Source organism: Marimonas lutisalis (assembly GCF_005434965.1).
Lineage (GTDB): Bacteria > Pseudomonadota > Alphaproteobacteria > Rhodobacterales > Rhodobacteraceae > Marimonas_A > Marimonas_A lutisalis.
Window position 1 is genome coordinate 1 of record NZ_SKCI01000002.1, and the last position, 112,588, is coordinate 112,588.

At 62.0% G+C, this 112,588-nt stretch carries 106 protein-coding genes, 2 tRNA genes and 4 pseudogenes; 58 read left to right on the forward strand and 54 right to left on the reverse strand.

The window, feature by feature from the left end:
• The 3 genes and pseudogenes from E0501_RS08095 to E0501_RS08105 all read right to left on the reverse strand — a co-directional run.
• Nucleotides 1-516: pseudogene (locus tag E0501_RS08095) on the reverse strand (calcium-binding protein); the annotation flags it as partial.
• A gap of 135 nt (nucleotides 517-651) precedes the next feature.
• A complete protein-coding gene (locus E0501_RS08100; RefSeq protein WP_137700888.1) occupies nucleotides 652-2,553 on the reverse strand; it encodes a calcium-binding protein in 1,902 nt (633 codons plus the stop codon).
• A gap of 134 nt (nucleotides 2,554-2,687) precedes the next feature.
• Nucleotides 2,688-5,012 carry a calcium-binding protein gene (locus tag E0501_RS08105; RefSeq protein WP_137700889.1) on the reverse strand — a complete coding sequence of 775 codons (2,325 nt, stop codon included), beginning with the start codon at nucleotides 5,010-5,012 and terminating at the stop codon, nucleotides 2,688-2,690.
• Between the two features lie 214 nt (nucleotides 5,013-5,226).
• Between E0501_RS08105 and E0501_RS08110 the strand changes: the two genes are divergently transcribed.
• The 4 genes from E0501_RS08110 (at nucleotide 5,227) to E0501_RS08125 (ending at nucleotide 8,565) form a co-directional block, all read left to right on the forward strand.
• The gene (locus E0501_RS08110) at nucleotides 5,227-5,979 is read left to right on the forward strand and encodes a 5-oxoprolinase subunit B family protein (RefSeq protein WP_137700890.1); all 753 of its coding nucleotides are present in this window, start codon (nucleotides 5,227-5,229) and stop codon (nucleotides 5,977-5,979) included.
• Complete coding sequence (locus E0501_RS08115; RefSeq protein WP_137700891.1) at nucleotides 5,976-6,998, forward strand: 5-oxoprolinase subunit C family protein; 1,023 nt, start codon at nucleotides 5,976-5,978, stop codon at nucleotides 6,996-6,998. The genes E0501_RS08110 and E0501_RS08115 overlap by 4 nt, the downstream gene beginning before the upstream one ends.
• A 1-nt stretch (nucleotide 6,999) precedes the next feature.
• On the forward strand, nucleotides 7,000-7,758 hold the full coding sequence (locus E0501_RS08120) for a LamB/YcsF family protein (protein WP_137700892.1): 759 nt from the start codon (nucleotides 7,000-7,002) through the stop codon (nucleotides 7,756-7,758).
• 69 nt (nucleotides 7,759-7,827) lie between these two features.
• Nucleotides 7,828-8,565 (forward strand): SDR family oxidoreductase, encoded by a 738-nt coding sequence (locus E0501_RS08125; RefSeq protein ID WP_137700893.1) that lies wholly within the window; start codon nucleotides 7,828-7,830, stop codon nucleotides 8,563-8,565.
• On the opposite strand, the gene E0501_RS08130 is transcribed toward E0501_RS08125, so the two are convergent.
• Nucleotides 8,562-9,422, reverse strand: coding sequence for an alpha/beta fold hydrolase (locus E0501_RS08130; protein ID WP_137700894.1), 861 nt, complete (start codon nucleotides 9,420-9,422; stop codon nucleotides 8,562-8,564). The genes E0501_RS08125 and E0501_RS08130 overlap by 4 nt on opposite strands.
• Before the next feature lie 432 nt (nucleotides 9,423-9,854).
• On the opposite strand from E0501_RS08130, the gene E0501_RS08135 reads away from it, so the two are divergent.
• A complete protein-coding gene (locus E0501_RS08135; RefSeq protein ID WP_137700895.1) occupies nucleotides 9,855-11,384 on the forward strand; it encodes a VapE domain-containing protein in 1,530 nt (509 codons plus the stop codon).
• Nucleotides 11,385-11,629: 245 nt separating this feature from the next.
• Here the strand turns inward: E0501_RS08135 and E0501_RS21510 are convergent.
• Nucleotides 11,630-11,860: pseudogene (locus E0501_RS21510) on the reverse strand (hypothetical protein); the annotation flags it as partial.
• 210 nt (nucleotides 11,861-12,070) lie between these two features.
• Here E0501_RS21510 and E0501_RS08140 point away from each other — a divergent pair.
• A complete protein-coding gene (locus E0501_RS08140) occupies nucleotides 12,071-13,177 on the forward strand; it encodes an enolase C-terminal domain-like protein (RefSeq protein ID WP_137700896.1) in 1,107 nt (368 codons plus the stop codon).
• A 679-nt stretch (nucleotides 13,178-13,856) separates the two neighbouring features.
• On the opposite strand, the gene E0501_RS08145 is transcribed toward E0501_RS08140, so the two are convergent.
• Nucleotides 13,857-14,753, reverse strand: a complete 897-nt coding sequence (locus E0501_RS08145; protein WP_137700897.1) for a haloalkane dehalogenase — start codon at nucleotides 14,751-14,753, stop codon at nucleotides 13,857-13,859.
• A 284-nt stretch (nucleotides 14,754-15,037) separates the two neighbouring features.
• Between E0501_RS08145 and E0501_RS08150 the strand changes: the two genes are divergently transcribed.
• From E0501_RS08150 to E0501_RS08165, 4 genes are all read left to right on the forward strand, one after another.
• Nucleotides 15,038-15,331 (forward strand): DUF1330 domain-containing protein, encoded by a 294-nt coding sequence (locus E0501_RS08150; RefSeq protein WP_137700898.1) that lies wholly within the window; start codon nucleotides 15,038-15,040, stop codon nucleotides 15,329-15,331.
• 11 nt (nucleotides 15,332-15,342) lie between these two features.
• Complete coding sequence (locus E0501_RS08155; protein WP_137700899.1) at nucleotides 15,343-16,143, forward strand: GNAT family N-acetyltransferase; 801 nt, start codon at nucleotides 15,343-15,345, stop codon at nucleotides 16,141-16,143.
• Nucleotides 16,144-16,172: 29 nt separating this feature from the next.
• A complete protein-coding gene (locus E0501_RS08160) occupies nucleotides 16,173-16,595 on the forward strand; it encodes an acyl-CoA thioesterase (RefSeq protein WP_137700900.1) in 423 nt (140 codons plus the stop codon).
• A 456-nt stretch (nucleotides 16,596-17,051) separates the two neighbouring features.
• Nucleotides 17,052-17,531: a GNAT family N-acetyltransferase gene (locus E0501_RS08165; RefSeq protein ID WP_137700901.1), complete on the forward strand. Its 480-nt coding sequence runs from the start codon at nucleotides 17,052-17,054 to the stop codon at nucleotides 17,529-17,531.
• A gap of 182 nt (nucleotides 17,532-17,713) precedes the next feature.
• Here E0501_RS08165 and E0501_RS08170 read toward each other — a convergent pair whose 3' ends face one another.
• On the reverse strand, nucleotides 17,714-18,145 hold the full coding sequence (locus E0501_RS08170) for a hypothetical protein (protein ID WP_137700902.1): 432 nt from the start codon (nucleotides 18,143-18,145) through the stop codon (nucleotides 17,714-17,716).
• A gap of 204 nt (nucleotides 18,146-18,349) precedes the next feature.
• On the opposite strand from E0501_RS08170, the gene E0501_RS08175 reads away from it, so the two are divergent.
• Entirely contained in the window at nucleotides 18,350-19,123 is a 774-nt protein-coding gene (locus E0501_RS08175) for an enoyl-CoA hydratase/isomerase family protein (RefSeq protein WP_137700903.1), read from the forward strand.
• Between the two features lie 29 nt (nucleotides 19,124-19,152).
• Here E0501_RS08175 and E0501_RS08180 read toward each other — a convergent pair whose 3' ends face one another.
• The 5 genes from E0501_RS08180 to E0501_RS08195 all read right to left on the reverse strand — a co-directional run bounded on the left by E0501_RS08180 (nucleotide 19,153) and on the right by E0501_RS08195 (nucleotide 23,931).
• Nucleotides 19,153-19,668: an alpha/beta fold hydrolase gene (locus tag E0501_RS08180; RefSeq protein ID WP_137700904.1), complete on the reverse strand. Its 516-nt coding sequence runs from the start codon at nucleotides 19,666-19,668 to the stop codon at nucleotides 19,153-19,155.
• 541 nt (nucleotides 19,669-20,209) lie between these two features.
• Nucleotides 20,210-21,253 carry an alcohol dehydrogenase catalytic domain-containing protein gene (locus E0501_RS08185; RefSeq protein WP_137700905.1) on the reverse strand — a complete coding sequence of 348 codons (1,044 nt, stop codon included), beginning with the start codon at nucleotides 21,251-21,253 and terminating at the stop codon, nucleotides 20,210-20,212.
• A gap of 384 nt (nucleotides 21,254-21,637) precedes the next feature.
• Nucleotides 21,638-22,297: a tetratricopeptide repeat protein gene (locus tag E0501_RS21515; protein WP_235857792.1), complete on the reverse strand. Its 660-nt coding sequence runs from the start codon at nucleotides 22,295-22,297 to the stop codon at nucleotides 21,638-21,640.
• Between the two features lie 63 nt (nucleotides 22,298-22,360).
• Complete coding sequence (locus E0501_RS21520; protein ID WP_235857793.1) at nucleotides 22,361-23,059, reverse strand: LuxR C-terminal-related transcriptional regulator; 699 nt, start codon at nucleotides 23,057-23,059, stop codon at nucleotides 22,361-22,363.
• Nucleotides 23,056-23,931, reverse strand: a complete 876-nt coding sequence (locus tag E0501_RS08195) for a LuxR C-terminal-related transcriptional regulator (RefSeq protein WP_235857794.1) — start codon at nucleotides 23,929-23,931, stop codon at nucleotides 23,056-23,058. Before E0501_RS08195 ends, E0501_RS21520 begins: the two co-directional genes overlap by 4 nt.
• Nucleotides 23,932-24,050: 119 nt before the next feature.
• Between E0501_RS08195 and E0501_RS08200 the strand changes: the two genes are divergently transcribed.
• From E0501_RS08200 to E0501_RS08210, 3 genes are read left to right on the forward strand one after another with little or no spacing between them, the layout of a single operon-like run.
• A complete protein-coding gene (locus E0501_RS08200; protein ID WP_137700906.1) occupies nucleotides 24,051-24,464 on the forward strand; it encodes an ester cyclase in 414 nt (137 codons plus the stop codon).
• Nucleotides 24,461-25,639 carry an MFS transporter gene (locus E0501_RS08205; RefSeq protein WP_235857795.1) on the forward strand — a complete coding sequence of 393 codons (1,179 nt, stop codon included), beginning with the start codon at nucleotides 24,461-24,463 and terminating at the stop codon, nucleotides 25,637-25,639. Before E0501_RS08200 ends, E0501_RS08205 begins: the two co-directional genes overlap by 4 nt.
• 17 nt (nucleotides 25,640-25,656) lie before the next feature.
• Nucleotides 25,657-26,082, forward strand: coding sequence for an amino acid synthesis family protein (locus E0501_RS08210; protein WP_235857845.1), 426 nt, complete (start codon nucleotides 25,657-25,659; stop codon nucleotides 26,080-26,082).
• Here E0501_RS08210 and E0501_RS21135 read toward each other — a convergent pair.
• Nucleotides 25,993-26,541: a 3'-5' exonuclease family protein gene (locus E0501_RS21135; protein ID WP_161594582.1), complete on the reverse strand. Its 549-nt coding sequence runs from the start codon at nucleotides 26,539-26,541 to the stop codon at nucleotides 25,993-25,995. The genes E0501_RS08210 and E0501_RS21135 overlap by 90 nt on opposite strands.
• On the reverse strand, nucleotides 26,439-26,798 hold the full coding sequence (locus tag E0501_RS21805; protein ID WP_137700909.1) for an exonuclease domain-containing protein: 360 nt from the start codon (nucleotides 26,796-26,798) through the stop codon (nucleotides 26,439-26,441). Before E0501_RS21805 ends, E0501_RS21135 begins: the two co-directional genes overlap by 103 nt.
• A gap of 118 nt (nucleotides 26,799-26,916) precedes the next feature.
• Between E0501_RS21805 and hsdR the strand changes: the two are divergent.
• The 3 genes and pseudogenes from hsdR to E0501_RS21350 form a co-directional block, all read left to right on the forward strand.
• Nucleotides 26,917-28,245, forward strand: a pseudogene (hsdR, locus tag E0501_RS08220) (EcoAI/FtnUII family type I restriction enzme subunit R); the annotation flags it as partial.
• Nucleotides 28,246-28,259: 14 nt separating this feature from the next.
• Nucleotides 28,260-28,430: a hypothetical protein gene (locus E0501_RS21340; protein ID WP_205123471.1), complete on the forward strand. Its 171-nt coding sequence runs from the start codon at nucleotides 28,260-28,262 to the stop codon at nucleotides 28,428-28,430.
• A 93-nt stretch (nucleotides 28,431-28,523) separates the two neighbouring features.
• Nucleotides 28,524-29,175, forward strand: a pseudogene (locus tag E0501_RS21350) (HsdM family class I SAM-dependent methyltransferase).
• A gap of 250 nt (nucleotides 29,176-29,425) precedes the next feature.
• Here the strand turns inward: E0501_RS21350 and E0501_RS08230 are convergent.
• The 4 genes from E0501_RS08230 to E0501_RS08245 form a co-directional block, all read right to left on the reverse strand.
• A tRNA-Thr gene (locus tag E0501_RS08230) sits at nucleotides 29,426-29,501 on the reverse strand.
• A gap of 193 nt (nucleotides 29,502-29,694) precedes the next feature.
• On the reverse strand, nucleotides 29,695-31,197 hold the full coding sequence (locus tag E0501_RS08235) for a heme biosynthesis protein HemY (RefSeq protein ID WP_137700910.1): 1,503 nt from the start codon (nucleotides 31,195-31,197) through the stop codon (nucleotides 29,695-29,697).
• Nucleotides 31,198-31,208: 11 nt separating this feature from the next.
• Nucleotides 31,209-32,450 carry a COG4223 family protein gene (locus tag E0501_RS08240; RefSeq protein WP_137700911.1) on the reverse strand — a complete coding sequence of 414 codons (1,242 nt, stop codon included), beginning with the start codon at nucleotides 32,448-32,450 and terminating at the stop codon, nucleotides 31,209-31,211.
• Nucleotides 32,451-32,506: 56 nt separating this feature from the next.
• The gene (locus E0501_RS08245) at nucleotides 32,507-33,220 is read right to left on the reverse strand and encodes a uroporphyrinogen-III synthase (protein ID WP_137700912.1); all 714 of its coding nucleotides are present in this window, start codon (nucleotides 33,218-33,220) and stop codon (nucleotides 32,507-32,509) included.
• A gap of 72 nt (nucleotides 33,221-33,292) precedes the next feature.
• Between E0501_RS08245 and tsaD the strand changes: the two genes are divergently transcribed.
• The 5 genes from tsaD to E0501_RS08270 all read left to right on the forward strand — a co-directional run bounded on the left by tsaD (nucleotide 33,293) and on the right by E0501_RS08270 (nucleotide 36,566).
• Entirely contained in the window at nucleotides 33,293-34,384 is a 1,092-nt protein-coding gene (gene tsaD, locus E0501_RS08250; protein ID WP_137700913.1) for a tRNA (adenosine(37)-N6)-threonylcarbamoyltransferase complex transferase subunit TsaD, read from the forward strand.
• Entirely contained in the window at nucleotides 34,381-35,343 is a 963-nt protein-coding gene (locus E0501_RS08255) for an NAD(P)H-dependent glycerol-3-phosphate dehydrogenase (protein WP_137700914.1), read from the forward strand. The genes tsaD and E0501_RS08255 overlap by 4 nt, the downstream gene beginning before the upstream one ends.
• A complete protein-coding gene (locus E0501_RS08260) occupies nucleotides 35,344-35,613 on the forward strand; it encodes a YciI family protein (RefSeq protein WP_137700915.1) in 270 nt (89 codons plus the stop codon).
• Nucleotides 35,613-36,032 carry an EVE domain-containing protein gene (locus E0501_RS08265; protein WP_137701782.1) on the forward strand — a complete coding sequence of 140 codons (420 nt, stop codon included), beginning with the start codon at nucleotides 35,613-35,615 and terminating at the stop codon, nucleotides 36,030-36,032. The genes E0501_RS08260 and E0501_RS08265 overlap by 1 nt, the downstream gene beginning before the upstream one ends.
• Before the next feature lie 141 nt (nucleotides 36,033-36,173).
• Complete coding sequence (locus E0501_RS08270) at nucleotides 36,174-36,566, forward strand: DUF1761 domain-containing protein (protein WP_137700916.1); 393 nt, start codon at nucleotides 36,174-36,176, stop codon at nucleotides 36,564-36,566.
• Nucleotides 36,567-36,786: 220 nt separating this feature from the next.
• On the opposite strand, the gene E0501_RS08275 is transcribed toward E0501_RS08270, so the two are convergent.
• Complete coding sequence (locus E0501_RS08275) at nucleotides 36,787-37,128, reverse strand: DUF2853 family protein (protein ID WP_137700917.1); 342 nt, start codon at nucleotides 37,126-37,128, stop codon at nucleotides 36,787-36,789.
• A 257-nt stretch (nucleotides 37,129-37,385) separates the two neighbouring features.
• Here E0501_RS08275 and E0501_RS08280 point away from each other — a divergent pair, with 257 nt between their 5' ends.
• The gene (locus E0501_RS08280; RefSeq protein WP_137700918.1) at nucleotides 37,386-38,321 is read left to right on the forward strand and encodes a hypothetical protein; all 936 of its coding nucleotides are present in this window, start codon (nucleotides 37,386-37,388) and stop codon (nucleotides 38,319-38,321) included.
• 9 nt (nucleotides 38,322-38,330) lie between these two features.
• On the opposite strand, the gene E0501_RS08285 is transcribed toward E0501_RS08280, so the two are convergent.
• Both E0501_RS08285 and ahcY read right to left on the reverse strand, forming a co-directional pair.
• A complete protein-coding gene (locus tag E0501_RS08285; protein WP_137700919.1) occupies nucleotides 38,331-39,296 on the reverse strand; it encodes a ketopantoate reductase family protein in 966 nt (321 codons plus the stop codon).
• Nucleotides 39,297-39,431: 135 nt separating this feature from the next.
• Nucleotides 39,432-40,826 carry an adenosylhomocysteinase gene (gene ahcY / locus E0501_RS08290; RefSeq protein WP_137700920.1) on the reverse strand — a complete coding sequence of 465 codons (1,395 nt, stop codon included), beginning with the start codon at nucleotides 40,824-40,826 and terminating at the stop codon, nucleotides 39,432-39,434.
• Between the two features lie 199 nt (nucleotides 40,827-41,025).
• Between ahcY and E0501_RS08295 the strand changes: the two genes are divergently transcribed.
• Nucleotides 41,026-41,769 (forward strand): FkbM family methyltransferase, encoded by a 744-nt coding sequence (locus E0501_RS08295; protein WP_161594583.1) that lies wholly within the window; start codon nucleotides 41,026-41,028, stop codon nucleotides 41,767-41,769.
• A gap of 4 nt (nucleotides 41,770-41,773) precedes the next feature.
• Here the strand turns inward: E0501_RS08295 and E0501_RS08300 are convergent, their stop codons facing one another.
• Complete coding sequence (locus tag E0501_RS08300) at nucleotides 41,774-42,088, reverse strand: hypothetical protein (RefSeq protein ID WP_137700922.1); 315 nt, start codon at nucleotides 42,086-42,088, stop codon at nucleotides 41,774-41,776.
• Between the two features lie 214 nt (nucleotides 42,089-42,302).
• On the opposite strand from E0501_RS08300, the gene E0501_RS08305 reads away from it, so the two are divergent.
• Together E0501_RS08305 and E0501_RS08310 are read left to right on the forward strand one after the other, a co-directional pair.
• On the forward strand, nucleotides 42,303-42,911 hold the full coding sequence (locus E0501_RS08305; protein ID WP_137700923.1) for an HD domain-containing protein: 609 nt from the start codon (nucleotides 42,303-42,305) through the stop codon (nucleotides 42,909-42,911).
• Between the two features lie 29 nt (nucleotides 42,912-42,940).
• On the forward strand, nucleotides 42,941-43,426 hold the full coding sequence (locus tag E0501_RS08310; RefSeq protein ID WP_137700924.1) for a GNAT family N-acetyltransferase: 486 nt from the start codon (nucleotides 42,941-42,943) through the stop codon (nucleotides 43,424-43,426).
• A gap of 123 nt (nucleotides 43,427-43,549) precedes the next feature.
• Here E0501_RS08310 and E0501_RS08315 read toward each other — a convergent pair whose 3' ends face one another.
• From E0501_RS08315 to E0501_RS08325, 3 genes are all read right to left on the reverse strand, one after another.
• A complete protein-coding gene (locus tag E0501_RS08315) occupies nucleotides 43,550-44,575 on the reverse strand; it encodes a glycosyltransferase family 61 protein (protein ID WP_137700925.1) in 1,026 nt (341 codons plus the stop codon).
• Nucleotides 44,576-44,626: 51 nt separating this feature from the next.
• The gene (locus E0501_RS08320) at nucleotides 44,627-45,178 is read right to left on the reverse strand and encodes an ActR/PrrA/RegA family redox response regulator transcription factor (protein ID WP_137700926.1); all 552 of its coding nucleotides are present in this window, start codon (nucleotides 45,176-45,178) and stop codon (nucleotides 44,627-44,629) included.
• 103 nt (nucleotides 45,179-45,281) lie between these two features.
• The gene (locus tag E0501_RS08325) at nucleotides 45,282-45,908 is read right to left on the reverse strand and encodes an SCO family protein (protein ID WP_137700927.1); all 627 of its coding nucleotides are present in this window, start codon (nucleotides 45,906-45,908) and stop codon (nucleotides 45,282-45,284) included.
• Nucleotides 45,909-46,003: 95 nt separating this feature from the next.
• Here E0501_RS08325 and regB point away from each other — a divergent pair, with 95 nt between their 5' ends.
• The 8 genes from regB (at nucleotide 46,004) to trxA (ending at nucleotide 57,960) form a co-directional block, all read left to right on the forward strand.
• Nucleotides 46,004-47,401: a sensor histidine kinase RegB gene (gene regB / locus E0501_RS08330; RefSeq protein ID WP_137700928.1), complete on the forward strand. Its 1,398-nt coding sequence runs from the start codon at nucleotides 46,004-46,006 to the stop codon at nucleotides 47,399-47,401.
• A gap of 90 nt (nucleotides 47,402-47,491) precedes the next feature.
• Complete coding sequence (locus tag E0501_RS08335) at nucleotides 47,492-49,042, forward strand: PAS-domain containing protein (protein ID WP_137700929.1); 1,551 nt, start codon at nucleotides 47,492-47,494, stop codon at nucleotides 49,040-49,042.
• Nucleotides 49,043-49,083: 41 nt separating this feature from the next.
• Nucleotides 49,084-49,566: a tRNA (adenosine(37)-N6)-threonylcarbamoyltransferase complex ATPase subunit type 1 TsaE gene (tsaE, locus tag E0501_RS08340; RefSeq protein ID WP_137700930.1), complete on the forward strand. Its 483-nt coding sequence runs from the start codon at nucleotides 49,084-49,086 to the stop codon at nucleotides 49,564-49,566.
• Nucleotides 49,553-50,575, forward strand: a complete 1,023-nt coding sequence (locus E0501_RS08345) for an aminoglycoside phosphotransferase family protein (RefSeq protein WP_137700931.1) — start codon at nucleotides 49,553-49,555, stop codon at nucleotides 50,573-50,575. Before tsaE ends, E0501_RS08345 begins: the two co-directional genes overlap by 14 nt.
• Complete coding sequence (locus E0501_RS08350) at nucleotides 50,551-51,243, forward strand: nucleotidyltransferase family protein (protein WP_137700932.1); 693 nt, start codon at nucleotides 50,551-50,553, stop codon at nucleotides 51,241-51,243. The genes E0501_RS08345 and E0501_RS08350 overlap by 25 nt, the downstream gene beginning before the upstream one ends.
• Nucleotides 51,236-54,172 (forward strand): double-strand break repair protein AddB, encoded by a 2,937-nt coding sequence (gene addB, locus E0501_RS08355; protein WP_137700933.1) that lies wholly within the window; start codon nucleotides 51,236-51,238, stop codon nucleotides 54,170-54,172. The genes E0501_RS08350 and addB overlap by 8 nt, the downstream gene beginning before the upstream one ends.
• Nucleotides 54,169-57,573, forward strand: coding sequence for a double-strand break repair helicase AddA (addA, locus tag E0501_RS08360; RefSeq protein ID WP_137700934.1), 3,405 nt, complete (start codon nucleotides 54,169-54,171; stop codon nucleotides 57,571-57,573). Before addB ends, addA begins: the two co-directional genes overlap by 4 nt.
• 66 nt (nucleotides 57,574-57,639) lie before the next feature.
• On the forward strand, nucleotides 57,640-57,960 hold the full coding sequence (trxA, locus tag E0501_RS08365; RefSeq protein ID WP_137700935.1) for a thioredoxin: 321 nt from the start codon (nucleotides 57,640-57,642) through the stop codon (nucleotides 57,958-57,960).
• 229 nt (nucleotides 57,961-58,189) lie between these two features.
• Here trxA and E0501_RS08370 read toward each other — a convergent pair whose 3' ends face one another.
• Entirely contained in the window at nucleotides 58,190-59,104 is a 915-nt protein-coding gene (locus tag E0501_RS08370) for a hypothetical protein (protein WP_137700936.1), read from the reverse strand.
• A 98-nt stretch (nucleotides 59,105-59,202) separates the two neighbouring features.
• Here E0501_RS08370 and hslV point away from each other — a divergent pair, with 98 nt between their 5' ends.
• From hslV to E0501_RS08385, 3 genes are read left to right on the forward strand one after another with little or no spacing between them, the layout of a single operon-like run.
• On the forward strand, nucleotides 59,203-59,760 hold the full coding sequence (gene hslV / locus E0501_RS08375) for an ATP-dependent protease subunit HslV (protein ID WP_137700937.1): 558 nt from the start codon (nucleotides 59,203-59,205) through the stop codon (nucleotides 59,758-59,760).
• The gene (hslU, locus tag E0501_RS08380; RefSeq protein WP_137700938.1) at nucleotides 59,757-61,067 is read left to right on the forward strand and encodes an ATP-dependent protease ATPase subunit HslU; all 1,311 of its coding nucleotides are present in this window, start codon (nucleotides 59,757-59,759) and stop codon (nucleotides 61,065-61,067) included. Before hslV ends, hslU begins: the two co-directional genes overlap by 4 nt.
• A gap of 42 nt (nucleotides 61,068-61,109) precedes the next feature.
• Nucleotides 61,110-62,333 (forward strand): MFS transporter, encoded by a 1,224-nt coding sequence (locus E0501_RS08385; RefSeq protein ID WP_137700939.1) that lies wholly within the window; start codon nucleotides 61,110-61,112, stop codon nucleotides 62,331-62,333.
• Here E0501_RS08385 and E0501_RS08390 read toward each other — a convergent pair.
• From E0501_RS08390 to E0501_RS08400, 3 genes are read right to left on the reverse strand one after another with little or no spacing between them, the layout of a single operon-like run.
• The gene (locus E0501_RS08390; protein ID WP_137700940.1) at nucleotides 62,313-62,897 is read right to left on the reverse strand and encodes a Smr/MutS family protein; all 585 of its coding nucleotides are present in this window, start codon (nucleotides 62,895-62,897) and stop codon (nucleotides 62,313-62,315) included. The genes E0501_RS08385 and E0501_RS08390 overlap by 21 nt on opposite strands.
• Nucleotides 62,894-63,928, reverse strand: a complete 1,035-nt coding sequence (mltA, locus tag E0501_RS08395; protein ID WP_137700941.1) for a murein transglycosylase A — start codon at nucleotides 63,926-63,928, stop codon at nucleotides 62,894-62,896. Before mltA ends, E0501_RS08390 begins: the two co-directional genes overlap by 4 nt.
• Nucleotides 63,925-64,584: a Tim44/TimA family putative adaptor protein gene (locus tag E0501_RS08400; protein ID WP_137700942.1), complete on the reverse strand. Its 660-nt coding sequence runs from the start codon at nucleotides 64,582-64,584 to the stop codon at nucleotides 63,925-63,927. Before E0501_RS08400 ends, mltA begins: the two co-directional genes overlap by 4 nt.
• Before the next feature lie 108 nt (nucleotides 64,585-64,692).
• Between E0501_RS08400 and E0501_RS08405 the strand changes: the two genes are divergently transcribed.
• Nucleotides 64,693-65,184 (forward strand): FxsA family protein, encoded by a 492-nt coding sequence (locus E0501_RS08405; protein ID WP_137700943.1) that lies wholly within the window; start codon nucleotides 64,693-64,695, stop codon nucleotides 65,182-65,184.
• A gap of 61 nt (nucleotides 65,185-65,245) precedes the next feature.
• On the forward strand, nucleotides 65,246-65,743 hold the full coding sequence (gene secB / locus E0501_RS08410; protein WP_137700944.1) for a protein-export chaperone SecB: 498 nt from the start codon (nucleotides 65,246-65,248) through the stop codon (nucleotides 65,741-65,743).
• Nucleotides 65,744-65,746: 3 nt separating this feature from the next.
• Here the strand turns inward: secB and dnaQ are convergent, their stop codons facing one another.
• Genes dnaQ through E0501_RS08430 form a run of 4 tightly spaced genes read right to left on the reverse strand, consistent with a single transcriptional unit; the run spans nucleotide 65,747 to nucleotide 68,454 of the window.
• Nucleotides 65,747-66,445: a DNA polymerase III subunit epsilon gene (gene dnaQ, locus E0501_RS08415; protein WP_137700945.1), complete on the reverse strand. Its 699-nt coding sequence runs from the start codon at nucleotides 66,443-66,445 to the stop codon at nucleotides 65,747-65,749.
• On the reverse strand, nucleotides 66,438-67,028 hold the full coding sequence (gene coaE / locus E0501_RS08420) for a dephospho-CoA kinase (protein WP_137700946.1): 591 nt from the start codon (nucleotides 67,026-67,028) through the stop codon (nucleotides 66,438-66,440). The genes dnaQ and coaE overlap by 8 nt, the downstream gene beginning before the upstream one ends.
• Nucleotides 67,025-67,858 (reverse strand): shikimate dehydrogenase, encoded by an 834-nt coding sequence (locus E0501_RS08425; protein ID WP_137700947.1) that lies wholly within the window; start codon nucleotides 67,856-67,858, stop codon nucleotides 67,025-67,027. The genes coaE and E0501_RS08425 overlap by 4 nt, the downstream gene beginning before the upstream one ends.
• Entirely contained in the window at nucleotides 67,855-68,454 is a 600-nt protein-coding gene (locus E0501_RS08430; protein WP_137700948.1) for a Maf family protein, read from the reverse strand. The genes E0501_RS08425 and E0501_RS08430 overlap by 4 nt, the downstream gene beginning before the upstream one ends.
• Before the next feature lie 559 nt (nucleotides 68,455-69,013).
• Here E0501_RS08430 and rho point away from each other — a divergent pair.
• The 6 genes from rho to E0501_RS08460 are packed head-to-tail and all read left to right on the forward strand — an operon-like array spanning nucleotide 69,014 to nucleotide 75,796.
• The gene (rho, locus tag E0501_RS08435; RefSeq protein WP_137700949.1) at nucleotides 69,014-70,285 is read left to right on the forward strand and encodes a transcription termination factor Rho; all 1,272 of its coding nucleotides are present in this window, start codon (nucleotides 69,014-69,016) and stop codon (nucleotides 70,283-70,285) included.
• Between the two features lie 30 nt (nucleotides 70,286-70,315).
• Nucleotides 70,316-71,602 carry a tRNA uridine-5-carboxymethylaminomethyl(34) synthesis GTPase MnmE gene (gene mnmE / locus E0501_RS08440; protein ID WP_137700950.1) on the forward strand — a complete coding sequence of 429 codons (1,287 nt, stop codon included), beginning with the start codon at nucleotides 70,316-70,318 and terminating at the stop codon, nucleotides 71,600-71,602.
• Between the two features lie 3 nt (nucleotides 71,603-71,605).
• Nucleotides 71,606-73,480, forward strand: coding sequence for a tRNA uridine-5-carboxymethylaminomethyl(34) synthesis enzyme MnmG (gene mnmG / locus E0501_RS08445; RefSeq protein ID WP_137700951.1), 1,875 nt, complete (start codon nucleotides 71,606-71,608; stop codon nucleotides 73,478-73,480).
• The gene (gene rsmG, locus E0501_RS08450; protein ID WP_137700952.1) at nucleotides 73,477-74,091 is read left to right on the forward strand and encodes a 16S rRNA (guanine(527)-N(7))-methyltransferase RsmG; all 615 of its coding nucleotides are present in this window, start codon (nucleotides 73,477-73,479) and stop codon (nucleotides 74,089-74,091) included. Before mnmG ends, rsmG begins: the two co-directional genes overlap by 4 nt.
• Nucleotides 74,084-74,893 carry a ParA family protein gene (locus tag E0501_RS08455; RefSeq protein ID WP_137700953.1) on the forward strand — a complete coding sequence of 270 codons (810 nt, stop codon included), beginning with the start codon at nucleotides 74,084-74,086 and terminating at the stop codon, nucleotides 74,891-74,893. Before rsmG ends, E0501_RS08455 begins: the two co-directional genes overlap by 8 nt.
• Before the next feature lie 12 nt (nucleotides 74,894-74,905).
• Nucleotides 74,906-75,796: a ParB/RepB/Spo0J family partition protein gene (locus E0501_RS08460; protein WP_407943406.1), complete on the forward strand. Its 891-nt coding sequence runs from the start codon at nucleotides 74,906-74,908 to the stop codon at nucleotides 75,794-75,796.
• Here E0501_RS08460 and E0501_RS08465 read toward each other — a convergent pair.
• Genes E0501_RS08465 through rph form a run of 4 tightly spaced genes read right to left on the reverse strand, consistent with a single transcriptional unit; the run spans nucleotide 75,791 to nucleotide 78,615 of the window.
• Nucleotides 75,791-76,144, reverse strand: coding sequence for a YbaN family protein (locus tag E0501_RS08465; protein WP_137700955.1), 354 nt, complete (start codon nucleotides 76,142-76,144; stop codon nucleotides 75,791-75,793). The two genes, E0501_RS08460 and E0501_RS08465, sit on opposite strands and share 6 nt — an antisense overlap.
• 3 nt (nucleotides 76,145-76,147) lie before the next feature.
• On the reverse strand, nucleotides 76,148-77,305 hold the full coding sequence (hemW, locus tag E0501_RS08470) for a radical SAM family heme chaperone HemW (protein WP_137700956.1): 1,158 nt from the start codon (nucleotides 77,303-77,305) through the stop codon (nucleotides 76,148-76,150).
• On the reverse strand, nucleotides 77,298-77,906 hold the full coding sequence (rdgB, locus tag E0501_RS08475) for an RdgB/HAM1 family non-canonical purine NTP pyrophosphatase (RefSeq protein ID WP_137700957.1): 609 nt from the start codon (nucleotides 77,904-77,906) through the stop codon (nucleotides 77,298-77,300). Before rdgB ends, hemW begins: the two co-directional genes overlap by 8 nt.
• Nucleotides 77,899-78,615 carry a ribonuclease PH gene (gene rph / locus E0501_RS08480; protein ID WP_137700958.1) on the reverse strand — a complete coding sequence of 239 codons (717 nt, stop codon included), beginning with the start codon at nucleotides 78,613-78,615 and terminating at the stop codon, nucleotides 77,899-77,901. Before rph ends, rdgB begins: the two co-directional genes overlap by 8 nt.
• 119 nt (nucleotides 78,616-78,734) lie before the next feature.
• Between rph and hrcA the strand changes: the two genes are divergently transcribed.
• A complete protein-coding gene (gene hrcA / locus E0501_RS08485; RefSeq protein WP_137700959.1) occupies nucleotides 78,735-79,799 on the forward strand; it encodes a heat-inducible transcriptional repressor HrcA in 1,065 nt (354 codons plus the stop codon).
• A gap of 14 nt (nucleotides 79,800-79,813) precedes the next feature.
• The gene (locus E0501_RS08490; protein ID WP_137700960.1) at nucleotides 79,814-80,377 is read left to right on the forward strand and encodes a nucleotide exchange factor GrpE; all 564 of its coding nucleotides are present in this window, start codon (nucleotides 79,814-79,816) and stop codon (nucleotides 80,375-80,377) included.
• Here E0501_RS08490 and E0501_RS08495 read toward each other — a convergent pair.
• From E0501_RS08495 to E0501_RS08520, 6 genes are all read right to left on the reverse strand, one after another.
• The gene (locus tag E0501_RS08495) at nucleotides 80,374-82,368 is read right to left on the reverse strand and encodes a hydantoinase/oxoprolinase N-terminal domain-containing protein (RefSeq protein WP_137700961.1); all 1,995 of its coding nucleotides are present in this window, start codon (nucleotides 82,366-82,368) and stop codon (nucleotides 80,374-80,376) included. The two genes, E0501_RS08490 and E0501_RS08495, sit on opposite strands and share 4 nt — an antisense overlap.
• Nucleotides 82,365-83,390: a tRNA epoxyqueuosine(34) reductase QueG gene (queG, locus tag E0501_RS08500; RefSeq protein ID WP_137700962.1), complete on the reverse strand. Its 1,026-nt coding sequence runs from the start codon at nucleotides 83,388-83,390 to the stop codon at nucleotides 82,365-82,367. Before queG ends, E0501_RS08495 begins: the two co-directional genes overlap by 4 nt.
• Nucleotides 83,391-83,439: 49 nt before the next feature.
• On the reverse strand, nucleotides 83,440-84,105 hold the full coding sequence (fzlA, locus tag E0501_RS08505) for an FtsZ-binding protein FzlA (RefSeq protein ID WP_137700963.1): 666 nt from the start codon (nucleotides 84,103-84,105) through the stop codon (nucleotides 83,440-83,442).
• Nucleotides 84,106-84,162: 57 nt separating this feature from the next.
• Entirely contained in the window at nucleotides 84,163-84,903 is a 741-nt protein-coding gene (gene mtgA, locus E0501_RS08510) for a monofunctional biosynthetic peptidoglycan transglycosylase (protein ID WP_137700964.1), read from the reverse strand.
• A 94-nt stretch (nucleotides 84,904-84,997) separates the two neighbouring features.
• Nucleotides 84,998-89,533, reverse strand: coding sequence for a glutamate synthase large subunit (gene gltB / locus E0501_RS08515; RefSeq protein WP_137700965.1), 4,536 nt, complete (start codon nucleotides 89,531-89,533; stop codon nucleotides 84,998-85,000).
• Between the two features lie 159 nt (nucleotides 89,534-89,692).
• The gene (locus E0501_RS08520; RefSeq protein ID WP_137700966.1) at nucleotides 89,693-91,126 is read right to left on the reverse strand and encodes an NAD(P)-dependent oxidoreductase; all 1,434 of its coding nucleotides are present in this window, start codon (nucleotides 91,124-91,126) and stop codon (nucleotides 89,693-89,695) included.
• Nucleotides 91,127-91,347: 221 nt separating this feature from the next.
• Here E0501_RS08520 and E0501_RS08525 point away from each other — a divergent pair, with 221 nt between their 5' ends.
• Nucleotides 91,348-92,154 (forward strand): undecaprenyl-diphosphate phosphatase, encoded by an 807-nt coding sequence (locus E0501_RS08525; RefSeq protein ID WP_137700967.1) that lies wholly within the window; start codon nucleotides 91,348-91,350, stop codon nucleotides 92,152-92,154.
• Here E0501_RS08525 and E0501_RS08530 read toward each other — a convergent pair.
• Nucleotides 92,151-93,134 carry a complex I NDUFA9 subunit family protein gene (locus tag E0501_RS08530; protein ID WP_137700968.1) on the reverse strand — a complete coding sequence of 328 codons (984 nt, stop codon included), beginning with the start codon at nucleotides 93,132-93,134 and terminating at the stop codon, nucleotides 92,151-92,153. The genes E0501_RS08525 and E0501_RS08530 overlap by 4 nt on opposite strands.
• A gap of 145 nt (nucleotides 93,135-93,279) precedes the next feature.
• Between E0501_RS08530 and E0501_RS08535 the strand changes: the two genes are divergently transcribed.
• A tRNA-Leu gene (locus E0501_RS08535) sits at nucleotides 93,280-93,366 on the forward strand.
• Nucleotides 93,367-93,419: 53 nt separating this feature from the next.
• On the opposite strand, the gene E0501_RS08540 is transcribed toward E0501_RS08535, so the two are convergent.
• A complete protein-coding gene (locus tag E0501_RS08540) occupies nucleotides 93,420-94,079 on the reverse strand; it encodes a class I SAM-dependent methyltransferase (RefSeq protein ID WP_137700969.1) in 660 nt (219 codons plus the stop codon).
• A gap of 334 nt (nucleotides 94,080-94,413) precedes the next feature.
• Between E0501_RS08540 and E0501_RS08545 the strand changes: the two genes are divergently transcribed.
• The 9 genes from E0501_RS08545 (at nucleotide 94,414) to E0501_RS08585 (ending at nucleotide 102,139) form a co-directional block, all read left to right on the forward strand.
• Nucleotides 94,414-95,883 carry a capsular polysaccharide export protein, LipB/KpsS family gene (locus E0501_RS08545; RefSeq protein ID WP_161594584.1) on the forward strand — a complete coding sequence of 490 codons (1,470 nt, stop codon included), beginning with the start codon at nucleotides 94,414-94,416 and terminating at the stop codon, nucleotides 95,881-95,883.
• A gap of 81 nt (nucleotides 95,884-95,964) precedes the next feature.
• On the forward strand, nucleotides 95,965-97,263 hold the full coding sequence (locus E0501_RS08550) for a malonyl-CoA decarboxylase (protein ID WP_137700971.1): 1,299 nt from the start codon (nucleotides 95,965-95,967) through the stop codon (nucleotides 97,261-97,263).
• 95 nt (nucleotides 97,264-97,358) lie between these two features.
• Nucleotides 97,359-97,973: a ribonuclease D gene (locus E0501_RS08555; protein WP_137700972.1), complete on the forward strand. Its 615-nt coding sequence runs from the start codon at nucleotides 97,359-97,361 to the stop codon at nucleotides 97,971-97,973.
• Nucleotides 97,970-98,938: a KpsF/GutQ family sugar-phosphate isomerase gene (locus E0501_RS08560; RefSeq protein WP_137700973.1), complete on the forward strand. Its 969-nt coding sequence runs from the start codon at nucleotides 97,970-97,972 to the stop codon at nucleotides 98,936-98,938. Before E0501_RS08555 ends, E0501_RS08560 begins: the two co-directional genes overlap by 4 nt.
• 1 nt (nucleotide 98,939) lies before the next feature.
• Nucleotides 98,940-99,554: an LPS export ABC transporter periplasmic protein LptC gene (lptC, locus tag E0501_RS08565; RefSeq protein ID WP_137700974.1), complete on the forward strand. Its 615-nt coding sequence runs from the start codon at nucleotides 98,940-98,942 to the stop codon at nucleotides 99,552-99,554.
• A gap of 4 nt (nucleotides 99,555-99,558) precedes the next feature.
• On the forward strand, nucleotides 99,559-100,053 hold the full coding sequence (gene lptA, locus E0501_RS08570) for a lipopolysaccharide transport periplasmic protein LptA (RefSeq protein ID WP_407943407.1): 495 nt from the start codon (nucleotides 99,559-99,561) through the stop codon (nucleotides 100,051-100,053).
• Entirely contained in the window at nucleotides 100,046-100,816 is a 771-nt protein-coding gene (lptB, locus tag E0501_RS08575) for an LPS export ABC transporter ATP-binding protein (RefSeq protein WP_137700976.1), read from the forward strand. Before lptA ends, lptB begins: the two co-directional genes overlap by 8 nt.
• Before the next feature lie 241 nt (nucleotides 100,817-101,057).
• Complete coding sequence (hpf, locus tag E0501_RS08580) at nucleotides 101,058-101,627, forward strand: ribosome hibernation-promoting factor, HPF/YfiA family (RefSeq protein WP_137700977.1); 570 nt, start codon at nucleotides 101,058-101,060, stop codon at nucleotides 101,625-101,627.
• Nucleotides 101,628-101,674: 47 nt separating this feature from the next.
• On the forward strand, nucleotides 101,675-102,139 hold the full coding sequence (locus E0501_RS08585) for a PTS sugar transporter subunit IIA (RefSeq protein WP_137700978.1): 465 nt from the start codon (nucleotides 101,675-101,677) through the stop codon (nucleotides 102,137-102,139).
• A 31-nt stretch (nucleotides 102,140-102,170) separates the two neighbouring features.
• On the opposite strand, the gene E0501_RS08590 is transcribed toward E0501_RS08585, so the two are convergent.
• The 9 genes from E0501_RS08590 to cysQ form a co-directional block, all read right to left on the reverse strand.
• Complete coding sequence (locus E0501_RS08590) at nucleotides 102,171-103,595, reverse strand: sulfotransferase family 2 domain-containing protein (RefSeq protein ID WP_137700979.1); 1,425 nt, start codon at nucleotides 103,593-103,595, stop codon at nucleotides 102,171-102,173.
• A complete protein-coding gene (locus E0501_RS08595) occupies nucleotides 103,596-105,356 on the reverse strand; it encodes a beta-1,6-N-acetylglucosaminyltransferase (protein WP_235857796.1) in 1,761 nt (586 codons plus the stop codon). It abuts the gene before it with no gap.
• Nucleotides 105,353-106,363 carry a glycosyltransferase family 2 protein gene (locus E0501_RS08600; protein ID WP_137700980.1) on the reverse strand — a complete coding sequence of 337 codons (1,011 nt, stop codon included), beginning with the start codon at nucleotides 106,361-106,363 and terminating at the stop codon, nucleotides 105,353-105,355. The genes E0501_RS08595 and E0501_RS08600 overlap by 4 nt, the downstream gene beginning before the upstream one ends.
• A gap of 50 nt (nucleotides 106,364-106,413) precedes the next feature.
• Nucleotides 106,414-107,658, reverse strand: coding sequence for a glycosyltransferase family 4 protein (locus E0501_RS08605; protein WP_137700981.1), 1,245 nt, complete (start codon nucleotides 107,656-107,658; stop codon nucleotides 106,414-106,416).
• The gene (galE, locus tag E0501_RS08610; RefSeq protein WP_137700982.1) at nucleotides 107,648-108,631 is read right to left on the reverse strand and encodes a UDP-glucose 4-epimerase GalE; all 984 of its coding nucleotides are present in this window, start codon (nucleotides 108,629-108,631) and stop codon (nucleotides 107,648-107,650) included. The genes E0501_RS08605 and galE overlap by 11 nt, the downstream gene beginning before the upstream one ends.
• 19 nt (nucleotides 108,632-108,650) lie before the next feature.
• The gene (gene galU, locus E0501_RS08615; RefSeq protein WP_137700983.1) at nucleotides 108,651-109,544 is read right to left on the reverse strand and encodes a UTP--glucose-1-phosphate uridylyltransferase GalU; all 894 of its coding nucleotides are present in this window, start codon (nucleotides 109,542-109,544) and stop codon (nucleotides 108,651-108,653) included.
• Between the two features lie 141 nt (nucleotides 109,545-109,685).
• Complete coding sequence (locus E0501_RS08620; RefSeq protein ID WP_137700984.1) at nucleotides 109,686-110,921, reverse strand: glycosyltransferase family 2 protein; 1,236 nt, start codon at nucleotides 110,919-110,921, stop codon at nucleotides 109,686-109,688.
• Nucleotides 110,918-111,718, reverse strand: coding sequence for a 3-deoxy-manno-octulosonate cytidylyltransferase (locus E0501_RS08625; protein ID WP_137700985.1), 801 nt, complete (start codon nucleotides 111,716-111,718; stop codon nucleotides 110,918-110,920). Before E0501_RS08625 ends, E0501_RS08620 begins: the two co-directional genes overlap by 4 nt.
• The gene (gene cysQ, locus E0501_RS08630; RefSeq protein WP_137700986.1) at nucleotides 111,715-112,512 is read right to left on the reverse strand and encodes a 3'(2'),5'-bisphosphate nucleotidase CysQ; all 798 of its coding nucleotides are present in this window, start codon (nucleotides 112,510-112,512) and stop codon (nucleotides 111,715-111,717) included. Before cysQ ends, E0501_RS08625 begins: the two co-directional genes overlap by 4 nt.
• Nucleotides 112,513-112,588: the final 76 nt, after the last annotated feature.

Sequence of the window (112,588 nt, forward strand, 5' to 3'; positions counted from 1 at the left end):
CGTGTCGCCATCGTCTGTGCCGATGAAATAGTCATCCTCGGTCGAAGTGGTGTTGCTGAAGCTGGTCAGCGGAATATCGACGCCCGGCGCAAATGCCCCCGACGTGATCGCGCCGATATCGGTAATGCCGGTTTCAAGCGCGTTGAATTCGGCCACCGTGGTCGGAATGGTCAGCGGGTCGCCGCCGATGTTGAAATAATGATCAAGGCCCGTGGTGTTGTCCAGAATGGCCAGCATGTAGTGCGTGCCTTCCGAGGTGGTGATATACCCCAGCTGCACTTCAATATCTTCGGGCGTTTCAGTGCCGTTCAGGAACGATGTCACCGGGTCCGTTTCCGGTGTCAGCTCGATATAAGGCAGCGGATCGAGCGGATCAGGGTCCGGTACGACAACGGAATAATTGATAACGGCAGGATCGCTTGTGAACGCCAGATCAAGCGTGGCCGGTCCAACAGAGGTGACATTGTCGAATTCATCACGCGCAACTGTGATGCCGGTAATGGTATAAGTTGTCATGGTGTCCCCAATTTCAATTTCTTCGTTCAAACTGCTTTGCAGCCGTACCCCAAGCGGTACCATACCGAATTCATGTGACAAACACCGCCCAGTTCACTTTTTCTCAAGTGACTGTCCGGAATACGAAAAAACCCTTCAGAAGATGAAATCTTCAGCCCCCAGATCACCCGGTGCGACCCCTTCCAGCAGGATCGAACTGCTGCCACCGGTGATGATCAGAAGATCGGCGCCTTGCTGCGTGGCGGCCGCCTCGACATCCACGAAACTGTTCATCGTCGAAAGGCCGGAGAAGTCTATCCTTTCGAGATCATTCGTCGCCTCGAAGTCGGTGATCACGTCGTCCCCGTGACCATCGGCAAAGACGAAGGTATCGTCGTTCTGATTGCCCTGAATGGTATCATCGTCTTCGCCGCCGATAAGCAGGTCGTTGCCGCGACCGCCCAGCATCAGGTCCTTGCCCGTGCCGCCATCGATCGTGTCATCGTCGCGCCCGCCGCGCATGTTGTCATGGCCGCGTCGCCCGATCAGCAGGTCATTGCCATCGTCGCCGTTCATCCGGTCGCGGCCCTTGCCGGCGTCAAGTTCGTCGTTGCCGGCGCCTGCCTCCATCGTGTCGCGCCCCTTGCGAGCGCGGATGCGGTCATCGCCATCACCGGTGAAGATCGCATTGTCGGTCAGGTCGGTGCTGATGAAATCGTCGAAGGCCGTGCCGATCACACCTTCGACATCGACCACCCTGCCGGGATCCAGTTCGTTGAACGAATCGCCCGCGGCGGCCCGCGCGGTTCCGGCAGGGTTCAGGAAATCGACCCGCGCGCTTTCTGTTGCATCTGCATAGCTGACGTAGTCAAACCCGTCGCCTCCGCTCAGGTTGTCAGCTCCGAGGCCACCCGTCAGCGTGTCATCTCCGCCGCCGCCCAAGAGCGTGTCGTTGCCCGCGCCCCCGTCCAGCTGGTCGTTGTCGCCTTCGCCCGACAGGCTGTCATCGCCGTCATTGCCAAGAACCGTATCGTCGCCCGCTCCGGCGGCGTATGTGTCGTTTCCCGCCAGAAGATCGATCGAGTCGGCACCCGATGTCCCGACGAGATTGTCTGCGCCCGTGGTCGGCGTCTCCCCATCCGGTATGCCAATTGCAATCAATGCCGCCGCGTCACTGAATGTTTCCGGGGCAATTCCAATCAGCTTAACCGACGCGCCATTCGGGAAGATCAGAACAACACTGCCCGACCCATCGTCGCTTACGGTGACGTCCGACACGTCGATCGGGTTTCCCGTCGCATCGGTCAAACCCGACACGTCCAGCCGGTCCTGCCCGGTATAGGTCCCGTCGTTGTTGTCGATCGGACCCTCGAAAAAACTTACAACATCATCCCCATCGCCGTCGGCAATAACGACCGTGTCAACTTCGCCATCATTGGCGCCCACTTCGATCTGGTCGGCGCCCGTGCCGCCGCTCACCGTGTCTGCGCCGCTCGACGTCACGAGCGAGTCATCGCCGTCCCCGCCCAGGACCAAGTCACTGTCGAAGCCCGAATAGATGGTATCATTGCCGCCGTTGGCTTCGATCGTGTCGGACCCGTAATTCCCGATGATAACCTCTGCTCCAGACGAGCCGACAACACTGTCATTGCCGGTGCCCATCTGGAATTCCTCGATCTCCGAGAAGGTCGTGATCGAGACACCATCGCTCAGCGTGCCCGCCTCGGGCGCGGTGAAAAGAATGGTGATGTCATCGCTGATCGTCGAGAAATTGACGCGGTCGCCCTGACTGTCTTCTCCCGTCTCGCCGCCGATCAGCACATCGTTCTGCAGCGCGACATCAAGGAAGAACTCGTCGTCTCCCGATCCGCCATCGATCGTGTCGTCGCCGGTGCCCGCGTCGATGCTGTCATCTCCGTCACCCGCAAGCACGCTATCGTCGTTCGAGCCATCGGAATGATCGTTGGCGTCTATCAGGTCCCCTTCCGGATCGCCGACATAGCTCAGATTGATGAGGTCATCGCCCAGCGTGCCCTCGACAACATACTGAAATGCCATATCGCTTTCCTTCGCGAATCTTGCGCCCACCCTCCTGTTACTCGCTACCGAAAAAATCGTGCCCACACTAAGCGATACGGCCGAGAAATCAAAAGGAAGCCAACGAAACACTCTTTTTCTTTGTAAGCGACGCTTCAGAACACGAAATCCGTGGGCGCCAGATCATCCAGCGCAAGCCACTCCAGCAAGATCGAGCTGCCAGGCCCGGTCACGATGCGAAGATGCGCGCCCTCCTGGCTGGCTGTCGCGATCACATCGGCAAATTCGCCGATGCCCGTCACTCCGGACAGGTCGATCCGCTCGCCGGGAATGTCCGGCTCGAAATCCTGCAACACGTCATGTCCGTGGCCATCGGCAAAGACGAACAGGTCGGCGCCTGCATCGCCAGACAGGCGGTCATCGCCTTCGCCGCCGATCAGGGTGTCCCGGCCGCGCCCACCGATCATGATGTCGTTCTTCGTGCCACCGTCGAGCATATCGTTGCCCTTGCCGCCGCGCAGGTTGTCATGCCCGCGCCGGCCTTCCAGCCGGTCATCGCCGTCCTGGCCTTCGATCCGGTCGCGGCCCTTGCCGCCATTGAACCGGTCATCGCCATCCCCGCCAAAAAGCTTGTCCCGGTCCGAGCGTCCCAGCATCACGTCGCCGCCTACGCCACCCCAGAACCAGTTCGCCTGGTGATCGCCCGACAGCACATCGCCGAAGGCGGTGCCGATGATACTCTCGATGGAAATCAGCGTATCGTCCTGCACCTCGCCCTCGTTCCTCGACGGGTCCAGCAGGTTGAGTTTCACCGCCTCGGAAAACTCCTCGAATGAAATCGCATCGCGGTTTTCATCGCCGTCATAGATATCGGCCCCGCGCGACGCGACGAAGATATCAAGGCCGATATCGCCTGCCAGCCGGTCATCGCCAGGCGTGCCGTAGTGCATATAGGTCGCCTGCGGATCGACCGGCGGTTTCGAGACCATCACGTGGCCCAGGTCGATCCGGATGCGGGCGCCCACCTCGGCCACGTCCAGATCGGATCCGTCATGCGATACCAGCACCACCGATTGCGTGCCGAACACGATCTCGAGCCGCCGGCCATTCGGGTTGAACGCAAGCTGGCCCAGGTCATACAGCATGAACCACCCCGACAGGTCGAGCCAGTCCTCGGCCACGTTGAAATCGTCCACCCGGCTGCTCTGCGCCCAGCCGACGACGAAACGGTCGGCGCCGTCATCGCCGCGCAGCCTGTCCTCGATCCCGCCGGCAATCACGATGTCATCGCCAACGCCACCGATCAGCGTGTTCGCCCCGCCCGGGCCACCCCACAGCACGTCGTCGCCCGCAGTGCCCTGCACGGTCGCGTTGTCCGTGCCGCCCTGGCGCATTTCGCCCGTTTGGCCCAGGTCGAGCTGCAACTCGGCCAGCCCCTCTTCGGCCTCGCTGCCGGCAAACACATGCAGGGTGTTGCCCTGCACCGCCGCGGCCAGGCCGCCGATATTGTCCAGCGGCAGGTCCAACCGGTCTGCCATGCTCAGGTGATGCAGCAGCCTGCCATTCGGCAACAGCTCCAACAGGCTCAGCCCGTCATCGCGGCCCGCGGCGAGCACGAAAACCCGCTCCCCGGCGGTGACCACGGCCATTTCGGTGATCTGTTCAAACCGCGTATTGCGCCCGTCCAGAACGTGATCGCGCGCCACCAGCGCGCCGTCCGCCTGCAGCTCGACCACGCTGATCGAGCTGCTGCCCGGTGCGGCGACCAGCACATACTGCACCCCGCCCAGTTCGACACTGCGCAGGATGTCGGGCCGCGCCAGGCCCAGCCCCTGTTCCGGGCCGGCGACATCCACGGCGCTCAGCGCGCCGCTGGCCTCCATCACGTAGGACCGCACCGCGCCTTCGGCGACATCCGCCACCAGAACCACCGGCGTGCCGCCCACCATGACCGTCTCAAAAGCGCCCGCCGCGCCATCCAGCGTGACGGTCTGCACATGACTTGCCAGCGGCCAGTTATCCAGCCGCTGCACGGTGAACCCCTGTTGCCCGTATTGCGCGGTGATCAGCAGCGTTGCCCCGCTCTCCAGCGTCACCGCCGCCGCCTCGGTCATCGCCGTGGTCAGGCCCGACGCGGGCACGAAAAACACCTGCTGCCCGATCCCGCCGTCGGGCTCGATGGTGTAAGAGGCAAGGTTTTCGCGCGAAGCGCCCATCGAAAATGCCACCGGTCCGGCGCCGGTGTCGATCAGTTCGATCGCGTCGGGCGGCAGGCTTCCGCCGGCAATGGCCTGAAAATCGAAAGGTCCCGCAGGGGCGCCGGAGTCAAGCACGGTAAAGGTGCTAACACTGCCTAAAACACGCTCTGTTGCCAGCAGGACCCACTGCGTGCCGAACAGCCGCAGGTCCAGATCGCTGACCCCGGTAAAGGGCAGTGCCTGCGCCTGCGCAAACACCCGGACAGTTCCCAATTCCACCACGACGCGGCCTCATCTTCCCATGGCTTCGCACGCGGAAGGATGACCGCAGAACCGCGGTTGCCAACGGTATGGCATTGGGACAATTTCTTGGCTCTCGCCGACAATTTTGCACGTGTTTTACCCGCCACGCCTGCCCGACATTGACCATTGCCGCCTCAGCGCGTTAGCTCGGAACAGACGCCCAGCGCCACCGCCCGCGGAAGGACCACAGCAAATGCCGCCCGAGCCCAGACCCGATCAGCCGATCATCGCGCCCCTGGGGGCCGACGGTCTGCTCGTGCGGTTCTCGGCCCGGCTCGAAGATACGGCCAACCGCGCGGTCCTGGCCTTTGCCGGCGCGCTCGATGCCGATCCGCCGGCGGGCGTGGCCGAAATCTCCACCGCGCTGGCCTCGGTCTATGTCCGCTTCATCCCCGGTGAAACGCACCGCGCCACCCTGGCGGAGGAACTTGAAAAACGTCTTGCCGCGCGCGACTGGACGGCGCCGGGCGATACCGGCAAATCCCGCCACTGGCATATCCCCACCGCCTTTGGCGGCGATCACGGCCCGCAGCTTGCCGAAACCGCCGCGCTTCTCGACATGCGCGAGGATCAGGCCGTGGCCGATCTGGTCGCCCATCCCGTGCGGGTGCTGGCCATCGGCTTTGCCCCCGGGCAGCCCTATCTCGGCATGCTGCCCGAACGGTGGGATATTCCCCGCCTGCAGGAAATCACACCCTCGATCCCGGCCTGCGCGCTGGTCGTCGCGGTGCGGCAGCTGATCGTCTTTACCGCCAGCACGCCCACCGGCTGGCGCCATATCGGGCAGACCGCGTTCCGGAACTTCCGCGCCGATGCCGATCAGCCCTTTCCGCTGCTGCCGGGTGACGTGCTGCATTTCGCCCCCGTCTCGGCCGAGGAATTCGACCGCATCCAGCGCTCGGATACCGATGGCTCGGGCGGCGCGCGTCTGGTGGTGAAGCCATGACCGGCACGCTGACCATCCACCGCGCCGGCCCGTCGATGTCGGTGCAGGACCTGGGCCGCAACGGCACGCTGCGGCTGGGCCTGTCGCGCGGCGGCGCCGCCGACCGCCTCGCCCTGGCCGAGGCCGCGGCGCTTCTGGGCCAGCGCGAACAGCAGGCGGCCATCGAAATGGCGGGCATGGGCGGGCGCTTCTCGGTGGATCAGCCCACCCGCATCGCGCTGACCGGCGCGCCGATGCGCGCCACGGTCGACGGCGAAACGCTGGCCTGGAATGCCTCGCACCTGCTCATGCCCGGGGCGCTGCTCGATATCGGGCCGGCCACCGCGGGCGTTTACGGCTACCTGTCGCTGGCCGGCGGGCTTGATACGCCGGTGGTGCTGGGCAGCCGCTCGGCCCACCTGACAACCGGGCTGGGCCACCGCCTGACCGATGGCGAAACCCTGCCGTTTGCCCCCGATGCGCACCCGGCCGATCCGCCGATGATCCTGGCGTCCGACAATCGCTTCTCAGGCGGCGATATCCGCATCATGGAAGGCCCGCAAACCAGTCTCTATTCCAGCGCTATTCGCGAAAGGTTTGCCGCCACCACCTTCCATCGCTCGACCCATGGCAACCGCCAGGGCGTGAAGCTCGATTTCGAAGGCGAACCGTTCCAGGCCGAGGGCCAGCTTGGTATCGTCTCCGATGTCATCATCCCCGGCGATATCCAGATGACCGGCGATGGCATCCCCTTCGTACTGCTGCCCGAATGCCAGACCATCGGCGGCTATCCCCGCATGGGCGCGGTCATCCCCGCCGATCTGCCGCGCGTGGCCCAGGCCGCCCCGGGCGCACCGCTGCGCTTTCACTTCGTTACCGCCGACCAGGCCGAGGCCAGTTTCGAAACCCCCGCCGCGATGCTCAGGCGCCTGCGCGCCCAGGTCCAGCCGCGCATCCGCAACCCGCATGACATCGCCGACCTGCTCAGCTATCAACTGATCAGCGGCGCCACCGCGGGCGACGATCTTGAAGGAGAATGACATGGTCACCACCGTCGATCTGAACTCGGACATGGGCGAAGGGTATGGCCCGTGGAAAATGGGCGATGACGCGGCGCTTCTCGATATCGTCACCTCGGCCAATATCGCCTGCGGCATGCACGCAGGCGATCCGCACGTGATGGCGCGCACCATGAAAATGGCGCTGGACAAGGGCGTGGGCATCGGCGCGCATCCCGGTTTCGACGATCTGCACGGCTTTGGCCGTCACCGCCTGAAACGCACGCCAGAGGAACTGACCAACCTCGTCACCTATCAGCTGGGCGCGGCCCAGGCGATGGCGCGCGCGATGGGCGGACAGGTGCGGCACCTGAAACTCCACGGCGCGCTGGCCAACATGTGTTCCGAAGATCTGGACATGGCGCGCACCTGCTACAGCGCCGCGCTGGCCGTCGATCCCGATATAGTCGTCATGGTGCTGGCCGGCACCCAGCAGCAGCGCGCGATGGAGGAGCTGGGCGGCACATGGGCCGGTGAAATCTTTGCCGACCGCGCCTATAACGACGACGCAACGCTTGTCGACCGCTCGTTGCCCGGCGCCGTGCTGCACGATGCCGCCACGGCCGCGCCGCGCATCCTGAAAATGTTGCAAGAGGACGCGATCATCGCCGAATCCGGCAAGCGCATCCCGGCCCGGATCAACACGATCTGCCTGCATTCCGACACGCCCGAAGCGGTCGAGATGGCGCGCGAGCTGCGCCGCCTGCTAACCGAGGCCGGCGTGACCCTCGAAAAACTCTGACGGCGCGTTCCATTTGCCGCACACCCCCCGCGTTGCTAGCCTCTCCGCAAAGCCAGGGGAGGAAAGATGATGGCGAAACTTACCGGAAAACGCGTCTGGATCACCGGTGGCGGCACCGGCATCGGCGAGGCATCGGCCCTCGCCCTGGCGCAATCTGGGGCCGAGGTCTTCGTTTCGGGCCGCCGGATGGAGCCACTGCAGGCCGTGGTCGACAAGATCACCGCACAGGGCGGCACCGCCCATGCGCTGCCGCTTGACGTCACCGATGCCGACGCGGTGCAGGCCGCCGCGGATGAGATCGGGCAGGTCGATATCCTCGTCGCCTCTGCCGGGCTCAACATTCCCACCCGTGCGCTCGATACGGTCTCGGCGAAAGATTGGGAATTCGTCGTCGATGTGAACCTCAACGGCGTGTTCTATCCGTGCCACGCGCTCCTGCCGGGCATGCGCGAACGCGGCGATGGCCAGCTGATCCTGATCTCGTCCTGGGCCGGGCGCTACGGCTCACGCATGACGGGCGCGGCCTACAACACCACGAAACGCGCCCTGATCGCGCTGAACGAATCGATCAACGACGAATCCGGCGCCTTCGGCATCCGCTCGACCGTCATCATGCCCGGCGAGGTGGTGACACCGATCCTCGACAAACGGCCCAAGCCGGTCAGCGATGACCAAAAAGCCCGCATGCTCCAGGCCGAGGACCTGGGCGAAACCGTGCGCTTTGTCGCCGAAATGCCGCCCCGCGCCTGCATCAACGAAGTTCTGATTTCCCCCACCTGGAACCGCTTCTACCAGGGGCTCGACTAGGGCCCAGGCGTCACCAACGCGCCCTCGGGCCAATGCGCGCCAGGGGCGGCAAGTCCCAGAACCTCCTCCAGCATCCCGGTATAGCTCTCCGGATGCGTCAGGTAGGGAAAATGCGTGCCCGTCTCAAAGCGAAACGCACGGGCAGGGCGCAGCGCCGCACGCACGGCCTCGCGCATTTCCGGCGTGATCAGGTGGTCATCGCCGCTTTCGACGGTGAAAATCCGGTCCGGTGAAAGGCTCTGCTCCGGTAGGGGCAGCGCATGTTTCAACGCCTTCAGCCGCGCGCGCATCTCGTCCTCGGGAATGCGTCCTTCGACCTCACGCACCAGCAGTGCCGCCAGTTCTCCGACCACCCCCGGCGCATCGCGCAGCGCCGCAAGGCCGTTCAGGAACCCGGCGCGCAGATCGTCGATCGGCACGGCGTCCAGATCCAGCGCATAGGGCGGTACCGTCCCAATCCCCTGGACCGACGCGAGCGTATTCGCCGCGACCAGCCCGCCGAAGACCTGGGGAAATTCCGCCACCGCCCGCTGCGCCACGTAACCGCCAAGGGATGAGCCCAGCAGCACCGCGTTCTCCATGCCCTCGTCGCGGGCAAAACCGGCCACATCCGCGGCCCAGTCCTCAAGCGTACCGCTGCCCGGATAGCTCAGCGCCACCACCCGCGCCCGCCCGGCCAGCGCCCGGGTCTGGTGAAAAAAGATATCCGCCCGCCCCAGCGTGCCCGGCAGCAGGATCAGCGCCGGGCCATCTTCGCCCGTGCGGATCATGCCCCAGTGCCGCCCGCCGCGCGGTCTCGGCTCTTCGGCGTGCTCCTGCGTGAATGCCTCGCGTTTCTCGATCAGCGTCTGCATCATCGCCCTCTCCCCGGTTGGCCCAAAGCATAGACCACCACCGCGCGTCCGCCACGCTCGGACTTCCGGCTTTTCTGGAAACGTGGTGCCGCTGAAGGGACTCGAACCCCCGACCCCATCATTACGAATTGTTTGGCGGTTTCGTTGGACCGTGTTGCACGAGGCCGCGCCGCATCTCCTAGGACCGTACAATGCGTTGTTAAGAAACGCAATTTCTAACTCGCCGCCTTGCACAGTCCCGCACCCGTTCGTCGCCCGTTGTACCCCGCTCCCCTACTAATCCCCTACAGATTTTGTTTTGACCTACTAATTGCGCGCCACCGCGTTCGTTAGGGTGCCTAGCCCTGCTCCCGCTGGGCAAAGCCCACCACCTCGCCCCAAGCACGGCGGCAACAGGCTCGGACCGGGTATGCGCGCCGCCAGATTACGCGCGCCATGGCGGCTATCGAATTGCGTTCGCATGGCTGGCCGATCCGCGAGGACGATGGCCGTCCCATCAAGAATGCTCCGCAGAATATTCGTTTCGCGTTGGCGGTGTTGGGTGTCGATGCCCAGCGCAACACGTTTACGCAATCCGACGAGTTCCGTGGCTACGGGTTGGATGGGCGCGACCTCAACGACATCGTCGAGATTCTTTCCAGTACTTTCCGGCGCGAGTTGGATTTTGCGGCCTCTCCGCCTGCGATAAAGCGGGAGCTTTTGGCTGTTGCCCATGAACAAAAGTACCACCCGGTGCACGACTACCTCGACGGACTTACGTGGGACGGCACGCCGCGCATCGACACATGGCTGGCTGACTACTGCGGTGCCGATAATACGGAGTTGAACCGTGAATTCGGCAGCAAGGTCCTGATCGCAGGCGTGCGTCGCATCAAACAACCCGGCGTGAAGTTCGACACGATGCTCGTGCTGGAGGGGCCGCAGGGTGCTGGCAAGTCGCAAGTGGCACAGCGACTCGCGGTGCGCGAAGAATGGTTCTGTGGAAGCCTCTATCTTAAGAGCGACGACCAGACCAAAGCCGAAATGCTGGCGCGCGCGTGGATTGTCGAGTGTCAGGAACTCGATGGGTTGAACAAGACGACCCAGCAGAATCTTAAGCGGTTCCTGAGCACGGCCACCGACTCATACCGTCGCGCGTATGCGCGGGATGCAAGCGAGTATCGTCGTCACTGCATTATCCTCGGCACCACCAACGAGGGCAGCTATCTGCATGACCTTACAGGCAACCGTCGGATTTGGCCGGTACTGGTAGGGGAGATCGACCTGGCTCGCTTTAGCGTTGATGTGGATCAGCTGTGGGCCGAGGCCGTGGTACGGGAAGCGGCGGGTGAGTCCATCACGTTGTCGCCGCACCTTTGGGCTGCTGCTGCCGAGTTGCAAGCACAGCGCATGGTCGAGGACGCCTATGCGGACGTCTTGGAGGATGCGTTTGCCGAGACCAAGGGGCGCGTCGCCATGGACAGCGTAAAGCTCCTGCTCGGCATCGACACGGCGCGTATGTCACCGATGGACACGCGGCGGATCAAGGCGGTAATGGCCGGGCTCGGGTGGGACTATGGCACCCATCGGCTGCACGACCTCGGACGGCGCGAGAAAGCCCAGCGCAAGAGGTTCGCCCGGGGCAGCACCGAGGAGCGGAAAGTGGAATACCTCGCTCGGCGTATCGAGGGTGGAATTGTCGTGATCTCGCGCGTCGATGCACGTCCCGACAGAGACCTGACGGCGGACGCGGCTATGAAGCAGTTTCACGTCCGTTTGTCGGACGGCTCTCTTGTTTCGGGAGCACGCGCGTTCGTGGCTCTTTGGGAAACTCTGCCGAAGTGGAGATGGGACGCGCGCTTTGCCCGCTTGCCTGGTGTATTGCCCCTGCTCGAGGTGGGCTACAGACTATTTCTGCCGATCCGACCTTGGCTCTCGGGAGCGGCCAGCCGCTTGGGTGCCCGCACGGTAAATCGCGTCCTATGACCGGCCGTACCAATTTGCAACCCGAAACGCTTGACACTGCTCGTCCGCGCCCCATGGTCACCACCGCCCGGCAAGCGGCGGATTGCTCTCGCTGTGCCATCTGGTCTTCAAGCTCATTCCGTCTGTGCAGTGGCGGTTCTGTAGATGATTTTTGCCATGTAAATTTGGCATGAGGCGTAGTCTCGGCACCCTGTCATGGACATTGCCACCAAGAAAAGCCTCTTAGGGAAGGTGTCCGACAAGTTCTAACCAGTCTCCACAGGGACAATATGCCTGTCCTCGATGGCTGTACGATAGGCCAGTTTCATCAGCTTGAAATTTATCCGGGAGTAAAGGCTGCGCTGCGAGTTGAACAGGTTATAGATTGAGGCGTGGACAGAAGCGAATTTCTGCAAACTACGTTTAAAAAAAAAGCGCAGCATGGCAGGTTCCAGTCATCGAAAAGTGAGATGTGACTTCCCTGCGCGATTGTTTAAGCGGATGACCTCAGGGCTGTTTTTGAAGCACTTGACAGGAAAAAAGTGGCCATGGCGGAAAGCTACTAAACCGACTGCCGCCCCTAGCCGAGCCGGCATCCTCAGAAATTACCTTTCTGCCCTAGGCAATTCAGGACTGCCATGTTCCACTTAGCCGATTGAATATGTGGTGTAAGATCTCTGCAAAGCTACTCAATCAGGGCTTTAACAATGCGCGAATCGAGCAAGGCATCAATTCTTCCAACGGAGACCAAAGAGCAGGTTTCTGGTGTGCGCCTGACATCAATCTGTCTTGATACCGCCTATCCTGCCCTTCCAACGCCCCTGCAAACATCAAGCGGATCATTGGAGGTCGCCCCGCTTATCACAATTCAGGTGCTGACGGATTGCGGGATTGTGGGGGAAAGCTATCTGTTTTCGCCAAATCAGACGCTTTTGCCTGCGCTCAGCGAGGCGATCAAAGCGGTTTTTCAAGTGGTTCAAAATGATCCTTGTCTACCAGAAACCATCACCGACAAAGTGCTTCAGCATTTCACTCTTTTTGGCGGTACCGGCATCGTCACTATGGCAATGGCCGCTATAGATATGGCTGTCTGGGATGTGGTCGGAAAAGCAGTTGGTAAGCCCCTCTATCGCGTTCTCGGCGGGGCGTCGCCAGAGGTCACAACTTATGAAAGCTCTGGGCTAGGCATAGGTGATCCGAACACAATCAGGCAGCAGGCCGAGAGTTTCCTGGAAGACGGCAATACGATCATGAAACTTCGCCTTGGCTATGACGCTCTGACAGATGACATGCAGGTGCTCGAGATGCTCACGAGTGCTTTTGGCTCCTCTGTTCAGTTTTTGGTTGACTACAATCAAGGGCTTACGCCACGCGAGGCCGCAACAAGGTGCAAAGAAATCGACACGTTTGGCTTGCTTTGGATCGAAGAACCGGTCCGCGCCGATCTGCTTGAAGAGACGGCCTATCTGAAAGCCGAGCTGCAAACACCCGTCCAGATCGGCGAAAACCTGTGGTCGCTAGCGGAAGTGGAACGCGCCTTGCGGTTGTCCGCTAGCACATATCTTATGCCCGATGTTGGCAAGATCGGCGGGGTTACGCAGTGGCTAAGAGCAGCAACGCTTGCCGATCAATACGGGGTTAAGATTTCTTCCCACCTTTACCCCGAAATCAGCGGCCACCTATTGGCGGCTATTCCGAATGCGCATTTCGTTGAATATGCCGATTGGACCGCCAACCAGTTTTCCGGCCACACAAGGCCCTCAGACAACCGTCTGAAGGTGTCGGATCAACCTGGATTTGGTCTTTCTGCGTAACAGTTTTCATGCTGAACCGCATTAACCAAACAAGACGACGGGGACTCCGAAACTAGGGGTCCAAAACATTTTCAGCTTTCGTCAGTGGGCGCGGTCAGATGCTGGCGGAACAATTCGAACCAGTCTCAGGTTGAACAGTGTATCTGTTATTTATTCCGCACAGAAACTCCTCATTATCAAGCATTTGCGGTTGCCTGTGAGATTGTCATTAGTTGTTCGTTCTGAGTAACTGACTCGCTCGGTTGGCGCCTTAGCGGTTGCCCCCCGATCGGATCGGCCGCATTCGCACAGGCAGTGACCTTTGAGCAGGTGTAGCGAACGATGGGAAAGTCCACCAACTGGTCATGGCCGCGTTTTTCACCGATTTCTGCTGAAAAAACCTACAAAAACTGATCTTCCCCCACTGAAGTGGTCCGCCGTTATGTTTAGGAAAACGGAGGACCCTTCTGCGTCGGCGAACGGTGTTGCCAGCTTGGGCTCTCCTTTGGGTTGAATGTCGGATTGGGCTAAAATCGACCGTTTTTGCCCAGCTGGCCGAAAGCCGCCACTGGAACAAGCGCAGCGAAAGCTCACTTAGTCCCGCAGACCAGACGTTCGGACAAACTGCAGCGAACGGCGGCTCTGAGCTCAGAGCAGCTCCCAAGCGAAACGTTGGGGCCGGCGCCGGCGCTTCCACTTTTCAAGTGTCTCCAAAGTGTTTCAGAGCTGCCCTCGCAACCTGATCGCCCCATTCCTGCACGAAATGCCCGGCCTCTTCCAAAACCATTGGCTCCGGGCAACCTCTTATTACTTCGCGAAGCTTGCTCATAACCGGAACGCCCAAAACTGGGTCCTGCGCACCGATCGCCATGAAACTTTCTCCCTCCCATTCAGTTTGCCAGAAATTTCGAGCGCGCTTTGCCGTTTCGATGCCTTCCATCCCCGGCTCAATCATCACCATTTGGGGAAAACGACGGACACCAGCTTTGTACCGTTGATCCGGAAACGGAGCTTCATAGGCAAGTGCTTCTGGCTCACTCAAATGCGGACAGGCCCGCTTCATCAGCGCACTACAATCCATGTCCGGCCGGCTCGCCACATAATCTCTCCAGGCTTGAAAGCCGTCCCCCACGCTCTCTCCGATCGGAATTGCGGTGTTCATTACAACTAACCGGGTAAACCGATCGCGCAGATCCATTGGCAAGGTTAGCCCTAAAATGCCGCCCCAGTCCTGAACCACCAGCGTGATGTTTTGCAGGTCGAGCCTCTCGATGAACGCAAGCATCATGTCGCGATGAAAATCAAAACTGTAGATCTCGTCATCGACCGGTTTGTCGGACCTCCCGAACCCCAGCCAGTCCGGAACGACGACCCGCGCGCCAGAGTTCTCAAAAACGGGGATCATGTGTCGATAAAGATATGCCCAGGTCGGCTCTCCAGGCAGGCACAGGAATGTTTGTTGGGCGCCATCCGGGACTTGATCCACATAGTGCACGCGAAGGCCCTCATAGCCTTTGAGGTCTTCGACATAATTCGGTTCAAAAGCGTAGCCGGGTAGCTTTTCGAAGCGCTCGTCCGGAGTTCTCAGTACATCCATGAAGCCCTCCTTTGCGCCGATAGCTGTTAGGATATCATGCCTGACAGGGGTCCATCTGGCAATCGACCGGCGTTCAATGATCTATTCTTCCCGCAATTCAGCCGCTTAATCAGACTGTAGCGAACGACGGCTTCGAGCCCAATGTGCCGGATGCTGCGGGATGCACGAATGTCTGGTTTTCAAGCCGGCTGAGCGGTGTAAAGCTCAAGTCCAATTTGACATTGTTTAGGACGTGATGGCACCGTCGCTTCAAATCGATCCGTTCAGCAACAGGGTCTCACATAATGACAGCTTTCGTAATCGGACAGATGCAGATCCACAGTCGAGACTGGATGGACGAGTATTTTACGAAGATTCCCGAAGTTGTCGCGCGACATCGCGGCCAGTTTCTGGTGAGAGGCGGCGATCCCGAGAGTATGGAGGGCAGCAATGCGCTTCCAGACGCCGCCTTCATCATTGAATTTCCAGACCGCAGTATGGCGAAAGACTTCTGGGCATCGAAAGAGTTTCAGGCGCTTGCGGCCTTGCGCCGAACGGGATCGACGTTGAACGCGATCTTGGTCGACAAGCTGGCATAAAGGTTATCGGAATGGCTGCTTCCCTCAATCCATACCACGGCGAACCTAAGATACAGGCACTTCAAAAAGCTAGAGATAAGCAGGTAGCCGAACTTTCAGACCTGCCTGGCGCGGTGACTCATGCCCGCACTTTTTCGAGCGACGATCCCGCAGCGTTAGGCTGGGACTACTTGCGAAGGGTCATGTCCGACGAGGGAATGGTGACATTGCGAGGTGCCGACACGGCGACCATCGAAAGAGCGAAAACTGAACTGGGCAGCTTTGATCCCAAATTACATGTGTGGGACCTGTTCATGGCAAACGCGCAGACCATTCGGGACGTCTGCGGGAAAACTGTTAACGTCGCGCTTTCCGAGGACCTGACGCGTGTGGGTGACAAAGAGTTGACGCAGCACAAGGCCCGCGAAGTCCAAACTTTCCTCGCGGATCAAGGGGTCTCCCCGTTCTCGACGGATGCCCTGCTCGGCAAGCTGTTTCCGGCACGATTGATTGCCTTGCAGAACGCCAAAGCGAAAATTGTCGCCGCCGGTTTCGCAGCCATGACCCACAATCGCCACAGCCCATTCTACAAATCGGCGTGGGTCGGCCTTATCGCAGTCGATCCTGCACTGCGCGGTCTCGGGCTTGGAAAATACATGGATGCTCTCTGCAACCTCGTTGCCGTTGATGAACTCGGCGCGACATCGACAATGGAATTTGTCGCACAAGACAATGCACCGTCGCGGGCCATGCTGGAAAGCTGTGGGTTGAGACAGGTTGAAGGCAAGTCCGTGGTGATGTTTTCAACCTCTTCCGACCGCATCACACGCTAGTCGTCGGCCTTCAGTAGAAAGAGGACACTATGCCAGCATTTATATCATTTCGTTCGGTGGTTGATCCTGCGGATTGCGATTTCCTCGGCCATATGAACGTTTCAAGGTATTTCGCAGCCTGCTCAGACGGTGTTTTTGCAATCCAATCAGAAATGGGACTTACAGCTTCGGACATGCGCAAGGGTCGGAGGCTATCGTTCGCCGTTGTTAATGCGCAAAGCGATTTCCTCGCGGAGCTGTATGCGGGGGATGCCATCCGCTTGGAAACGACGATCATCGAAATGGGAACGAAATTGATAACTTTTAGGCACCGTTTGATACGAGCGGAGAACGACATGCTGGCCTTCGAGACTGTCTTCAAATGCGTGTTGCTGAACCTTGAAAAGCGGAGCTCAAGCGAAATCCCAGCCGAAGTGCGCGCGAAAGCATCCCATTGGATAGAAGGCTCGTAATGTCACATTAATTTTCAACGCACCGCACGAAGCGCGAAACCAGTCATTCGTGTCAGCGCAGCGAATTGGCGCTTTGTCGGCAAAGCGGTCACTCGAACCGATAGCAGCAAACGTGAGCTCTGAGCCCAAGGCGGACTTTGGTCAACCACGCAGCACCTGTCATGATCGGCGGAAAGTGTGAATTCGCTGCGCGTGCGAGCCAACCAAGCCGCCTAATAAAAAGCAGCCAGTCGATTTGACCAGTTTCAGAGACCCGATCTGCAATGCCGCATGGCTGCTTCTTAGCTCGATGTGCAGAATGCTGCGCTCAAAGCGAGCTTCCGGTTGTCGGTGTGGTCAGATGGGCGCGCGACAAACTGGGATTTGTTGTTTATGGTTGGGCGTCACATTGGCTAATTCGCGAGACAAATCAGCGTGGCTCGGAAGATGACGCCCCGGTAAGAGAAGTTCATAATCATGTTTCGAAACGCACGCCCAGCCGACGCAGATCGCTGCTACGAAATTGAAATCTCTGCTTACGAAGGCGACGAAGCGGCGACGCAGGCCAAGATATTGAAACGGATCGAGACCTACCCCGAGGGATTCCTGATCCTCGAATTGGACCGCGAGATTGTCGGCTTTATCAATTGCGGATGCGCCCATGAGGTCGAGATGTCAGATGAAGACTTCAAGGAACTCATCGGCCACGACCCAAATGCACCGAATGTTGTTATCATGTCTGTCGTCGTGGATCCCGTGCAGCAAGGTAAGAGGTATTCAAGAGCGCTGATGAACGAGTTCGTGGAACGGATGCGACAGATGGGCAAGGCGACGATCTATCTAATGTGCAAAGAGCATCATGTGCCGCTCTATGAGAAGTTCGGGTATCAATATTTGAGACCGTCAGCCTCCGACCATGGCGGAATGACGTGGCACGAAATGAGCATGCAACTTTGAACCACGTTGTGTCGTGCCCCCGTCAAGCGGACACTCGAACTTTCACAGGTAACGACGGCTCAAAGCCCGAAGCGGACACTTGTGCGCCCTTCAGCGATCATTGACCAATCAAGGCTTAGAAAACCGATCAGGAAAGGTTCGGCCACCTGACTGTTGGTTTGGAAACGAGGCGCGAAATCTTATCAAGAGCCAGTTTGAAACGCCGAGACAATGATTTTCGGAACCTGAACGTCCGGACTGGCAAGGACTGTGTAATAGTGTCTCCAAGCCCGTTCGAGCGAAACATCTTGGCGAGTGAGTTCCCAATTGACAGTCACAAGACTGACATGGTCGCCTTGGCTTTGAACATCTACCGCCCTGAGCGACGCGTTATGAGCTTCTCCTGCGCGGAACGCATCAAGGCGAGACTGGTTGAATGACCGGATTTCTTCTTGTGATGCATACAGTTTCAGATCGCCTTCATTTGACACCATGAAACAGGGAACGTTGAAGTAGCCATCGAGTGCGGTAAGCGGCTCCGACCCACGGATTACCGCTTCCCAAGTCTCACGATAATCTTCGATTAGCTTCCTTGATGAAAGCACCTGCGCGCCCCCTGTAGCAACATCGGTCACAGCGCATTCTAGCTGACAGTTAGAAAGTGCACATCAAGCGCGCATGTGTCTTGATATCATCAATCACTAATTACTGGTAGGAATATCTATAACGTTGAGCATTGGCATCATTTCGTAGCCTCCGCGCTTTAACGCCTATGCCTCAATCTTAGCTCATTTGGGCACGCCGAATTGAGCAATCTCTTGAGGGGAGGGTTCGAAGTAATGTCTTATGAATTCATAAATTTGAGTGTCAAAAACGGCGTTGGCTGGTATCGCTTCAACCGCGCACCGAGGAACTCGGTTGACTGGGATATGTTGTATGAGCTGGCACCGGCATTTCACAGCCTGCTCAAGAATGAAGATGTCAGCGTCATCGTTCTGGCTAGTGCTATTCCCGGGTACTTTAGCACCGGTGCCGATCTCTCCACCTTCGAGAATATCGATGACGGGCACATGAAGGCTTGGGTAGACGAGACACACAAACTCGCGAACCTGATCCGATCTTCGGAGAAGCCGGTGCTGGCGGCAATCGAAGGAATTGCGGTCGGAGGCGGTTTGGAAATGTCACTACATGCAGATCTACGATTTGCAACCAGCAAAACCCAGCTTGGCCAGCCTGAAATCAACATAGCTTTCATTCCACCTGTCGCTGGCACGCAAGGGTTGGTTCGCCTGGTTGGGCGCAGCCAGGCATTCAAGATCCTCTACGGGGGTGAAACGCTGAGTGCTGAAGAGGCGTTGTCCATTGGACTGGTTGATTTTGTTTTCTCCGAGGAGCAACTAGAAAATGAGGTTCAGCGATATGGCGAAATGCTGGCAGCTAAGCCTGCGAACGCACTGGCCGCAATCAGACGCTGTTTGGTTGAAGGCGGAGCGGTGTCATTTTCCGAAGGTCTGGAAATCGAAGAAGCAGAAGCTGTCGCTCTCGCTGATCATCCCAACTTCCGAGAAGGGGTTAAAGCATTTCTGTCGAAGCGCAAACCGAATTGGATTTGAAAAGCTACAATCAGGGTGGCTTGCCAACACTAGAGACCACATAGGTAATGGACCGTTTGGTCCGCGAAGCGGTTACTCGGAAAGGCCGCAGCTAACAGCGGCTTCGAGCCCAAAGTGAAGGTGAGTGTGGCACCCAAAAAGCAGCTATCTACTCGTTCCAGCCAATCCAAAAAGAGCGAGTTGAAAACTTCAGGGCGCTCCCAAGCCAAACCGTGTCCAGCCGCGTCAAGATCCGCCAGGGTAGCGCGGGTGAACTGCGGTAGTAGGTCGACTGCATCCAAGTATCCGGACATACTGTCCTGCCGTCCCGCGAGGATGAGACTTGGGCCATCAAATGTTGTCGTCTCACCGTCGACATGAAACGAGAAGTCAAATGCACTGTTGATGCGAGAGTCCTGTTTCGGGTCCCATAAGGCTCTCGCGGGATATTTGCTGCGACGGGCTTTCTCAAGGATGTCTCGCCGTTGCACTACATAGAAGTTATCGAAGCGTTCAGCTTCTTCATCCGTCATATCGTCCCGAATAGACCGGTCGACGTCCAGCACCGAATGTGCAGGCAGTCTAGCAGGGTCGCTGACAATACTGAGGCAGGATTGGCAGAACCTGAGCCGAGCGGCTCGACTGTTTCCACCGTGTCAGCTTAGTCCGCAACTGAGACATTGGCGTACACCCGAGCGAACGGCAGCTTTCGTGCTAATGCTGCAGCCGTACAAGCATGTCTGCATTGGGCATCAAAGCAGACACTCGACATCAGCCAAGCGAGTGTCTTCTGATTAAGAATCTGATTTTGTTGAAGAACTGGTGCCGCGGATGGGACTCGAACCCCCGACCCCATCATTACGAATTTTGCCGTCCATGAGTTGGACATGACCGGACAGGTCAGCCTGAAGTCGCACAACTCAATATAAACAAATCACTATTCTAAGTGGCGCTCTTGGCCGACGCCGGACCAAGCCAGAGAACGTTTGACGTACATTCCCTACTAATCCCCTACTATTTGGCAAACGCGACTATGGATTGCACCTAGCCAGCTCGAACACCCGTATAGGGAACTACAACGACTTGTAGTGGGCCTGAGATCTGAAGTTAGTCATTGGACAGCAGGATTTGCACTTTCCCATCTGGTTGCGCCAACGCCTGCGGTAACCTCTCAAGCGCATGTTCCAGCGGTAGCTCAGCCGATACATGCGTCGTCCACCGCCCATCCCTAAACCGGTTCTGCACCTCGCCAAAGACCCGCAGCTTTCGGAGGAAGGACGTCTTGCTGGCCCAGGCTGTGGTCCAAAACCCCTCTACCGATTTATTTCGAAAAATCATCTCGCTTGGGTCGAGGATTTCGGCAGGTGACGTATCTAGCTTGCCGTAAATGATCCATCGTGCATCGTCGCCCATCGCCTTATGCACCCGCGCGCTTTCGCTCCCCGCAACGGCGTCGAGAAAGATCATCGGTTTTTCCGTCGCCAGAACTCTCTCCAGTTCTTCAGCATAGTCGGGAGCTGTTTCGTTCAAAACGTGCGCCGCGCCAAGTGCCTTCAATACCTTGACCGGCTCCTCACGCCTCACCAAAGCGATCATTTTCTTGCCCTGATCACACGCCATTCCAGCTACGAACTTGCCAAGCTGGCTCGCTGCGGCAGAAAACACGAAAGCGTCGCCTGCGCCCACCAGTTCCAGCATCGCTGCCGCCGTGACCGGGTTGACGATCAGTCCTGCCGCATCACGATCGGGCACACCTTTTTTCAGCGGCAGCGCTACTGCTGCCTGGGTCACCGCGTACTCGGCCCATGCGCCAGAACCGTCCGGTGTCACGTAGAACGCAACGTCGCGCCCCTTTAACAATCGCCCCATAAGCCCCGGCCCGGATTCCACCACCGTACCGACACCTTCAAAACCCGCAGGTTGGCCCTGCACTCTTGCCTGACCATAAAATCCCTGAACAAAAGCAATGTCTGATGGGTTAATCGCCGCTCTTCGCACTTTGATAAGAACCTGACCTGGCCCCGGAACCGGGCGCGGTAGGCTACCCAATTCCAGGTAATCGGCCGGTCGATCCAGCTGATTGCCAACAAATCCTTCCTTGTCGGCAATCCGGCCCTGCCGGAGCAGTAGTCCGCGCATCTCTGTCGGCATATTATCATTCCCCTTGTCTAAAGCCTCAGTCGGAGGCCAAGCGCGAATTGTCGAGGGAAGCGTCGTGCATCAGGCAACAAAAAGATAGTCCAGTTCGCGCAGGGCCAACGCCAGAACTATCCGGACGGATAGCCCGCCATGTCAATTTGCCCAAGTCAGACGCCGAAGAAGAGCGGAAGTCCATTTGATACGTCTCAATGAAGTCAGGATCGACATAATCGATTATTCAATTGCAAAGACTTCTTGGAAATAGGCACATGATGATCCGTTATATTGCTCTATGCATTGCGCTCCTCATACAGATACGGGACGCTTTACCAACCGCGAACACGGGTGGGAAAAGGACCTTCACTGCATTAAGATCGAATGTCAGATCTATAGCTTTCAGGCAAATCCCGCATTGCAAAGCCGGTCTCGAAACTCTTGCATCTTGGCCGCATCCCTGAGCGGCGTGCGTTCCGCATCTGTGACCGAGGTATTCGGCAGCACCGCATGGCAGGCTTCAGCGACCGCGCGCGCCTGTTCTGTTTGCCCAAGCGCAACGTGACTGGTCGCCAGAAGGAAATGAGCGAGATACCAGCTCGGCATGCGGTGGATTGCGCGTTCGGCCCAGGAGATCGCCTCTTCGAAGTTGTCTGCGGCATAGTGTGCAAGCGCGAGACCCGAGAAGCGAAAGAAGATGCTTGGGTCGCGGGGGTTCATCCGGATCGCGATTTCCTGGTTAGCGATAGCTTCATCCACCCGGCCAGCAATCGCCAGCGCGGTGCCGAGACTGCCATAGGCAAGTGAGCAATTGGGATTGAGTTCGACCGCGCGCTCGAGTGCGGCGATGCCCTCATCGAGCCGATGCAACCCCCAGCAACTGATGCCAAGTGCCCAATGCGCATATTCGTTGCGGTCGTCGAGTTGCGTGGCGCGACGACCAAGGGCATACGCCGCTTCCATGGCGGGGCCCGGATCCGATGCAAAGCCCAGGATGGCAACATGATGGTTGATCAGAGAAAGGACCATGTTGGCCTCGGCGCTTTCCGGGTCGATTGCCAAGGCGCGTTCCAGCAGTGTCTTGGCCGACGCATAGGCCTCTGGTGTGAAATCATAGAGCAGGTGTCAGGACCGCATGGTTAGTTCCCAAACGGTCAAATCCGGGCGGTTCAGTCGTTCCACAGGCTCTTCGATCGTGCTGCGATGTACGATGGTTTGGATCGAGGCGACGACCTGCCGGGTAATCTTGTCCTGCAGGTCGAAAACATCCTCGGTACGGCCGTCGTAGCTGTCCGACCAGACATGCCCGCCGGTCAGCCCGTCGATCAATTGAGCAGTAACCCTCACCCTGTCACCCGCACGCCGCACGCTGCCTTCCAACACAAAGCGCACACCAAGTTCAGCGGCGACGCGCCGGACATCCACCCTTTCCCCTTTGTAGGTGAAGGTCGTATTGCGGGCGATTATGAACAACCAGGGTGATCGCGACAGGGCAGTGATAATGTCAGCCGTGATCGCGTCGGAGAAGTACTCCTGCCCCGGATCGTCCGACATGTTCTCGAAAGCGAGCACGGCGATCGAGGGCTTGTCGGGGCGTGGCGGCAGGTCCAATGCCGGGTCGACGGGCGACGAGGCCTCGATCCACTTGCGCAAGTCCAGCTTCGTCGAGACTCCGAGCTTTCGGTAGATCGTTGCAAGATGGGTGCGAACAGTGGACGGGGCGAGGTTCAGGCGGCCCGCGATCTGCTGATATGTCTCGCCGCCAGCAAACGCCTCTGCAATCTGGCGTTCACGAGGGCTGAGCGGACTGGTCGATACGCTCATTTCGGCGCCCCCTTCTGACGCAAGGCAGCTATCATACGTGCATTCTCGAGCGCGATGACGCTCTGGTCGGCGAAGGTCTGTGCGAGCGTAGTGGCCTGCGCGCCGAATGGCCTGACCGTCTGACGGTAGATCGTGAACGCGCCGACCAGTTCATTGCCAGACATCATTGGTATGGCGACGAAGGATCGCGCGCCGCCTAGGATCGCGGTGGCGTAACGGAGCTGATCGTCGGTTTGGAAGATCTCCTCGGCACGGACGTCGTAGATATTTACGACAGTATGGCTTGTCGCCAGCCGTCCGAGACCGGTGCGAAGGCTGGCGGTGAAGACGCCATAGGCGTCGAGCCAATCCCGGAACGGTTTGGGAATGCCCCGTGTATGGCTGGCCGCATAACGCCGGTCGCCGTGATGGTCGAAGAGAATGCCAAACTCTGCCTCACAGAGATCAAGGGCAAAGCCGAGGATTGCCGACATCACCGCATCGATGTCCCCACCCGACCGACTGATGATGCGCAGCACCTCTGCTAGCGCCTGCTCGCGTCGGAGTGACTCCTCGAGGCTGAGCGCCAGTTCCGAGATGACTGCCGCATGGTCTGTCTGCATATCTGCTGTGGGCAAAGCGCCTCCTAGCCGGGCATGCAGATCCAACTTCGATGAGACCTCGAGCTTGCGATAGATCGCGGCCAGATGCGTACGTACCGTCGATGGGGCGATGCCCAGTCGGGCCGCGATGGCCTGATAGGTGTCGCCTTGCGCATAGGCACTGGCGATCTCGATCTCGCGTGGGCTAAGGATTTCTTCGGGTGACACCGGGCTGGCACATCTTTCGTTGAGTTGTTTTCTTATCCTGTTGCAGGTGGGCTGATCAGACAATCCTGCAGATGCTGTAATAGAATACTGCACGCGCCAAGCGCAGATTACTGCAACTGGCCGATACCGAAAGAACATACGACGGCGCATCGTGCTCCTATCCATCATAGGGAGACGATCAAATGAACATCGAACAAACAGCCCGCGAATTCTTTGAGGCCTGCGAAACCGGCAGAGGCTGGGAGGCCTGCGGGAGCTATTGCCATGACAACGCCGGTTTCGCCTGTCAGGCGGATGCGCTGGCAGATACCAAAACGCTCGAGGGCTACGCCGAGTGGATGAAGGGCCTTCTCGGTCCGATACCGGACGGGCACTACGAGCTCACGGCGTTCGCGGCGGATGCGGACCGAGGAACAGTAGTCGCTTCGGCGGTGTTTCATGGTACGCAGACCGGCGCGGGTGGGCCGGGCGACCCAACCGGGAAATCCGTGGCATCCGACTACGCCTATGTCATGCAGTTCGACGGCGATCGCATCGCGCACATGACCAAGATCTGGAACGACGCGCAGGCGCTGCGCCAACTGGGCTGGGCATGATGCGCTGGCGTATCCTGGCACTCCTATTCGCCGCGCGTGTCGGACTGGGCTTTCAGTTCCAGACCATGGGCGCAGTCGGCACAAATCTGTCGGATACGTTCGGGCTCGACAATGCACAGATCGGACTCATGATCGGTCTGTTCATGGCCCCTGGCTTGTTCTTGGCACTGCCAGCCGGATTCTCCGGTCGCTTCGCCTCCGATCGCATGCTGGCCGGCATGGGCCTCGGGGTCTTGGCGCTAGGCGGTGCGCTATCGGCTGTTGCGACCGTTCCTTCCAGCGTCGGGATCGGTCGGCTCCTGTCCGGTGCCGGGTTCCTTTTTGCAACACTCTACTTCACCAAGATGGTGGCCGACTGGTTTGACGGTCGTGAGATCGCCACCGCGATGAGCATCCTCGTCATGAGTTGGCCTTTCGGCATCGCGATGGGACAGGTCGGACACACCTGGCTGGCAGAAATCTATGGCTGGCGCGCGCCATTTGCCGTCGCATCCGTTTGGTGTGCCGTGTCGGCAGTCGCCATTATTGTCCTTTACCGGCCACCTCAAGAAATGGCGGCCCGAGAAAAAAGCACGATACGGGGGCTTCTGCCGAGGGAATGGGAACTTGTCATCCTTGCTGGCATCGCCTGGGGTGTGTTCAACGCAGGCTATGTCACCTACCTGAGCTTCGGGCCAAGCCTTCTGGAGGCACAGGGAATGGGCTCTCTTGCGGCGGCCTCGGTGATCAGCGTCGGCAGTTGGGTGATGATCTTCTCAGGGGCGTTGTGCGGCCAGATCGCAGATCGTTTCGGGCGACGCGAGACGATTTTGGCCATCTGCATGGCGGGCGCCGTTCTGGCCCTCTTGATGCTCAGCCAACCCGGCGCGGGAATAGCAGCAAGCCTGATCTTCGGCCTTGTTGGTATGGCCCCAGCCGGCGTGATCATGGCGCTCGCGGGCCAAGCTGTAGCGCCCGAGAGACGCGCACTCGGTATGGGGGTATTCTTCACTGTTTACTATGCCATCATGACGGCAAGCCCGCCTTTCGCTGGCTGGCTTCTCGATCGGACCGGGGCAGCTGACAGCCCGACCACCTTCGGCGCTGCTCTGTTTGCACTCGTATTCCCCGTGGCTGTTCTGTTCCGGATGCTGAAAACAAGGGCGCTCAGCGCCCAGATGGAGGAAATTGTCTGATGATAGTCCGAAAGACGATGTTGATCCGGGACAGGGTAGAGACCGATGAATCAGGGGCACCCTGTGACCCAATGACCCGCGTCGCTGCACTGGCCATACTTCGTAATCCCTTTGCGGGGGTCGATCAGGACGATTTGACCGAGTTGTTCGAATACGGTGCAATGCTTGGCGCTCAATTGGCCGCAGAAGTCATGACTGCACTTAGCGTGCCGCCAGTCAGCTATGGCAAGGCAGCCATCGTAGGCACTCTTGGTACAGCCGAGCACGGCGCGGCACTACTGCACCCACGCTTGGGCAAACCCATACGAGCTGCGATCGGGGGCGGTCAGGCACTGATGCCCTCGAATGTGAAGTTAGGCGGTATCGGCGCCGTCATCGATCTGCCCCTCGGTCACAGGGACGACCCGTGGTCCTTCGATCACATTGACACGCTGACTGTCTAAGTATCGGACGCACCGCAACACGGTCGGCCGACCCATATGATACTGAACGAGACAAAGAGGCCGGCCCGAAAGCACCCGCGCCTGGACCACCGACTTATCTACCAGCGGCATCAGCGAGTCCCAGACAGCCGGTGCGCGGTCGCGGATCAGGCGGGCCATGTAGATGGTTGCCTCAACATCGGCCAGCGCGTCGTGGGCGTTCTCGTGGGCAAACCCATTCGCGGGGGCCAACATGTCGAGTCTCAGTGTCGGCCGCTCATTGTGGTTGATGGGCACCGTGATCGCGTTAGGCGCCAAAGCTGCCGTTGCCTGGGCGAGGCGCAGCACGTCCGCCCGCTGATTACCGTTCGTGTTGGTCAGGTAGATCGGCTGCAGGGTTTGATAAAACGCCTGCCGCAGCAGCGGCTCGTCGAAGGCAAGCGTGTTGTACCCGGTGAAGATTGCAGGCGACCACTCCACTCGCGCAGCTTCTGTGCAATGGTCTGCATGGCGTCATAGTGGGACGGTAGGCTGGCGTCCGTCAACATCGCTGGCGTTACAAGCGTGGCCAGCAGGGCGCCTGGTGCGGGGACTACGTGAGGCTGAAGGCGGCAGCGGATTTCGAAGCGGTCGAGCTCGTTCAGGTCGTCATCCGTCCGGATCGCCGCAAACTGCAGAATCTGGTCGAACGTCGTGTCCGTGCCTGTGGTTTCGGTGTCGTAGAAGACGTAACTCATATCGCTAGTCTACCTTGAAGCACCTGTGCAGCTGAAGCTAGGTTTGCTATAGCAACTTTCGTCTCATACGGTATCCTGCGACAGCCCTTTCCAAATGCATGGAACTGAACTCATTTCGATGGACGCGCGAGAAAAGAAGAAGCTTAGCGAAAGCGATATTTGCGATCTTTTTATTTCGCCATCTATTCGTAATTCCGGTTGGGATCCAATGACGCAAATACGGCGTGAAGTGACCCTTACTCCGGGCCCCGTTATAGTTCGTGGGAATATGTCTTCCCGAAATAAGAAGAAAAAGAAATTCGCTGATTATGTCCTTTCTTGGGAGCCGTCAGTTCCAATTGGCGTTGTCGAGGCAAAGGACAACAACGTTGGCGTCAGCCACGGGTTACAGCAGGCATTGGGTTATGCAGAAATTTTGAACGTTCCGAGCGCATTTAGCTCCAATGGAGATGATTTTGCCGGGCACAATAAAGTGCCGGAGGCTGGAGAAGACATCGAAGCGGAATTCTCACTCGATGAGTTTCCGACCCCCGGGCAGCTTTGGAAAAGATACAAGAAGTTTCGCGGAATCGAGGACGAGGAGGAAAAACTTGTCCTACAACCGTATCATGAGGACACCTCTGGAAAGGAGCCGCGCTACTACCAAGTCGAGGCCATCAACCGCACTATCGAGACGGTAGCGAAGGGGAAGAACCGTGTTCTTCTCGTCATGGCCACCGGGACGGGTAAGACCTACACAACGTTTCAGATCATCTGGCGGCTATGGAAAGCGGGACAGGCAAAGCGCATCCTCTTCCTCGCAGACCGCAACGTGCTCGTTGATCAGACGCTCGTGAATGACTTCAAGCCGTTTGGCGCTGTCATGGCCAAAGTTCGTAACCGAACAATCGACCCGTCTTACGAGATTCACCTCGGTCTCTATCAGTCACTCACCGGTCCTGACGAAGCCGACAAAGTGTTCAAGACCGTTTCCCGTGACTTCTTTGACCTGATCGTCATCGATGAGTGCCACCGCGGTAGCGCCGCCGACGATGCCGCCTGGCGCGAAATCCTGGACTACTTTTCTGAAGCAATTCAGGTCGGTCTGACGGCCACACCCAAGGAAACCAAGTACGTATCCAGCACGACCTATTTCGGCGAACCTGTTTACACATACAGCCTTAAACAAGGCATCGATGATGGCTTCCTGGCCCCCTACAAAGTGGTGAAGATCGATATCGATCGAGACGTTGAGGGCTGGACACCGCCACCGGGTATGACCGACGACCTCGGGGCGGAGATCGAGGATCGCCAATACAACCGCCAAGATATGGACCGAATTCTGGTCTTGAATCAGCGAACCAAGCTCGTTGCCAACCGAGTGATGCAGCTTTTGAGGGCGACGGACCCATTCTCAAAGACCATCGTTTTCTGTGAGGACATCGACCACGCCGAGCGCATGCGAAAGGTTGGATGTTCTTCTTGAAGATCTTTGACGATCGCGAAGCCGAACTTGAGTACGTTGAGGACGACTATCAGTCGCCGCTTCCCGAGCATCTTCGCTGGCGCAACTGGGCGGGCAAGCGCGAGGGGATGACAGGCGACGAGCTCTACCACTTTGTACAGAATATCCTGTTTCGGAAGCTCAAGTAGCAGGACCTGCTGAACAGCCCAAAGAGAGAACAGGCCCAGGTCATCCAGCGCGTCTTCGCAGATGCCTACAACTACATGAAGTCTCGCACGCTCATGCGCCAGGTCATCAACAAGATCAACGAGATCGACTTCAATAACTCGGGTGACTGGCACACCTTCGGAGGCATTTACGAACAAATCCTGCGTGACCTGCAGAGCGCGGGGAACGCCGGCGAGTTCTACACCCCTCGCGCAGTGACAAAGTTCATTGTGAACCGTGTGGACCCCAATGGTGTTTGACCCGGCCTGCGGCACCGGTGGCTTCCTGACATGCGCGATAGATCACAAGGTCGAAAACTATGTGAAAACCAGCAAGGATCGGGAGGCTTTGGCTCGCACCATCAGGGGCGTCGAAAAGAAGCCGCTCCCCTTCATGCTGTGCATCACAAACATGATCCTACATGGGATCGACACGCCTCAGCACATCCAACTCGATAACACTCTCAGCTATCCCTACACAGGAATTTCCGAACGGGACCGGGTGGACGTCATCATCACCAACCCTCCCTTCGGTGGCATCGAAGAAGATGGCATCGAAAAGAACTTCCCTGCCACCTACTGCACACGAGAAACCGCCGACCTGTTCATTGCCGTTATCAAGCGGCGACTTAAGAAACATGGCCGGGCAGCGGTAGTCTTACCTGACGGGTTCCTGTTTGGAGATACGGGCGGCCACTACGCAGGGCGCTCTCTTTTAACCATATAGCTTCTATTTTATGGAGTTCCTGATCTGGACGCTCACTTTGAGGTCGATCAGTCGCGCCCTGAACGCTTCACCCGTTTCATTGGCGACAAGGTTCACTTCGCAAAAGAGATCGTGCCGGGTGTTCCCGCTGAGCACTTCGTGGCCTTTGAGCAAATATTCCGCAGTGTCGAAAGGATTGTTGGTGCGGTTTGACTAGCCACTGCAGGTTATCGCTGGCAACCGACCCAATCATTTGACTTCTTGAGAAGGATGGTGCCGGTGAAGGGACTCGAACCCCCGACCCCATCATTACGAATGACGTGCTCTACCAGCTGAGCTACACCGGCATCCTTCTCTGTCGCGGCCCTACTATGGCCCTACTAGTTACAGCACGCCGCGCCTAACCAACTGGTCTCAAACGTAGTTTGCGAGCGGACCCGCTAATTACGAATGACGTGCTCTACCAGCTGAGCTACAGCGGCCCCGGACATGCGTCCTGTGCGGCGCGGCTATAGCACCGCACCCGCCCGTGGGAAAGACCTATTTTTCCGCCTTGTGCGGCACCGGTTCGGGTGCCGGTTCGGTCAGAACCTCCTCGACATCCACGATCTCGGCCTCGACGGTGTCGTCGCCCTCGTCCGGGACAGGCTCGTCGGACTTGTCCTCGATTGCGCCGACGATCAGCGGCAGCATCTCGGTGCCCGTGGGCATCGCCACCTCCGCCTGCGGCGGCGCGGTCCAGCTCAGCGTATCGAGCGCGCCGCAATTGGCGCAGACCGGGCCCCATTCGGCATGAATATGGTGGCACTTGTCGCACACCCATTGCGGGCCGCGCGGCGCGCTCAGCGCGCGGGCCAGCCAGCCCTTCACCACCGCGTCCGATGCACCCTCGCCGCGTTCGATCGCCGCCATGATGGTAAAGACGCGCGCATCCGGGTCCTTCTCGATCAGGTCACCCAGCTCGCGCTTGGCCTGCGGGAAATCCTCGGCCGCGATGTTCAGTTCCGACAACAAGAGCCTGGTCTCGCGATGATCGGGATGGATCTTGGTCAGCTGGCGGAACCGTTTCAGGCGCTGCGCCGGGGTTTCGTCGGGCGCGATCTCGGCAAAGGCGGCGGCCAGGTCCGGGTGCGGCGCGGCCTCCCACGCTTTCTTGATTACCCGGGCGGCATAGCGCGGCTTGCCCTGTTCGATATAGGTGCGCGCCGCCATCACCGCCGCCGGAACCAGGTCGGGCGACAGGCGGTTGGCCTCGATCGCGGCCTCGCGCGCCTCGATGGTGGCGCCCTCGGCGATCACGTCCTTGGCTTCCTGCAGGGCCAGCACCGCCTCGCGCCGCTTGTGCACGTCCCGCGGCAGGGTGCCATGGCGCAGCTTCGCATCCAGCGTCTCGCGCGCGCCTTTCCAATCGGCGGTTTCCGCCTGCAACTGCAACAGCACGTCCTGGGTTTCCGCGTGGCTGGGTTTCAGCGCGAACGCCGTCTTGGCCAGTTTCAGCGCCGTGTCGGTTTTCCCCTCGGCCAGCTTCTGCTTCAAGATCCCGCGCACGCCGACGAACCGGGTCGAGTCATGTTCGAGCAGCCGCTTGTAGACCTGTTCGGCCTTCTTCGTGTCGCCCGCCAGTTCAGCGGCCTGCGCAGTCAGAAGGCTGGTCAGTTCCGGTTTGCGCAGGTATTTCTCGGCCTTGCTGGCCTTCGCCAGCGCCAACCGCCCCTCACCCGAGGCCAGCGCCAGCATGCCTTCGCTCAGCGCGTTGTATCCCTTGCGTTCGCGGTTGCGGTCGAACCAGCGCGACAGCGCGGTTTCATCGCCGTTGAGGAATTTCAGAACCGCGATCAGCAGGCTGAACAGTTTCAGGAAAAGCCACACCGCGATCACCAGCAGGATCATCGCGATCACGGTTTTCAGCGGGGTCAGCGTGTATTCCTGCCCGCCAAAGGCGATGCGCACACCGCCCTCCATTTCCAGCAGGTAACCCGCCCCCAGCGTCGCCGCGGCGACCAGGACAACGAAAAGAACAATCTTGATAAGCGACCACAGCATTTTCGTTATCCTCAGTTCGAATTCAGATCGGCGCTCAGCGCCTCGGCGGCGGCCACGGCCTTGGCGCGCGCCTCGGCCCGCGCCAGCCAGCCGCTCATCTCGGCACGTGCGTCCTCGGGCAGGGTTTCCAGCTCGGCCATCGCATCGGTCAGGCGGCCTTCTTTCACCGCCGCCTCAACACGGCTCAGCACCGCATCGGCATCATCGCCCTCCCGCGGCTCCAGCGACCGCGCGCCCAGCTGGTTTTTCAGAAAGGCGCCGAACCCGCCGCCCTGTTCATCCTTGCGCGCCACTGCCAGCGCCGCGCGGGCGGCCTCGGGGAAGGCATCGGCCAGATCGGCTATCGAGTCCACGCCGTCCTGCGCGACGGCGGACAGTTCGCCGGGCAGGCTCACCCCCAGCGCGCCCAGGTCAGCCGCCGCATCGGCAAAGCCGGTGCCGGTATCCAGCGCCGTCAGGATCCGCGTCACCGCCGCACGCTGCGCGGCCTCCTGCGCGGTCATCTCGGCACTGGCTTCCTTGGCGGCCGCCTCCTTGGCCAGTTGTTCGATCTCGGCGCGCTGCGCCGCCATCGCCTCCTGCAGCGCCTTCAGCTCACGCTCATAGGCCGCCACCGCCGCAGGCGAGGCGCCCTCGGTGATCGGGCGTTTTTCCAGGTCGGTCAGCCGCGCCTCGAACCCATCCAGCCGCGCCGCGGCGCTGTCGACCCGCCCGGCCAGCGTATCGACGGCGTCCTGCAACCCGCCCAGGTGATTCTCGATCGGGCTCAGGTCGGGCTCGCGGGCTTCCAGCGCGGCAATCGCCTCGGCCTGCTGGTCCAGCTTGCCGGTCACTTCCGTTTCGAACGCGTCGTCGCCCGCACCGGGCCAGGGCCAGCCCTCGGGCAGCACATAGCGCGCCGCACCAAAGCCGATCACCGCGGCCGCGATCCCGCCCAGCAGCATGGGGAAAAACCCGCCCTTGCGGATCACCACCGGCTCGGGCTGGGGCGCAGGCAATGGCGCAATGGTTTCCTCGGCGGTCTCTTCCACGGGCTCCGGCGCTTCTTCGGCAGGGGCGTCTTCCACCGGCGCCTCGGCCGCGTCTGCCACATCGCTTGCCTCTTCGGCCTCCGCCTCAACCTGTTCGGGCTGTGCATCGTCTTCGGGCGTTTCGGTCTCTTCCGGCGCCTCGGTCACGCTTTCCTCGACCGCGTCCTGCACCTCTTCCGATGCCGCTTCCGGGGTTTCATCCGATTTCTTTTTCTTCGCCACCTAAAACCACCTTCCCGAATCTGTCTGCGGGTCAAAATTGCGCAACGCTACCGATCTTACTTGCCACCCCCCGCACCCTCAAGGCGCAGCGCTGCGTCGAACAGTCCCTCCACCGCCTCGGCCATCGCCTCGGCATCCGGGCGCGCGGCTTCTCGCAGCGCGCGCACCGCGCAATCTCCCAGCGCCTCGCGCACTGCCGTGCTCATCACGGCCACGAACAGGGGCGCATGCGCCGTCTCTTGTGCAAACTGCTGTGCCGTGCGGGGCGAGAAAAGGGGAACGATTACAGGTTTTTCGCCTTGCAGCATGGTGCGCGCCGCATCGCTCAAACCTTGGGCAGTTTGCGCGTAAACCACCACGTCCTGCGCCGCCCGTCCCGCCGCGCGCAACCTGTTGGCCACGTCACCGCGCGCATGTTCGCCGCGCAGATGCACAAACGGCCCCGCCTCGCCGCTCGTCAGGATGGCCGCCACCAGCGCATCGGCATCGCCGCCTGCCGAACGCGCATCAAAGCCTGCACGGTCGGCCACCCGCGCGGTGACATCGCCCACGCACCAGCAGGCACCCACCGCCACGCCGCCCGATCGCAGAAACCCCTCGACCCCGTTGGCCGAGGTGAAAACAGGCACGCCTGCCGGCAGATCCGCCTTTACCCACTCGATCCGCAACAGCGGCGAAATCACCACCTCCACGTCCCCAAGGCGCGCGCGCAGCGCCTCGGCAAACTGCCGGGCGGGCTCTTCCGGGCGGGTCAGCAGGATAAGGGGCATCGGCAGGCAAGAGTTGTTATCGGCTTCCGTCCGGTGTTACCTGCCACAAAGGGGCCACGCAACGGAAACACCATGGGGCAACTCACCATCCTCGGGCTGGAAAGCAGCTGTGACGACACCGCCGCCGCGGTGGTGCGCGGCGTGCCGGGGGATGCACGCGTGCTCTCCTCGGTCGTTCAGGGCCAGGCCGATCTGCATGCGGCCTTTGGCGGCGTCGTGCCGGAAATTGCCGCCCGCGCCCATGCCGAACGGCTCGACGAATGCGTAAAACAGGCTCTGACTCAGGCCAATACGGCCCTTTCGGATGTCGATGCCATCGCCGTCACTGCCGGGCCGGGCCTGATCGGCGGTGTGCTGTCGGGCGTGATGTGCGCCAAGGGCCTGTCGGCGGGATCGGGCAAGCCCTTGATCGGCGTGAACCACCTTGCCGGCCACGCGCTGACCCCACGGCTCACCGATGGTATCGCCTTTCCCTATCTCATGCTTCTCGTCTCGGGCGGGCATTGCCAGTTCCTTCTGGTGCGTGGGCATGACGATTTCTCGCGCCTCGGCGGCACGATTGACGATGCCCCGGGCGAGGCATTCGACAAAACCGCCCGTCTCCTGGGCCTGCCACAGCCCGGCGGCCCGTCGGTTCAGGCCGAGGCCACGCGCGGTGATCCCAAACGCTTCCGCTTTCCCCGCCCGTTGCTGGATCGGCCGGGTTGCGATCTGTCCTTCTCGGGGCTGAAAACCGCGCTTCTGCGCGCCCGCGATGAACTCATCACCGACAAGGGCGGGCTCACCGAACAGGACCGCGCCGATCTCTGCGCCTCGTTCCAGGCCGCCGTTGTCGATGTGCTGGCGGAAAAAACCGCGCGGGCGCTTGCCATCTATCTTGCCGAAAGCCCGGCACAGCCGGTTCTGGCGGTGGCCGGTGGTGTCGCGGCCAATACCGCAATCCGGGCCAGGTTAGAGACTGTTTCGGCTGGGAACGGCACCCGCTTCCTTGCCCCGCCGCTCGCGCTTTGCACCGACAACGCGGCGATGATCGCCTATGCCGGTCTGGAACGCTTTGCCGCCGGCGAAACCGATGACATGACGCTCGTGGCCCGCCCGCGCTGGCCGCTCGACAATTCCCGCCCGGCGCTGCTGGGTTCGGGCAAGAAGGGGGCCAAGGCATGATCGCAATCCTGGGATCGGGCGCTTTCGGCACCGCGCTGGCGGTGTCTCTGGCCCGTAACGGCGATGACCTGCTGCTCTGGTCGCATGATCCGGCCCATATCGCCGAAATGCGCAACACCCGGCAGAATACCCGCCGCCTGCCGGGCGTGAAACTGCCCGAAAACGTCCTGCTTGCCGATGATCTCGCCGCGCTTCCGGCCGGAACGCCCGTGCTGATCTCGGTGCCGATGCAGAAACTGCGCGGTTTTCTCGAAACCCACGCCGCCATGTTGGGCGCGCGCCCGCTGATTGCCTGCTGCAAGGGGATCGACCTGGAAACCCATCTCGGCCCGGTCGAAACCATCTCGCGTCATGCGCCGGATGCGCTGCCCGCGATCCTCACCGGGCCCAGCTTTGCGGCCGATATCGCGCGCGGTCTGCCCACGGCGCTGACGCTGGCCTGTGCCGATGACGCCGCCGGAAAAAGCCTTCAACAGGCTCTAACAACGCCCAACCTGCGAATTTACCGCACGACCGATGCGCTCGGCGCCGAACTCGGCGGCGCGCTGAAAAACGTGATTGCCATCGCCGCCGGCGCCTGTATCGGCGTGGGCCTGGGCGAAAGCGCGCGCGCTGCGCTGATGACGCGCGGCTTTGCCGAAATGCAGCGCCTTGCCCATAAACTCGGCGCCCGGCCCGAAACCCTCATGGGTCTGTCGGGCTTCGGCGATCTCACCCTCACCTGTACGTCCGACCTGTCGCGCAACTATCGCTTTGGCCTGGCGCTTGGCCGCGGCGATCCCTTTGACGGCGATACCACCGTCGAAGGCGTTGCCACCGCCCATGCCGTCACCGATTGGGCGGCGGAACTCGATGTCGACATGCCGATCTGTTCGGCCGTCGCCGCGCTCTGCGATGGCCGTTGCAGCGTGACCGAGGCCCTGCAATCCCTGCTATCCCGACCCCTGAAGGAGGAATAAATGCTCGTTGCTCTCATCGCCCGCGACAAACCCGGCGCGCTCCAGCTGCGCCTCGAAAACCGCGCCGCCCACCTCGCCTATATCGAGGAAACCGGCCTCGTCGCGCAGGCCGGCCCGCTCCTGATCGACGGCGAAATGGCGGGCTCGCTCGTCATCCTCGATGTCGAAACGATGGAGGCCGCGCAAACCTGGGCCGACAACGATCCCTATGCCAGGGCGGGCCTTTTCGAGTCGGTCAACCTGATCGAATGGAAAAAGGTCATCGGCTGATGCGCTACTGGCTCTTCAAATCCGAACCGAACACCTGGGGCTGGGACGACCAGCTCGCCCGCGGCGACAAGGGCGAGGAATGGGATGGCGTGCGCAACTACCAGGCCCGCAACTTCATGCGCGAAATGTCCGTGGGCGATCGCGGCTTCTTCTACCACTCGGTCAACGAAAAGCGCATCGTCGGCATTGTCGAGGTCATCGCCGAGGCGCACCCCGATTCCACCACCGATGATCCGCGCTGGGAATGCGTGGATATCAAGGCGGTGCAACCGGTCGCCCGCCCGGTCACGCTCGATGAAATCAAAAACGATCCGCGCCTGGCCGACATGGTGCTGGTCAAGAACTCGCGCCTCTCGGTCCAACCGGTCACCGAAGAGGAGTGGAACATCCTTTGCGAGATGGCCGGCGTCACCCCCTGACGACTGCCCGACCCTTCATCTTGCCCCAAATACTCCCGCCGAAGGCGTCCCCGGTCACCGCGCGGCCCGCGCGAAAAGAGCTGGGCAATCGCATCGCCATGTCGCACAGTTTCCATGCAACCTGCGCAACAGGAGACCAGCATGGGACTTGTCAGTGTTCTGGCCGCGGCGGCGGCCAGCTATATCTTCGGCGCGATCTGGTACATGACCTTGTCGAAACCCTGGATCTCGGCCGCCGGTATTGCCTGCGATGATCAGGGCAAACCCCTCAACAGCAGCGCAACCCCCTTCATCCTGTCGGCAATCGCGATGGTCGTCGTGGCCGGGATGATGCGGCACACATTCGCGATGGCGGGCATCGACACGGCGTTGAAGGGCCTCGTTTCAGGGCTCGGTATCGGGCTCTTTTTCATCGGGCCATGGATCATGATCAACAACGCCTATGGCGATCGCCCGTTCCGGCTCACCCTGATCGACGGCGGTTATGCCACCTTCGGCTGCGCCATAATCGGCTTCATGCTCGAGCTGTTCTGAAAAAATGAACGGAGGGTCCCGGCCAGACCTGAACCCTCCGTTTCCCCACGTGCTCCCTACACACCACACGTGAATTCTGAACTGGGTCCGGCCATCCTGGCGCGGGCAGGTTGACCTTAGAATACGGCAGCGCGTCGCGCAAATTCCAAGTGCTTAGAATGCACCTCAAATGAAAAACGCCCGCCACCAGGGCGGGCGCTTTCCTGACTGGAGGCCGGGATCAGCCGTAGACCGATTCCTTGCCGAAATGCTTGGTCAGCATGTAGTAGACCACAGCGCGGTACTTGTTGCGCTCGCTGCGGCCATAGGTGTCGAGAACCGAGTTGATCGCGTCCATCAGCGCCGGACCGTCCGCAAGGCCCAGTTTCTTGATCAGGAAGTTGTTCTTCACGGTTTCCAGCTCGCTTTCCTGGGTTGCCGCCACGGTCGAAGCATCGTCATTGTAGATCGCCGGGCCGCACCCGATGGTCACCTTGGTCAGCAGGTCCATATCCGGCGTCATGCCACACTTGTTCTTCAGATCGTCCGCGTATTTCGCAATCAGCTCGTCGCGCTTACCCATGATGTTTCTCCCACCTTCTGGCATTCCTGCCTGTTAACAAAAGCCCCTGTTGGCGCTGATTTGCAGACTAACGCCTGAATCTGCGCGCACAAAGGGAAAACTTGCTGCCGATTCCCCGTATGGTCGCTGCCGACGCCCCGGTTAACCAGGTTCCCGTTTTCCCCGTTTCTGCACCTTTTCCGTCAAATTCTTTCCGCAAATCGTGCGTAGGTTGTCACGCGGGGATAGCAGCAACGAGTACGGGCAGATACACCACAATGGCCGATAAACGGGATTTCAACGCGCGACTCAGCAGGATCGGCGCCACGGCTTCAGGCCCTGGCACAGGGGTCCGCCCGCGAAGTCTGCGGCGCATACAAGCCCGCCAAGGGCCCGGAAAACGCTGTCCCAACCTCTATTACCTGATCGCCGCCGTCGCGGGTTTCGTGGGCGCGGTTCTTGTCGGGCTTCACTTCATGTCCACCGTATCGCGCGAATCCGCCGAAAAACTGACCTCGCGCTTTCTCCACGACCTGCCGGCACCCGTCCTTGCCCAAAGCAGCAGTATCGGTGTGCTTCAAGGCGCCGAGCCCTATACCGCCTCGATGCTGCGCTACCTGCCTCAATCGCCCTGGGGCTGGGTGCGGGTGAACACGTGGGATGCCCGCTATCCGCAAGTCAAGACACGGCTTCAGACCGTCTTTTCCGAAAAGAACGAACTGCTTTCGGGCAATGCCGGCTACATGCCGCTGATGGAATTTCTCGCGGTGTTCTCGGATCCGGAAAACAGCTCCGAACTGCGCCGCGGCGCCCGCGTGCTCAGCTCCGCGATCTTCCTCAACCCCGGTGAGCGCACGTACCTCGAGGTCGAGCTGCGGCATCGTCCCCCTGCCAGAATGCTGCAGAACGGCACAGGCGGCTGGGTCGGGCACCTGATGCGCGCCGACTACGGTAACCACGATCAAAGCCAGTTTGACCGTGTCACCATCGCAGGGCTGCCGGCGCTTCTGCTCACCAACCCGTCGCCCGAATCCCAGAAACTGCGCAATGCACCGCGCAACTTCCGTTTGCGGCAGATCGACAACCTGCATGTCGCCGTGCCGCTCTCGCCCGACCTGGTAATCACCTTCAAGGGCACCGCCCAGCTCTCGGCCGTCGAAGAGCTGTTGAAAAAAACCGATCTTGCCGGGCTCAATCGCTGGGTCGGCGGCTAGGTTCCGGCGTCAGCCGACAAACCGCCGCAGATCGTCCAGCGTCATCGAGGCCGGCGCGGCGCCCTCGCGCGCCAGTTTCGCACCCAGCCGCACCATCGCGGCATTCACCGGCGTCGGCACACCGGCCATCCGCCCCAGAAGCGCAATCTCACCGTTGAGGTAGTCTGTCTCAACCGATCCTGCCCCGCGCGCCAGGCTCTGCAGGGTCGAACCGCCCGCATTGTCGATCCCCGGCACGGTGCCGAAATTCATGAACCGGTCCCGCCGCGGATCACCCTTGCCCAGGTTCATCCAGGCGATGCCATTGGCCTCATAGGCCGCCAGCGCCTCTTCGCGCAGCGCCTCGCCGATCTCCTCGGTCTCTACCCCGCGGCCCAGCGCGGCCTGGGTGATGTTCGACAGGTTCAACAGCAGCTTGCCGTACTTGCTGGCCATCACGTCGTCCTGCACGAAAGGCTCGATCATGCTGCCCTCGAACGACTTGGCCAGCCGTGCGTCATCCGCATCATGGCCCCCCAGATAGCGCCCGATATCGAACATGCCGAACTTGGGCTCGCAATAGGCCACCGCCTGGCCCGGCCCGTGCAACCCGGCAGGCAGCATCACCGTCACCCCATGCACATTGGGGAACACGCGCAGCGCCATGCGTTCGTTCTCCACCCCGTTCTGCAGGCAGAAAACCGGCTGCTCATTCACGCCCGCGGCGCGCAGCGCCTCCAGTGCGGGCGGCGTGTCCTGCGTCTTCATGCAGAGCAGGATCATGTCATCCGCGTGAAAGGCGATTTCCGCCGGATCAGAGACGCATTCGAACTGTACCACCTTGTCAAACTGCGGCGATCGCATGCGCAGCCCATCGGTCCGGATCGCGGCCAGCTGCGCACCGCGCGCGATGCCGATCACCTCCTGCCCGTTCTCGATCAGCGCAGCGGCGGCCGCACCGCCCACCGCTCCAACGCCGTAAATAATGATCCGCATGGCCCTGCCTCCGCCGGTTCGTCCTGTTTCGCTGGGACAGACTATCGCGCGCCGCCACCCGACAACAGCCCGGACCGCCAAAAGAAAACGCCGCCCCGGTCCGGGACGGCGTTCTTGTCGACCGGTCTGGTCAGATCAATAACGGTAATGCTCGGGCTTGAACGGGCCCTCGGGGCTGACGCCGATGTAATCGGCCTGCTCCGCGCTCAGCTGGCTCAGCTTCACGCCGATCCGCTCCAGGTGCAGCTTGGCCACCTTCTCGTCCAGGTGCTTGGGCAGCACGTAGACCTCGTTGGCGTATTCCGCGCCCTTGGTCCACAGCTCGATCTGCGCCAGGACCTGGTTGGTAAAACTCGCCGACATCACAAAGGACGGGTGGCCGGTGGCATTGCCCAGGTTCAACAGGCGGCCTTCGCTGAGCAGGATGATCCGGTTGCCATTCGGCATCTCGATCATGTCCACCTGGTCCTTGATGTTGGTCCATTTGTGGTTCTTCAGCGCGGCCACCTGGATCTCGTTATCAAAGTGGCCGATGTTGCCGACGATCGCCATGTCCTTCATCTCACGCATGTGCTCGATGCGGATCACGTCGCGGTTGCCGGTGGTGGTGATGAAGATATCCGCGCTCGGCGCCACGTCTTCCAGCGTGACCACCTCGAACCCGTCCATCGCCGCCTGCAGCGCGCAGATCGGGTCGATCTCGGTCACCTTCACGCGGGCGCCCGCGCCGCGCAGGCTCGCTGCGCTGCCCTTGCCCACGTCGCCATAGCCGCAGACCACGGCGACCTTGCCGGCCATCATCGTATCGGTGGCGCGGCGAATACCATCAACCAGGCTTTCCTTGCAGCCGTACTTGTTGTCGAATTTCGACTTGGTCACGCTGTCGTTGACGTTGATCGCCGGGAAGGGCAGGTGGCCCTTTTCCATCATCTTGTAAAGACGGTGCACCCCGGTGGTGGTTTCCTCGGAAACACCCTTGATCATGTGGCGCTGTTTCACGAACCAGCCGGGGCTTTCGGCCAGGCGTTTCTTGATCTGCGCAAACAGCGCCTCTTCTTCCTCGCTCTGCGGGTTCTCGATCAGGTCGGTCTCGCCTTCCTCGACCCGCGCGCCGATCAGAATGTAAAGCGTCGCATCGCCGCCATCGTCCAGGATCATGTTCGCGCCACCTTCCTCGAACTGGAAAATGCGGTCGGCATAGTCCCAGTATTCCGGCAGGGTCTCGCCCTTGATGGCGAAAACCGGCGTGCCGCCCGCGGCAATCGCCGCCGCCGCGTGATCCTGGGTTGAGAAGATGTTGCACGAGGCCCAGCGCACATCGGCACCCAGCGCCACCAGCGTCTCGATCAACACCGCCGTCTGGATCGTCATGTGCAGGCTGCCGGCAATCCGCGCACCCTTCAACGGCTGCGCCGCGCCATATTCCTCGCGCAGGGCCATCAGGCCGGGCATCTCGGTCTCGGCAATTGCAATTTCCTTGCGGCCGAACTCGGCCAGGTTGATGTCCTTGACGATATAATCGGTTGTCATCTCGCGCTGCTCCGTCTCGCCTTACCCGCGTGCACGCGCCGTGGGATCTGGCTGGTCAAATCATGTCGGATGCGGTTTTCGGCCCGGGCAAATACCGATGCCCCGAAACCGCAAAGGGTTCGGCACGCACCTATCATTCCTTGCCTTTGCACACAATCCGCATAAACTTTGGCGCAGAGCAGTAAAAAAGGCAGGAAACATGCCGAAAGATACCAAGGCCGATCAGGCCCTTCCCGATATCTCCGATATCCCGCATTCCGTGTTCGCCAATGAATACGGATTTTACTGCGTTCCGGATGAATATCGCGGCCGGGGCATTCCAACCCTGCTGCAAAACGGCAAGGTCTACGAGCCGCGCACCCTGCGTTTCCTGCGCCGCCATCTGGGCAACGGCGACATCGTCACCGGTGGCGCCTTCATCGGTGATTTCTTCCCGGCGCTGTGCGAAAACCTCGCCCCCAAGGCACGACTGCACAGTTTCGAGCCGGTGCCGGTCAGCTTCGTCGCCGCGCAGGAAACCATGCGCCTGAACGGTCTGGGCAATGTCGCCCTGCACCGTGTCGCCGTCGGCGCCGAAGAGTCCACGGTCACGCTTCAGATCGCCCGCCCCTCGGGCAAGAAGATCGCCGCGGGCGAAAAGATCGTCACTGACATGGAAGCCGACGATCAGCGCGCGATCAGCGTGCCGCTCGTCACCATCGACTCGCTGGTGCCGAAATCACGCAAAGTGTCTCTGTTACACCTCGATGTGGAAGGTTTCGAACAGAACGCGCTGGCCGGCAGCGCGCGCATCCTGAACGATCACGCGCCGCTCGTGGTGCTGGAATCCGGCAAGGCGTGGCGCAACCGCGCCTTTGCCGAAACCCTCAACCGTCTCGCGCCAAAGGCCGGCTATCGCTGCGTCGGCGAGATCGAAAGAAACGGTATTTTCCTGCCGGCCTGAGAGCTCAGCTTTTCAGCCCCGCCGGCATCTGCACAGGCGATTGCGCAAACCAGTCCGTTCCGGTGGCCAGCACACAGCTCAGCCCCTCGGCCGTGGTCATCAGAACGGTAAAGGTGCCGGTCTCGGGCGATGCCCAGACCTCGACAACCGCCTCACCGTCTGTCGCATCGTTCAGCCCGCCGCCGGTCAACTGCTCGGCATAGTCCTGCTCCAGCCGCTGCACCACCTGATCCCGCATGGCACAGTTTTCGGCATGGGCCGGAATCGCGGTCAGCACCGCGCCGATCCCCAACCCCAGGGCAACTAGTCTGTTGAGCATGGGACCTGCTCCTTTCGTACTGCTTCGATCGCCGGGCAGCGCAGGGAGAGAGACTGCGCGCCCGGCGGCTCGTTTATTTTACGGCGATCACCCAAAGCCCGTGCCGGTTCTCCGGTCTTGTCGGGCTTTGTGGCAGCAGGTAATCCCAATAAGTTCATTCTGCGCCCTGAATGTGGCAGAAAAAGGGCGTGCAATATCGGAGTTTGACGAAAACATGGCAGCCGCCCGAAAATCCGCCCCGCCCCGCGCCTGGCAACGTATGCTGTCGGGCCGCCGGCTTGATCTGCTCGATCCCACGCCGATGGATATCGAGATCGAGGACATCGCCCACGGCCTTGCTTTCGTGGCGCGCTGGAACGGGCAGACGATGGGCGACTGGCCCTATTCCGTGGCCGAACATTCCCTTCTGGTCGAAGCGATTTACGCAAGGTTAGAGCCGAAATCGCCCCCGAAATGGCGCCTTGCCGCGCTTCTGCACGACGCGCCCGAATACGTGATCGGCGACATGATTTCGCCGGTCAAGGCGGCGGTCGGGCCGGGTTATGGCGCGCTGGATGACAGGCTGACCGCGGCCATTCACATCCGTTTCGGCCTGCCCGCCGCCATTCCCGTGGCCGTGAAGAAGAAAATCAAGGCCGCCGACCGCGTTTCCGCCTGGATGGAGGCGACCCAGATTGCCGGGTTCACCATGGCCGAGGCGGACAAGTTTTTCGGCAAGCCGGATCCGGCGCTGATCGAGGGGCTGGACATCCACCTGCGTCCCCCGAAAGACGTGCGCGAGGATTTCACCGCCCGGCACAACACGCTTCTGGCCGCGATTTAGTCTCTAATAATGCCCGAAAAGGCCCGTTCATGATCCATATCCGCCGCGCCACCCCCGCCGATGCCCGCGCCATGGCCGAGCTTCTGAATGCGATCATTGCCCAGGGCGGAACGACCGCGCTGACCGATCCGATAACGGGGGCGGACCTGTCCGACAAGATGGCCGGCCACGGCGTGCATGGCGTGTGGCACCTGGCCGAAGATGACGATGGCACGCTGCTCGGCTTTCAATGGATTGGCCCATATCCCGACCTGCCACCCGAGGCCTGCGATATCGCCACCTTCGTGCGTGTCGGAGAAACCGGGTTGGGAATCGGCTCGCGTCTTTTTGCGGCCACCGCCGCCGCCGCGCGCGACCTGGGCTATGAGTGGATCAACGCCAATATCCGTGCCGACAATTCCGGCGGCCTTGCCTATTACCAGTCGCGCGGGTTCGAGACATGGGGGCGGCGCGAAGGCGTTGCGCTGGCCGACGGTACGATCGTCGACAAAATCCTCAAGCGCTACGATCTCTGACAGGGCATCGCACGCCCTGTTAAGTCTCTAATGCTGCCGAAAACCCCGATTTTGCCGACAGCCGGATGTCAGCCGGGCGGTGCACGCATGTCACCCCCCTGATTCGCGGCCCGTGCCAAAAGGTTAACGTGCCTCCAGCCGCGCCAGCGCGTCGGCCACCCACGCTTCTTCCTCGGCGCTCAGCGGTCCCCAGTCCACCCCTTGGTCCAGGAAACCGCCCGCCATCAGCTCCGTCCCGATCGCCGCGAAATCCAGTGCCGAGATCAGCCGCTTCTTCCCGTGGCTGTATCCCACCCGCGCCAGCGCCTCGATCACCAGCGGCGCCGTGCCGGTAAACCGTTCCATATGCCGGCGCAGCGAGCGGCTCGCGCCGCGGTTCCGCCGCAGGATCACCGCCGCCCATTGCGGCGCTTTCGCGACCATCGCGTAAAGGTGCAGGGCCGATCCGTCCAACCCCACCACCCGCTCCGCCGCCTTGTATCGCGCGACCTGCGTGGCGATGTCGTGCCTCTCGGGATGGAACACTTCGTAACCCGCACGCGCCATCCGGTCGTCAAGGATCTCCTCACCCACGAACCCGCCCTTGTTCACCCCCTGCCTTGCACGGGAAATAAACAACCGCTCCGGCCCTTCGGCCCTGATATCCCTGGCGAAATGCGTATCGACGAACCGCCGGAACACCCGCGTGCCAAAGGCGATATCGCCCAGGCCAAAGGCCTGCCCCGGCACGTCCAGATGATCGACCTGCGTGATCCGGGTCACCACCCGCACCGGCACGTCACCAATCAACAGCCGCAGGTAATCGGCCTGGAACGCCCGCAACCCCTCGGGCTGCGTCTGATCCCTGGCCGCAAAGACCACCCCACTCAACTTGTCGCGCAGCCCCGGCACCGGCCACAGCCGCGCCGTGCTCTCCACCTGGAAATGGCCGAAGTGATTGAACAGAACACCGCCCCACAGCCACCGGCCCGGCAGGTGCTCCTCCACCGGCCCCTTGCGCTGGGGCTCAACCGTGATCGCCTTTTCCCGCCGCCATGTCGCGCCCCGCGGCAGGTAACGGCCATCTACATCCAGCACCCCGCACCCCTGCACCAGACCGCCCTGCGCGGGCGGCACGATGATCGCGGCCGGCACCTCGCGGCACGTCATCGACCAACCCCCACCGGGATTGGGCGGAAATGCCGGATCGTGTTTCAAGGATTACCGCGGGCTGCGCTTGGCCAGGATCCGCTGCAGCGTGCGGCGGTGCATGTTCAGCCGCCGCGCGGTTTCGCTGACATTGCGATCGCAAAGTTCATAGACCCGCTGAATATGCTCCCAGCGCACGCGGTCCGCGCTCATCGGGTTTTCCGGCGGCGGGGGCAGCTCGTTATCCGGGGTCAGCAGGGCGTTTGTGATGTCCTTGGCGTCGGCCGGTTTCGACAGGTAATCGGTCGCCCCGATCTTTACCGCCGCCACCGCCGTGGCAATCGCGCCATAGCCGGTCAGCACCACGATACGGCTGTCCGGCCGCTTCTCGCGCAGCACCTCGACCACGTCGAGCCCGTTGCCATCCTCAAGCCGCAGGTCGCAGACCGCAAAGGCGGGTGGCCGAGCCGTGGCGATCGCCTTGCCGGCAGCCACGGAACTGGCGGTTTCCACTTCGAAGCCGCGCTTCTCCATCGCCTTGGCCAGGCGGCGCAGAAACGGCTCGTCATCGTCGACGATCAGCAGCGATTTGTCTTCGCCAATCTCCAGAACCTCATCGGCCACGAAGGCTCCTCCCGTTCACGCGCTCACGTTGCATAGGTTGTAGCCCGCGCCCGGGCATCCGTCAAACCTCGTCGCACCGGAAAACGCGGGCCGCGTCAGGGCCTTATCGCGCCTCCAGGAAACAGCCGATCTGATCGGCCATCTGTTCCGGCGTCAGATCGCGGCGGAAGAACTCGATAAAGCCCTCGTCGGGAAAGACCAGGTAGCTGAAGGTCGAGTGGTCGATCAGGTAATATTCCTCGTCGCCCGGCTCGGGCTCCTGTTTCTTGAAATAGGTGCGATAGGCTTTGCTCGCCGCCTTCACCTGCTCCATGCTGCCGGTCAGGCCTATCATCCGCGGATGCAGCCTGTCGGTGAAATCCTTCAAGAGTTCGGGCGTATCGCGCTCAGGATCGATCGAGATGAAGACCGGCTTCACGATTTGGCCGCGATCCTCCAGGATCTGCACGGCATCGGCATTGCGCGAATTGTCCAGCGGGCAGACATCCGGGCAGAAGGAATACCCGAAGTAGAGCAGCGTCGGTTCGTCGATCAGGTCTTCGCTGGTCACCGTCCTGCCGTCCTCGTCGATCAGGGTGAAGGGTCCGCCGATCTTGCTTCCACCCGCCACCTGGCCCACCCGGCATTGCGCGTATTTATCGTCCGGCTGGCCGCCCATGGTCAGGAAAACCGTGGCGACGATCACCACCACAACGGCCACAACGGCGCCAATCGCATAATACCGGGTCATCTGCCTGCTCCTTTGCGTTGCCCTGCGCCATTGAATGGCGCGTGCGTCACATCTAACAATCATGGGGCGGCATGCAACGGGACGAAGGCGCGCACATGACGGATACGAATTTTGCCATTACCGGCGGCGGCCAGCGCGGCAACTGGATTCGCCTGCGCACCATCATCTGGCTGCGCTGGGGCGCCATCGTCGGGCAGATCACCGCGCTGATCGTCGCGCAGGTCTTCTACAACGTCCAGACCGAGGTCGGGCTCTTCTACCTGATCGTCGGGCTTTCGGTCATCGCCAACCTCGTGGCGATGTTCATCTTCCCCGAAAGCAAGCGGCTCAGCGAAAGCGAAAACCTTCTCATGGTGCTTTTCGACCTGCTGCAGCTCTGCGCCCTGCTTTATCTCACCGGCGGTCTCAACAACCCGTTTTCGCTGCTCGTGCTGGGGCCGGTCACGGTGTCGGCCGCCGCGCTATCGCTGCGCAGCACGGTGTTCCTGGGCGCCACCGCCATCCTTCTCGTCTCGCTCCTGGCCGAGTTCCACATGCCGCTGCGCACCGCCGAAGGGTTCATCCTGCGGATCGGCGATCTGTTTGTCTTTGGCAACTGGGCGGCCATCGTCATCGCCATCGTGTTCCTGTCGGTCTATGCCCGCTGGACGGCCTCCGAGGTGCATTCGATGTCCGACGCGCTGCAGGCCACGCAGATGGCACTGGCCCGCGAACAGAAACTCTCGGATCTCAGCGGCGTCGTCGCCGCCGCCGCGCATGAACTCGGCACGCCGCTGGCCACGATCAAGCTCACCTCGTCCGAGCTGATGGAGGATTTCGCCGATAACCCGGATGTGCTCGAAGACATCCAGCTCATCAACCAGGAGGTCGACCGCTGCCGTGATATCCTGCGCTCGATGGGGCAGGCGGGCAAAGATGATCTCTACATGCACCAGGCCCCCGTCACTGCCGTGGTGGAAGAGGCCGCAAACCCGCATGTCGATCGCGGCAAGACCATCCATTTCGAAGCCATGCCAGGCGTCGGCACCGAACTGCCCCAGCCCACCGTCATGCGCCGCCCGGAAATCGTGCATGGCCTGCGCAACCTGATCCAGAACGCGGTGGATTTCGCGCGCGCCAATGTCTGGGTCGAAACCATGTGGAGCGACGGGCGCATCACCATCCGCATCCAGGATGACGGCCCCGGCTTTCCGCCGCACCTGATCGGGCGCATCGGCGATCCCTTCATGCGCCGACGCCGCGCCACACCCGACCGCCCCGAGCGCCCCGCCTACGAAGGCATGGGCCTGGGCCTGTTCATCGCCAAGACGCTTCTGGAACGCACCGGCGCCGAGCTGTCCTTTGCCAATGGCGCCGATGCCCACAACGCCGATGCCAAGGCCCGCGAACGCTGTGGCGCGGTGATCGAGGTGACATGGCCGCTCTCGCGCATCGACGCGCGCTTTGGCAGCGGGCGCATGCCGGTTGGCGAAAACCGCCCGATCGAAATCTAGTTAACCGACCCAGCGGTTTCCCGATGTTTACCGATCGTTAACCATTCCCGCGCACTCTGCACCGGGGCCTGCGATGTGGAAGGGACAGACATGACCGGTTTCGGGGTTCTCGCTTATGGCTTGATCGCGGTTATTTCGGTCGCGGCGGCGTTTGCTGCGCTCTGGCTGTTTTCACGAACAGGCCTGCACCCTGCTGCGCCACGGGACATACCAGACGACTCGGTTTCGCTTCTCTTCGACGGCGATCACGTCCTTTCCGCGTCCGAGGCCGCCATGCGTCTGTTCGAGATCGAAGATATCCAGGACGGGCCGGAATGGATCGCGATCCTGGCTCACCTGCGCCCGCGCTTCCCTGCCATTCCGCGCTCCGTGCAAGAGGCCCTGTCGGACGCCCCGACAGACATTCCGGCGAACGGCCGGAACGATCCGGCCTCGCTTAGGCTCAGAAACGTGCGTGGCCGCCTCCAGATCGAACTGATCGATCCGAAACGTTCCACCACCGTCGACCGCCACCGCGGAATCGTTCAGTCGCAGGAGCTTCGCGCCATCGCCAGCGCTTCCAACCTGTTTCCGCATCCCATCTGGTTGTCGCGCGGCGATGGAACGCTCAGCTGGGCCAACGATACCTATGGCGATCTGTCCCAGCGCGCCGGCCTGCCCGCCATTCGCGGCGAACCGGCGTTGCCGGCCTTCGACATCAACCTGCCCGACGACCAGCAAAGCATCACCACCCGCGCCGTTCTTGAAACCGGCGGCAAGGAACAGGCCAACTGGTTCGACGTCACCAAGATCCGCTCGGGCCGGAACAGCTTTCTCAGCTTCGCCATCGACGTTAACGCCGTGGTCGAAGCCGAGATTGCGCAGCATCGCTTTGTCCAGACCCTGACCAAGACCTTTGCCCAGCTCTCCACCGGTCTCGCCATTTTCGACCGCAACCGGCAGCTCGCGCTCTTCAATCCCGCGCTGATCGACCTGACGGCGCTGCCCGCCGATTTCCTGTCGTCCCGGCCCAACATGCTCAGTTTCTTCGACCGGCTGCGCGAAAGCCGGATGATGCCCGAGCCCAAGAACTATGCCACCTGGCGCCAGCACATCGCCGACCTGGTCATCGCCGCCTCGGACGGTCGTTACCACGAAACCTGGTCGCTGCCCTCGGGGCTTACCTACCGTGTCACCGGACGGCCCCATCCCGACGGCGCTATCGCCATCCTGATCGAGGATATCAGCGCGGAAATCTCGCTCACCCGCCGTTTCCGGTCACAGCTCGACATGGGCCAGGCGGTGATCGACACCCTGGACGAGGCGATCGCCGTTTTCACATCGTCGGGGGCGCTGACCTTCTCCAACGCCGCCTTCCGCAACCTCTGGAAACTGGACCCGGACAACAGCTTTGCCGAAATGACGCTGCAGGATGCGACGCGGCAATGGAAAACCATGGCCGCATCCACGCCCTTCTGGGCCCGGCTTGACGGGTTCGTAACCGGCTCCGGCAACCGCGAGGAATGGTTTTCCGACATCACGCTGAAAGACGGCACGCCGGTGGAATGCCGCGTCACGCCCATCGGCGGGGGCGCCACGCTCGTCGGCTTCCGCCTCCATCCCGTCCTCGAAACCGGCAACGCCCCGGCCACGCCGGGGTGAAACCTGCTTGCAGGGGACGACAGGCCGGGTAATCTCGCGCCATGCTGGTGCCCCCCGTCGCTTTCACGCTCAACTCGGCCGATCAGACCGCAGGCTTTGCCCGCACGCTGGCCCCGCGCCTGCGCGCCGGCGACGTGCTGCTTCTGTCCGGCGGCATCGGCGCGGGCAAAACCCATTTCGCCCGGTCGCTCATCCAGTCTCTCCTCGAATACCCCGAGGACGTGCCCTCACCCACCTTCACCCTGGTGCAGGTCTATGACGCGCCCGGTTTCGAGATCTGGCACAGCGATCTCTACCGCCTCGGCCATGCCGACGAGGTGATCGAGCTTGGCCTGCTCGATGCGTTCGAAACTGCGCTTTGCCTCGTGGAGTGGCCGGATCGGCTGGGCGATCTCGCCCCGCCCGACGCACTTCACATGGCGTTCGCGCTGGGACAGGATGAAGATGCCAGAACGCTAACGCTCGATTGGCGCGGCGGCGATTGGGCCACCCGTTTGCAAGGAGTTGCCGATGTCCGCGCGTGAAACCCTGGCCACCGCCTTTCTTGCCGGCACCGGCTGGGCCGCGGCCACCCGCGCGCCGCTGGCCGGTGATGCCTCGAACCGCCGGTATGAACGGCTCTCGCACCCGGCGCTTGGCAGTGCCGTGCTGATGGATGCGCCCCCCGAAAAGGGTGAAGACACACGGCCCTTCACCCGCATCGCCCGGCATCTTACCGCGCTCGGCCTCTCCGCCCCCCGCATCCTGGCCGAAGACGCAGAACACGGCTTTCTCCTGCTCGAGGATCTGGGCGACGCGCTTTTCGCCCGCGTCATCCCCGAAACCCCCGCATTGGAAACCCCGCTCTACGAGGCCGCGACAGATGTGCTCCTCTCGCTGCATCGCGCCGATCTTCCCCCGGGCCTTGCCGCCTATTCCCCGCAGGTGATGACAGACATGGCCGCGCTGGCTTTCGACTGGTATCTCGCCCATGCCGCCACGCCCGATACCGCCGCGCGGGCGGCGTTCACCTCGGCCTTCCAGCCGCTGCTCGACACGCACGCCGCCGATCAATCGGTGCTGATCCAGCGCGACTACCATTCGGAAAACCTGCTCTGGTTACCCGATCGCGCGGGCCCGGCCGGCGTCGGCCTGCTTGATTTCCAGGACGCGATGACAGGCCATGCCGCCTATGATCTCGTTTCGCTTCTGCAGGACGCGCGGCGCGATGTCCCGCCCGCAATCGAATCTGCGATGATCGACCGCTATATCGCGCAATCAGGCTGGAACAGAGACGCTTTTCTGGCCGCCTACCACCTCCTCGGCGCGCAGCGAAACCTGCGCATCGTCGGCGTCTTCGCGCGCCTCTGCCTGCGCGACGGCAAGGCGCATTACGTCGATCTCATCCCCCGTGTCTGGAACCTCCTGCAACGTGATCTTGACCATCCGGCGCTTGCGCCCGTGGCCGGTCTCGTGCGCGCGGCGCTTCCCGAACCCACTCCCGAAATCCTCATCACGCTCAAGAAAAAATGCGCGACCATCCCGACGCCATAATGCTGTTTGCCGCAGGCTTCGGCACGCGCATGGGCGCGCTCACCGCCGAGCAGCCCAAACCGATGGTGCCCGTCGCAGGGCGCCCGCTGATCGACCATGCGCTCGACCTGGTCGAGCCGCTGGGCCTCTCGCGCGTCGTCGCCAACCTGCACTACCGGCCCGACCCGCTCATCACGCACCTTCAGGGCCGCAACATCGCCTTCTCCCACGAACAGCCGGATATCCTCGAAACCGGCGGCGGGCTGCGCCACGCGCTGCCGCTTCTGGGAACCGGGCCGGTCTTTACCATGAACACCGATGCCGTCTGGCGCGGGCCCAACCCCCTGTCGCTCCTGGCACAGGCCTGGGATCCGGACCGGATGGATGCCCTTCTTATCTGCATCCCGCGCGGGAACGCCATCGGCCATACCGGGCAGGGCGATTTCATCCTTGGCGAGGGTGGCCAGATCACCCGCGGGCCCGGCCATGTCTATGGCGGGGTGCAGATCATCCGCACCGAGGGCCTGCATGACATCGCCGAGGCCGCCTTTTCCCTCAACCTGCTGTGGAACCGGATGGCCGCGGCGGGCCGCCTCTTTGGCCTGCCCTATCCCGGCCAGTGGTGCGATGTCGGCCACCCCGATGGCATCATCGCCGCCGAGCGGATGATCGGGGCGTCCGATGTTTGAGCCGTCGGATACCCCGCGCATCTTCGCCATGCCCCCCGGCGCCGATTTTCCTAACGCGCTGGTGCAGGGCCTGACGCGGCATTTCGCCGATCAGCCGCCCGACCGGCTCGCGCGGGTGCAGCTGATCGTCAACACCCGGCGCATGGCGCGCCGCATCGCCACGCTTTTCGATGACGGCCCGGCGCTCCTGCTGCCGCGCATCTCTCTCGTCACCGACCTGGGCGAGATGACAGCGCTCGATCAGCTGCCGCCGCCCGTCCCTCCGCTCAAGCGGCGGCTCGAACTCGTCCCACTCGTCTCGCGCTTCCTTGACGCGACCGATGGGTTTGCGCCGCGCGCCTCGCTCTATGACCTGGCCGACAGCCTGGCGCGGCTGATGGGCGAAATGCAGGGCGAAGGCGTGCCACCCTCGGCCATCGCCGCACTGGATGTTCAGGATCAGTCCGGCCACTGGGCCCGAACCCAGAACTTCCTGTCGATCATCCAGCACTATTTCGAAGACACCGGCGAACCGCCGGATACCGAGGCGCGCCAGCGCCTGATCGTCGAACGCCTGATCGAGGACTGGCAGGAAGACCCGCCCATGCACCCCGTGATCATTGCAGGGTCGACCGGGTCGCGCGGCACCACGCAGCTTCTCATGCAGGCCGCCGCCCGCCTGCCGCAGGGCGCGCTCGTCCTTCCGGGGTTTGATTTCAACATGCCCGCCGCGGTCTGGGACCGGCTCGATGGGGACATGCCGATCGAAGATCACCCGCAATACCGTTTCCACGCGCTGATGCAGGCGCTGGGCATCACCCGCGATGATGTCCGCCCCTGGCCGGATGCCACGGCGCCCAACCCGGCGCGCAACCGGCTTGTCTCCCTCGCCCTGCGCCCGGCCCCGGTGACCGATCAGTGGTTGCAGGACGGCCAGCATCTGAACGATCTGGAAACCGCGACCCGCGACATCACCCTGATCGAGGCCCCCTCGACACGCGACGAGGCGCTGGCCATCGCCCTTCGCCTGCGCCAAGCCGCCGAAAATGGCGAAACCGCCGCGCTCATCACGCCCGACCGGGCGCTCACCCGGCAGGTCGCCGCCGCGCTCGACCGCTGGAACATCAAACCCGACGACAGCGCAGGCGAACCGCTTCAGCTCTCGGCGATCGGCCGGCTCATGCGCCACATCGCGGCGCTCTTCGAACATCGGCTTACCGCTGATGCGCTGCTCACGCTGCTGAAACACCCGCTCACCCACAGCGCGGCCGACCGCGGCCCGCATCTTCTGCTGACCCAGGAACTCGAACTTCACATTCGCCGCCACGGCCCGCCCTATCCCGATGCCGCGGCGATCCTGAACTGGGCGCAGGGCCGCAAAACCCGCGAGGCCGATGACTGGGCCGCCTGGGTGGCCGACACCTTCACCGGGCAGAACGCTCCTGGCGAGGTGGAAATATCCGCGCGCCTTGATCTGCATCTCGATCTGCTCATGCGCGCCATGCGCGGTCCCGATACCGATGCGGTGCCGCACCCCTGGGACCACGCCGATGGTAAGGCCGCGAAACAGGTCATCGACGATCTGGCCCTTGCCGCGCCCTCGGGTGGGGCACTCAACGCGCGCGACTATGCCGATCTTTTCGGCGCCATCCTCTCGGGCGCCGAGGTGCGCGAAGTCGAAACACCTCACCCCCATATCCTCATCTGGGGCACGCTCGAAGCCCGGGTTCAGGGGCCCTCTCTTCTCATCCTTGCCGGCCTCAACGAAGGCACCTGGCCCGAGGCGCCCACGCCCGACCCCTGGCTCAATCGCCGGATGCGGAACGATGCCGGCCTGCTTCTGCCCGAACGCAATATCGGCCTCTCGGCGCATGACTTCCAACAGGCCATCGCCGCACCCGAAGTCTGGCTGACACGTTCCACCCGCTCGGAAGATGCCGAAACCGTGGTGTCGCGCTGGCTCAACCGGTTGTCGAACCTTTTGAACGGCCTTCCGGACAGGGGTGGCGACACGGCCTATGAGGAAATGCAGACCCGGGGCCGGACATGGCTGGCCCGTGCCGCCGCGCTGGAAGATCCCGGCGAAACGGCGTCGGCTCCCCGGCCCGCACCACGCCCGCCTTTGGCTGCCCGGCCCCGCCGCCTGTCGGTGACCGAAATTCGCACCCTCATCCGCGATCCCTACGCGATCTACGCCAAGCATGTCCTGGGTCTCAGGCCGCTCGATCCGCTGATGCGCCTGCCCGATGCCCTGATCCGCGGCATCGCGATACACGAGGTGTTGGAAAAATTCATCCAGGACACGGTGAACGATCCCGCGCTTCTGACCCGCGACCACCTGATGGCAACCGCCACGCAGGTTTTTGAAAAATCAGTGCCCTGGCCCGCCGAACGGCTGGTCTGGCTCGCGCGGCTTGAACGTGTTGCCGACAGTTTCATCGCAAATGAACGCGCCCGCCAGGCCGGGGCCACCCCCGCCGGCTACGAGATCAAGGGCAGGCTGAGCCTGCCCGAGCTGGATTTCGAACTGTCCGGCACCGCCGACCGGATCGACCGGGCCGACGATGGCAGTCTGCTGATCTATGATTACAAGACCGGAACCGTGCCCAGCAAAAAGGCGCAAGAGCATTTCGACAAACAGCTCTTGTTAGAGACTATCATTGCGGAAAACGCCGGTTTCGGCGATCTCGCTCCCGCGCCGGTGTCCGCGGCTGTCTATATCGGCCTGGGGTCCAGCCCCGGCGAAACGCCCGCACCGCTGGCCGAAAGTCCGCCCGCCACCGTGCTCGCAGAACTGCGCCGGTTGATCGCGCGCTACCAGGCACCGGATCAGGGCTATCTCTCGCGCCGCGCCATGTTCACGTCTGACGATCAGGGCAGCTATGATCAGCTTGCGCGCTTCGGCGAATGGGACATCACCGAAGACGCCGAAGGGGAGGACCTGGAATGACCGCCCCGAACGTCGCCACCCAGGCCCAGATCGACGCCGCCCGCCCCAACCTCTCGACATGGCTTGCCGCCAATGCCGGGTCGGGCAAGACCCGCGTGCTCACCGACCGGGTGGCCCGTCTGCTGCTCGAAGGGGTCGATCCGCAGAACATCCTGTGCCTGACCTACACCAAGGCCGCCGCGTCCGAGATGCAGAACCGCCTATTTGGCCGGCTGGGCAATTGGGCCATGCTGCCCGATGCGAAACTGCATGACGAACTGTCCGATCTGGGCATCGCGCGATCCATCTCGCCCGATACCCTGCGCGAGGCCCGCCGCCTTTTTGCCCAGGCGATCGAGACGCCCGGCGGGCTCAAGATCCAGACGATCCACGCCTTCTGCTCCTCCATCCTGCGCCGCTTCCCGCTCGAGGCCGGCGTCACCCCCCGTTTCGCCGAGATGGACGACCGCGCCGCCGCCCTGCTGCGCGCCGATATCCTCGAAGAGATGGCCAGCGACGCGGACAGGCCCCTGGTGGCCGAACTCAGCCGCTATCTCGGCGGCGACACGCTTGAGGATCTGACAGGCGAAATCGTCTCTAACGCAGCCGGATTCGCCGAAAATCTGTCACAAGCCGATATTTTCGCCCTGTTTGATCTCACCCCGGACACCACGCAATCCGACATCACCGCTATCGCCTTTAATGGGGACGAGCCGGCAATCTTCGCGGCCCTCCTGCCCGCACTCGCCCAGGGCAGCACCAACGATCTCAAGGCCCATGCGAAACTGGCCTCGGTGTCAAAGTTCGACCTCGCCGCCCTGCCCACGCTGGAAAGCGTGTTCCTCACCGGGCCCAGCGCCAAGCTGCCATTTGCACCCAAGATCGGCAGCTTTCCCACCAAGTCCACGCGCGAGGCGATGGACCCCGACATCGTCGAGGCGCTGAACGCGCTGATGGAGCGCATTGAGGCTGCCCGCGATATGCGCATCGCTTACGCCGCCGCCTGCAAAACCCGCGCGCTCCATGCCTTCGCCCGTGCTTTCCTTGCCCGCTACGAACACGAGAAACAGCGCCGTGGCTGGCTCGATTTCGATGACCTGATCCAGAAAACCCGCGCGCTGCTTACCGATGACCGGGTGGCGCAATGGGTGCTCTACCGGCTCGACGGCGGCATCGACCATATCCTTGTCGACGAGGCGCAGGATACCTCGCCCCCGCAATGGCAGGTGATCGAACGCCTTGCCCAGGAATTCACCGCCGGCGAAGGCGCACGTGCCGATGTGCCGCGCACCATCTTCGTGGTGGGCGACAAGAAACAGTCAATCTATTCGTTCCAAGGCGCCGACCCGCGCGAATTCGACCGCATGCGCGAGGAATTCCGGGCCCGGCTCGAACGCACCAACCAGCCCCTGCAGAAATCCATTCTGAAATATTCCTTCCGGTCGTCGCGCACCGTGCTCACCCTGGTCGATGCCACCTTCGAAGGGCACGAGGCCGCGGGCTTCTCGGCCGAGGAAAAACACATGGCCTTTTTCGACGGCTTGCCGGGCCGCGTCGATCTGTGGCCGGTCATTCCCGCCACGGCCGAACCCGACAGGCCGCAATGGTTCGATCCGGTCGATCAGGTCGGGCCCGATCATCACGTTGCCAAACTGGCCCGTGCCATCGCCGACCAGATCAGCCACATGATCGAAAATAAGGCACTGATCCCGCACAAAACGGACAATAGCGCCCCGATCACCCTGCGCCCGGTCCATGCCGGCGATTTCCTCATCCTGGTGCAGCGCCGCTCGCCGCTCTTCCACGCGATCATCCGCGAATGCAAGGCACGCGCCCTGCCCATCGCCGGCGCCGACCGGCTCAAGATCGGGGGTGAACTGGCGGTTCGCGACATCGCCGCGATGCTGCAATTCCTTGCCACGCCCGAGGATGATCTTTCACTCGCCACGGTGCTGAAATCACCCTTCTTCGGGTTCAGCGAACAGGCGCTGTTCCGGCTTGCCCATGGCCGCCCCGCCACCTTGTGGGAAGCGCTGCGCAAACAGGCCGCCGCGCATCCCGAAACACTGGCCCAGCTTGACGATCTGCGCCGCACCGCCGATTTCCTGCGCCCCTACGACCTGATCGAACGGATCCTCATCCGCCATGACGGGCGCCGCAAACTGCTCGCCCGCCTCGGCCCCGAGGCCGAAGATGGCATCAACGCGCTGCTGGACCAGGCGCTGGCCTATGAACGCTCCGCCGTGCCCAGCGTCACCGGTTTCCTGACATGGATGGAAACCGACGATATCGAGATCAAACGCCAGATGGAAAGCGCCGGCCGCCGCATCCGGGTAATGACGGTGCACGCCGCCAAGGGGCTTGAATCACCCATTGTCATTCTGCCCGACACAGGCAAGCGGCGCGAACAGCTGCGCCGACAGATCATCCCGGTGGGCGGTCACCCCGCCTGGCGCACCGGCAGCGACGGGTCACCGCCGCAAATGACCGACGCGATGGAGGCGCTCAAGGAAAAGGAGCGGCACGAACGCGACCGGCTGCTTTACGTCGCCATGACCCGGGCCGAGAAGTGGCTGATCGTCGCCGCCGCGGGCGACCTGAAAGACGAAGACGAGTGTTGGTATCACAAGATCCGCGCGGCGATGGAAAACTCGGGTGCCACGCCGCATGATTTCGGGCTTTCACCGGGCGTTCCGTCCGAAGGCGGATTGCGCCTCGAACATGGCGATTGGGCTTTGTCAGAGACTGAATTGCCGGCCGAGCCCCCTCCACCCACGGCTGACTTTCCGGCTTTTTTCCGACAACCCGCGCCGATCCCCGAACCGCGACCGAAATCGCTCGCCCCCTCGCGCGATCTGGGCGGGGCCAAGGCCCTCCCGGACGAGGCCGGGCAGGACGAAGATGCAGCGCTGCGCCGTGGCCGCCAAGTGCACCGGCTGCTCGAATTTCTCGCGCCTCATGCGTCGGCCGACTGGCCAGACCTGGCCGCGCGCCTTCTGGCCTACGGCCCCGACGCGGCCGAGGGCGACGAGCTTGCCCTGCTGCTCGACGAGGCCACGCGCGTCCTGTCGCATCCCGCCCTGCAACCCATCTTCGCCACCGACGCCCTGGCCGAGGTGCCGGTCTCCGCGGCGCTGCCGGAACTGGACGGGCGCCGTATCCAGGGCGTGATCGACAGGCTGGTCATCGGCCCCGATACGGTTCTGGCCGTCGACTTCAAAACCAATGCCGCCGTGCCCGAAACCCTGCAGGCCTGCCCCGATGGGCTCTTGCGGCAAATGGGCGCGTATGCCAGTGCACTTTCCCAGGTCTATCCGGGCAAAACCATAGAAACGGCACTGCTCTGGACGCGCAACGCCACACTTATGCGGCTCCCTCATGATCTTGTGATTGGTGCCTTGCGCGACACCCAGATACCTTGACGCCCCATGCCGCCGCCCATAGGCTCTGGCCAAATTGCTCGCAATCCCATCTCAGGAGATACCCCAATGGCAACCGTTGCTGTCACCGACGATACTTTTGACGCCGAAGTGAAGAATTCCGACATTCCCGTCGTGGTCGATTTCTGGGCCGAATGGTGCGGCCCCTGCAAGATGATCGGCCCGGCTCTGGAAGAGCTCTCGGACGAGATGGCCGGCAAGGTCAAGATCGTGAAGGTCGACGTCGATCAGAACCCGAACTCGCCCGCCGCAATGGGCGTGCGCGGTATCCCCGCGCTCTTCATCTTCAAGAACGGCGAAGTGATCTCCAACATGGCCGGCGCCCGCCCCAAGGCCGCGCTGCAAAGCTGGATCGAAGAGTCGATCTGATCGCCTCCGGACATCGCAATCCGAAACGCCCCGCCGGTCCCGCCGCGCGGGGCGTTTTCATGTCCGGGCCCGAAACCGGCGTAGGCCGGGCTTCAGCCCGGCACCCCTCCGAACCCCGCATTAACCTTAACGCGCGTTAACCCATCGCGTTTCGGGCGGCAGCCGGATGTCAGCCGGATGTCATACGCAAATCACCCCCCCGATTTCGACCGTTCGGTGGCGTTAACCTTCACACCGGCCAGCCCAGCGCGCGCAGCCTGTCGGCGATCTTCTCTTCCGCCTCGGACCGTCCCGCGTTGATCGCCATCTTTTGCAGGAACCACCACAGGTAGCCATCGAAATCCGGCGCCATCCCGGGCGCCAGGCGGATCGCCTCCTTCGCGCCGATCTCGCCTGCCTTCGCCGCAATATGGTGAAAGTCGATCTGCCCGAACAGCACCAGCGGTTTGCGGTGGAAATACCCCATGAATCCCACGCCCGAGTTCTGCGTCACCACATAGTCGCAACCGGGCAGAAGTTGCTCCATCCCACCCATCCGAACACGCAGGCGCGGATGCTTTTCCTCCAGCTTTTCAAGTGCTTCCAGCTCTGCTTCCGAGTAGCTCTCTTTCGGGTGCAACCCGGCCACCACCGGGCGCTCCGCCTCATTCCGCAGCACCGCTTCGACCATCTCGACCGGCGCGCAGCTTTGGAATGAACGCCGCTCCAACAGCCGCCCCTGCAAGGCAATGTAGACATGGCCGCTTTCCGGTGCTTGCGCCCAGTCCCCGCACAACCGCTGCCGCCAGAACCCGGCAAAACGCGCGGCCTCCTTCGCTGGAGCCTCGCCCGGATCGAACGCCGCTTTCGCCACGTCGAATTCCCAGCGCTTCTCGGTCCGCTCGATCGACCAGAACGGATAGGTATAGGCCCGCCGGACCGTCACCGCCCGCGCATGCGTCGGCGCCTCCATGTGAAACAGCGCATAGCCCGGCCGCGTCAGCGACCTTGCCCGCTCATCCGCCCCGTTGCCGAAATACCGGGTCTCGAACCCCGCGGCACGAGCCACACCGGCTATCTTTCCCAGGAAATTATGTTCCCCGGCTTCGGCGCTCTCTTTCAGACCGGGTTCAAGATAGAAACTCAGGATACGGGGTTCGCTCATGGCGCACACGCTAGGGCGTGGATCCACGGCGAACAAGCCCGCCCTTGTGCCCTTCGCCGTTGGGCTCCATATAGGCCCCCAGTGACAGGAGGTTAAACATGGCAGACGATCAGTTCCCCGGCTGGCACGGCACCACCATCATCGGTGTCAAGAAAGGTGGCGAAGTCGTCATCGCCGGTGATGGCCAGGTCAGCCTTGGCCAGACCGTGATCAAGGGCACCGCCCGCAAGGTCCGCCGCCTGTCGCCCGGCGGATATGACGTGGTCGCTGGCTTTGCCGGATCCACCGCCGATGCCTTCACCCTGCTGGAACGGCTCGAAGCCAAGCTTGAATCCACGCCCGGGCAACTGGCCCGCGCCTCCGTTGAACTGGCCAAGGACTGGCGCACTGACAAATACCTGCAAAAGCTCGAGGCGATGCTGATCGTTTCCGACGGCGCCGAGATGTTCGTCATCACCGGCGCGGGCGATGTGCTCGAACCCGAACATGATGTCACCGCCATCGGTTCGGGCGGAAACTATGCGCTCGCCGCCGCCCGCGGCATGATGGACAGCGACATGTCCGCCGAGGATGTCGCCCGCAAGGCGATGGCCATCGCCGCCGATATCTGCGTCTACACCAACGGCAACCTGACGGTGGAGAAAATCTCGATATGACCGACCTGACCCCGCGCGAAATCGTCTCCGAGCTTGACCGCTTCATCATCGGCCAGAAAGACGCCAAGCGCGCCGTCGCCGTCGCCCTGCGCAACCGCTGGCGGCGCAAGCAACTGGCCGACGACCTGCGCGAAGAGGTGTATCCGAAAAACATCCTGATGATCGGCCCGACCGGCGTCGGCAAGACCGAGATCAGCCGCCGCCTGGCGAAACTCGCCCGCGCGCCCTTCATCAAGGTCGAGGCCACCAAGTTCACCGAGGTCGGCTATGTCGGCCGCGATGTCGAACAGATCGTGCGCGACCTTGTCGATGCCGCCATCGCAATGACCCGCGAGCACATGCGCGAAGACGTCAAGGCCAAGGCCCACAAGGCCGCCGAAGACCGCGTTCTTCGCGCCATCGCCGGTGAAGACGCCCGCGAAGGCACGCTCGAGATGTTCCGCAAGAAACTGAAGTCGGGCGAGCTTGACGACACAGTGATAGAACTGGACATCACCGATAATTCGAACCCGATGGGTATGCTTGATATTCCCGGCCAGCCCGGCGGCGGCCAGATGGGGATGATGAACCTGGGCGATATTTTCGGCAAAGCCTTTGGTGGCCGAACCGTGCGACGCAAGCTGACCGTGGCCGAAAGCTATGACATCCTGATCGGCGAAGAAGCCGACAAGCTCCTCGACGATGAAACCGTGAACAAGGCCGCGCTGGAAGCGGTTGAACAGAACGGCATCGTTTTCCTCGATGAGATCGACAAGGTCGCCGCCCGTCAGGAAACCCGTGGCGGCGACGTGTCCCGCGAAGGCGTGCAGCGCGACCTCCTGCCGCTGATCGAGGGCACGACCGTTTCCACGAAATACGGCCCGGTGAAAACCGATCACATCCTTTTCATCGCTTCGGGCGCATTTCACATCGCCAAGCCGTCTGACCTGCTGCCCGAACTACAGGGCCGCCTGCCGATCCGGGTGGAACTGCGCGCCCTGACAGAAGAGGATTTCGTACGCATCCTGACGGAAACCGATAACGCGCTGACCCGCCAGTATACCGCACTGATGGGCACCGAGAACGTCACCGTCGAATTCACCGATGACGGCATCGCCGCGCTGGCCAAGATCGCGGCGGATGTGAACCAGTCGGTCGAAAACATCGGCGCCCGGCGACTCTACACCGTGATGGAACGTGTCTTCGAAGAGCTCAGCTTCAATGCACCGGATCGCTCGGGTGATATGGTGCAGGTCAACGCCGAATTCGTCGACAAGAACCTGGGCGAGCTGACCAAATCCACCGATCTCAGCCGCTACGTCCTCTAATTTCCGCTTCCCTTCCTGCGGGAAACCGGAAATGGATGGCGCATGGGAACATTGCGCTTTCTTCGTGAAAACCTGCCCTGGCTTTCAGCCGGGATGCTCCTGACCTTTCTCAGCAGTTTCGGCCAGACCTTCTTCATCTCAATCTTCGCCGGCGAAATCCGCACGGCGTTTTCGCTCAGCCACGGACAATGGGGCGGGATCTATACGCTTGGCACCACGGCCTCGGCCATCGCGATGGTCTGGGCCGGGGGCCTGACCGATCATTTCCGCGTGCGCGTCCTGGGCCCCGTCATTCTCGTGCTGCTGGCCGCGGCCTGCCTCTTCATGGCGAATGCGAATGCCGCCTGGCTCTTGCCCTTCGTCATCTTTTCGCTGCGCTTTACCGGTCAGGGTATGACCAGCCACATCGCCGTTGTCGCCATGTCGCGCTGGTTTATAGCCACGCGGGGGCGGGCACTGTCGATCGCGACGCTTGGCTTTTCCATCGGCGAAGCATTGCTGCCGGTGATCTTCGTCGCCCTGATGATCTATGTGGATTGGCGCATGCTTTGGGTTCTGGCCGCGGTGATTGCCGTCCTCGGCATTCCCGTTATCCTCGCGCTCTTGCGGCAGGAGCGCACGCCGCAAAGCTTTGCCCAATCTGAATCGACCCTCGGGATGGAGGGGCGTCACTGGACCCGGAACCAGGCCATGCGCCAATTCCTGTTCTGGTTCATGGTTCCGGCCATCCTCGGCCCCGCCGCCTTCAACACCGCGTTCTTCTTTCACCAGGTGCATTACGCCCAGATCAAGGGCATCGAACATTTCGAGCTTGTTGCGCTCTTCCCGGTCTATACCGGGCTCAGCATTGTCTGGATGATGGTCTCGGGCGTGCTGATCGACAGGCTGGGCACCGCGCGGCTCATGCCGTTCATCCAGCTGCCGATGGTCGCCGCCTTCCTGTGCTTCGCCGCGGCTTCCGGTACACCTGTCATCCTGCTCGGCCTTTTGTTCATGTCGATGTCGACGGGCGCGATGTCGACCATGCCCAATGCCTTCTGGGCCGAGTTCTACGGCACGCGAAACATCGGGTCGGTCAAGGCGATGATCGCGGCGGTCATGGTGTTCGGTTCGGCAATTGGCCCGGGGATGACCGGGCTTGGCATTGATGTGGGCCTCGGGATCGAAACACAATATGCCATCGTTGCGGGGTATTTCCTGCTCACCACGGCGATGATGTGGGTCGGCATCGGCCGGGCGCGCGCCCTAATCCCGGCTGCGGCGTAGGTACACGTAATACGCCCCGCCGCCGCCGTGTTTCACATGCGCCTCGGCCACCTGCAGAACCACCTGCGCCAGCGGCGGCACCGAAAGCCAATGCGGCACCTGGTGGCGCAGCACCCCGTGGCGCACCGGGATCGGCCCGCCATCGTCGCGGTTCTTGCCCTTGCCGGTGATCACCAGAACCAGGCGTTTACCCTGGGCATGCGCCTGCAGGATGAACGACATCAGGCGCGGATGTGCCTGGTCCATCGTCATCCCGTGCAGGTCCAGCTTTCCTTCCGGGCTCATCTTGCCGCGTTTCAGTTTCTGATGCGTCTTGCGATCCATCCGTAGCGGCGCCTTGGCAACGCGCTCGGAAACGGGCGGCAACAGGTCGTGCCCTTTCGAATTTCCGGCGCCGGTCCCGCCGAACTCGAACGGCGTCATCCGCGACTTCGGTGTTTTCTTTGGCGTCGGTCTCGGCAGGGGCGTTTCATGATCCTTGCGCGCAGGATGCAAACGCTCGGTCGTCTCGGCAACCTTGCGCCACAGGTCGATCTCGTCCGATCTCAGCCGCCGGCGGGTCATTCCATGCCCTCGGGCAGCATCGCATAGGCCCGCTGAATCGGCAGCAGCACAACCATCCTACCCGGATCGCGCAGGCGCCCCGCCCTTATCCCGGCCTGATCGCCTGTGCCAAAGAAGATATCCGCCCGCTGCGCCCCCTTGATAGCCGAGCCGGTATCCTGCGCCACCATCAGGCGCCGCAACGGCCCCTTTCCTCCTTTTTCGATCCAGACCGGGGCGCCAAGCGGGGTATAGGCAGGGTCCACGGCGATCGACCGCATCGCAGTAATCGACCGGTTCATCGCCCCCAAGGGTCCCAGTTCTGCCGGCACCTGGTTCACAGTTCGGAAAAACACGTATGACGGATTGTGACGCAACAGTTCCAGGCCATCCAACGGGTTGCGCCGCACCCAGTTCTTGATGACCTGCGCGCTTACCTGGTGCGCCTTGTAGATGCCCCGCCGCACCAGCTCGACGCCGATCGAGCGGTAATCATGGCCATTCGATCCGCCATACCCCACGCGAATGTATCGCCCGCTTGGCAACCGGATACGGCCGGATCCCTGCACCTGCAGGAAAAACAACTCAACAGGATCATCCACCCACGCGATCTCGAGACCCCGGCCGCTCATCACCTCGCCGGTTTCGATCTCCCGGCGGGTCAACCACTGACGGGCTGTTCGCGCTTCGGGCGGCATACTGTAGATCGGGTAACGATAACGCGCGGATGGCGCTGTATCTCCGTTCAGTTCCGGCTCGAAATATCCGGTAAAGAGTGGCTCCCTGCCATCCTCGATCAGAACGGGCCGAAAAAACAATTCGAAGAACGCGCGCGCATCCGTCTGGTCTGCGGCCAGCGCGCACAGGGCTTCCCAATCGGGGTCTTTCATGTCGGCACAGGTGTTCAGGAAAACCGAAAGGGCCTCGGATTGGTCATCCTCGGCCCAGCCGTTCAGGTCCTTGAACTCCAGGATCGTGTATTCCGTCTCTGCCGCTGCTCCACCTGCCATCATCAGCCCCGCAAGTGCAGCCGCGCAAAGCGCGCGGATCATTCGCCCGTGGCGACAAGCTGCCAGTTGGGGTCATCCGAGCCGAACACCCGCTCGAATGTCCACGTATCTTTCTGGCGTTTGATCTTGCCTTCCTCGCCCTCGACAATCTCGCCCGCGCTGTCGCGCACCACGCTCGTCAACTCTCCTACGAACCTGACCGAAATTTCGCCGGCCTTCGTTGCGTCATCGAACATCGCATCGACCAGCGTCAACTCGCGGACGCCAACGAAATCGGCCTCGATCTTCAGGCCGTTCCTTTCGCGCTCTTCCACCACGCCGGCAAAGGCCTCGTAGACATCGTTCGACAGGAAAGGCTTGATCTGGGCCATGTCTCCACGTTCAAAGCCCATCAGGATCATCTCGTAGGCGCCGCGCGCACCCTGCAGGAATTGCGATACCGAGAAGTTGGGTTCGGCCTTTTTCATCTTGGTCAGGGCATCGGCGGCCTGACTGCCTTCGGCGACATGGTCGGTAATGTCATGGTCCGGCCCACCTTCGATCACTTCGAAACTGCGCCGGTCGTTGGTTGCAGTGGTTTCACGCGGGGCCGGCGGGGCTTCAAATCCGTCGCGCGTTCCCAAAACGCTTTTCAGACGCAGGATCAGGAACACGGCAATGCCGGCCAGCACCAGAAGCTGAAGGATCGGTGAATTCATATGTACCTCGCGGGCGTCAGAACATGGAAACGGGCGTAACCTGCACTTATGTAAGGGACGGGCGCGATCAAGTCCATCGCGCCCATGCGCCGTAAGGAGATTGTGAAAATGTGGCTGCTTCTGGCCTTTATCGGTATACCGCTTATCGAAATCGCCCTGTTCATCCAGGTCGGCGGCGCGATCGGGCTTGGATACACGCTTCTGATCGTCGTGCTTACGGCAATCCTGGGCACTTGGCTGGTGCGTACGCAGGGCCTGATGGCGCTGGGCGAATTGCAGCGCTCGTTCAAGGAATTGAATGACCCGACAGAACCGCTTGCCCATGGTGCTATGATCCTGTTTTCCGGCGCGCTTCTTCTGACGCCGGGCTTTTTCACCGATGCGGTGGGCTTTGCCCTTCTTGTTCCGGGCATACGCAAGGCCGTATATCGCTGGATTCGCAAACGCGTCACGGTCACTCATTTCACCATGGGCGCACGGCAAACGCACCAGAATCCGCGCCAGCCCGAGGCCGAAAACGACGTCATCGAAGGCGAATATCACGAAGTGGATGCGCCCAAACGCCCCACCCACCGGCCTTCGGGGTGGACCAAGCATTGAGACTGCCCTGACAGCCTGCTAAATCGGTCACAACCGTAACATTCCTTTTAGGAGACGACACATGGCCGAAAACGGGAACGGAGCTGCGGAGCAGCAGGCCCCGCAAATCCAGATGAACGTGCAGAACCAGTTCATTCGGGACCTGTCCTTCGAGAATATCCTCGCCCAGAAGGGCGCCACCGGCGAGGTTCAGCCCGACGTGCGCGTTCAGGTCAACCTCGATGCCCGCAAGCGTGACGCCGAGAACCAGTACGAAGTCGCGATCAAGCTGAACATCGAATCCGTCGACAAGAACAACGCCGATACCAAGCTGTTCCTGATGGAAGTTGACTATGTCGGCCTGTTCATGATCGCCGGCGTGCCCGAAGAACAGCTGCACGCGTTTCTTCTCATCGAATGCCCGCGGCTTCTTTTCCCGTTCCTGCGCCGCGTCGTCTCGGACGTGACGCGCGATGGTGGTTTCCCGCCGCTCAACCTTGAAAACATCGACTTCCTTGCTCTCTACCGGCAAGAGGTTGCGCGCCGCGCCGCCGAGCAGGGCCAGGCGAACCCCAACTGATCGTCAGGACAGCTTTTTCCAAAGCGCGCCGTCGCCCATCGCCTCGACAAAGGCTGCATGGGCGGCGGCTTCTTCTTGCGTGATCCGCGGCGGCAACGGCACATCGCGGCGTTTTGGCCGCCACGCACTCTGAGAGTCGGACTGCGATTTTTCAGAATCCTGCCGCCCGGCACCCAGCGCGAAATCCGGCTGCCGCCCACCGATGAGTTCAAGATAAACCTCGGCAAGGATCTCGCTATCGAGAAGCGCGCCGTGCAGCGTCCGCGCCGAGTTGTCGATATTGAACCGGCGGCACAGCGCATCCAGCGACGCGGGCGAGCCCGGAAATTTTCGCCGTGCAATGGCCAACGTATCCACCGCCTGTTCCCAGGGAAGTTGCGGCAGGTTCAGCCATCCCAGTTCGGCATTCAGGAATTTCATGTCGAACGACGCATTGTGAATCACCAGCTTCGCATCGCCAACGAAATCCAGGAAATCCTGCGCGATCTTTGAAAACACGGGCTTGTCGCGCAGGAACTCCTCGCTCAGCCCGTGCACCTCGAACGCTTCCTGCGGCATGTCGCGCTCGGGATTGATGTATTGATGATAAGTATTGCCGGTGGGAACGTGGTTATACAGTTCCACGCCCCCGATCTCGACGATCCGGTCACCCTGTTCCGGATCAAATCCCGTGGTCTCGGTATCCAGAACGATCTCACGCATCCATCTTCTCCCGAATGTCCTTCAAGATATCCTGCACCTGCTGGCGGGCATGCTCAACCGTGTCGGTGACAATCACGTAATCCGCTTTTTGGCGTTTCTCGGCGTCCGGCACCTGCTTGGCCAGGATCGCTTCGAACTGCGCCTCGCTCATCGTGCCGCGCGCCAGCACCCGGCGCCTCTGCTCCTCGGCATCAATCGAAACCACGGCCACGGCATCCATGCGTTCGTTGCCGCCGGTTTCAAACAGCAGCGGGATGTCGAAAACGATGATGTCCGATTTCGCCGCGGCAACAAATTCGGCCCGGTCCACGGCAACCAGCGGATGCACGATCTGCTCGATCTGTTTCAGCGCATCGGGCTGTTCCGCGATGATCTGTTTCAGAACGTCACGCGAAACCGCACCATCGATGATGGCTACGGGAAACAGGGCGCGCATTGGTTCAACCGCCGCTCCCCCTTCCGTATAAATCCGGTGAACTGCGGCATCCGCATCCCACACGTCGCAGCCCGCCTCGGAAAACAGTTTTGCCGTGGTCGATTTACCCATCCCGATCGAGCCCGTCAGGCCAAGCCGGAATGTCATCGCAGCGCCGCCGCCCGCGTGGCCTTGTCCACCTCCGGCCGCTGGCCGAACCAGCGTTCAAAGGCGGGCACCGCCTGGTGCAGCAACATGCCCAGACCATCGACGGTCACGCATCCCATTTCTCGCGCAACACGCAGCAGCCGGGTTTCCAGCGGATTGTAAACCAGGTCGGTGACAACCGCGTCCTTGCGCAACCCGTCCAGCGGCACACGCAGTTCGGGCTTGCCCAACATGCCCAGCGACGTGGTGTTCACAACCGTCCTGGCATCTTCCAGCATGTTGCCGGCCTTCACCCATTCAACCACGCGAAGGCGGTTGCCAAAATCCTCGGCCAGCTTCTCCGCCCGTACCCGTGTGCGGTTGGAAATCATGATCTCGGGCACGCCCACATCGATCAGCGACGCCACAACCGCGCGCGCCGCGCCGCCGGCACCCAGAACCGCCGCCGGTCCGGCCTTCGGGTTCCAGTTCGGCGCGCCCTGGCGCAGGTTCTCGATGAACCCGTATCCATCGGTGTTGTCGGCATGAATTTTCCCGTCCTTGCGGAAGATCAGCGTGTTCGCGGCGCCGATCAGCGTGGCGCGGTCGGTGATCAGGTCTGCCAGCTCCAGCGCGCGCAGTTTGTGCGGCACGGTGATGTTCACCCCGACAAAGCCCATCTTGGGAAGGGTCTTCAGGACGATTTCCAGGTTTTCGCCGGAGACATCCATCGGAATATAGTGGCCCTTCAGGCCGTAGGTGCGCAGCCAGTACATGTGCAACTGCGGAGATTTCGAATGCGCAATGGGCGATCCGATCACGCCAGCCAGGGGGATACGCTCTGTTGTCATGCTTCAATATCTCCGGTTGTGCTGAGATATGACAAAATTTCCACCAGGGGCAAACCCAGGACGTTGAAATAATCTCCGTCAATGCGGGCAAAGAGCCGCACGCCTTCCTCTTCAAGCTTGTAGCCGCCTACCGCATGGCGGATGCTGTCCCAGTTCCGGGCGATATACCCATCCAGGTACGCGTCCGAGAAATCACGCATCTGCAGGCGCACCTGCCCGATATGGCGCCAGATCGGTTGGCCTTCGTGATAGATCACCGCTGCCGACAAAAGGCTGTGCCGGTCGCCGCGCAACCGTTTCAGCTGCGCGCGGGCATCTTCGGGGTTTTCGGGTTTCGACAGGATCGTACCGCGATGTTCCAGAACCTGATCACACCCGATCACCAGTGCCTCGGGATTCTTGCGACTGATCTTTTCGGCTTTGCCCTCGGCCAGTGCATCGGCAATGTCGCGTGGTGGCGCTCCGTCGGCCAGCATCGCCTTCCTGATCGAATCCTCATCGATTCGCGCCACCGAAACACTGAAAGGCACCCCGGCATTGCGCAGAAGCTGCTGCCGGATCTCGGACCCCGAGGCTAGAATGATCGGTCGTGGCATGTGGACAACCCAGTGGAATTGTTAGCGAAGTGTTAACGGAGCTTTTTTGAAAACTCCAACGCTTCCCTCCCTGCGGGATAATTCCGGGGCTTTCGCGCCTGTCCTTCCATTTTCGTCCCACGTGGAAAAGAACAACGTTCCATTGTGCACTATCTCTTCCGGGCAGGATGTTCTCCCAATGAAATCCACATGGCCGCGGTTCGACGCTATGGTCCGGAAACATCGTGTTTTGCGCCGTCCGTCACTGACAGACCGAAATTTATCTACTGAAATATCCACAAACGGATCCAAACCGTCTCTCCCTGTGGACTGTTCGATAATCCACAGCTTTCGCCGCCCCTACAAAATCATCATCCTTCTTTCTTTTTCTTTTTATTTTATTTGGGCTGGCATCGGGGTCTGTGCGAAACGTCCCGGCGCATCGGCAATCCGCAAGGATTGTTGACTCGGGAAACAGGCAGGCTTATCTAGCGGTCAACCTGCCCGTCCGGGCAAAAGGGTTTTCCAACACCAGACAAGATCGAGCGCCAGGGATTTCTGGCCGATCCAGGATATTTCCATGACAATCGAACGTATCACCCTGTCCGAACTCAAGGCCAAGAGCCCCAAGGAACTCGTCACCATGGCCGAGGAGCTCGAGATCGAGAACGCCTCGACCATGCGAAAGGGCGAGATCATGTTCTCGATCCTGAAAGAGCGGGCCGAGGAAGGCTGGGAAATCTATGGCGATGGTGTGCTCGAAGTGCTGCAGGATGGCTTTGGCTTCCTGCGCTCGCCCGAGGCAAACTATCTTCCGGGCCCCGATGACATCTATGTCTCGCCCGAAACCATCCGCAAATTCTCGCTTCGCACCGGCGACACGATCGACGGTAAACTGGCGCAGCCGCTCGAGAACGAGCGCTACTTTGCCTTGACCGATGTCAGCCAGATCAACTTTGAAGAGCCCGAGAAGGCCCGCCACAAGATCGCTTTCGACAACCTGACGCCGCTCTATCCCGATGAACGGCTGAAGATGGAGATCGAGGATCCGACGATCAAGGACCGCTCGGCACGGATCATCGACCTGGTCGCGCCGATCGGCAAAGGCCAGCGGTCGCTGATCGTGGCGCCGCCGCGCACGGGTAAAACGGTTCTCTTGCAGAACATCGCCCACTCGATCGAGGCGAACCACCCGGAATGCTACCTGATCGTCCTGCTGATCGACGAACGCCCTGAAGAGGTGACGGACATGCAGCGCAGCGTGAAGGGCGAAGTCGTGTCGTCTACCTTCGATGAACCCGCCTCGCGCCACGTGGCCGTGGCCGAGATGGTTATCGAAAAGGCCAAGCGCCTTGTCGAACACAAGCGCGATGTCGTCATCTTGCTCGACTCGATCACGCGTCTGGGCCGCGCCTACAACACCACTGTGCCCAGCTCGGGCAAGGTTCTGACCGGCGGTGTCGACGCCAACGCGCTTCAACGCCCCAAGCGGTTCTTTGGTGCTGCGCGGAACATCGAGGAAGGTGGTTCGCTGACCATCATCGCGACCGCTCTGATCGACACCGGCAGCCGCATGGATGAGGTGATCTTCGAAGAGTTCAAAGGCACTGGCAACAGCGAGATCGTGCTTGACCGCAAGGTGGCCGACAAGCGCGTCTTCCCGGCGATGGACATCCTCAAATCCGGCACCCGGAAAGAGGATCTGCTCGTCGATCCCAAGGACCTGTCCAAGACCTTCGTTCTGCGCCGAATCCTCAACCCGATGGGGACCACGGATGCGATCGAATTCCTCATCGGGAAACTCAAGCAGACCAAGACGAATTCCGAGTTCTTTGACTCTATGAATGGATAAAATCTGTTGTAAATCAACAGGTTAGATGAAATGGACACGATTTTTGCACTGGCGACGGCCCCCGGTAAATCGGGGGTCGCGGTAATCCGCGTTTCCGGGCCGTTGGCCTGGGCGGCGGGCAACAGGCTGGCGGGCGGTCTGCCTGAGCCGCGCCGTGCCGCTTTGCGGGCGCTGACCGGCTCTGATGGTGTCCATCTCGATGAGGCGCTGGTGCTGTGCTTCGCCGCCAAGGCCAGCTTTACCGGCGAAGAGGTGGTCGAGTTCCAGGTGCATGGCTCTACCGCGGTGATCGCGGCGTTGTTGCGAGAGCTTGGCCAGATTGATGGCCTGCGACCGGCAGACCCGGGCGAGTTCACCCGCCGCGCGCTGGAAAACGGTCAGCTCGACCTGGCCCAGGTCGAAGGCCTGGCCGATCTCATTGATGCGGAAACCGAGGCCCAGCGCCGTCAGGCTTTGCGCGTGTTGTCCGGCGATCTGGGAAATCGCGCGGAAACCTGGCGCGCCGATCTGATCCGGGCAGCCGCTCTTCTTGAAGCAACGATTGATTTCGCCGATGAGGACGTGCCGGTGGATGTCACACCCGAGGTCAAGCAGCTTCTGACCAGGACACGAGACAGCCTGCAGCACGAAATCGCGGGCGTTTCCATGGCCGAGCGGATTCGCACGGGCTTCGAGGTAGCTATCCTCGGTGCGCCGAACGTGGGCAAATCGACGCTTCTGAATGCGCTGGCGGGACGCGAGGCCGCGATCACCTCGGAATATGCCGGGACCACGCGCGACGTGATCGAGGTGCGGATGGATCTTGGCGGCTTGGCGGTCACCCTTCTGGACACCGCTGGCCTGCGGGAAACCGAGGATCACGTTGAAAGCATCGGCATCGCCCGAGCGCGTGAACGGGCTGAACAGGCCGACCTGCGCGTTTTCCTGGTCGAGGAAAATGAAAATCCCGGCGTGGCGCCGCGAGAAGGAGACATCGTTCTGCGCGCGAAGGCGGATTTGCTGGACGATAAGACAGGCGCAATCTCGGGCGTCTCGGGCGAAGGCGTGTCCGACCTGGTCGCGCAGATCACCGAAACGCTCTCGGGTCGGGCGGCAAATGCCGGGATCGCGACACGGGAACGGCACAGGCTGTCGATGCAGCGCGCCGTAGAATCCCTAGATGATGCGGCGCGCATGCTTGATCTGGGGCCGGAACATTCCGATATAGCGGCCGAGGAACTGCGCAGCGCGGTGCGCGCGCTTGACGCGCTGGTGGGCCGTGTGGATGTTGAGAACATTCTCGACGAAATTTTCGCCAGCTTCTGCATTGGCAAGTAAGGAGTGTTTCACGTGAAACATGACTTCGATGTTATCGTGGTCGGCGGTGGCCACGCCGGAACAGAGGCCGCGAATGCCGCGGTCCGTATGGGTGCGCGTACCGCGCTTGTCACCTTGCGGCGCTCGGATATCGGGGTGATGTCCTGCAACCCCGCCATTGGCGGGCTGGGCAAAGGCCATCTCGTGCGCGAAATCGATGCGATGGACGGCGTCATGGGCCGCGTGGCGGATCTGGCCGGCATCCAGTTTCGCCTGCTCAACCGGCGCAAAGGCCCGGCAGTGCAAGGCCCCCGCGCACAGGCAGACCGAGCGATTTACCGGCGCGAGATGTTGCGTGAAACCGAAGCGCGCGAAAACCTGACGATCATCGAGGGCGAAACCACCGATTTCCTGATGGACAGCGGCCGGGTGACCGGCGTGCGCCTTGCGGATGACAGCGAATTACATGCGCCGGCGACGATCCTGACCACCGGCACCTTCCTGCGCGGCGTTATCCATATCGGTGATGTCTCCCGCCCCGGTGGGCGTATGGGTGATCGCCCGTCAGTGCGCCTAGCGGAGCGTTTGGACAGCTTCGATTTGCCGCTGGGGCGCCTTAAAACCGGTACTCCACCCCGCCTTGATGGCCGCACGATCAACTGGGACATCCTCGAATCCCAACCCGGTGATGACGTTCCGACGATGTTTTCGTTTATGTCCACGGCGCCTGCGGCGCCGCAGGTGTCGTGCGGAATCACCCATACGAACACGAAAACCCACGAGATCATCGAGAAAAACCTGGCCCGCTCGGCCATGTATGGTGGGCATATCGACGGCATCGGCCCGCGTTACTGCCCCTCGATCGAGGACAAGATCGTTCGGTTTTCCGACAAGCCGTCGCATCAGATCTTTCTTGAGCCGGAAGGCGTGAACGATCACACGGTCTATCCCAACGGCATTTCCACGTCTTTGCCCCAGGATGTGCAGCATGACTACGTGCATTCCATCCGGGGGCTTGAGGAGGCCGTGATCCTGCAGCCGGGTTACGCCATCGAGTATGACTACATCGATCCCCGCGCGCTGGACGCGACGCTGGCGATGAAATCCGTGCCCGGTCTTTACCTCGCCGGCCAGATCAACGGCACGACAGGCTATGAAGAGGCCGCGGCGCAGGGACTTGTTGCGGGCCTCAATGCTGCGCGCGCGGTGCGCGGGGGTGATCCCGTGCTGTTCAGCCGGGCAGACAGCTATATCGGCGTGATGGTCGATGATATCATCACGCGGGGCGTGAGCGAGCCTTATCGCATGTTCACTTCGCGCGCCGAATTCCGCCTGTCGTTGCGGGCTGACAACGCGGATCAGCGTCTGACGCCTCTGGCCATCTCGCTCGGTTGCGTGTCAGCGGATCGTCGCGCGGCCTTTGAAACCAAGGCCGAGGCGCTTGCGAAAGGCCGCGCACTTCTCGAATCGCACAGCTGGACGCCAACGCAGCTCAATGCGCATGGATTTGAAATGAACCAGGACGGCACGCGCCGCAACGGCATGGCTCTTCTGGCCTTTCCTGATGTTGATTTCGACCGCCTCCTGCCGCTTGACCCCGCGTTCGAAGGGATTGCGTCCGAGATTCGTGCCCAGCTCGAGAAAGACGCGCTTTATGCCAACTATATCGAACGGCAGAAACGCGATGTCGAAGCGCTCAAACGCGATGAAGGTCAGGTGATCCCGTCAGATTTCGCCTATGACGGCATCGAAGGTCTTTCCAACGAACTCAAGACCAAGCTCGCGAATGCCCGGCCCGGCAACCTTGCCCAGGCGGGCCGGATCGACGGGATGACCCCGGCCGCACTGGCCTTGCTTCTGGCCAAACTGCGCCAGGCCCGGCGGGAGAAGTCGGCGTGAGTCCGACAGCCGAGAGCCTGGATGTTTCACGTGAAACATTCGAGCGTCTCGCGGCATTTGCAGCGCTTCTCGAAAAATGGAATCCGCGCATCAACCTTGTGGCACGGTCCACGATTTCTACCCTGTGGGAGCGCCATGTCCGCGATTCCCTTCAGGTTTTCCAGCTACTTGACTATCCCGCAGACCACTGGGCCGATCTGGGCAGCGGAGGCGGTTTTCCGGGCCTCGTTGTCGCAATCTGTGCTGCCGAGGCCGGAAACCCGGCCAGGGTAACCCTGGTGGAAAGCGATCAGCGCAAAGCGACCTTCCTGCGCACTGTCCTGCGCGAGCTTTCGATTCCCGGTCAGGTCATTGCCCGAAGAATTGAAACCTTGGACCCTTTGCAGGCCGATATCCTGTCCGCCCGCGCGCTCAGCGATCTTTCCCAGCTTCTAAGCTTTGCGGAACGGCATCTCGCCCCCGGCGGTTCCTGTCTTTTCCCAAAGGGAAAAAACTGGGAATCCGAGGTTCAAACCGCGTGCGAAGCGTGGCAATTCTCGTATGATGCAATTCCAAGCATCACCGAATCCGACGCCGTCATCCTGAAGATCAGAGGACTCGCCCGTGTCTGACCCGACTCGCCCCCCGGGGCCCAAAATCATCGCCGTCGCAAACCAGAAAGGCGGCGTTGGCAAGACCACCACCACGATCAACCTGGGCGCGGCGCTGGCGGAACTTGGTAAGCGCGTTCTCGTCGTCGATCTCGATCCGCAGGGCAACGCCTCCACTGGTCTTGGGGTCGAAGCGGGTGATCGCGATTACACGACCTATGACCTGTTGCTGGACGAGGTCGCACTTGCCGACGTGATCCGCGACACCGACACGAAAAACCTGATGATCGTGCCGGCGACCGTTGATCTCAGTTCGGCAGATATCGAGCTTTTCTCGAATGAAAAGCGCAGTTTTCTTCTGCACGATGCGCTGCGCCAGCCGGCGATGGATGTCTATGATTTCGATTTCATCCTGATCGATTGCCCGCCGTCGCTTAACCTTCTGACGGTCAACGCCATGGTCGCCGCGCATTCCGTGCTGGTGCCCCTGCAAAGCGAATTTTTCGCGCTAGAAGGGCTATCGCAGCTCATGCTCACCCTGCGCGAAGTGCGCCACAGCGCCAATCCCAACCTGCGAATCGAAGGCATTGTTCTCACCATGTATGACGGCCGCAACCGCCTGTCGCAGCAGGTCGAATCAGATGCGCGCGAAAATCTGGGAGAGCTGGTGTTCCAAACCGTCATTCCCCGCAACGTCCGTGTAAGCGAGGCGCCGTCCTTCTCAATGCCGGTGCTGAGTTACGAGCCCGAGTCAAAGGGCGCCCAGGCGTATCGCAATCTTGCGCGGGAACTGCTGGGCAACAACGCGCGCGCCGCGGCATAACAACGGAGGCAGATGATGGCCGAGAAGAAACGAGGTTTGGGGCGCGGACTGTCGGCGCTCATGTCCGATGTCGGCAACGAACCCGCCGAGCGTGAAGGTGGGGAGGCGACACGCCGCGCCGAACGCCATCTGCCGATCGAGCGTATCGTGCCCAACCCCGATCAGCCGCGCCGCAGCTTTGACAAGGACAAGCTTCAGGATCTGGCCGATTCGATCCGTGAAAAGGGCGTGATCCAGCCGCTGATCGTTCGGGTTGATCCTAAAAATAGTAAGCAATATCAAATAGTTGCTGGCGAACGCCGCTGGCGCGCCGCGCAAATCGCGCAATTGCACGAACTTCCCGTTCTCGTGCGCGAATTTGACGATACCGAAGTGCTGGAAATCGCGATCATCGAGAATATCCAGCGTGCCGACCTGAACCCGGTTGAAGAAGCGGCCGGCTATCGCCAGCTAATCGACCGGTTCGGCCACACCCAGGAACAGCTGGCGCAGGCCCTGGGCAAAAGCCGCTCGCACATCGCCAACCAGATGCGTCTTCTCTCGCTGCCGCGTGACGTGCTCGACCTGCTCGAAGCCGACAAGCTCTCGGCAGGCCACGCCCGGGCGCTCATCACCGCCGAAGATCCCTCGGCCCTTGCCGGCATCGTGGTGAAAAAGGGCCTTTCGGTGCGCGAGACCGAACGCTTGGCCAAGCAGGGCACCCAGGGCAAGGGCAAGTCTAAGACCAAGACGACCACACCGGAAAAAGACGCCGATACCGTCGCGCTCGAAGGGGATCTGACGGCGAACCTGGGCATGAAGGTCAGCGTCAATCACGACAAGGGTCAGGAATCCGGCCAGATCGTGATCCGCTACAATTCGCTTGATGACCTGGACGAGCTTTGCCGCAAGCTCACGCTATAGGTTTGGTCGCGACCAGATGAAGATCAGCACTGCCGTCAGCACGACGGCCTGAATGATCAGCACCATCGGCCGCAGCCCAAGAACAAGTGAAATACCGAACACCACCGCAATCGAGATGGTCGAGATGCGTTTCACACGTGGCCGGATTGCGCCGTTCGTCTGCCAGTCAACGATGGCCGGGCCGAACTGCGGATGGCTCAGCAGCCAATTATGCAGCCGCTCCGACGATCGGGCGAAAAAGAACGCGGCCAACAGCATGAACGGCACGGTCGGCACCAGTGGCAGGATGACACCGGCCAACCCCAGCCCCACGCAAATCAGACCCAGGCCCGCCCAAAGGAAACGCATCATTCACCCTGCCAGAAACTCGGTGATCACGGCATTCAACACCATGCGCCCGGCATTTGTCACGCGCATCCTGTGGCCATCGCGCGCGATCATGCCGATGTCTTCCAGATGGGCCAGCGCACGGCGATCAAGTGGTTCGCCCGCAAGACGTTCAAAGCGGCGCATGTCCAGACCCTCAGTCAGGCGCAACCCCATCATCAGGAATTCTTCCGCCTGATCGCGCCGGCTCAGCGCGCGGCGCAGGCTCTCGCCCCCGGTTTCCTCGGCCTGATTCAGCCAAACCTGTGGCGCTAGTGGCGTTTCGGTCGCATAGCGCTGCCCGGAAATCGTCAGCCGCCCATGCGCGCCCGGCCCGATCCCCACATAATCGCCATAGCGCCAGTAGATCAGGTTATGGCGCGATTCCGCGCCGGGTTTGGCGTGATTAGAGACTTCATAGGCCTCAAACCCGGCTTCACCGCAAATTTCCTGCGTTGCCTGGTACATGTCCGCCGCCAGGTCATCATCAGGCAACCCACGCAGTTTGCCGGCATCATACCTGTCACCGAAGGCCGTGCCCGCTTCGATCGTCAATTGATAAAGCGAGAGATGATCGATCGCCAAACTGACCGCTTGGCTCAATTCCGCCTGCCAATCGGCCAGCGACTGGTCTTGCCGTGCATAGATCAGGTCGAAACTCACCCTGTCGAACTGTGACCGCGCTATATCGAATGCGGCCAATGCTTCTTTCACGGTATGCAATCGTCCCAGGCGCTTCAGATCCGCATCGTTCAATGCCTGAAACCCCATCGACACGCGGTTCACCCCCGCGTCGGCATATCCCCGGAACCGTCCGGCCTCAACCGACCCTGGATTCGCTTCAAGCGTGATTTCCAGGTCATTCGCCGCAGGCCAGTGATGCCGGATACGTTCGATCACCGCCGCCACCGTTTCGGGCGCCATCAGGCTGGGCGTGCCACCCCCGAAAAAGACCGAAGTCAGAACCCGCCCCGGCACCTCTTCCGCGTAACGGTCAATCTCATGTAAATAGGCTCTAACCCAGCGCGACTGGTCGATTTCCGCCGCGACATGGCTGTTGAAATCGCAATAGGGGCATTTCGACGTGCAAAACGGCCAATGCACGTAAATGCCAAAGCCGCTCTCTTGCCAATCCTCAGCCAAAACAGCCCTGCACCAGCTGTCGGAAGGCAACGGCGCGGTGGCTCATCCCGTGTTTCTTCTCGGGATCCATCTCGCCAAAGGTTTCGCTTTCCCCGTCCGGCAGGAACACGGGGTCAAAGCCAAACCCGTTCTCGCCGCGCATCGGCCAGACGATCTGCCCTTCCACGCGACCTTCAAAGATTTCGTCATGCCCATCCGGCCAGGCCAGGCACAGCGTGCAATTGAACGCCGCTTTGCGCGGGCTCGGCGCGTTTTTCTCTTCCAGCAGGCGCCAGACCTTTTCCATCGCCATCGGAAAATCCCGCCCCTCCGGCGTTTCGGCCCAGTCGGCGGTGTAAACGCCGGGCGCGCCGTCCAGCGCATCCACCATGATCCCGCTGTCATCCGAAAGCGCCGGCAGCCCTGTCGCTTTGGCCGCGAAATGCGCCTTGATCCGCGCGTTACCGGCGAAGGTGTCTTCGGTTTCTTCAGGCTCTTCCAGCCCGTGATCCGCGGCCGAGCTGACCGTTACGCCAAAGGGTTCAAGCAGCTCGGCAATCTCGCGCAACTTGCCCTTGTTGTGCGTTGCAATAACCAGCTCCCTGCCATCGAACTTACGCACTCGCCGCCGCCTTCTGCAATTCAGCCAGCTCTTTCACGCCCTTGTCGGCCAAGGCCATCAATTCGTCCATCTGCTCGCGCGAAAAGGTCGACCCCTCGGCACTCATCTGCACCTCGATCAACCGACCAGAGCCCAGCATGACGAAATTCCCGTCAACGCCGGCTTCGCTATCTTCGGGGTAATCCAGGTCCAGCACCGGCTGGCCCGCGTAAATACCACAACTGACGGCGGCAACCGGATCGACCAGCGGATCGCTGACCACATCGCCGGTCTTGAGCAGCTTGTTCACCGCCAGCCGCAGCGCAACCCATCCCCCGGTGATCGAGGCACAACGTGTCCCACCGTCTGCCTGGATCACGTCGCAATCCACCGTGATCTGCCGTTCGCCCAGGGCAACCCGGTCAACGCCCGCGCGCAGGGACCGCCCGATCAGCCGCTGAATTTCAACCGTGCGGCCACCCTGTTTGCCCGCAGCGGCCTCGCGCCGCATCCGCGACGTGGTCGAACGCGGCAACATCCCGTATTCCGCCGTCACCCAGCCGAGGCCCGAGCCCTTGATAAAGGGCGGAACCCGGTCTTCGATTGTCGCCGTGCACAGAACATGAGTATCGCCCATCCGGATCATGCAGGACCCTTCGGCATGTTTCGTTACCCCGGTTTCGATTGAAACCGGCCGCATTTCACTTAAATCTCTACCCGAAGGTCGCATCGTCTGATCCTTTTCGCCTTATGGCTCCGGGATACAGGCGGCCTGCAGCCAAGTGCAACCCCGATTGACCTTTGGGCAAGACGCTTCTTAAATGTCCGACGCTTGGTCGGATTGGATCTATGAAAGACAGCAGTAAGCTTCTGGAAGAACTCAACGACCGCTCGCGCGAAGTTTTTCGCCGCGTGGTCGAATCCTATCTTGAAACCGGCGATCCTGTCGGCTCGCGCACGCTGACCCGCACGATGAGCGAAAAGGTCAGCGCGGCAACTGTCCGCAATGTCATGCAGGACCTCGAATTCCTGGGCCTGCTCGACAGCCCGCACGTCTCCGCCGGCCGTGTCCCCACACAGGCGGGGCTGCGCATGTTTGTCGATGGCTTGCTCGAAGTGGGCGACCTGATGAATGACGACCGCCAGAAGATCGACGAAACAATGGGGTCGAACTCGGGCGACGTGAATACCATGCTCGATCGAATCGGCTCGGCCCTCTCCGGCGTTACGCGGGGCGCGTCGCTCGTCCTTGCTCCGAAGAGCGAAGCGCCGATCCGCCATATCGAGTTTGTCTCGCTCGCGCAGGATCGTGCCCTTGTCGTGCTGGTTTTTGCCGACGGCCACGTCGAAAACCGCATCTTCACGCCGCCGCCCGGCCTCACGCCCAGCGCCATGCGCGAGGCGGCCAATTTTCTCAACGCCATCGTTGAGGGCAAAACGCTGTCGGAGCTCAACACCGTCATGCGCAAGGAAGTCGATGCCCGCCGGCGCGAAATCGACACGCTGGCGCAGGATCTGGTCGAAAGCGGCCTTGCCGTGTGGGAAGGACAGGGGGAAAACCACGAACGCCTGATTGTTCGCGGCCGGTCGAATCTCCTGTCCGGCAGCGACGAAGAAGAGGGCCTAGACCGTATTCGCGAACTCTTCGATGATCTCGAACGCAAGCGCGACATCGCCGAATTCCTCGAACTCGCCGAGGATGGCGAGGGCGTGCGCATTTTTATCGGCTCCGAGAACAAACTTTTCTCACTTTCGGGTTCCTCTTTGGTCGTGTCTCCTTATATGAACGCTGATCGAAAGATTATCGGCGCCGTCGGCGTGATCGGCCCGACCCGGCTGAACTACGGGCGGATCGTTCCGATCGTCGATTACACGGCCCAGTTGGTCGGACGGCTGATTTCCGACCGAAATTGAAGGTAGGAAGACGAATGGCAGACCCCAAGGAAGAAGACTTTCTCGACGACATTGCAGCCGCCGAAGCCGAAGAGCTGGCCGAGGAAATCGCCGAGATCGACGCCGCCGAGGCCGAGCTGGACGCGCTGCGGGCCGAGCGTGACGAATTCAAGGACAAGTTCATGCGCGCCTTGGCCGATGCCGAAAACGCGCGCAAGCGTGGTGACAAGATGCGCCGCGACGCCGAACAATATGGCGGCTCCAAGCTAGCCCGCGACATGCTGCCGGTCTATGACAACATGAAACGCGCGCTCGAAGCGGCGACCGACGAACAGCGCGACGTGTCCGCCGCCCTTATCGAAGGGGTCGAGCTGACCATGCGCGAGTTGCTCAACGTGTTTTCCAGGCACGGCATCACCATCATCGCGCCCGAGGTCGGTGAAAAGTTCGATCCCAATCACCACGAAGCCATGTTCGAAGCCCCGGTCCCCGGCACCACCGCCGGCGACATCATTCAGGTTTCGGCCGAGGGTTTCATGCTGCATGATCGCCTGCTGCGGCCGGCGCAGGTCGGCGTGTCGTCCACCCCCAAAGGCTAACGCGCGATTCGGGGCCGGCCCGTCGCTTCGACGGTGATTTCGGCCTCGATGAACACCTCTCGCGCCTCGACCTGGCTGCGCCGGATGTCCCGTGCCGTGCGCAGGTGAATATCCTCGGCGCCGGCGGCTTCCGCCGCCGCGCGCGCTCGGCTCATCAGGTCAGATTCCAGAGCTGCCATCGCTGCTTCGGCCGCGGCGAAATCCTGCGGCCCGTCTTCGCCATGCATGCGGAACCGCCCTTCGCTGGGCGCGGTCACCATGCCGGTGCGCCGCATCGTTACGCGGCCAACCACGGCCCCGATGGCATTGGCCACGCCACCATGCTCCGGCAGGACCATTTCACAGCCCAGCCGTTCGCCCACCGCCGGATAATATGTCCGGGCCGAGGCTCCCAGCCCGACAACCGGCAGGTTCAACCCCGCATCCAGCCGTACCAACCCCCGATGATGGCTCAGCCCCATCTGCATCAGCACATGCCGGGCCATGTCCCCGGGCGCGGCGTCAAACGCGCTGTCCTCGGCAAAAGCAGTCTCTAACAAGGCTAAACTCGTCTGCTCGGTCATCTGGTCCACGATCATTCGGGCCATGTTCTCGGCATCGCGCGCCAGTGGCTCACCGGCACCGGTGCGTTTGCGGGCCAGCAACCCCAGCGCCAGCTTGGCCGCTCGCGTGTCCCAGGCATCGAGCCGCCCCAGCACATGGCAGGCATCGGATGGCGTGACCGCCGACATCTGAACAATTCCGCGATCCCACAGACGCCTTAGCGATTGCCGTTCGATCCGGGTGCGAAGCACGTGCGCCACGCACTGCACGCCCTCAATGCGGGCCAGAACCTCTTCGTCTCGCGCGGTCAGCCCGTCGCTGTCCGTTCCGGGGACGCGGCGCACGAACCTGCCGTCGAACTCGCCCGGCATCGTGCTGTGGTCCTGGTTTTCCAGAACCGGCAACACGCTTTCCGGCGCTTCATGCGCCAGCAGGCTGATCGGCACCACGCGGCGTGGCCCAAGCGTCACGCCACCGTCAAGGCCCTCGCTTCTGACATGCACCTCGCTGTCGCCGCCCAGGCCGGTGGTGTGCATCGCCACCGCCTCGACCATGGTGCGAAACCCACCAACGCGTGCGCCATCCGGGTCGATGGCCGGCTGCCCGTTGCGCAACAGCGCGATGTCGGTCGTCGTGCCGCCGATATCCGAAACCAGCGCATCCTGTGCCCCGGTCAGCCACCCGGCCCCCACGATCGACGCGGCCGGGCCGCTCAGGATCGTCTCGATCGGTTTCTCACGCGCCATGTCCGCGGAAATCAGCGCCCCGTCTCCCCGCACCACCATCAATGGCGCGTCAATACCCAGATCGTTCAGCCGCTCCTCGGCCCGGCCAATCAGCCGCGCGATCATCCCGATCAGCCGCGCGTTCAGCACCGCTGTCAGCGCCCGTTTCGGCCCGTTCAGCCGCGCCGACAGGTGGTGCGAACAGGACACCGGCTTGCTGGTTGTTTCACGAATTGCCGCGGCAACCGCGTTTTCGTGCGCCGGATTGCGGGTGGCGAACTGCGCCGCCACGGCAAATCCTGAAACGCCCGAAACAGTCTCTAACCAGGCCGAAAGCGCGTCCAGATCCACCGCTTCGCGTTCCTGTCCGGCATGGTCATGCCCGCCCGCCAGGATCAGCACCGGATCGCCCTTCAACGCATCGCGTAGTCCATGCTTGTCCAGGTCGCGTTCGGCAAAGCCCACGTAAACCAGCGCCACTCGCCCACCCTGGCCCTCAACGAGCGCATTCGTGGCCAGCGTGGTCGACAGCGCCGCCATGCCGATTTCTCCGGGCGCGGCACCCGATGCGGCCAGAACTTCGGCCACCGCTTGCCCAATCCCCTCGGCGAGGTCATGCCGCGTGGTCAGTGCCTTGGCGGTGGCGACCACGTCTTTCTCGTCCCGGATCAGAACGGCATCGGTATAGGTACCGCCCGTATCCACCCCCAGAAGCAGGCTCATCCCCGCAATCTCCCCACTGCCCAGCGCGCCGCATCCGCGACCACCGGATCGTCATCCTCGACAAGGGCTTCTGCCACGGGGATCAGCGCCAGGTCCTGCGAATTACCGACAGCGTACAGCACGTTTCTGACAAACCTTCCCCGCCCGATCCGCTTGATCGGCGATCCGCTGAATTTCTCGCGAAACGCCGCATCGTCCAACGCGGCCAGCTCCGCCAGCGGCGGTGCGATCAGGTCGGCGCGGCTGTGATACTTGATCTCCTGCGCAGCGGTTGCAAACTTGTTCCAGGGGCAGGCGGCCAGGCAGAGGTCGCACCCGTAGATCCAGTTGCCCATCAACGGGCGCAGATCTTCATCGACCGGGCCCTTGTGCTCGATCGTCAGGTAGGAAATGCACCGCCGCGCGTCGATCCGGTAGGGTGCGGGAAAGGCCCCTGTCGGGCAGGCGTCCAGGCAGGCCCGGCAACTGCCGCAATGGTCGACCTCCGGTGTGTCGGGCTCCAGTTCCAGCGTGGTGAACACCGAGCCAAGGAAAAACCAGCTCCCCAGCTCCCGGCTCACCAGGTTCGTGTGCTTGCCCTGCCAGCCGATCCCGGCGGCCTGGCCCAGCGGCTTTTCCGGCACCGGCGCAGTGTCGACAAACACCTTCACCTCGCCCCCGGCCTCCGCAATCAGCCACCGCGCCAGCCGTTTCAGCCGTTTCTTGACCACGTCGTGATAATCGCGATTGCGCGCATAAACCGAGACTGATCCAGCCGAATCCGGCACATCCGCTACCATCTCCGGTCCGTAATTCTCGGCTAGCATGATCACTGACCTGGCCTCTGGCCAAAGCGCCGCCGGATCGCCGCGCCAATGCACGCGATCGGCCAGCCAGCCCATCGTGCCGTGATAACCCTCGGCCAGAAAACCCCGCAGATCGTCCATCACCTGCGGCACATCCCACGGCCGGCACACCCGCGCCATCGCAAACCCCTCGGCCTGGGCCTGTGCCACCAGCCGGGATTTCAGGTCATCGTCCATGCTTCATCTTGCCGGAAATACTCTGGGGGTATGGGGGCAACGCCCCCATTCAGAAGTCCAGGTCGGCGTAATGCGCCGGCGGCGGAAAGCCGGGCACCTGGTCCGCCAGGATGCCGCGAAAGGCCGGGCGCGACTTGATCTTCGCGTACCAGTCCTTGACCACCTCGCTGCGGTTCCAGTCGACATCCGAGATATAGTCGAGCGCGCTCAGATGCGCCGCCGCCGCGAAATCGGCCAGCGTCATGGCGTCGCCTGCCAGCCAGCGCCGTTGATCCAGCAGCCACGCCATGTAATCCAGGTGATACTTGATCCTCTGCGCGCCCGTCTTCACGTTTTTCGAATCCGGGTATCCCTGCTGCATCACCTTCTTGTTCACCCGCTCGTAGACCAGTTTCGATGTCACCTCCTGGTGAAACTTGTCATCGAACCATCCCACCAGCCGGCGCACCTCGAAGCGTCCGACCGGATCCTTCGGCATCAGCGGCGTCTCGGGATAGGCCTCCTCCAGGTATTCGCAGATCGCGGCGCTTTCCGACAGGGTCATGCCGTCGATCTTCAGAACCGGCACCTTGCCCGCCGGATTGCGCCGCATGAAATCGGCGTTCTGCTCCCAATAGCGCTCCTCGATCAGCTCGCATTCGATCTTCTTCTCGGCAAGGCTCAACCGGACCTTGCGGCAGAAGGGGGAAAGCGGAACGTGATAAAGCGTGGCCATGGATCAATCGGGTCTTTCGGATAACCTGTTCCTCAATGCCGCTTTGCCGCGGGATTTTCAATCCTCGAAACAGCGCGCGCGCCCATCCCGGCGGATTGTTTCCGCCCCGTCCAGGATCGCCGCCGCCCGTCGCGCCACCAGCCGCGACGGTTTCGAGGCCGATCTGCCCTTGGGGGCGGGCAGCACCGCGGCCAGCCGCGCCGCCTGCAACGGGCTCAGCTGCGCCGGCGTGACGCCAAAGTAATGCTGGGCCGCCGCGTCGATACCGAACACGCCCTCGTCGAACTCGGCCACGTTCAGATACACCTCGATGATCCGGCGCTTCGACCACAGCATTTCAACCAGCGGCGTCATCACCGCCTCAAGCGCCTTGCGCAGCCAGTTGCGTCCCTGCCAAAGGTAGACGTTCTTCACCACCTGCTGACTGATCGTCGATGCCCCGCGCCCCGATCCCTCTTCCAGCGCGGCGCGGATCGCCTCCACGTCGAACCCCCAGTGCAGGCAGAAATTCGCGTCTTCCGCCGCCACGACGGACCGCGCCATCACCGGCGCGATATCCTCCAGCGGCACCCAGATATGATCGATTCCACCCAGCCGCCGCGCCTCGGATTTCATGTAAAACGTGTCGCCCGGATTGAACGTGGAATGGGCGCCGATCACGCCCAGGATAACCACGACAACGATCACAACCAGCCGGAACAGCCATTTCCTCAGCCAGCGATAGGGCGTAAGCCCCCGCTCGACCAAATTCGTTTTGCTGCTGGCTTTTGCCTGCTTTTTCGTCGGTTTCTTTGCCACGACACAGCTATATGCAAGCAGCAGAGCTTAGGCAAAAAGAAACACGCCCGGCAACGTGCGTGCCGGGCGTGCGATTTTTCACCTGACGAAGGGCTTACTCCGCCGGAATAGCACCTTCCTCGATGCTCAGCGGATGCGCCAGATGCACCAGCATCTCTTTCGGGCAGACCTGCAGGAAATGACCCCTCTCAAGGTCCCAGTGCTGCAGGATGTCGGCGGCCTTCCGGCTGCCGGTTTCCGCCACGTGGCGCTCGATCAGGCCTTTCAGTTCGGCCTCCCAATGCTCCACCGTCACCGGGCAGGTCACCAGCGTTTCCATGTTCATCAGCGCAGGCGCCATGCCCGCCGGATCGTAAAGATAGGCCATGCCCCCGGTCATGCCCGCGCCAAAGTTGGCACCGATGCCGCCCAGGATCACGGCGACGCCGCCGGTCATGTATTCACAGCCGTTGCTGCCGCATCCCTCGACCACCACTTTCGCGCCCGAGTTCCGAACCGCAAACCGCTCACCTGCGCGGCCCGCCGCAAACAGGTAGCCATCGGTCGCGCCATACAGCACCGTGTTGCCGATGATCGTGTTCTCACTGGCGACCAGTGGCGAATGCATCGGCGGGCGCACCACGATCATGCCGCCGGACAGGCCCTTGCCGACATAGTCGTTGGCGTCGCCGCTCACCTCGATCTTCAGGCCCGGCGCGGCGAACGCACCCAGCGACTGACCCGCGCTCCCGGTCAGTTTCACCGTCAGGTGGTCGGGCTGCAGCGCGTTGCGCATGCCGAAGTTCCGCACGATGTGAGAGGAGACCCGCGTACCCACCGTCCGGTGCGTGTTCTGCACGGCATAGGACAGCTGCATTTTCTCACCGTCTTCAAGGAACCGGCGCGCATCGCGCACGATTTCCGAATCCAGCGTTGCGGGCACTTTGTTGCGCTTCTTCTCGCGGTCGTAAACGATGTCCTTCGCGCCATCCACGGTGATCAGCAGCGGGTTCAGGTCCAGGTCGTCCAGGTGCTCGGCGCCCCGGCTCACCTGGCTCAACAGGTCGGCCCGGCCGATCACCTCATCCAGGCTGCGCGCCCCGATGCTGGCCAGGATCTCGCGCACTTCCTGGGCGTAGAAGGTAATGAGGTTCACCACCTTGTCCGCCGTACCGGTGAATTTTTCGCGCAGGCTTTCATCCTGCGTGCAAACCCCTACCGGGCAGGTGTTCGACTGGCACTGGCGCACCATGATACAGCCCATCGCGATAAGCGCGGCAGTACCGATGCCGTATTCCTCGGCTCCCATCATCGCCGCCATCACGATATCGCGGCCGGTGCGCAGGCCCCCGTCGGTGCGCAGCGTGATCCGCTCGCGCAGTTTGTTCATCGCCAGAACCTGGTGCGCCTCGGTCAGGCCCATTTCCCAGGGCAGGCCGGCAAACTTGATCGACGTGGCCGGGCTTGCCCCGGTGCCGCCATTCGCACCCGAAATCAGGATCACGTCGGCCTTGGCCTTGGCCACGCCCGCCGCGATCGTGCCGACGCCGGATGAGGCCACCAGCTTCACGCAGACCTTGGCGCGCGGGTTGATCTGTTTCAGGTCATAGATCAGCTGCGCCAGGTCCTCGATCGAATAGATGTCGTGGTGCGGCGGTGGCGAAATCAGCGTCACGCCCTTGGTCGAATGGCGCAGCCGCGCGATCAGGTCGGTCACTTTCAGGCCGGGCAGCTGCCCGCCTTCGCCGGGCTTCGCGCCCTGCGCCACCTTGATCTCCAGTTCCTCGCACTGGTTCAGGTATTCGGCGGTCACGCCGAACCGGCCACTGGCCACCTGCTTGATCTTGGCGCTGGGGTTGTCGCCGTTGGGCTCGGGCACGAAATGCGCCGGATCCTCGCCGCCTTCGCCGCTGTCCGATTTCGCCCCGATCCGGTTCATCGCCACGTTCAGCGTCTTGTGCGCCTCCGGGCTCAGCGCGCCCAGGGACATCCCCGGCGTCACGAACCGTTTGCGGATCGCGGTGATGCTCTCCACCTCCTCGATCGCGATCGGCTTGCCGATCGGCTTGATCGCCAACAGGTCGCGCAGGTGGATCGGCGGGTTGCTCTGCATCGCTTTCGAGTACTGCTTCCACAGCTCATAGCTCGCCTTGTTGCAGGCCATCTGCATCAGGTGCATCGTCTGCGCGCCCCAAGCGTGTGTTTCGCCCGATTTTCGCGCCTTGTAGAAGCCGCCCACCGGCAGGACGTTCTGACCACTCAGCCAGCCCTGCTTGTGAATGCCTTCGACTTTCTTCTGGATGCCGCTGATGCCGATGCCGGAAATCCGGCTGGTCATGCCCGGGAAGTATTCCGCGCACATCGCCCGGCTCAGGCCGACGGCCTCGAAATTCAGGCCGCCGCGATAGGACGAGATCACACTGATCCCCATCTTCGCCATGATCTTCAACAGGCCCTGGTCGATCGCCTCGCGATAGCGCGCCACGTTGTCGTTCAGGTTTCCGTCCAGCAGGCCGCGCTCGATCCGTTCGGCCAGGCTGTCCTCGGCCAGGTAGGGGTTCACCACCGTCGCGCCACAGGCAACCAGCACGGCAAAGTAATGCGGGTCGATGCATTCCGCGCTGCGCACGTTCAGCGAACAGAAGGTTCGCAGCCCTTTCGACGTCAGGCCCGAATGCACGGCACTGGTGGCCAGGATCATCGGCATCGGCACCTTGGTCGGGCCCTGGTGTTCATCGGTCAGAACGATATGCCCCGCACCGCTGCGCACCGCGTCCTCGGCCTCGGCCCGGATGCGCTCCAGCGCTTCGTGCAGCGCGTGTTCGCCGCCATCCGCCGGGAAGGTGCAGTTGATCTCGACCAGCTCCGACTTGAACAGCTCGGTCAGCTCGTCCCACTGCGCGTTGCCGACAAACGGGCTTTCCAGCACGATGATCTCGGTCTGCGCGCTACTCTCGTCCAGCACGTTCTTCAGGTTGCCGAACCGCGTCTTCAGGCTCATCACCCGGTATTCGCGCAAACTGTCGATCGGCGGGTTGGTCACCTGGCTGAAATTCTGGCGGAAGAAATGGCTCAGAGGGCGGTACTTGTTCGACAGCACCGCGCTGGGCGTGTCGTCGCCCATGCTGGCCAGCGCCTCCTTGCCGTCCTCGGCCATCGGCGCCAGGATCTGCTCCAGCTCTTCCATTGTATAGCCAGCCGCGATCTGCCGTTTGCGCAGCTCCTCGCCCTTGAACATCGGCTTCTCGGGAATGTCGGCCAGCTTCTCTTCCAGCTCGGTAATCTTGCCGACCCACTCGCCGAACGGCTGGCTGGCGGCCAGCCTGTCCTTGATCTCGGTGTCATGGAACAGCTTACCCTCTTCCATGTCCACGGCCAGAAGCTGCCCCGGGCCCAACGCGCCCTTTTCCACCACGGTGGATTCGTTCACCGGCACCATGCCCGCTTCGGACCCGGCGATCAGCATGCCGTCGCCCGTCACCACGTAGCGCATCGGGCGCAGCCCGTTGCGGTCCAGCCCTGCGCACACCCAGCGCCCGTCGGTCATGGCCAGCGCGGCCGGGCCGTCCCACGGCTCCATCACGCTGTTGCAATAGGAATACATGTCGCGCCACGCTTCGGGCAGTTCCACCGCCTGTTTCGACCAGCTTTCCGGCACCAGCATGGTTTTCGCCATCGGGGCGTTGCGGCCCGCGCGCACCAGAACCTCGAACACCGAATCCAGCGCGGCCGAGTCCGAGCTGCCGTTCTGGATGATCGGCTTGATATCCTCGGCCAGTTCGCCAAACGCGGACGAGGCCATGCGGATCTCGTGGCTCTTCATCCAGTTGACGTTGCCTTTCAGCGTGTTGATCTCGCCGTTATGGGCCAGCATGCGGAACGGCTGGGCCAGCCACCATTGCGGGAAGGTGTTGGTCGAATAGCGCTGGTGATAGAGCGCATAGGCGCTCTCGAACCGCTCGTCCTGCAGGTCCGGATAAAACTCGGCCACCTGCTCGGCCAGCATCATGCCCTTGTAGATGATGCTCCGGCAGCTCAGCGAACAGATATAAAGCCCCTGGATCCCGGCGGCCGCCACCGCCTTTTCGATCCGGCGGCGGATGACGTAAAGCTCGCGCTCGAACGTCTCTTCATCCACGCCCTTGGCGTTGGAAATGATGATCTGTTCGATCTCGGGCCGGGTCGCGTTGGCTTTCTCGCCCAGGCAGTCCACCTCGACCGGCACGTGCCGCCAGCCATAGATGTAATAGCCCATGCGCAGCACCTCGGTTTCCACGATGGTCCGGCAGGTTTCCTGCGCGCCGAAATTCGTCCGCGGCAGGAACACCTGGCCCACGGCAATCAGCTCGTCCATCCGCGGTTCGTGCCCGGTGCGGCGGATCTGGTCATAGAAGAACGGCACCGGGATCTGCAGGTGAATGCCCGCGCCATCGCCGGTCTTGCCATCGGCGTCCACCGCGCCGCGGTGCCAAACCGCCTTCAGCGCGGTAATGCCGGCCTCGACAACCTTTCGGGTCGGCTTGCCGTCCACGTTCACCACCAGCCCCACGCCACAGGACGAATGTTCGTCTTCCTGGCGGTACATGCCGTGCTCGGCCATGTAGTCGCGCAGCGCTTCTTGGTCTTCGGCCCAGGTTTCAAGGTCTTTCATCGTGGCACCTCTCGTATCGGGCGGTTCCGCCCCGGTGGTCCGCTGTTAACGGTTTCTTCATTTCATGCGTCAGGAGCACTGACGCGTTAACTTTTCTAGGCGTTTCACCCGGCAGCCGGATGTCAGCCGGGGGGTGCACGTAAATCACCCCCTCGTTTTTCACTCTGCGGCGATTTTCTTAACGCCGTTCAGCCGCGCCAGGATCGCATCGGCACAGTCGCGTCCGTCGCGGATTGCCCAGACAACCAGGCTCGCCCCGCGCACGATGTCGCCCACTGCGTAAACGCCATCCAGCTCGGTTTCGCCGCTGCCGTATTGCGCCCGCACGGTGCCCCAGTTCGTCACCGTCAGCTCGGGCTGATCCCACAGCGCCGGCAGGTCTTCGGGCTCAAAGCCAAGCGCCTTGATCACCAGGTCGGCGGACTCGGTATAATCCGCCCCTTCGATCACTTCCGGCGCCTGGCGGCCCGATGCGTCGGGCATGCCCAGGCGCATCTTCTGCACCACCACGCCGTTCACCGGATCGCCCTTGAAGCCCTTGGGCGCGGCCAGCCATTCGAAAATCACGCCTTCTTCCTCGGCGTTCTGCACTTCGCGCTGGCTGCCCGGCATGTTGGCCTTGTCGCGGCGATAGAGGCATTTCACGCTTTCCGCGCCCTGGCGGATTGCCGTTCGCACACAGTCCATCGCGGTATCGCCACCGCCGATCACGATCACCTTCTTGCCCTCGGCGTTCAGCGTGCCGTCTTCGTATTCCGCCACCGTGTCGCCAAAGCTCAGACGGTTTGATGCGGTCAGGTAGTCGATTGCCCGCACGATCCCCTTCGCACCCGAACCGGGGCCCTGCAGATCGCGGCTCTTGTAAACGCCGGTGGCGATGATCACCGCATCATGCGCCTTGCGGATATCGGCAAAACTGATGTCTTCACCCACGTTGCAGTTCAGCTTGAAGGTCACGCCGCCCTGTTCCAGCTGCTCCATCCGGCGCATGACCACGTCCTTTTCCAGCTTGAAGCCCGGAATCCCGTAGGTCAGCAGCCCGCCGCCACGGTCATAGCGGTCATAGACCGTCACCTGAACGCCCGCGCGGCGCAGGTGATCGGCGGCGGCCAGGCCCCCGGGGCCCGCGCCGATGATGCCTACGCTTTCGCTGCGCTCGGTTGCCGGTGTGATCGGCTGCACCCAGCCTTGTTCCCATGCCGTGTCGGTGATGTATTTTTCCACCGCGCCGATCGTCACCGTGCCGTGGCCCGATTGCTCGATCACGCAGTTGCCTTCGCACAGGCGGTCCTGCGGGCAGATGCGGCCGCAGATTTCCGGGAACGTGTTGGTCGCCTGGCTGATCTGATAGGCCTCTTCCAGGCGGCCCGTCGCCGTCATCCGCAGCCAGTCGGGGATGTTGTTGTGCAGCGGGCAATGGCTCTGGCAATAGGGCACGCCGCACTGGCTGCAACGGCTCGCCTGCTCCTTCGCCTTCTCGTCCGCGAACTCGGCATAAATTTCGTGGAAATCCTTTTTGCGCACAGTGGCGCCGCGCTTTTCCGGCATATCCCGGTCAACGGTCACGAATTTCAGCATCGGTTGCTTCGCCACGGCTCTTCACCCCGCATAATTTTTCAGTGAACTGCTGCTTAATGCACCGCTCGCCGAAAGAAAAGTCAGTAATGTTGACCTTTAATGGTGGAATATGCCGCAGGGCAAGATTTTTCGCGCGAAATTCCGCGAATTTTGTGGCCGTTTCGGACCTAACTGCGTTCTTTCCCTTTGAATCGTGCCTGATTATAGCTTGAGCCAATAAATCCGAGGCCGAGCACATGCCCTTGTATCACCTGATTCTCGTCGCGCTCATCCAGGGCATAACCGAGTTCCTGCCGGTTTCCTCCTCGGGCCACCTGATCCTTCTGCCGCAACTCACCGGCATGAACGACCAGGGCCAGGTGATCGACGTCGCGGTGCATGTCGGCACGCTTTTTGCTGTCGTTCTCTTCTTCTGGCGCGACGTTTCGATCGGCCTTGCGGGCATCCCGCGCATGCTCACGGGCCGGATCGACACGCCGGGTTCGCGACTGGCGTTCCTCCTGCTCATCGCCACCGTTCCCGCCATCGCCTTCGGCCTGATCCTGAAACTCACCGGCCTCTCCGATGCTATGCGCTCGATGACGGTCATCGGCTGGACGATGCTGCTTTTCGGCCTGCTCCTCTACTGGGCCGATCAGCGCGGCCCGGTCGCCAAAACCGATACCGACTGGAATACTGCCGACGCGATCAGGATGGGTCTCTGGCAGGCCGTCGCGCTCATCCCCGGCACGTCCCGTTCCGGTATCTGCATTACCGCCGGGCGGATGCTGGGCTATGCCCGCCACGACGCAGCCAAGATCGCGATACTGATGTCGATTCCCACGATCATCGCTTCCGGCGCGCTTCTGGGGTTCGAAGTCGCGGCAACCGCCGATGCCGCCGCCGCCCGCGACGGCGCTATCGCGGCCGCATTCGCCTTCGTCGCGGCGCTTCTGGCGCTGGGCTTCATGATGCGCCTTCTGCGCAGCACCAGTTTCACGCCCTACGTGATCTACCGGGTGATCCTCGGCGTGGTCCTTCTGGCGCTGGCCTACACGGCCTAGGCCTTCAGGTTCTTCGCTGAATCGTGGATGGCGTCATACTGCCCCGACGGGCGGAACCGCCAAAGATAGCTGTCGATCACCGCTTCCGCCGCCACCGGTTCGATCCCCAGATCGGCAAAGCCCTTGGCGCCTTCGGCAACGATGTTGTCATTGCGCAGTTGCTTGACCTGGTCGCGCGTGATCAGCCGGTTCTTGATCAGCCCCAGCGACATGATCGAAACCATGTCCAGCGCAAACGCCATCACCTTTGCAATCCAGAAAGGCAGGTTCACAACCAGCCGCCGGCGTTTGATCGACTCAAGCATGACACCGATCCAGCCGCGAAGGCTTTTCACCTCGGGACCGCCCAGTTCATAGATGCCCGGCTGCGCGGTGCCCTCAACACTCATCACCGCCGCCTGCGCCACGTCTGACACATATGCAGGCTGGAATTTCGTCTCGCCCCCAAACAGCGGATAGACCGGCCCAAAGCGGCTCAGCCCGGCAAAGCGGTTAAAGAACCCGTCTTCGGGGCCGAACATCACCGACGGCCGCAGAATTACTGCATTCGGCATATGCGCCAGAACTGCCTGCTCGCCGGCCAGCTTAGTCCGGGCGTATACGCTGGCCTCGTCCCGGTCGACGCCCAGCGCGGAAATGTGCACCATGCGCTCAACGCCCTGTTGCGCGGCGATTCGGGCAACGCGGTCAGCGCCTTCCACCTGCACGGCTTCGAAATTGTTTTTTCCGCGCGAATCGAAGGTGCCGACGCAGTTCACCACCGCATCCGCGCCCCGCATCACCGCGGCCACGCTGGCCTCGTCGCGGATATTGCACAGAACCGGCTCGACCTGGCCAACCGCGCCATAGGGCTTCACGAACAGCGCCTCGTTCGGCCGCCGCACCGCGACGCGAATCCGCCAGCCCTTTGCGGCCAACTGCTGCGCGATATAACGCCCAACGAATCCCGATCCGCCGTAAATGGTCACAAGCTTGGACATGGCGCCCTCCGGTCCTATATAGATACTGCCTTTTCCTATCGTCAGACGATGAAATCGACAAGGCGATAACCAAAGCAGGCGCTTTGTTCGGAAAACCCGTTGACACGCCCTCGGCCCGGGTCTAAACGCCTGCTTCACGACACCTGCCCAGGTGGCGGAATTGGTAGACGCGCTAGCTTCAGGTGCTAGTGTCCGTACGGACGTGGAGGTTCGAGTCCTCTCCTGGGCACCATTCCCCTCAAGACAAGTATCAGCACCCTGGCCCACACTGGGCCAATGCATGCTTTACCGTCGGGACCTGTGTTTCAAATAAAGCCGCCCCATCACGGTCGAACCGAAGTCCGTAGACGTGTGATCGGACCTGAGCGCCGCGGTTTCGATTTCGAAAACACCTGCCATGTTCGGCAGGAAATACCGCGCCGCCGGAACGCCGAACATCGTCTGAAGAACAAATCCCGACGACGTCCGCCCGTCGATGACCCCGCGCACGACCGGCGCCTCGGTGAATTCGAGTACGCGAAGTACATCCGCACAAAAGGCCGACCCTTTTTCATCGGCGAAACTGGGCCCGTCCAGAAATACGAAGTCATAGGACTTACGCGGGATGTTCCCATGCAGATAACCCCGGAACATCCCGATCTCGTATTTTTCCCGCGGGCCAAGAACGATTTCCACAACGTCCCTGTATTTCTCCGGCAGGCAACCCTGCGCCGTGTCATACCATTCCTTGACGCTCTCCATGCTCACGATATGGCCGTCATAGGATGGGTCTTCGGCTTTCAGTTTCTTGACCGCCGAGGCCAGAACAATCGTCGATGCCCCGGTTCCGCATTCAAGGATGCATGCAGGCCTGTGCTTCAGGATTTCGCGCACCGCAAACCACAGGGTGGTCCATTGCGTCCCCGTCGTGTCCGATCCCTTGGAATAGTCCTTCAGTTCCGCCATCAGGTTCGGCAACGCTTTGCGCAACCTGTTCCGGCTCAGCCTGTTCCTGATCTTGTTTATGGCTTTCCTGCTCACGACTACCCCAACACCCCAATGCTTGCCGGCTTGCCCGGCGCGCAGTTCAGCGCGTTCCCCCAGCCCGGTTTCAGCGATAACGCGAAACCGGACCCCCGCACCACCCGAAATTGTTCGCATCAATGCGGGTGCACCAAAGCGGCGTCCAAACGGCTGGCGCCGGCCTTTGACACCTCTGCTCAAAACGCACTAGATGTGGCAGGCGCGCGGTGTGCCCGCGATCCGCCCGATTGGCCACGCAAGAGATGGGACCGGCATATTGATCAGATTGTTGTGTGACGCCCGTGGCGACTATCGCCGCAAGTTTCTGGATCAGGTGCTGAAAAAGGGCGGTGACACGGTCAAACTTGCCTTGCACTTCGGCTATACTGAGGCCGATTTTCACGGCCCGGCCCTGCAATGGATGAAACCCATCGCCGCAAAACGCGGTACGCTGATGAGCGCGACGCACAACACCGGCGCCAACATGGCCCTGATCGCCTCTGATGAATACGACCAGATCCTCGAAACCGCGGTCGAACAGCTGCACCGCACCTCGCCGAACTATGCCTACAAGTCGCACAACATCCGCCATGTGCAGGATTATCTCGATTACTTCCACATCGTCACCGACGCCGTCGCGCAGCAGATCATCGACGAAGGCATCGACCAGGCGCTGTTCTTCAACGTGCCGCACACCTTCTACGACACCGTCGTATACGAGGTCGCCCGCTCGCTCGGTATCAAGACAACCGTGCTCAGCTGGAGCCAGTTTCCCGGCCGCTTCTTCTCGATGAACCGGGTGCATGATCTTGGAATGTTCGACCCGGCCAAGACGAAGGCGCCCAGATACGAGATCGAGCAGGGTTCCGTGCCCGAGCTCTTCTACATGAACGATAAGTGGCAGAAAGAGGGTGAGACCGGCAAACTCTCGTGGCGCGCCGTCGCGCAGCTCGTGAAACATCTCGCCCTGCACGATCCGCTGAAGCTTGCCAAACCGGGATACGTGGTTGGCAACCTGAAACGGATGAAGAAGATCTACGGCGGCTTGCCCGACTGGCGCGATCCCTTTGCCAAGTTCTTCCACACCAATGAGCTGGCCTATTTCGAGCACCTTGCACAGTTCGAAAACCAGGACATCGACCTGTCGGGCAAATACATCTACGTGCCGCTGCACAATCAGCCCGAAATGTCGACATCCTCGCTGGGCGGCAAATACCGCGATCAGGCGCTCGTCATCGAAACGCTGGCGCGCAATCTGCCCGAAGGTTGGCAGATCTTCGTCAAGGAAAACCCCCGTCAGGGCGCCTATGCGCGCGGCCCGATGTTCTTTCACCGCCTGTCGCGCATCCCGGCCGTGCGGTTCATGCCATCGAACGCGTCCACCTATGCGCTGGCGGCCAACGCGCAATTCGTCGCCTCGGTCACCGGCACCGTCGGTTGGGAGGCTATCCGCGTCGGACGTCCGGCGATGGTTTTCGGCGCGGCGTGGTACGGGGCGTTGCCGGGCGTGGTGCATTATCGCGAAAACCTCGATTTCGAAGAGATCGCGGCGATGCAGATCGACCATGCCGCACTTGAACAGGCGGCCGGGGCGCTTCTTGCCCGCACGCATGAAGGCATCATCGAGCAGCTCTTCTTCCCGATGAACCCCGATCTCGACCATGATAAGAACGCCGCCCGGGTCGGCGGAACGGCGCTCGGGCTTCTCAAGGGTGACATTCCCGTTACCTTCGGCCCTGACGCCTGACAAAACCCCGCTTGCCCGCGGACGTGACCTCGTGCAACTGCTTGCCTATAGTCAGGCGGTCAAACCGAGCCCGGGGGAGCAATGCCCGAAACACGATTCATCAGCGATCTTTTCCGCCGCCTCGCGGGCTCCGGTCTCGGCGTGCTGGGCCGGGGGCGGGATAGTAACGATCCGGTCGACATGTGCCATTCGCTTCTCGATACCCAAAGCGAGGTTTCGGGCCTGGTGCTGGCCCGGCATATCCTCGACCGCTTCGAAGGCATGGATGCAGATGCCCGGCGCGCTGCGTTCTCGCGCATCGCGGCCGAATTCGGCCCCGATGAAGAGGCCCTGAAAACCGCCTTTGCCGGTTACACGGCGGGTGATGTCGTGGCGGCCCGGCGCCTGCACTTTGCCGCCGAACCGCGCAGCCAGCATCTGATCCGCGCGCTCAACAGCGTGCCGGGGGCCACCGCGCGCCTGGTGCGCCTGCGCGCAAACCTCCTGCGCGAAACACGCAGCGACCCCGCACTTGCCAGTCTCGATCAGGATTTCCGCCACCTTTTCACCTCGTGGTTCAACCGCGGCTTTCTCGAACTGCGCCGGATCGACTGGCGCACGCCGGCCAACGTGCTGGAAAACATCATCGCCTACGAGGCCGTGCACGAGATCCGCGGCTGGAATGACCTGCGCCAGCGCGTCGGCGATCCCGATCGCAGGCTCTTTGCCTTCTTCCATCCCGCCATGCCCGACGACCCGCTGATCTTCGTCGAAGTCGCTTTGACTGCAAAGGTGCCCTCGGCCATCGCACCCATTCTCGATGCCGGGCGAAACCGGCTCGATCCGGACGATGCCGCCGTGGCGGTGTTCTATTCCATCTCCAACTGCCACGAAGGGCTGCGCGGCATTTCCTTCGGCAACTTCCTGATCAAGCAGGTGGTCGAGGAACTGCGCCGCGACCTGCCACAGATCAACACCTACGTTACGCTGTCTCCGGTTCCCGGTCTGCGGCGCTGGGCCATGTCCGAGCTTCATGCCGAAACCCCGATCCTGCCTGCGCGTCACCGCACCGCGCTCGAAGCGCTCGGCCCCGACGAGGCACCCGCACCCGACATGTTGCGGGACATCGCGGCGCTCTATCTCACCCGGGCGCGGCGCCCCGGCGGCGGTGCGCTGGACCCGGTGGCGCATTTTCATCTCGGCAATGGTGCGGTCCTTGAACACCTGCACATCGATGCTGACCTGTCGGACCAGGGCCGCGCAAACTCATGGGGTGCAATGGTGAACTACCTTTATGATGATGCCCGGATCGAGACCAATCACCAGGCCTATGTCACCGCGTCCGAAATCGCCGCATCCTCCGAATTGCGCAGCCGCGCGGCCAAGGCCGCCAAGAGGTGAGACGACAAAACAGGTTGAACTCGCAAGTACCACACCCGATAACCCCGGCAGGCCCGCATCGGCCGGTACATTCGCTGTCAAAGGTACGAGGACAGATGGCAAATCACCTTTACAAGGGCGACCTTCCCGACGGGCTCGATCTCGGTCCGGTCGTGGCGATCGATTGTGAAACCATGGGGCTCAATCCCCACCGCGACAGGCTCTGCGTGGTGCAGATGTCCTCGGGCGATGGCGATGCCCATCTGGTCCAGATCGAAAAGGGCCAGACCGCGGCGCCCAACCTGACGGCCATGCTGGCCGATCCAGACGTGCTCAAGCTCTTTCATTTCGGCCGGTTCGACATCGCCGTTCTGCTGCACACCTTCGGCGTGCTCACCGCGCCGGTCTACTGCACCAAGATCGCCTCGAAACTGGTGCGCACCTATACCGACCGGCACGGGCTGAAATTCCTGCTTCAGGAACTGCTCCGCGTCGACATTTCCAAGCAGCAACAGATGTCCGACTGGGGCGCTAAAGACCTGACCGAGGCGCAACTCGATTACGCCGCCTCCGACGTTCTGCATCTGCACGCCCTGCGCGACGCGCTCGAAGCCCGCCTCGCGCGCGAGGGCCGCACGGAAATGGCGCAGGCGTGTTTCCGCTTCCTTCCCACCCGCGCACAGCTTGATCTGGCGGGCTGGCCTGAAACGGATATCTTCGCGCATACATGAATGACACGCTGAAATTCCTCGCCACCGCCCGCCGCGTCATCAAGACCGAGGCGGATGCGCTCAACCTGCTTGCCGATCACCTCAGCGCCGGGTTCTCCTCGGCTGTCGATCTGATCCTGAATGCCGATGGCCGCGTGATCGTCTCGGGCATGGGCAAATCCGGCCATATCGCCCGGAAGATCGCGGCGACACTGGCCAGCACCGGTACGCCCGCGCAATTCGTCCACCCGGCCGAGGCCAGCCACGGCGATTTGGGCATGATGGTCAAGGGCGACGTGGTGCTGATGCTGTCGAACTCGGGCGAAACGCCGGAACTGGCCGACATGATCACCTATACCCGCCGCTTCGACATCCCGATGATCGGCGTGGCCAGCCGGGCCGAGTCGACCCTGCTGAAGCAGGCCGATGTCGCCATCGTCCTGCCCCCGGCGGAAGAGGCCTGCGGCACCGGCGTCGTGCCCACCACCACCACCACGATGACGCTGGCGCTGGGCGATGCGCTGGCGGTCGCGCTGATGGAACACCGGCAGTTCACGCCCGAACATTTCCGCGAGTTCCATCCGGGCGGAAAACTGGGCGCGCGGCTGTCCCGCGTGCGCGACCTGATGCACACCGGCGATGCGCTGCCGCTGGTCAATGGCGGCACACACATGTCCGATACCCTGCTCGAGATCAGCAAGAAGGGCTTCGGCGTGGTCGGTGTTACCGACGATGATGGCACGCTTGTCGGCATCATCACCGATGGCGACCTGCGCCGCCACATGGACGGGCTTCTTGAACTGACCGCCGCCGATGTGATGACGCGCGGCCCGCGCACCATCGCCCCCGAAGCACTGGCCGAAGAGGCCGTGGCGCAGATGAACAGCGCCAAGATCACCTGTCTTTTCGTCACCGGCGCCGACGATCACGGCCGGCCGACAGGGCTCCTGCATATCCACGATTGCCTGCGCGTCGGGCTTGGCTGAGATGGCTCCGCGCCAGGATCTCTACTCGCGCATCGTCGCCTGGCTCAAGATTCTGCTACCGCTCACCGCGCTGGCAATCCTGTCCACGCTGTTCCTGTTGTCCAAGAATATCGACCCGACAACGACGATCCCCTTCACCACGATCGACCTGCGCGAACGCGCCCGCGATCAGCAGCTCACTTCGCCCGAGTTCGCCGGCGTGACCGAAAAGGGCGATCTCATCGCCTTCCGGGCGGTTTCCGCTATTCCCGACCCCGAAAACAGCCACCGCGCCTTTGCCGATACGCTCTCGGCCCGGATCGATTTCGGAGATGGCAGCCAGCTTGCCTTTTCCGCTGACAACGGAACCATCGATCAGGATACCAACATGGCCGATCTGGTCGGCAACGTCGTCATCCAAAGCTCGGCTGGCTATACCGTCACCACGGATCAGCTGATTTCGTCGATATCGGAAATTGCCGCTGAAGCGCCGGGCCCGATCCAGGGAAACGGGCCGCCGGGGCGTTTCTCGGCCGGGCGCATGGTCATCTACACGGACCCGGAAACCGATACGACGCAGATGCTATTCACCGATGGGGTCAAGCTGGTATATGATCCCTCAGAAACCAAGGACTGAGCCAGTGCCGATTTTCCAAGCCCGCCTTACTGCTGCCGCCGCCTGCCTGGCGCTTCTGCCTCTGGTCGCGATTGCGCAGGGGGCACAGATCGCCTTTGGCGAGATGAAGCAGGACACGTCGCTGCCGGTCGAAGTCACCGCCGACAATCTCGCCGTGAACCAGAACGACGGCACCGCGATATTCACCGGCAATGTGCTGGTCGGGCAGGGTGAAATGCGTCTCTCCGCCCCGCGTGTGCAGGTCTACTATGCCGAGGGCAGCCAGCGGGTCGAACGGTTGCAGGCCACCGGAGGCGTCACCTTTGTCAGCGGCGAAGACGCCGCCGAAGCGGCCCGCGCCGACTACAGTATCGATACCGGCATGATTCTCATGCAGGGCGATGTCCTGCTGGTTCAGGGGGACTCGGCCCTGACAGCCGACCGCATGACCGTCGATATCCAGTCCGGCACCGCCCAGATGGAAGGCCGGGTGAAAACGGTGTTGCAGGCCAATGAGTGACACCAGAACCAAACCCGAGCTTACACTGACCGAAGGCAGCTCGGGGCTGCGCGTCCGCAACCTGCGCAAAAGCTACAAGAAGCGCGTCGTCATCCGCGACGTGTCGATGGATCTCGAACGCGGCGAGGTCGTCGGCCTGCTCGGCCCCAACGGCTCGGGCAAGACGACGACGTTCTATGCCGTCTGCGGCCTTGTATATCCCGAGGCGGGTCAGGTTCTCGTCGATGGGCGCGACGTGACCAACCTGCCTATGTACCGGCGGGCGCGGCTGGGTATCGGCTACCTGCCGCAGGAAATGTCCATCTTCCGCGGGATGAGCGTCGAGGACAACATCGCCTCGGTTCTCGAGATCGCCGAGAAAGATCGCCACAAGCGCCGCGAACGTCTCGAAGAGCTGTTGTCGGGTTTTTCGGTCGAGCATCTGCGCCGCGCCCCCGCGCTGGCCCTCTCCGGGGGCGAGCGCCGCCGGGTCGAGATTGCCCGCTGCCTTGCGGCGAACCCGAAATATCTTCTGCTCGATGAACCCTTTGCCGGGGTCGATCCGATCTCGGTCACCGATATCCGCCACCTTGTCGCCGACCTCAAGAAACGCGGTATCGGCGTGCTGATCACCGATCACAACGTGCGCGAAACCCTGGAAATCGTCGATCGCGCCTACATCCTGCATGATGGCAAGGTGCTGATGTCAGGGACACCGGACGATGTCGTGCAGAACGAAAATGTCCGCCGCGTCTACCTCGGCGAGAATTTCCGCATCTCGTGAACAGTGTTGTTCCGCGGCGCGGCGTTTTCGCTTGATCCAGTGCATTGACTCGGACCCTTCAATCGCCTCAAATGTAGCTATGACAGTCGTGGACTTCGCCTTGTTCGCCTTTGTGACCTGCTTGTCAGGACACGGGCAGGGGCTAACGTCGCGGCGGTCATTTCTCAGCATTCGGGGATAACAAGAGCCGGCGGGATGTCCCGCGCGGAAAACGCCCGAATTGTCACGCAAAGGAGACAAGATGCGCTATCAGATCAGTGGGAAACATATCGACGTCGGCAACGCTCTTCAGACCTATGTCCAGGAAGAGCTCGGCACGGTGGTCAGCAAATACGCCGAGCGTCCGACCGATGCGAATATCATTTTTTCCAAGAACGGCGCCGAGTTTGTCTGCGAATCCACCGTGCACCTGTCCACCGGCCTGACGGCCTCGGCCAAGGCGCATGCCCATGAAATCTATGCCGCTTTCGATGGTGCGTGCAGCAAGATGGAGAAACAGCTGCGGCGCTACAAACGCCGGCTGAAGGACCATCATCGCGAACGCGCCGAACCGGTTGAACTTCTTCAGGCGTCCTCGTATATCCTCGCCTCAGATCACGAAGACGAGGATTCGGAACCCGAAACCCTCCAGCCCATGATCGTCGCCGAGATGGAAACCCAAATTCCGTCTCTCTCCGTCGGAGAAGCGGTCATGCAAATGGAACTGGCCGGTGCGCCCGTTCTCGTCTTCCGGAACGAGGGAAAAGACGGGTTGAACGTCGTGTATCGCCGGGATGACGGCAATATCGGCTGGATTGATCCGCAAAACTGAGGCGACCGGGCCGGCGGCCCCGCCCTGTCGGAGCGACAGAACGAGACATGGAAATTTCCAACATCCTCAAGCCTGAGGCGGTCAAGGTTATTGCCTCCGCCTCCAGCAAGAAGCGTCTCCTGCACGAGCTGGGCGAGATCGCCAACACGGTCTATGGCCTCGATTCCAACATGGCGGTCGAGGCACTTCTCGAACGTGAAAACCTCGGGCCGACGGGTGTCGGCCACGGGGTGGCTCTGCCGCATGCGCGCGTCGACGACCTGGAACAGGTTGTCGGCGTGTTCGTGATGCTGGAAAAACCCATCGATTTCGATGCCGTCGATCGTCAGCCGGTCGATATCGCCTTCGCGCTCTTCGCTCCGAAAGAGGCCGGGGTCGATCATCTCAAGGCGCTGGCGCGGGTGTCACGCACCCTGCGCGACGAAGCGGTCTGCGCCAAGCTGCGCGCCAATTCCGATGCGCCCACGCTTTATACCATCCTGACCGAAGACCAGTCGGTTCAGGCGGCGTAATTACCGGGGTGCGGCTGTGCCGCGCCCCGCGTCATGCCCATTTCCCGAATCCGAACACTAGGTAATCGCGCTGATAGGCATCCTGCGCCGCGGCCTCGGTTGCGTCGTCATAGATGTCGGCCAGCGCAAAGGGCCTGTCCGGCCTGGCCTCTTCCAGGTCCGGCGCATCCATGTATCCCACCTGCTGGGCAAGCGCCGGCAGATAGGCAGCCAGCTCCTCTTCGCGCAGCACGAAATCGGGCAGGGCGAAATTGCCCATCCCGTGCAGGATCGCCGCCTGGCTGGCCCAGGCCGGATCCTGCCGCACCGCGCTCTGCCCCGACAGGTTCGCCTTGATGAACTCGAGGAAGGACAGGAACGCCGCGCGATGATCGTCCCGGCTCCAGCCCGCATCGGGCTCACCTTCCGGAATGGGCAGCTTGTGCACCCGCCGCAGGGTCTTGCGGATGCCGCCGAAACTGCCCTTGCCGGTCGTCAGGATGCGCGTGGTAAAGGCATGATGCGCCCGGGCCACCGGATGGCGCAGCACGGTAAAGGACCGGTGGCCGCTGTTGTCGCGCATCCATTTGCGCAGGCTCTTCTGGTCGAAATCGCCTTGCAGCGCGTCAGGGCCCACGCCATCCAGCGCCGCCATCCAGGCGCGCACCTCGCGCTCGGGGCCGCCGCGCACCGGCAGATACATCAGCTTGGCTTTCGCGCAGGCCACGTATGAGGGCACAACCGCCCCCCGGCGCGGCTCGAAATTCGGCGTGCGCGTCAGGTTGAACCGGTCCAGGTCTGCCAGCGCCGCGCGCATCTCGTCAAAGTTTTCCACCTTCTCCGAAAGCGGCTCGGGGTTCTGGCGTTTGAGGTTCTTTTCCAGGTTTTCCAGCCGGTCGGGCTGGCCCAGCCAGGCGGCGATGCCATTCATCACGTCCACCTCCTGCAGGTCTTCATAGGCAACGTAGAATGCGGTCTGCCCCGTCACCTGCAGGCTGTGCTGCAACATCACCTGGAAATCCTGCAGATCCTCCAGGTGCCGTTTGAATTCGCCGGCGTCGAAATGCGCCTTCGCTTCCTTGCGTTTCTGCACGTTGGTCAGTTTCCACTGGCCCGTCGCCTTGGCGATCTTCCAGCTCACATAGCTGTCCACCGGGTTGCGCGTCAGGATGATCTTGGCGCAGCGTGGATCGGTCAGAATCTCTTCCAGGACGCGCGGCTCATGATCGTGGAAAAACCGGAACCCGGCGATGCCCTGCGCATGTTTCACGGCGTGGATCAGGCTCATCGGGTCGCGGTTGCGCTCTTCCTCGCTCACGCCCAGGCAGTCCTCGCGGTTGGGATAGCCGATGAAATGCGGGTTGAACGCTTCGCCCAGACAGGAAATTGCCGGAAAGGCATTCAGGTTCGATTCCAGGAAATTCGATCCCGTCCGCATCTCGGCGAAGACCACGAAATAGTCGAAAGGCTTCTGCATCTACTGCACCAGGTATGGTTTGCGCGGTTTGTTACCCTGCAGGCCGACAGGCTCGCCTACAACCGGGAAATCGCCCATCAGGTAGGGGTGCATGCCCTGGTTCTTCAGGTTCTGCAGGAACTGGCCGAACCCGGTCAGGTCGGCCATTTTCGGCGCCTCGGCCAGCCGCCGCAGGGTCTTGTGGCCGATCTCGTCGATGATGGTCTGCAGTGGTTCCATCGGGTTCTCGATGAAATCCGCCATCGTCCAAATTCTTATGCGCGCCTTCGAATAGGGGCTGCGCAGCACGTCCAGATGCTCGCTCTCGATCTTCTGCAGCTTGGCGGCCTCGGCGCGGATTTCCGCGAAATTGCGGTTCGACTTAAAGAGCGGCACCGCCCACGCCCCGCTGATCACGCTGATCTGCGCATTGGGATCACGCGCCAGAAGCCAGCTCAGATCAAGATCCAGTTCCTTACCGGGCTTTGTCCGCGGACCGGGAATATCCTCGGGGCCCAGCTGGAAACATTGCCGCTCGCCGCGCGTGTTCCAGATCAGGCTGGTCAGGAATGCCTTGCGGTTATAGTCGCGGATCGCGGCACTGTCGCACAGCGCCCCGTTTATCACGGTCTGGTCCGCGCCGAAATCCACCCGATCGGGTGCGAACAGATGGCCATGCACCCGCGCGCCTGTGACCTTGGCCAGCCACGGCTCGAAATTCTCGAACAACTCGGCAAAGCCCTGGAACACGGAATACAGGCCGCTGGTGGTGCCGTTCTCCCAGCCGTCGTTGGGAAACCGGCTCTGCATGTATAGGCCCGGCCGCCCGCGCGTCCGCCGCTCCACCGCCTTGGCGAAGATCCGGTCGATCTTGCCGGGGTTCGGCTCGGTCCGGCTCATCGCGCCTTCGGGCGTGGTCAGGAACGCCTCGTACAGGCGGTCGGCAAAGGGCCAGATCTTGCGCGCGACAAAACAGTCCGATCGGCGCAGCAGCTGCAGGTGATCATCGTAGAAGATATGCGGCTTGCCCTGGAAATCGAATTTCGACAGCGTCAGCGACCGGCTTTCGATATTGGTTGAATACTGCCGTGCCAGCGTCTGGAAATAGCTTTCGTCGGGGATCCAGACCCGCCGGAAATACCGGTCATAGGTGGCGCGCTCGGGGTCCTGCAGGATGGCGCTCAGCGTCTGGCGCGTCAGGCACCACCACTGGCTGCCCATATGCGGCACGATGCCATTTGGGATGCGCCGGCGAAACCGCACCGCGCGCTGGATCGCCACGTAACGGTCGAACAGCTTGCGATGCCTGCGCCAGGAAAACGGGAAACGCAGGGTAAAACGCTCCTCATCCAGACCCCCAACCGTCCACGGCACATCCGCCGTCGTGGCGCTTTCGATGAAATCGGTGCGTGGCCGCTCGGCCAGGTAATCGATCAGTTCCTGCACCGGGCGCAGCGGCAGGCAGGACCCGCTGGCCAGGTAGACGTGCCGCACCGCGGGAAACTGCGCCAGCATCAGTTCGCTGGCCTCCTGCGTGGCGGCCACGATGCCCCAAGTCCCCCACTCGCATTTGTGCCGGCGCGAAAACAGGATGTCGGGCAAATCCGAAAGCGCTTCACGGAACGCGGCATAGTCCGCTTTGGGTGTGTTGCGGTCGCAATGGATCACCACCGGGCAGCCCGCCGCGTACCAATGCCGCGCCACCTCCTCGGCCCGGTCCAGCGCCGTATGCACCAGCATCACGATACCCACGCTGCCGTGGTGGAGCATGGCCGCGTTCATGCCCAGTTCCCCTTCGACATCAGCCCCAGGATCTCAAGCTGTCGCCAGTTGATGTATTTCTCGCTCCACTTGCACCAAAGGTCGGGGTTTTGCGACAGGCTCTCGGCATAGGCCTTGTATTCCATGCTGGCGGCATAGTGCTGCTTGCGCTCCAGCTCTTCCTGCGCCTTGGCGGTGAAGGTATCCAGGAACTTGGTATGCAAGAGAACGCCGCTTGCCTTCTCGCCGCCCCACTCGTCGTAAACCAGGTTCAGGCCCCGCGGCAGAAGCATGTGGGTCGAGCTGACATAGGTGTATTTGCGGTCCCACTTGACCAGCGGCACCTTGTTCAGCGCCGGCGCCGCCTCGGGCTTGTCGCGGAAGAACATCCGCGCCCGCGGCCCGCCCTGGATCCAGAGGTTCCCGAACTTGCCGTTCTTCTCGATCATGTAATTGCCGCTGTCGAACCAGCTGGTGATCTCCAGCGGGTTCTGTCCCTCGGCATAGGGCTGCGCGTCGATCCGGCCCTTTGGATACATGTCCAGCAGCATCGCCGAAAACGATTTGATCGAGGACGCATCGAGCCAGTCGGTCAGCGCCCGCAGGGGCCGCGTATCGCAGAACGGGTAGACCAGGAATTCATCCGGATCGACCACCACGTTCCAGTGCCCATGCCCGTGCTGCCACTGCAGCCAGTTCAGCCAGTCCACGCCGAACCGCGCCCGCTTGTAACTCTTGCGGGTGTACCAGACCGACACGTCGGGCTGCTTCATCAGGTATTCCAGGCTGCCGTCGTCACTGTCGTTGTCGACGATCAGGAAATGGTCCACCCCGATATCGCGATAGTATTTCAGGAAATAGGGCAGCCGGATCTTTTCGTTGCGCTGGGTCGAAAACAGCAGGATGTCGTCGCGCTTGATCTGGCCCGTGCGGTCGGAAACGGCCCGCAACTCGCGTCGCTTGCGAAACGCGCGAATACGCCAGCGCTTGCGCTGAAGCCTCAGACGATATGACTGCACAACGCCCAATGACGTTCCCTAGTTACCCATGGCCGGTGGTCCGGATCCGATTCCGCCTATCACGCCATCTTTAAGACGGCGTTGAAATGCGCATCCCATGTTGGCGGCTCGAACGTATCCCGAGATCTTCCACCTGCTGACCTGCCTGCCCTATGACCCTCTGCCAAGGATGTTATTCTTCTTTGCCAAAGATAACTGTCCTTTAGGCTTGCGTAAACGGGAATATCCCCAAGCACTTCGCGTGTCGCGGGCAGCTCGGCGCAGATCACCGGAACCCCCCGTGCCGCCGCCTCCGCCGCCGGCAATCCGAACCCCTCGGCAAAACTCGGGTAGAGCGCGCCGGCCGCGCCCTCCAGCAGCGCTGCGATCGCCCCGTCGCTCAGCCCGGCGTATTCGTGGATGTGCTGGCCCTTCAGCGGCGAATGATCCAGCCGATAGAACAGCTCCTCGTTCATCCAGCCGCGCTGCCCGCAGATCACCAGATGCGGCATGTCCTGCGGCACGGTCTGCTTCACCATCCGCTCCCAGATCTCCAGAAGCAGGGTATGGTTCTTGCGTGGTTCCAGCGTGCCGACGGTGACGAAATACACCCCCTCCGGCGGCAGCCCGGTGGGCAACTCGTCGGGTCTCGGTTCGGCCAGTTCCACCCCCAGCAGCGCCACCAGCCCGGGCGGCACCTTGCCGATCTCCTCGAAATGGCGCTCGGCATCGCGGCGGGTGGCACGCGAATTGTAGATCACCAGGTCGGCCCATCGGCTTACCTGTTTCAGCATCGCGCGAAACCGCGTGACCGCCTCGGGCCGCTGATAAAGCGGATGATCCAGCGGGATCGTGTCATGCACCATCACCACGATCTGGCCGCCCAGCCCATGGCACACCGCGTGCACCACCCGATCCGTCAGGTTGGTGTGACCCACGTTGAAATAGCTCGTGCCCTGCGGCAAATGCCGCGCCAGCATCCTGCGCAGGCCGCTCTTGGGTGCCCGCGCCCTGGCCAGCCGCCGCATGTCCGATTGCGCGCGCTTCTGCGCCTTGTCCAGTCGCGAGAATATCTTCGACAGCCGGTCGGACGGGCCCCAGGCCACGCGCCCCTCGATCCGCTCGGCCAGTCCAGTCATCCCCGCCTCGTCCAGCAGGATATACCCCAGCGACGTGCGCACCAGGCCGAAGGCGGCGATCCGGTCGGCCACCAGCGCACGCAGATAGGCCAGCTCCACCAGGTCCACCCCGGTCAGGCCCTTGCCCGCCCGGCTCACCAGCCGGGTCAGGTCCAGCAGGCAGGCCTTGTCCGGCTCAGCGCTCATAGGCCCCGACCTGATGCCAGCGCCAGGCGTCTTCCACCATCTGTGCCATGGTCGATCGGTCCGGCCGCCAGCCCAGCTCGGTCCCGGCCCTGACCGAACCCGAAACCAGCCTGGTGCAGTCACCTGCCCGCCGCGGCCCCTCGGTATGGGGCACTTCGCGGCCCGTTACCTTTGCCGCCTCGTCCATCACTTCGCGCACGGAAAACCCGCTGCCGGTGCCCAGGTTGAACACCCGGCTGCCCTTGCCGTCGCGCAGCCATTGCAGGCCCAGGATATGCGCTTCGACCAGGTCCATCACGTGCACGTAGTCGCGGATACAGGTGCCATCGGGAGTGTCGTAATCGGTGCCGTGAACGATCAGCGCGTCGCGCCGCCCCGCCACCGCATCGAGGATTAGCGGAATCAAATGCGTCTCGGGCTGGTGAAACTCGCCCACCTCGGCCTCGGGGTCGGCCCCGGCCACGTTGAAATAGCGGAAGATCACCGATTGCAGCCCGTCCGAGGCTTCGAAATCGGCCAGCATGTCCTCGATCGAGCGTTTCGATTTCCCATAGGCATTGATCGGGAATTGCGGGCTCTCTTCGTCCAGCACCACGTTGTCCTGGTCGCCATATGTCGCGCAGGTCGAGCTGAAGACGAAATGCTTGCAGCCCGCCGCGATGCTCGCCTCGATCAGGTTCTGCGAACCGGTCACGTTGTTGCGCCAGTATTTTCCGGGCAGGCTCATGCTTTCGCCCACCTGGCTCAGCGCGGCGAAATGCATCACCGCAACCGGCTCATGTTCGACAAAAACCTCGTCCAGGCGCCCGCGGTCCAGCAGGTCGCCTTTCTCGAAAGGTCCGAATTTGACCGCCTGTTCCCAGCCGGTCGACAGGTTGTCGAAGGTGACGGGCATGAAACCGGCCGCTTTCAACGCTTTGCAGGCATGCGATCCGATATAGCCCGCACCGCCCGTTACCAGAACGTTACTCACAAGCTTGCCCCCGCGTCGGTTACTCGGCCGCCTTGTCCACGTGCACGATGTCCTGCAAATAGCTCATCAGGCTGTCGCGCAGATCGTCGCGGGCCAGGCCAAAGGCCACCGTGGCCTGCAGGAAGCCCGCTTTCGAACCACAGTCGAACCGCTGACCGGCAAAGCGATAGCCGTAAACCGGGCGTTCCGCCTCGATCTCGGCGGCGATCGCGTCGGTCAGCTGGATTTCCCCGCCGGCCCCGGTCTTCATTTTGTTCAGATTGCGCAGCACGTCAGGCGTCAGAAGGTAGCGCCCGATCACCGCCAGGTTCGACGGCGCCTTGTCGGCCTCGGGCTTTTCAACCATTCCGCCAACCGAAACCATCGGCCCGTTTTCGGCCTTCACGTCCAGGATGCCATAGGCCGATGCCTTTTCCTTCGGCACTTCCATCGCCGCCACCATGCAGCCTGGGTTTTCCTCGTAGGCTTCGACCATCTCTTGCAGACAGGGCTTTTCCGCCGCGATCACGTCATCGGGCAGGATCACGGCAAAGGGTTCGTTGCCGATCAGGCGCTTGGCACACCACACCGCGTGACCCAGTCCCAGCGCCTTGTGCTGGCGGATATAGGCGATCGCGCCTGAATCCATGTTGGTGTTCTTCAGGATATCCAGAAGCTCGGTCTTGTTCTTCTTGCGCAGCTCCTGCTCCAGCACAGGCGCATGGTCAAAGTAATCCTCCAGCGCACCCTTGCCGCGCGAGGTGACAAAGATGAATTCCTTGATGCCCGCGGCCCGCGCCTCGTCGATCGCGTACTGGATCAACGGGCGGTCGACCAGCGTCATGATTTCCTTTGGCACCGATTTGGTGGCAGGCAGGAACCGTGTTCCCAAACCCGCGACAGGAAAGATTGCCTTTGTGATCTTCTTTTTCATGTCCTGAACCTCATACCCCACCATGTCGTTGGTGCATGGCGCTTACGTTTCTCTATCGCACGAAAATCACTGCAAACTACAGCGCCTGAGCCTGACTAAATGCAAAAAATGTCAAAAATTCGATATTTGGTGTTTTTTTGCTCACGCTTCGCCGTCCAAACCCCTGACTGGGGCCACCTGCGCCACTTCGCGTGCAACCCGGGCGCGAAACCCAACCATTTGAAAAACGTTCTGATTTCTTTCGCTTCGTCCGAACAGACCGCCATTCTGTTCCCACACACCATCGCGGGTCAGGCAGACCTTGTGAAACCGCGTGCTCGGTCCGAACAGGAACAGCGAAACCGTCTCGCCCTTCTTCACCCGTGCGCGCGCTTTGCGTCGCAGCGCGCGTGCCTGCCAGATGCGCCCGGCCAGAACCACCGCCGGGCCCGCTGCGCCGTCGAACCGCCGGAACGCGTCTCCGGCTTGCGCAATCGCCACCGATCCCGCCGTGCGGGTTTCGCCTTCGCTATACCCTTCCAGCAGGCCCACCAGCAGCTCGCCGGCCTGCGCCTCGCGCAGCAGGCCGCGGACCACCTGGTCGTCCAGCCGCTCGCGCTCTTCGTTCTGGACTTCCTGCCAGCGCTGAACACGCTGCGCCGCACTGCAATGGGTGTGCAGGAACACCGCCCAGCTCGCGCCGATCTCGCGCAGGCTCTGCACCGCGCGGTTCGCCTTGCGCCGAGGGCTCGCGGCATAGGCGTGATGCACCTGGGCCAGCGGCACGATTGCCGTCGCATACCCCCCGGTCGCCAGCCGCAGGTTCAGGTCGGTTTCATCCAGGTAGAAGTGATAGCGCGGATCGAACCCGCCCAGCCGCAGCAGCGCCGACCGGCGCACCGCCATGTTGGTGCCCTCGGTCTTGATCGCCTGCCCGGGCGCCGGGTGCAGCACCGTCGGCCGCGCCTCGTCTACCCTCAGCGGTTCGGCCCGGCCGCATGAATCGACCATCCGCGCCTTCCACTGAAACGAGATGCCGTTGCGCCCCCGCACAAAGCCACCCGCGGCGGCGACGTCATCGTTATCGAACGGCGCAGTCAGGTGATGCAGCCACATCGGTTCGGGCACCGCATCATCGTCGATGAAGGCCACGACCTCGCCCGCCGCCTGCGCCAGCCCCAGGTTGCGCGCAGCCGCGATATTGGGCCGGTCGTATTCGATCAGCTTCACTCGCGGCGCGAACCCGGCCTCCCGCACCGCGTCGCAACCGCTCGGGTCCGCCACCACGATCACCTCGAAATTCGGATATCGCAGCCCGGCCACGCCTGTCAGGCACCAGGTCAGGCTCTCCGGCCGGTCGCGGCTTACAATCACCACGCTGACCGGCAGGGCGTTCATTCCATCCCCATCTCGCGCATCATCGCTTCGATCCGGGGCACGTCCTCGGGGTTGTTCAACTCCCAGAACTGCCGCCCCCGCGCCTCGACCTCGACGCACAGAACCGGCCGGCCATGCTCCATGAAGCGCAGCTGCTCCAGCCCTTCCAGCCCCTCCAGCGTGCCCATGTACCACGCCGCATAGGCCGCCAGCGCCGACGGGCGATAGGCATAGACACCCACGTGATGAAACACCGGTGTTTCGGCGTCGTCGGCATAGGTCTCGGCGGTGAACGGGATCACCTCTTTCGAGAAGTAGAGCGCGTGATTGTCACGGGTGAACACCGCCGTGGTACCGCCCACGCGGCCCGCGCGGCGATCTTCCAGGAACCCGTTCAATGCCCGCCCGTCACAGCGCAGCACCGGCGTGGCCACCTCGGCCATCGCGTCGCGCCCCAGCCCTTCGACCAGGCCTTCGACAAACCAGGCCGGGGTCAGCGGCGCATCGCCCTGCAGGTTCACCACGATGTCGTACCCCCCGCCCAGCACCGCCAGTGCCTCGGCGCAGCGCTCGGTTCCGTTTCGGCACTCCGATGAGGTCATCACCACCTCGGCACCGAAGGCTTCGCTCGCCTGCTGGATACGTGTGTCATCCGTGGCCACTACCACGCGGTCCACGCCCTGCACGCCACAGGCCGCCTCCCACGATCTCTGGATCAGGCTTTTCGCGGCACCACCCGCGCCGGTCAGCTCGACCAACGGCTTGCCCGGGTACCGGGACGAGGCATAGCGCGCCGGGATGACGATCAGAACACTCATGCCGGTTTCAACTCCACGCTGGGGGAACAGGCGATGAAATAGGGGTTGGCATAGTCATCCTTTCCGTAGGTCAGCGGCGTGTGATCATCGAACCGCACCACCCGGCCGCCCGCACCGTGCAGCACCGCATGCCCCGCGGCCGTGTCCCATTCCATCGTCCGGCCCACCCGCGGGTAAAGATCGGCCTCGCCCGTCGCCACCAGGCAGAACTTGAGCGACGATCCCGCGCTCTTGAACTCCTTCGTGGCGTATTTGGCGATATAATCCCGGGTCTCGTCGGTCAGGTGCGATTTGCTGGCCACCACCATCAGTGCGCCGTTGTCAGCCGCCGACACCCGGATCGGCCGCGTGTTGCCGGCGGTTTCCGTGTCAAACGGCCCGTCCTCTTCCACCGCGCTGCCATCGGCCAGCGTATAGAACATCCGCCCCTTGGCCGGCGCGTAAACCACGCCGCGCGTTGGTACGCCGTTCTCGACATAGGCGATGTTCACGGTGAAATCGCCGCGGCGGTGAATGAATTCCTTGGTGCCGTCCAGCGGATCGACGATCAGGAACGTGTCGGCCTTCTGCCCGTGCGATGCCGCCTGCTCCTCGGTCACCAGCAGGGTATCGGGAAACGCCGCGCGCAGGCCGGCACTGATGATCGCATCAGCCGCTTCGTCTGCCTCGGTCACCGGGCTGTCGTCCGATTTCACCTTCACGTCGAAATCGTCGGCGCCATAGATCTCCATGATCCGGTCGCCCGCGCGCAGCGCCAGGCTGCGCATCACGCCAGTCAGCTTTTCGTAATCCAAGGTCACACTCCCGATACCACCGCGATGCGGCTTTTGTTGTGAAAATCACTCGCCCCCCTTATGATCCGCGGCTAAC

What these genes read in the sequence shown, in the direction of transcription:
- E0501_RS08100 (WP_137700888.1), bottom strand. Translation starts at nt 2,553, where the DNA reads ATGGCATTTCAGTATGTTGTCGAGGGCACGCTGGGCGATGACCTCATC.
- E0501_RS08110 (WP_137700890.1), top strand. Translation starts at nt 5,227, where the DNA reads ATGCCGCCCGAGCCCAGACCCGATCAGCCGATCATCGCGCCCCTGGGG.
- E0501_RS08115 (WP_137700891.1), top strand. Translation starts at nt 5,976, where the DNA reads ATGACCGGCACGCTGACCATCCACCGCGCCGGCCCGTCGATGTCGGTG.
- E0501_RS08120 (WP_137700892.1), top strand. Translation starts at nt 7,000, where the DNA reads ATGGTCACCACCGTCGATCTGAACTCGGACATGGGCGAAGGGTATGGC.
- E0501_RS08125 (WP_137700893.1), top strand. Translation starts at nt 7,828, where the DNA reads ATGGCGAAACTTACCGGAAAACGCGTCTGGATCACCGGTGGCGGCACC.
- E0501_RS08130 (WP_137700894.1), bottom strand. Translation starts at nt 9,422, where the DNA reads ATGATGCAGACGCTGATCGAGAAACGCGAGGCATTCACGCAGGAGCAC.
- E0501_RS08135 (WP_137700895.1), top strand. Translation starts at nt 9,855, where the DNA reads ATGGCGGCTATCGAATTGCGTTCGCATGGCTGGCCGATCCGCGAGGAC.
- E0501_RS08140 (WP_137700896.1), top strand. Translation starts at nt 12,071, where the DNA reads ATGCGCGAATCGAGCAAGGCATCAATTCTTCCAACGGAGACCAAAGAG.
- E0501_RS08145 (WP_137700897.1), bottom strand. Translation starts at nt 14,753, where the DNA reads ATGGATGTACTGAGAACTCCGGACGAGCGCTTCGAAAAGCTACCCGGC.
- E0501_RS08150 (WP_137700898.1), top strand. Translation starts at nt 15,038, where the DNA reads ATGACAGCTTTCGTAATCGGACAGATGCAGATCCACAGTCGAGACTGG.
- E0501_RS08155 (WP_137700899.1), top strand. Translation starts at nt 15,343, where the DNA reads ATGGCTGCTTCCCTCAATCCATACCACGGCGAACCTAAGATACAGGCA.
- E0501_RS08160 (WP_137700900.1), top strand. Translation starts at nt 16,173, where the DNA reads ATGCCAGCATTTATATCATTTCGTTCGGTGGTTGATCCTGCGGATTGC.
- E0501_RS08165 (WP_137700901.1), top strand. Translation starts at nt 17,052, where the DNA reads ATGTTTCGAAACGCACGCCCAGCCGACGCAGATCGCTGCTACGAAATT.
- E0501_RS08175 (WP_137700903.1), top strand. Translation starts at nt 18,350, where the DNA reads ATGTCTTATGAATTCATAAATTTGAGTGTCAAAAACGGCGTTGGCTGG.
- E0501_RS08185 (WP_137700905.1), bottom strand. Translation starts at nt 21,253, where the DNA reads ATGCCGACAGAGATGCGCGGACTACTGCTCCGGCAGGGCCGGATTGCC.
- E0501_RS21520 (WP_235857793.1), bottom strand. Translation starts at nt 23,059, where the DNA reads ATGAGCGTATCGACCAGTCCGCTCAGCCCTCGTGAACGCCAGATTGCA.
- E0501_RS08200 (WP_137700906.1), top strand. Translation starts at nt 24,051, where the DNA reads ATGAACATCGAACAAACAGCCCGCGAATTCTTTGAGGCCTGCGAAACC.
- E0501_RS08205 (WP_235857795.1), top strand. Translation starts at nt 24,461, where the DNA reads ATGATGCGCTGGCGTATCCTGGCACTCCTATTCGCCGCGCGTGTCGGA.
- E0501_RS08210 (WP_235857845.1), top strand. Translation starts at nt 25,657, where the DNA reads ATGTTGATCCGGGACAGGGTAGAGACCGATGAATCAGGGGCACCCTGT.
- E0501_RS21805 (WP_137700909.1), bottom strand. Translation starts at nt 26,798, where the DNA reads ATGAGTTACGTCTTCTACGACACCGAAACCACAGGCACGGACACGACG.
- E0501_RS08235 (WP_137700910.1), bottom strand. Translation starts at nt 31,197, where the DNA reads ATGCTGTGGTCGCTTATCAAGATTGTTCTTTTCGTTGTCCTGGTCGCC.
- E0501_RS08245 (WP_137700912.1), bottom strand. Translation starts at nt 33,220, where the DNA reads ATGCCCCTTATCCTGCTGACCCGCCCGGAAGAGCCCGCCCGGCAGTTT.
- tsaD (WP_137700913.1), top strand. Translation starts at nt 33,293, where the DNA reads ATGGGGCAACTCACCATCCTCGGGCTGGAAAGCAGCTGTGACGACACC.
- E0501_RS08255 (WP_137700914.1), top strand. Translation starts at nt 34,381, where the DNA reads ATGATCGCAATCCTGGGATCGGGCGCTTTCGGCACCGCGCTGGCGGTG.
- E0501_RS08260 (WP_137700915.1), top strand. Translation starts at nt 35,344, where the DNA reads ATGCTCGTTGCTCTCATCGCCCGCGACAAACCCGGCGCGCTCCAGCTG.
- E0501_RS08265 (WP_137701782.1), top strand. Translation starts at nt 35,613, where the DNA reads ATGCGCTACTGGCTCTTCAAATCCGAACCGAACACCTGGGGCTGGGAC.
- E0501_RS08270 (WP_137700916.1), top strand. Translation starts at nt 36,174, where the DNA reads ATGGGACTTGTCAGTGTTCTGGCCGCGGCGGCGGCCAGCTATATCTTC.
- E0501_RS08275 (WP_137700917.1), bottom strand. Translation starts at nt 37,128, where the DNA reads ATGGGTAAGCGCGACGAGCTGATTGCGAAATACGCGGACGATCTGAAG.
- E0501_RS08280 (WP_137700918.1), top strand. Translation starts at nt 37,386, where the DNA reads ATGGCCGATAAACGGGATTTCAACGCGCGACTCAGCAGGATCGGCGCC.
- E0501_RS08285 (WP_137700919.1), bottom strand. Translation starts at nt 39,296, where the DNA reads ATGCGGATCATTATTTACGGCGTTGGAGCGGTGGGCGGTGCGGCCGCC.
- ahcY (WP_137700920.1), bottom strand. Translation starts at nt 40,826, where the DNA reads ATGACAACCGATTATATCGTCAAGGACATCAACCTGGCCGAGTTCGGC.
- E0501_RS08295 (WP_161594583.1), top strand. Translation starts at nt 41,026, where the DNA reads ATGCCGAAAGATACCAAGGCCGATCAGGCCCTTCCCGATATCTCCGAT.
- E0501_RS08300 (WP_137700922.1), bottom strand. Translation starts at nt 42,088, where the DNA reads ATGCTCAACAGACTAGTTGCCCTGGGGTTGGGGATCGGCGCGGTGCTG.
- E0501_RS08305 (WP_137700923.1), top strand. Translation starts at nt 42,303, where the DNA reads ATGGCAGCCGCCCGAAAATCCGCCCCGCCCCGCGCCTGGCAACGTATG.
- E0501_RS08310 (WP_137700924.1), top strand. Translation starts at nt 42,941, where the DNA reads ATGATCCATATCCGCCGCGCCACCCCCGCCGATGCCCGCGCCATGGCC.
- E0501_RS08315 (WP_137700925.1), bottom strand. Translation starts at nt 44,575, where the DNA reads ATGACGTGCCGCGAGGTGCCGGCCGCGATCATCGTGCCGCCCGCGCAG.
- E0501_RS08325 (WP_137700927.1), bottom strand. Translation starts at nt 45,908, where the DNA reads ATGACCCGGTATTATGCGATTGGCGCCGTTGTGGCCGTTGTGGTGGTG.
- regB (WP_137700928.1), top strand. Translation starts at nt 46,004, where the DNA reads ATGACGGATACGAATTTTGCCATTACCGGCGGCGGCCAGCGCGGCAAC.
- E0501_RS08335 (WP_137700929.1), top strand. Translation starts at nt 47,492, where the DNA reads ATGACCGGTTTCGGGGTTCTCGCTTATGGCTTGATCGCGGTTATTTCG.
- tsaE (WP_137700930.1), top strand. Translation starts at nt 49,084, where the DNA reads ATGCTGGTGCCCCCCGTCGCTTTCACGCTCAACTCGGCCGATCAGACC.
- E0501_RS08345 (WP_137700931.1), top strand. Translation starts at nt 49,553, where the DNA reads ATGTCCGCGCGTGAAACCCTGGCCACCGCCTTTCTTGCCGGCACCGGC.
- E0501_RS08350 (WP_137700932.1), top strand. Translation starts at nt 50,551, where the DNA reads ATGCGCGACCATCCCGACGCCATAATGCTGTTTGCCGCAGGCTTCGGC.
- addB (WP_137700933.1), top strand. Translation starts at nt 51,236, where the DNA reads ATGTTTGAGCCGTCGGATACCCCGCGCATCTTCGCCATGCCCCCCGGC.
- addA (WP_137700934.1), top strand. Translation starts at nt 54,169, where the DNA reads ATGACCGCCCCGAACGTCGCCACCCAGGCCCAGATCGACGCCGCCCGC.
- trxA (WP_137700935.1), top strand. Translation starts at nt 57,640, where the DNA reads ATGGCAACCGTTGCTGTCACCGACGATACTTTTGACGCCGAAGTGAAG.
- E0501_RS08370 (WP_137700936.1), bottom strand. Translation starts at nt 59,104, where the DNA reads ATGAGCGAACCCCGTATCCTGAGTTTCTATCTTGAACCCGGTCTGAAA.
- hslV (WP_137700937.1), top strand. Translation starts at nt 59,203, where the DNA reads ATGGCAGACGATCAGTTCCCCGGCTGGCACGGCACCACCATCATCGGT.
- hslU (WP_137700938.1), top strand. Translation starts at nt 59,757, where the DNA reads ATGACCGACCTGACCCCGCGCGAAATCGTCTCCGAGCTTGACCGCTTC.
- E0501_RS08385 (WP_137700939.1), top strand. Translation starts at nt 61,110, where the DNA reads ATGGGAACATTGCGCTTTCTTCGTGAAAACCTGCCCTGGCTTTCAGCC.
- E0501_RS08390 (WP_137700940.1), bottom strand. Translation starts at nt 62,897, where the DNA reads ATGACCCGCCGGCGGCTGAGATCGGACGAGATCGACCTGTGGCGCAAG.
- mltA (WP_137700941.1), bottom strand. Translation starts at nt 63,928, where the DNA reads ATGATCCGCGCGCTTTGCGCGGCTGCACTTGCGGGGCTGATGATGGCA.
- E0501_RS08400 (WP_137700942.1), bottom strand. Translation starts at nt 64,584, where the DNA reads ATGAATTCACCGATCCTTCAGCTTCTGGTGCTGGCCGGCATTGCCGTG.
- E0501_RS08405 (WP_137700943.1), top strand. Translation starts at nt 64,693, where the DNA reads ATGTGGCTGCTTCTGGCCTTTATCGGTATACCGCTTATCGAAATCGCC.
- secB (WP_137700944.1), top strand. Translation starts at nt 65,246, where the DNA reads ATGGCCGAAAACGGGAACGGAGCTGCGGAGCAGCAGGCCCCGCAAATC.
- dnaQ (WP_137700945.1), bottom strand. Translation starts at nt 66,445, where the DNA reads ATGCGTGAGATCGTTCTGGATACCGAGACCACGGGATTTGATCCGGAA.
- coaE (WP_137700946.1), bottom strand. Translation starts at nt 67,028, where the DNA reads ATGACATTCCGGCTTGGCCTGACGGGCTCGATCGGGATGGGTAAATCG.
- E0501_RS08425 (WP_137700947.1), bottom strand. Translation starts at nt 67,858, where the DNA reads ATGACAACAGAGCGTATCCCCCTGGCTGGCGTGATCGGATCGCCCATT.
- E0501_RS08430 (WP_137700948.1), bottom strand. Translation starts at nt 68,454, where the DNA reads ATGCCACGACCGATCATTCTAGCCTCGGGGTCCGAGATCCGGCAGCAG.
- rho (WP_137700949.1), top strand. Translation starts at nt 69,014, where the DNA reads ATGACAATCGAACGTATCACCCTGTCCGAACTCAAGGCCAAGAGCCCC.
- mnmE (WP_137700950.1), top strand. Translation starts at nt 70,316, where the DNA reads ATGGACACGATTTTTGCACTGGCGACGGCCCCCGGTAAATCGGGGGTC.
- E0501_RS08460 (WP_407943406.1), top strand. Translation starts at nt 74,906, where the DNA reads ATGATGGCCGAGAAGAAACGAGGTTTGGGGCGCGGACTGTCGGCGCTC.
- E0501_RS08465 (WP_137700955.1), bottom strand. Translation starts at nt 76,144, where the DNA reads ATGCGTTTCCTTTGGGCGGGCCTGGGTCTGATTTGCGTGGGGCTGGGG.
- rph (WP_137700958.1), bottom strand. Translation starts at nt 78,615, where the DNA reads ATGCGACCTTCGGGTAGAGATTTAAGTGAAATGCGGCCGGTTTCAATC.
- hrcA (WP_137700959.1), top strand. Translation starts at nt 78,735, where the DNA reads ATGAAAGACAGCAGTAAGCTTCTGGAAGAACTCAACGACCGCTCGCGC.
- E0501_RS08490 (WP_137700960.1), top strand. Translation starts at nt 79,814, where the DNA reads ATGGCAGACCCCAAGGAAGAAGACTTTCTCGACGACATTGCAGCCGCC.
- E0501_RS08495 (WP_137700961.1), bottom strand. Translation starts at nt 82,368, where the DNA reads ATGAGCCTGCTTCTGGGGGTGGATACGGGCGGTACCTATACCGATGCC.
- queG (WP_137700962.1), bottom strand. Translation starts at nt 83,390, where the DNA reads ATGGACGATGACCTGAAATCCCGGCTGGTGGCACAGGCCCAGGCCGAG.
- fzlA (WP_137700963.1), bottom strand. Translation starts at nt 84,105, where the DNA reads ATGGCCACGCTTTATCACGTTCCGCTTTCCCCCTTCTGCCGCAAGGTC.
- gltB (WP_137700965.1), bottom strand. Translation starts at nt 89,533, where the DNA reads ATGAAAGACCTTGAAACCTGGGCCGAAGACCAAGAAGCGCTGCGCGAC.
- E0501_RS08525 (WP_137700967.1), top strand. Translation starts at nt 91,348, where the DNA reads ATGCCCTTGTATCACCTGATTCTCGTCGCGCTCATCCAGGGCATAACC.
- E0501_RS08530 (WP_137700968.1), bottom strand. Translation starts at nt 93,134, where the DNA reads ATGTCCAAGCTTGTGACCATTTACGGCGGATCGGGATTCGTTGGGCGT.
- E0501_RS08540 (WP_137700969.1), bottom strand. Translation starts at nt 94,079, where the DNA reads ATGGCGGAACTGAAGGACTATTCCAAGGGATCGGACACGACGGGGACG.
- E0501_RS08550 (WP_137700971.1), top strand. Translation starts at nt 95,965, where the DNA reads ATGCCCGAAACACGATTCATCAGCGATCTTTTCCGCCGCCTCGCGGGC.
- E0501_RS08555 (WP_137700972.1), top strand. Translation starts at nt 97,359, where the DNA reads ATGGCAAATCACCTTTACAAGGGCGACCTTCCCGACGGGCTCGATCTC.
- E0501_RS08560 (WP_137700973.1), top strand. Translation starts at nt 97,970, where the DNA reads ATGAATGACACGCTGAAATTCCTCGCCACCGCCCGCCGCGTCATCAAG.
- lptC (WP_137700974.1), top strand. Translation starts at nt 98,940, where the DNA reads ATGGCTCCGCGCCAGGATCTCTACTCGCGCATCGTCGCCTGGCTCAAG.
- lptB (WP_137700976.1), top strand. Translation starts at nt 100,046, where the DNA reads ATGAGTGACACCAGAACCAAACCCGAGCTTACACTGACCGAAGGCAGC.
- hpf (WP_137700977.1), top strand. Translation starts at nt 101,058, where the DNA reads ATGCGCTATCAGATCAGTGGGAAACATATCGACGTCGGCAACGCTCTT.
- E0501_RS08585 (WP_137700978.1), top strand. Translation starts at nt 101,675, where the DNA reads ATGGAAATTTCCAACATCCTCAAGCCTGAGGCGGTCAAGGTTATTGCC.
- E0501_RS08590 (WP_137700979.1), bottom strand. Translation starts at nt 103,595, where the DNA reads ATGCAGAAGCCTTTCGACTATTTCGTGGTCTTCGCCGAGATGCGGACG.
- E0501_RS08595 (WP_235857796.1), bottom strand. Translation starts at nt 105,356, where the DNA reads ATGAACGCGGCCATGCTCCACCACGGCAGCGTGGGTATCGTGATGCTG.
- E0501_RS08605 (WP_137700981.1), bottom strand. Translation starts at nt 107,658, where the DNA reads ATGAGCGCTGAGCCGGACAAGGCCTGCCTGCTGGACCTGACCCGGCTG.
- galU (WP_137700983.1), bottom strand. Translation starts at nt 109,544, where the DNA reads ATGAAAAAGAAGATCACAAAGGCAATCTTTCCTGTCGCGGGTTTGGGA.
- E0501_RS08620 (WP_137700984.1), bottom strand. Translation starts at nt 110,921, where the DNA reads ATGAACGCCCTGCCGGTCAGCGTGGTGATTGTAAGCCGCGACCGGCCG.
- E0501_RS08625 (WP_137700985.1), bottom strand. Translation starts at nt 111,718, where the DNA reads ATGAGTGTTCTGATCGTCATCCCGGCGCGCTATGCCTCGTCCCGGTAC.